Annotated in this window: 112 protein-coding genes and 1 tRNA gene (2 of these 113 running past the window's edge); 60 read left to right on the top strand and 53 right to left on the bottom strand. The window is 66.4% G+C overall.

The window, feature by feature from the left end:
* A protein-coding gene (locus SBP01_RS16620) for an oxygenase MpaB family protein (RefSeq protein ID WP_320536558.1) crosses the window boundary here: on the top strand, positions 1-92 show its 3' portion. 682 nt of this gene lie to the left of the window's left edge; only the last 92 of its 774 coding nucleotides appear in the window; its start codon lies off the left edge, out of view; the stop codon is at positions 90-92.
* An 88-nt stretch (positions 93-180) separates the two neighbouring features.
* On the opposite strand, the gene SBP01_RS16615 is transcribed toward SBP01_RS16620, so the two are convergent.
* Genes SBP01_RS16615 through SBP01_RS16585 form a run of 7 tightly spaced genes read right to left on the bottom strand, consistent with a single transcriptional unit; the run spans position 181 to position 9785 of the window.
* Positions 181-993, bottom strand: a complete 813-nt coding sequence (locus tag SBP01_RS16615; protein WP_320536557.1) for a bifunctional allantoicase/(S)-ureidoglycine aminohydrolase — start codon at positions 991-993, stop codon at positions 181-183.
* Between the two features lie 14 nt (positions 994-1007).
* Positions 1008-2339: a DUF6986 family protein gene (locus SBP01_RS16610; RefSeq protein WP_320536556.1), complete on the bottom strand. Its 1332-nt coding sequence runs from the start codon at positions 2337-2339 to the stop codon at positions 1008-1010.
* 3 nt (positions 2340-2342) lie between these two features.
* On the bottom strand, positions 2343-3956 hold the full coding sequence (gene aceB / locus SBP01_RS16605; protein WP_320536555.1) for a malate synthase A: 1614 nt from the start codon (positions 3954-3956) through the stop codon (positions 2343-2345).
* A gap of 50 nt (positions 3957-4006) precedes the next feature.
* The gene (gene pucL / locus SBP01_RS16600; RefSeq protein ID WP_275215547.1) at positions 4007-4915 is read right to left on the bottom strand and encodes a factor-independent urate hydroxylase; all 909 of its coding nucleotides are present in this window, start codon (positions 4913-4915) and stop codon (positions 4007-4009) included.
* 16 nt (positions 4916-4931) lie between these two features.
* On the bottom strand, positions 4932-5804 hold the full coding sequence (gene xdhC, locus SBP01_RS16595) for a xanthine dehydrogenase accessory protein XdhC (RefSeq protein ID WP_320536554.1): 873 nt from the start codon (positions 5802-5804) through the stop codon (positions 4932-4934).
* Between the two features lies 1 nt (position 5805).
* Positions 5806-8274 carry a xanthine dehydrogenase molybdopterin binding subunit gene (xdhB, locus tag SBP01_RS16590; protein WP_320536553.1) on the bottom strand — a complete coding sequence of 823 codons (2469 nt, stop codon included), beginning with the start codon at positions 8272-8274 and terminating at the stop codon, positions 5806-5808.
* Positions 8274-9785 carry a xanthine dehydrogenase small subunit gene (locus SBP01_RS16585; RefSeq protein ID WP_320536552.1) on the bottom strand — a complete coding sequence of 504 codons (1512 nt, stop codon included), beginning with the start codon at positions 9783-9785 and terminating at the stop codon, positions 8274-8276. The genes xdhB and SBP01_RS16585 overlap by 1 nt, the downstream gene beginning before the upstream one ends.
* 76 nt (positions 9786-9861) lie before the next feature.
* Here SBP01_RS16585 and SBP01_RS16580 point away from each other — a divergent pair, with 76 nt between their 5' ends.
* A complete protein-coding gene (locus SBP01_RS16580) occupies positions 9862-10842 on the top strand; it encodes an aldo/keto reductase (protein WP_320536551.1) in 981 nt (326 codons plus the stop codon).
* 15 nt (positions 10843-10857) lie between these two features.
* Here SBP01_RS16580 and uraH read toward each other — a convergent pair whose 3' ends face one another.
* Complete coding sequence (gene uraH / locus SBP01_RS16575; protein WP_275215542.1) at positions 10858-11196, bottom strand: hydroxyisourate hydrolase; 339 nt, start codon at positions 11194-11196, stop codon at positions 10858-10860.
* Positions 11193-11690 (bottom strand): 2-oxo-4-hydroxy-4-carboxy-5-ureidoimidazoline decarboxylase, encoded by a 498-nt coding sequence (gene uraD, locus SBP01_RS16570; protein WP_320536550.1) that lies wholly within the window; start codon positions 11688-11690, stop codon positions 11193-11195. The genes uraH and uraD overlap by 4 nt, the downstream gene beginning before the upstream one ends.
* 331 nt (positions 11691-12021) lie before the next feature.
* On the opposite strand from uraD, the gene SBP01_RS16565 reads away from it, so the two are divergent.
* Positions 12022-13347, top strand: a complete 1326-nt coding sequence (locus SBP01_RS16565; RefSeq protein WP_320536549.1) for an MFS transporter — start codon at positions 12022-12024, stop codon at positions 13345-13347.
* A gap of 86 nt (positions 13348-13433) precedes the next feature.
* On the opposite strand, the gene SBP01_RS16560 is transcribed toward SBP01_RS16565, so the two are convergent.
* Both SBP01_RS16560 and SBP01_RS16555 read right to left on the bottom strand, forming a co-directional pair.
* Complete coding sequence (locus SBP01_RS16560) at positions 13434-14282, bottom strand: zinc-binding dehydrogenase (RefSeq protein WP_320536548.1); 849 nt, start codon at positions 14280-14282, stop codon at positions 13434-13436.
* 307 nt (positions 14283-14589) lie between these two features.
* Entirely contained in the window at positions 14590-14787 is a 198-nt protein-coding gene (locus tag SBP01_RS16555) for a hypothetical protein (RefSeq protein WP_275215537.1), read from the bottom strand.
* A 383-nt stretch (positions 14788-15170) separates the two neighbouring features.
* Here SBP01_RS16555 and SBP01_RS16550 point away from each other — a divergent pair, with 383 nt between their 5' ends.
* The 4 genes from SBP01_RS16550 (at position 15171) to SBP01_RS16535 (ending at position 18344) form a co-directional block, all read left to right on the top strand.
* On the top strand, positions 15171-15503 hold the full coding sequence (locus SBP01_RS16550; RefSeq protein ID WP_275215536.1) for an ArsR/SmtB family transcription factor: 333 nt from the start codon (positions 15171-15173) through the stop codon (positions 15501-15503).
* A gap of 12 nt (positions 15504-15515) precedes the next feature.
* The gene (locus SBP01_RS16545) at positions 15516-16016 is read left to right on the top strand and encodes an SRPBCC domain-containing protein (protein ID WP_320536547.1); all 501 of its coding nucleotides are present in this window, start codon (positions 15516-15518) and stop codon (positions 16014-16016) included.
* A 107-nt stretch (positions 16017-16123) separates the two neighbouring features.
* Positions 16124-16651 (top strand): hypothetical protein, encoded by a 528-nt coding sequence (locus SBP01_RS16540; RefSeq protein WP_320536546.1) that lies wholly within the window; start codon positions 16124-16126, stop codon positions 16649-16651.
* 4 nt (positions 16652-16655) lie between these two features.
* Positions 16656-18344, top strand: coding sequence for a long-chain-fatty-acid--CoA ligase (locus SBP01_RS16535; protein ID WP_320536545.1), 1689 nt, complete (start codon positions 16656-16658; stop codon positions 18342-18344).
* 140 nt (positions 18345-18484) lie between these two features.
* Here SBP01_RS16535 and SBP01_RS16530 read toward each other — a convergent pair whose 3' ends face one another.
* The 3 genes from SBP01_RS16530 to SBP01_RS16520 all read right to left on the bottom strand — a co-directional run bounded on the left by SBP01_RS16530 (position 18485) and on the right by SBP01_RS16520 (position 19956).
* The gene (locus SBP01_RS16530; RefSeq protein WP_320536544.1) at positions 18485-19126 is read right to left on the bottom strand and encodes an NADPH-dependent F420 reductase; all 642 of its coding nucleotides are present in this window, start codon (positions 19124-19126) and stop codon (positions 18485-18487) included.
* Positions 19127-19237: 111 nt separating this feature from the next.
* Positions 19238-19720, bottom strand: coding sequence for a substrate-binding domain-containing protein (locus SBP01_RS16525; RefSeq protein WP_320536543.1), 483 nt, complete (start codon positions 19718-19720; stop codon positions 19238-19240).
* Entirely contained in the window at positions 19717-19956 is a 240-nt protein-coding gene (locus SBP01_RS16520) for a hypothetical protein (RefSeq protein ID WP_320536542.1), read from the bottom strand. Before SBP01_RS16520 ends, SBP01_RS16525 begins: the two co-directional genes overlap by 4 nt.
* A gap of 232 nt (positions 19957-20188) precedes the next feature.
* On the opposite strand from SBP01_RS16520, the gene SBP01_RS16515 reads away from it, so the two are divergent.
* Positions 20189-20782, top strand: coding sequence for a DUF1992 domain-containing protein (locus SBP01_RS16515; RefSeq protein ID WP_320536541.1), 594 nt, complete (start codon positions 20189-20191; stop codon positions 20780-20782).
* A gap of 67 nt (positions 20783-20849) precedes the next feature.
* Here SBP01_RS16515 and SBP01_RS16510 read toward each other — a convergent pair whose 3' ends face one another.
* Positions 20850-23003, bottom strand: coding sequence for a transglycosylase domain-containing protein (locus SBP01_RS16510; RefSeq protein WP_320536540.1), 2154 nt, complete (start codon positions 23001-23003; stop codon positions 20850-20852).
* Positions 23004-23226: 223 nt separating this feature from the next.
* On the opposite strand from SBP01_RS16510, the gene SBP01_RS16505 reads away from it, so the two are divergent.
* A complete protein-coding gene (locus SBP01_RS16505; RefSeq protein WP_320536539.1) occupies positions 23227-23853 on the top strand; it encodes a PadR family transcriptional regulator in 627 nt (208 codons plus the stop codon).
* 24 nt (positions 23854-23877) lie between these two features.
* Here SBP01_RS16505 and SBP01_RS16500 read toward each other — a convergent pair whose 3' ends face one another.
* From SBP01_RS16500 to SBP01_RS16475, 6 genes are all read right to left on the bottom strand, one after another.
* Positions 23878-25602, bottom strand: coding sequence for a CocE/NonD family hydrolase (locus tag SBP01_RS16500; protein WP_320536538.1), 1725 nt, complete (start codon positions 25600-25602; stop codon positions 23878-23880).
* Positions 25595-26563 (bottom strand): MBL fold metallo-hydrolase, encoded by a 969-nt coding sequence (locus SBP01_RS16495; RefSeq protein ID WP_320536537.1) that lies wholly within the window; start codon positions 26561-26563, stop codon positions 25595-25597. Before SBP01_RS16495 ends, SBP01_RS16500 begins: the two co-directional genes overlap by 8 nt.
* On the bottom strand, positions 26560-27489 hold the full coding sequence (locus tag SBP01_RS16490; protein WP_320536536.1) for an alpha/beta hydrolase: 930 nt from the start codon (positions 27487-27489) through the stop codon (positions 26560-26562). The genes SBP01_RS16495 and SBP01_RS16490 overlap by 4 nt, the downstream gene beginning before the upstream one ends.
* A 5-nt stretch (positions 27490-27494) precedes the next feature.
* Complete coding sequence (locus SBP01_RS16485) at positions 27495-28637, bottom strand: FAD-dependent monooxygenase (protein WP_320536535.1); 1143 nt, start codon at positions 28635-28637, stop codon at positions 27495-27497.
* Positions 28638-28698: 61 nt separating this feature from the next.
* Positions 28699-29652 (bottom strand): phosphotriesterase, encoded by a 954-nt coding sequence (locus tag SBP01_RS16480; RefSeq protein WP_275215523.1) that lies wholly within the window; start codon positions 29650-29652, stop codon positions 28699-28701.
* A gap of 52 nt (positions 29653-29704) precedes the next feature.
* Positions 29705-30715, bottom strand: coding sequence for a phosphotriesterase (locus SBP01_RS16475; RefSeq protein ID WP_320536534.1), 1011 nt, complete (start codon positions 30713-30715; stop codon positions 29705-29707).
* A gap of 246 nt (positions 30716-30961) precedes the next feature.
* Here SBP01_RS16475 and SBP01_RS16470 point away from each other — a divergent pair, with 246 nt between their 5' ends.
* The 5 genes from SBP01_RS16470 to SBP01_RS16450 are packed head-to-tail and all read left to right on the top strand — an operon-like array spanning position 30962 to position 35961.
* Positions 30962-32689, top strand: a complete 1728-nt coding sequence (locus SBP01_RS16470; RefSeq protein WP_320536533.1) for an MFS transporter — start codon at positions 30962-30964, stop codon at positions 32687-32689.
* Between the two features lie 56 nt (positions 32690-32745).
* A complete protein-coding gene (locus tag SBP01_RS16465) occupies positions 32746-33918 on the top strand; it encodes a cytochrome P450 (protein WP_275215520.1) in 1173 nt (390 codons plus the stop codon).
* A complete protein-coding gene (locus SBP01_RS16460; protein ID WP_275215519.1) occupies positions 33915-34109 on the top strand; it encodes a ferredoxin in 195 nt (64 codons plus the stop codon). Before SBP01_RS16465 ends, SBP01_RS16460 begins: the two co-directional genes overlap by 4 nt.
* Entirely contained in the window at positions 34106-35308 is a 1203-nt protein-coding gene (locus tag SBP01_RS16455; RefSeq protein WP_320536528.1) for an NAD(P)/FAD-dependent oxidoreductase, read from the top strand. The genes SBP01_RS16460 and SBP01_RS16455 overlap by 4 nt, the downstream gene beginning before the upstream one ends.
* Before the next feature lie 38 nt (positions 35309-35346).
* Positions 35347-35961: a TetR/AcrR family transcriptional regulator gene (locus tag SBP01_RS16450; protein WP_275215517.1), complete on the top strand. Its 615-nt coding sequence runs from the start codon at positions 35347-35349 to the stop codon at positions 35959-35961.
* A 3-nt stretch (positions 35962-35964) separates the two neighbouring features.
* Here SBP01_RS16450 and SBP01_RS16445 read toward each other — a convergent pair whose 3' ends face one another.
* Positions 35965-37308, bottom strand: coding sequence for an ammonium transporter (locus SBP01_RS16445; protein ID WP_320536526.1), 1344 nt, complete (start codon positions 37306-37308; stop codon positions 35965-35967).
* A gap of 287 nt (positions 37309-37595) precedes the next feature.
* Positions 37596-37832, bottom strand: coding sequence for a DUF2630 family protein (locus SBP01_RS16440; RefSeq protein WP_320536525.1), 237 nt, complete (start codon positions 37830-37832; stop codon positions 37596-37598).
* Between the two features lie 101 nt (positions 37833-37933).
* Between SBP01_RS16440 and SBP01_RS16435 the strand changes: the two genes are divergently transcribed.
* The 6 genes from SBP01_RS16435 to SBP01_RS16410 all read left to right on the top strand — a co-directional run bounded on the left by SBP01_RS16435 (position 37934) and on the right by SBP01_RS16410 (position 46558).
* Positions 37934-38332 carry a DUF3592 domain-containing protein gene (locus tag SBP01_RS16435; protein WP_275215514.1) on the top strand — a complete coding sequence of 133 codons (399 nt, stop codon included), beginning with the start codon at positions 37934-37936 and terminating at the stop codon, positions 38330-38332.
* A 63-nt stretch (positions 38333-38395) separates the two neighbouring features.
* On the top strand, positions 38396-42106 hold the full coding sequence (locus tag SBP01_RS16430) for a nitrate reductase subunit alpha (RefSeq protein WP_320536524.1): 3711 nt from the start codon (positions 38396-38398) through the stop codon (positions 42104-42106).
* Positions 42106-43812, top strand: a complete 1707-nt coding sequence (narH, locus tag SBP01_RS16425; RefSeq protein ID WP_320536522.1) for a nitrate reductase subunit beta — start codon at positions 42106-42108, stop codon at positions 43810-43812. Before SBP01_RS16430 ends, narH begins: the two co-directional genes overlap by 1 nt.
* Entirely contained in the window at positions 43809-44429 is a 621-nt protein-coding gene (narJ, locus tag SBP01_RS16420) for a nitrate reductase molybdenum cofactor assembly chaperone (protein WP_275215511.1), read from the top strand. The genes narH and narJ overlap by 4 nt, the downstream gene beginning before the upstream one ends.
* Before the next feature lie 2 nt (positions 44430-44431).
* A complete protein-coding gene (gene narI, locus SBP01_RS16415; RefSeq protein WP_320536520.1) occupies positions 44432-45277 on the top strand; it encodes a respiratory nitrate reductase subunit gamma in 846 nt (281 codons plus the stop codon).
* 39 nt (positions 45278-45316) lie between these two features.
* Positions 45317-46558 carry an MFS transporter gene (locus SBP01_RS16410; protein WP_414004238.1) on the top strand — a complete coding sequence of 414 codons (1242 nt, stop codon included), beginning with the start codon at positions 45317-45319 and terminating at the stop codon, positions 46556-46558.
* Between the two features lie 14 nt (positions 46559-46572).
* On the opposite strand, the gene SBP01_RS16405 is transcribed toward SBP01_RS16410, so the two are convergent.
* The 3 genes from SBP01_RS16405 to SBP01_RS16395 form a co-directional block, all read right to left on the bottom strand.
* Entirely contained in the window at positions 46573-46827 is a 255-nt protein-coding gene (locus SBP01_RS16405) for a hypothetical protein (protein WP_320538373.1), read from the bottom strand.
* Positions 46828-46914: 87 nt separating this feature from the next.
* Positions 46915-47337 (bottom strand): YidH family protein, encoded by a 423-nt coding sequence (locus SBP01_RS16400; RefSeq protein WP_320536517.1) that lies wholly within the window; start codon positions 47335-47337, stop codon positions 46915-46917.
* Between the two features lie 61 nt (positions 47338-47398).
* Positions 47399-47782, bottom strand: a complete 384-nt coding sequence (locus SBP01_RS16395) for a YnfA family protein (RefSeq protein WP_414004237.1) — start codon at positions 47780-47782, stop codon at positions 47399-47401.
* Positions 47783-48015: 233 nt separating this feature from the next.
* Between SBP01_RS16395 and SBP01_RS16390 the strand changes: the two genes are divergently transcribed.
* The 3 genes from SBP01_RS16390 to SBP01_RS16380 all read left to right on the top strand — a co-directional run bounded on the left by SBP01_RS16390 (position 48016) and on the right by SBP01_RS16380 (position 50652).
* Positions 48016-48219, top strand: a complete 204-nt coding sequence (locus SBP01_RS16390; protein WP_275215506.1) for a hypothetical protein — start codon at positions 48016-48018, stop codon at positions 48217-48219.
* Between the two features lie 134 nt (positions 48220-48353).
* Entirely contained in the window at positions 48354-49451 is a 1098-nt protein-coding gene (locus SBP01_RS16385; protein ID WP_275215505.1) for a ferredoxin reductase, read from the top strand.
* Between the two features lie 13 nt (positions 49452-49464).
* On the top strand, positions 49465-50652 hold the full coding sequence (locus SBP01_RS16380) for an acyl-CoA desaturase (RefSeq protein WP_320536515.1): 1188 nt from the start codon (positions 49465-49467) through the stop codon (positions 50650-50652).
* Positions 50653-50754: 102 nt separating this feature from the next.
* Here the strand turns inward: SBP01_RS16380 and SBP01_RS16375 are convergent, their stop codons facing one another.
* Positions 50755-51012, bottom strand: a complete 258-nt coding sequence (locus SBP01_RS16375) for a metal-sensitive transcriptional regulator (protein ID WP_275215503.1) — start codon at positions 51010-51012, stop codon at positions 50755-50757.
* 155 nt (positions 51013-51167) lie between these two features.
* Between SBP01_RS16375 and SBP01_RS16370 the strand changes: the two genes are divergently transcribed.
* Entirely contained in the window at positions 51168-52568 is a 1401-nt protein-coding gene (locus SBP01_RS16370; protein WP_320536513.1) for an MBL fold metallo-hydrolase, read from the top strand.
* A 115-nt stretch (positions 52569-52683) separates the two neighbouring features.
* Positions 52684-53964 carry an MFS transporter gene (locus SBP01_RS16365; RefSeq protein WP_414004236.1) on the top strand — a complete coding sequence of 427 codons (1281 nt, stop codon included), beginning with the start codon at positions 52684-52686 and terminating at the stop codon, positions 53962-53964.
* A gap of 20 nt (positions 53965-53984) precedes the next feature.
* On the opposite strand, the gene SBP01_RS16360 is transcribed toward SBP01_RS16365, so the two are convergent.
* Both SBP01_RS16360 and SBP01_RS16355 read right to left on the bottom strand, forming a co-directional pair.
* Positions 53985-54821, bottom strand: a complete 837-nt coding sequence (locus tag SBP01_RS16360) for an alpha/beta hydrolase (RefSeq protein WP_320536511.1) — start codon at positions 54819-54821, stop codon at positions 53985-53987.
* Positions 54822-54949: 128 nt separating this feature from the next.
* Positions 54950-55147, bottom strand: a complete 198-nt coding sequence (locus tag SBP01_RS16355) for a hypothetical protein (protein WP_275215500.1) — start codon at positions 55145-55147, stop codon at positions 54950-54952.
* Between the two features lie 311 nt (positions 55148-55458).
* Here SBP01_RS16355 and SBP01_RS16350 point away from each other — a divergent pair, with 311 nt between their 5' ends.
* Entirely contained in the window at positions 55459-56229 is a 771-nt protein-coding gene (locus SBP01_RS16350) for a lytic transglycosylase domain-containing protein (RefSeq protein WP_320536508.1), read from the top strand.
* A gap of 51 nt (positions 56230-56280) precedes the next feature.
* Here the strand turns inward: SBP01_RS16350 and SBP01_RS16345 are convergent, their stop codons facing one another.
* Positions 56281-56700 carry a response regulator transcription factor gene (locus SBP01_RS16345; protein WP_275213147.1) on the bottom strand — a complete coding sequence of 140 codons (420 nt, stop codon included), beginning with the start codon at positions 56698-56700 and terminating at the stop codon, positions 56281-56283.
* Between the two features lie 59 nt (positions 56701-56759).
* Between SBP01_RS16345 and SBP01_RS16340 the strand changes: the two genes are divergently transcribed.
* Positions 56760-57302, top strand: a complete 543-nt coding sequence (locus SBP01_RS16340; RefSeq protein WP_320536506.1) for a DUF488 domain-containing protein — start codon at positions 56760-56762, stop codon at positions 57300-57302.
* 9 nt (positions 57303-57311) lie between these two features.
* Here the strand turns inward: SBP01_RS16340 and SBP01_RS16335 are convergent, their stop codons facing one another.
* A complete protein-coding gene (locus tag SBP01_RS16335; RefSeq protein WP_320538371.1) occupies positions 57312-58055 on the bottom strand; it encodes a GAF and ANTAR domain-containing protein in 744 nt (247 codons plus the stop codon).
* 298 nt (positions 58056-58353) lie between these two features.
* On the opposite strand from SBP01_RS16335, the gene SBP01_RS16330 reads away from it, so the two are divergent.
* Both SBP01_RS16330 and SBP01_RS16325 read left to right on the top strand, forming a co-directional pair.
* Complete coding sequence (locus tag SBP01_RS16330) at positions 58354-58944, top strand: adenylate kinase (RefSeq protein WP_275213149.1); 591 nt, start codon at positions 58354-58356, stop codon at positions 58942-58944.
* Positions 58941-59813, top strand: coding sequence for an NAD(P)-dependent oxidoreductase (locus SBP01_RS16325; RefSeq protein WP_320536503.1), 873 nt, complete (start codon positions 58941-58943; stop codon positions 59811-59813). The genes SBP01_RS16330 and SBP01_RS16325 overlap by 4 nt, the downstream gene beginning before the upstream one ends.
* Before the next feature lie 29 nt (positions 59814-59842).
* On the opposite strand, the gene SBP01_RS16320 is transcribed toward SBP01_RS16325, so the two are convergent.
* A complete protein-coding gene (locus tag SBP01_RS16320) occupies positions 59843-60658 on the bottom strand; it encodes a FadR/GntR family transcriptional regulator (RefSeq protein WP_320536502.1) in 816 nt (271 codons plus the stop codon).
* A gap of 137 nt (positions 60659-60795) precedes the next feature.
* On the opposite strand from SBP01_RS16320, the gene SBP01_RS16315 reads away from it, so the two are divergent.
* The 6 genes from SBP01_RS16315 (at position 60796) to SBP01_RS16290 (ending at position 66862) form a co-directional block, all read left to right on the top strand.
* Positions 60796-62088 (top strand): sugar ABC transporter substrate-binding protein, encoded by a 1293-nt coding sequence (locus SBP01_RS16315; RefSeq protein ID WP_320536500.1) that lies wholly within the window; start codon positions 60796-60798, stop codon positions 62086-62088.
* Positions 62089-62218: 130 nt separating this feature from the next.
* On the top strand, positions 62219-63160 hold the full coding sequence (locus SBP01_RS16310; RefSeq protein ID WP_320536499.1) for a sugar ABC transporter permease: 942 nt from the start codon (positions 62219-62221) through the stop codon (positions 63158-63160).
* The gene (locus SBP01_RS16305) at positions 63157-64032 is read left to right on the top strand and encodes a carbohydrate ABC transporter permease (RefSeq protein ID WP_275213156.1); all 876 of its coding nucleotides are present in this window, start codon (positions 63157-63159) and stop codon (positions 64030-64032) included. Before SBP01_RS16310 ends, SBP01_RS16305 begins: the two co-directional genes overlap by 4 nt.
* 6 nt (positions 64033-64038) lie before the next feature.
* Positions 64039-65187 carry a galactonate dehydratase gene (gene dgoD / locus SBP01_RS16300; protein ID WP_320536497.1) on the top strand — a complete coding sequence of 383 codons (1149 nt, stop codon included), beginning with the start codon at positions 64039-64041 and terminating at the stop codon, positions 65185-65187.
* Positions 65188-65192: 5 nt separating this feature from the next.
* On the top strand, positions 65193-65876 hold the full coding sequence (locus SBP01_RS16295; RefSeq protein ID WP_275213159.1) for a bifunctional 4-hydroxy-2-oxoglutarate aldolase/2-dehydro-3-deoxy-phosphogluconate aldolase: 684 nt from the start codon (positions 65193-65195) through the stop codon (positions 65874-65876).
* Entirely contained in the window at positions 65873-66862 is a 990-nt protein-coding gene (locus SBP01_RS16290) for a sugar kinase (protein ID WP_320536495.1), read from the top strand. Before SBP01_RS16295 ends, SBP01_RS16290 begins: the two co-directional genes overlap by 4 nt.
* Before the next feature lie 15 nt (positions 66863-66877).
* On the opposite strand, the gene SBP01_RS16285 is transcribed toward SBP01_RS16290, so the two are convergent.
* A complete protein-coding gene (locus SBP01_RS16285) occupies positions 66878-67741 on the bottom strand; it encodes an oxidoreductase (RefSeq protein ID WP_320536494.1) in 864 nt (287 codons plus the stop codon).
* Positions 67742-67938: 197 nt separating this feature from the next.
* A complete protein-coding gene (locus SBP01_RS16280) occupies positions 67939-69048 on the bottom strand; it encodes a DNA alkylation repair protein (RefSeq protein ID WP_320536492.1) in 1110 nt (369 codons plus the stop codon).
* Positions 69049-69114: 66 nt separating this feature from the next.
* Between SBP01_RS16280 and SBP01_RS16275 the strand changes: the two genes are divergently transcribed.
* Positions 69115-69912: a phosphatase PAP2 family protein gene (locus SBP01_RS16275; protein ID WP_275213166.1), complete on the top strand. Its 798-nt coding sequence runs from the start codon at positions 69115-69117 to the stop codon at positions 69910-69912.
* 7 nt (positions 69913-69919) lie between these two features.
* On the opposite strand, the gene SBP01_RS16270 is transcribed toward SBP01_RS16275, so the two are convergent.
* Positions 69920-70240 (bottom strand): MerR family transcriptional regulator, encoded by a 321-nt coding sequence (locus SBP01_RS16270; protein ID WP_320536490.1) that lies wholly within the window; start codon positions 70238-70240, stop codon positions 69920-69922.
* 144 nt (positions 70241-70384) lie between these two features.
* Between SBP01_RS16270 and SBP01_RS16265 the strand changes: the two genes are divergently transcribed.
* From SBP01_RS16265 to SBP01_RS16255, 3 genes are all read left to right on the top strand, one after another.
* Positions 70385-70807: an Hsp20/alpha crystallin family protein gene (locus tag SBP01_RS16265; RefSeq protein ID WP_275213470.1), complete on the top strand. Its 423-nt coding sequence runs from the start codon at positions 70385-70387 to the stop codon at positions 70805-70807.
* A gap of 74 nt (positions 70808-70881) precedes the next feature.
* Positions 70882-71250, top strand: a complete 369-nt coding sequence (locus tag SBP01_RS16260) for a J domain-containing protein (protein WP_320536489.1) — start codon at positions 70882-70884, stop codon at positions 71248-71250.
* 26 nt (positions 71251-71276) lie between these two features.
* Positions 71277-71654: a hypothetical protein gene (locus SBP01_RS16255; RefSeq protein ID WP_320536488.1), complete on the top strand. Its 378-nt coding sequence runs from the start codon at positions 71277-71279 to the stop codon at positions 71652-71654.
* On the opposite strand, the gene SBP01_RS16250 is transcribed toward SBP01_RS16255, so the two are convergent.
* Positions 71646-73124 (bottom strand): AAA family ATPase, encoded by a 1479-nt coding sequence (locus SBP01_RS16250; RefSeq protein WP_275213171.1) that lies wholly within the window; start codon positions 73122-73124, stop codon positions 71646-71648. The genes SBP01_RS16255 and SBP01_RS16250 overlap by 9 nt on opposite strands.
* Before the next feature lie 97 nt (positions 73125-73221).
* Here SBP01_RS16250 and SBP01_RS16245 point away from each other — a divergent pair, with 97 nt between their 5' ends.
* Positions 73222-74790: a glycoside hydrolase family 1 protein gene (locus SBP01_RS16245; protein WP_320536487.1), complete on the top strand. Its 1569-nt coding sequence runs from the start codon at positions 73222-73224 to the stop codon at positions 74788-74790.
* A 6-nt stretch (positions 74791-74796) separates the two neighbouring features.
* On the opposite strand, the gene SBP01_RS16240 is transcribed toward SBP01_RS16245, so the two are convergent.
* The gene (locus tag SBP01_RS16240) at positions 74797-75882 is read right to left on the bottom strand and encodes an App1 family protein (protein ID WP_275213174.1); all 1086 of its coding nucleotides are present in this window, start codon (positions 75880-75882) and stop codon (positions 74797-74799) included.
* Positions 75883-75949: 67 nt separating this feature from the next.
* Positions 75950-76681: a DUF72 domain-containing protein gene (locus SBP01_RS16235; protein ID WP_275213175.1), complete on the bottom strand. Its 732-nt coding sequence runs from the start codon at positions 76679-76681 to the stop codon at positions 75950-75952.
* A gap of 160 nt (positions 76682-76841) precedes the next feature.
* Between SBP01_RS16235 and SBP01_RS16230 the strand changes: the two genes are divergently transcribed.
* The 3 genes from SBP01_RS16230 to SBP01_RS16220 all read left to right on the top strand — a co-directional run bounded on the left by SBP01_RS16230 (position 76842) and on the right by SBP01_RS16220 (position 79782).
* Positions 76842-78644, top strand: a complete 1803-nt coding sequence (locus SBP01_RS16230; RefSeq protein WP_275213176.1) for a glycoside hydrolase family 15 protein — start codon at positions 76842-76844, stop codon at positions 78642-78644.
* 122 nt (positions 78645-78766) lie between these two features.
* Positions 78767-79060 carry a YegP family protein gene (locus SBP01_RS16225; RefSeq protein WP_275213177.1) on the top strand — a complete coding sequence of 98 codons (294 nt, stop codon included), beginning with the start codon at positions 78767-78769 and terminating at the stop codon, positions 79058-79060.
* Positions 79060-79782, top strand: a complete 723-nt coding sequence (locus SBP01_RS16220) for an HAD family hydrolase (protein ID WP_320536485.1) — start codon at positions 79060-79062, stop codon at positions 79780-79782. The genes SBP01_RS16225 and SBP01_RS16220 overlap by 1 nt, the downstream gene beginning before the upstream one ends.
* On the opposite strand, the gene SBP01_RS16215 is transcribed toward SBP01_RS16220, so the two are convergent.
* From SBP01_RS16215 to SBP01_RS16200, 4 genes are all read right to left on the bottom strand, one after another.
* Positions 79779-80066, bottom strand: a complete 288-nt coding sequence (locus SBP01_RS16215) for a hypothetical protein (protein WP_320536484.1) — start codon at positions 80064-80066, stop codon at positions 79779-79781. The two genes, SBP01_RS16220 and SBP01_RS16215, sit on opposite strands and share 4 nt — an antisense overlap.
* 134 nt (positions 80067-80200) lie before the next feature.
* Positions 80201-80578, bottom strand: a complete 378-nt coding sequence (locus tag SBP01_RS16210) for a sterol carrier family protein (RefSeq protein WP_275213181.1) — start codon at positions 80576-80578, stop codon at positions 80201-80203.
* 2 nt (positions 80579-80580) lie between these two features.
* Positions 80581-81597, bottom strand: coding sequence for an asparaginase (locus tag SBP01_RS16205; protein ID WP_320536483.1), 1017 nt, complete (start codon positions 81595-81597; stop codon positions 80581-80583).
* A 36-nt stretch (positions 81598-81633) separates the two neighbouring features.
* Positions 81634-83211 (bottom strand): molybdopterin-dependent oxidoreductase, encoded by a 1578-nt coding sequence (locus tag SBP01_RS16200; RefSeq protein WP_320536482.1) that lies wholly within the window; start codon positions 83209-83211, stop codon positions 81634-81636.
* 113 nt (positions 83212-83324) lie between these two features.
* On the opposite strand from SBP01_RS16200, the gene purD reads away from it, so the two are divergent.
* Positions 83325-84641: a phosphoribosylamine--glycine ligase gene (purD, locus tag SBP01_RS16195; RefSeq protein ID WP_275213471.1), complete on the top strand. Its 1317-nt coding sequence runs from the start codon at positions 83325-83327 to the stop codon at positions 84639-84641.
* 2 nt (positions 84642-84643) lie between these two features.
* The gene (locus SBP01_RS16190) at positions 84644-85591 is read left to right on the top strand and encodes a phosphoribosylaminoimidazolesuccinocarboxamide synthase (RefSeq protein WP_320536481.1); all 948 of its coding nucleotides are present in this window, start codon (positions 84644-84646) and stop codon (positions 85589-85591) included.
* A gap of 19 nt (positions 85592-85610) precedes the next feature.
* On the opposite strand, the gene SBP01_RS16185 is transcribed toward SBP01_RS16190, so the two are convergent.
* On the bottom strand, positions 85611-86885 hold the full coding sequence (locus SBP01_RS16185; protein WP_320536480.1) for a helix-turn-helix transcriptional regulator: 1275 nt from the start codon (positions 86883-86885) through the stop codon (positions 85611-85613).
* Positions 86886-87015: 130 nt separating this feature from the next.
* Between SBP01_RS16185 and SBP01_RS16180 the strand changes: the two genes are divergently transcribed.
* A complete protein-coding gene (locus SBP01_RS16180) occupies positions 87016-87243 on the top strand; it encodes a hypothetical protein (protein WP_320536479.1) in 228 nt (75 codons plus the stop codon).
* 110 nt (positions 87244-87353) lie between these two features.
* Here the strand turns inward: SBP01_RS16180 and SBP01_RS16175 are convergent.
* The 5 genes from SBP01_RS16175 to SBP01_RS16155 all read right to left on the bottom strand — a co-directional run bounded on the left by SBP01_RS16175 (position 87354) and on the right by SBP01_RS16155 (position 94575).
* Positions 87354-87430 (bottom strand) — tRNA-Pro (locus SBP01_RS16175).
* 92 nt (positions 87431-87522) lie between these two features.
* Positions 87523-89436: an ABC transporter ATP-binding protein gene (locus tag SBP01_RS16170; RefSeq protein WP_320536478.1), complete on the bottom strand. Its 1914-nt coding sequence runs from the start codon at positions 89434-89436 to the stop codon at positions 87523-87525.
* Complete coding sequence (locus SBP01_RS16165) at positions 89433-91247, bottom strand: ABC transporter ATP-binding protein (protein ID WP_320536477.1); 1815 nt, start codon at positions 91245-91247, stop codon at positions 89433-89435. Before SBP01_RS16165 ends, SBP01_RS16170 begins: the two co-directional genes overlap by 4 nt.
* Before the next feature lie 79 nt (positions 91248-91326).
* Entirely contained in the window at positions 91327-92274 is a 948-nt protein-coding gene (locus SBP01_RS16160; protein ID WP_320536476.1) for a metallophosphoesterase, read from the bottom strand.
* 6 nt (positions 92275-92280) lie between these two features.
* Entirely contained in the window at positions 92281-94575 is a 2295-nt protein-coding gene (locus SBP01_RS16155) for a transglycosylase domain-containing protein (protein WP_320536475.1), read from the bottom strand.
* A 37-nt stretch (positions 94576-94612) separates the two neighbouring features.
* Between SBP01_RS16155 and SBP01_RS16150 the strand changes: the two genes are divergently transcribed.
* The 3 genes from SBP01_RS16150 to SBP01_RS16140 are packed head-to-tail and all read left to right on the top strand — an operon-like array spanning position 94613 to position 96233.
* On the top strand, positions 94613-94768 hold the full coding sequence (locus SBP01_RS16150; protein WP_011693223.1) for a DUF4177 domain-containing protein: 156 nt from the start codon (positions 94613-94615) through the stop codon (positions 94766-94768).
* A 2-nt stretch (positions 94769-94770) separates the two neighbouring features.
* Positions 94771-95304 carry a RidA family protein gene (locus tag SBP01_RS16145; protein WP_320536474.1) on the top strand — a complete coding sequence of 178 codons (534 nt, stop codon included), beginning with the start codon at positions 94771-94773 and terminating at the stop codon, positions 95302-95304.
* A gap of 17 nt (positions 95305-95321) precedes the next feature.
* Positions 95322-96233 carry an NUDIX hydrolase gene (locus SBP01_RS16140; protein ID WP_275213193.1) on the top strand — a complete coding sequence of 304 codons (912 nt, stop codon included), beginning with the start codon at positions 95322-95324 and terminating at the stop codon, positions 96231-96233.
* Between the two features lie 194 nt (positions 96234-96427).
* Here SBP01_RS16140 and SBP01_RS16135 read toward each other — a convergent pair whose 3' ends face one another.
* Positions 96428-97105 carry a Crp/Fnr family transcriptional regulator gene (locus tag SBP01_RS16135; protein WP_123254700.1) on the bottom strand — a complete coding sequence of 226 codons (678 nt, stop codon included), beginning with the start codon at positions 97103-97105 and terminating at the stop codon, positions 96428-96430.
* A gap of 253 nt (positions 97106-97358) precedes the next feature.
* On the opposite strand from SBP01_RS16135, the gene SBP01_RS16130 reads away from it, so the two are divergent.
* On the top strand, positions 97359-98543 hold the full coding sequence (locus SBP01_RS16130; RefSeq protein ID WP_320536473.1) for a MarP family serine protease: 1185 nt from the start codon (positions 97359-97361) through the stop codon (positions 98541-98543).
* A 27-nt stretch (positions 98544-98570) separates the two neighbouring features.
* Here the strand turns inward: SBP01_RS16130 and aroQ are convergent, their stop codons facing one another.
* Positions 98571-99056: a type II 3-dehydroquinate dehydratase gene (gene aroQ / locus SBP01_RS16125; protein WP_320536472.1), complete on the bottom strand. Its 486-nt coding sequence runs from the start codon at positions 99054-99056 to the stop codon at positions 98571-98573.
* A 174-nt stretch (positions 99057-99230) separates the two neighbouring features.
* Complete coding sequence (acs, locus tag SBP01_RS16120) at positions 99231-101243, bottom strand: acetate--CoA ligase (RefSeq protein ID WP_275213472.1); 2013 nt, start codon at positions 101241-101243, stop codon at positions 99231-99233.
* 407 nt (positions 101244-101650) lie between these two features.
* Here acs and SBP01_RS16115 point away from each other — a divergent pair, with 407 nt between their 5' ends.
* From SBP01_RS16115 to SBP01_RS16105, 3 genes are read left to right on the top strand one after another with little or no spacing between them, the layout of a single operon-like run.
* A complete protein-coding gene (locus SBP01_RS16115; RefSeq protein WP_275213196.1) occupies positions 101651-102967 on the top strand; it encodes a hypothetical protein in 1317 nt (438 codons plus the stop codon).
* A gap of 9 nt (positions 102968-102976) precedes the next feature.
* Positions 102977-103813 (top strand): endonuclease III, encoded by an 837-nt coding sequence (gene nth / locus SBP01_RS16110; RefSeq protein WP_414004235.1) that lies wholly within the window; start codon positions 102977-102979, stop codon positions 103811-103813.
* Positions 103810-104487, top strand: a complete 678-nt coding sequence (locus tag SBP01_RS16105) for a CoA pyrophosphatase (RefSeq protein WP_320536471.1) — start codon at positions 103810-103812, stop codon at positions 104485-104487. Before nth ends, SBP01_RS16105 begins: the two co-directional genes overlap by 4 nt.
* Before the next feature lie 109 nt (positions 104488-104596).
* On the opposite strand, the gene SBP01_RS16100 is transcribed toward SBP01_RS16105, so the two are convergent.
* Entirely contained in the window at positions 104597-104794 is a 198-nt protein-coding gene (locus tag SBP01_RS16100) for a YegP family protein (protein WP_275213198.1), read from the bottom strand.
* Between the two features lie 124 nt (positions 104795-104918).
* Positions 104919-106631, bottom strand: a complete 1713-nt coding sequence (locus SBP01_RS16095) for a bifunctional 3'-5' exonuclease/DNA polymerase (RefSeq protein WP_320536470.1) — start codon at positions 106629-106631, stop codon at positions 104919-104921.
* Between the two features lie 90 nt (positions 106632-106721).
* On the opposite strand from SBP01_RS16095, the gene SBP01_RS16090 reads away from it, so the two are divergent.
* The 7 genes from SBP01_RS16090 to SBP01_RS16060 all read left to right on the top strand — a co-directional run.
* Complete coding sequence (locus SBP01_RS16090; protein ID WP_190990663.1) at positions 106722-106937, top strand: AsnC family protein; 216 nt, start codon at positions 106722-106724, stop codon at positions 106935-106937.
* An 82-nt stretch (positions 106938-107019) separates the two neighbouring features.
* Positions 107020-108231 (top strand): septum site-determining protein Ssd, encoded by a 1212-nt coding sequence (gene ssd / locus SBP01_RS16085; RefSeq protein WP_320536469.1) that lies wholly within the window; start codon positions 107020-107022, stop codon positions 108229-108231.
* Complete coding sequence (locus SBP01_RS16080; protein WP_320536468.1) at positions 108228-109517, top strand: TadA family conjugal transfer-associated ATPase; 1290 nt, start codon at positions 108228-108230, stop codon at positions 109515-109517. Before ssd ends, SBP01_RS16080 begins: the two co-directional genes overlap by 4 nt.
* The gene (locus SBP01_RS16075; RefSeq protein ID WP_320536467.1) at positions 109514-110443 is read left to right on the top strand and encodes a hypothetical protein; all 930 of its coding nucleotides are present in this window, start codon (positions 109514-109516) and stop codon (positions 110441-110443) included. Before SBP01_RS16080 ends, SBP01_RS16075 begins: the two co-directional genes overlap by 4 nt.
* A complete protein-coding gene (locus SBP01_RS16070) occupies positions 110440-111063 on the top strand; it encodes a type II secretion system F family protein (protein WP_275213204.1) in 624 nt (207 codons plus the stop codon). The genes SBP01_RS16075 and SBP01_RS16070 overlap by 4 nt, the downstream gene beginning before the upstream one ends.
* A 202-nt stretch (positions 111064-111265) precedes the next feature.
* Positions 111266-111628 carry a DUF4244 domain-containing protein gene (locus SBP01_RS16065; RefSeq protein ID WP_320536466.1) on the top strand — a complete coding sequence of 121 codons (363 nt, stop codon included), beginning with the start codon at positions 111266-111268 and terminating at the stop codon, positions 111626-111628.
* Between the two features lie 110 nt (positions 111629-111738).
* A protein-coding gene (locus SBP01_RS16060) for a TadE family type IV pilus minor pilin (RefSeq protein WP_320536465.1) crosses the window boundary here: on the top strand, positions 111739-112020 show its 5' portion. It continues 168 nt past the right edge of the window; the window shows 282 of its 450 coding nt (coding positions 1-282); it begins with the start codon at positions 111739-111741; the stop codon falls past the right edge of the window.

Below are 112020 nucleotides of genomic sequence, written 5' to 3'. Positions count from 1 at the left end.
CCCGCTGGTCCGCGCTGGTGTATCCGCGGCTGCCCCGGCACGTCCGGCACTTCGCCAAGGACTACTGCCTGGGCCGCCTCCGGACTTCCTAGGAACGCTCCGGCTTCCCATGAACGCGCCGGCCTTCCCAGGGACAGTGCGAAAATTTCAGCGGCTCCACGCAACCGTCGCGGGACGCTGCTAGGTGAGGCGGACCTGCCGGTTGACGTCCTTGTACAGCAGGTAGCGGAACTGGCCCGGGCCGCCGGCGTAGCAGGCCTGGGGGCAGAAGGCGCGCAGCCACATGAAGTCGCCGGCCTCGACTTCAACCCAGTCGGTGTTGAGCAGGTACATGGCCTTGCCCTCCAGGACGTACAGGCCGTGCTCCATCACATGCGTCTCCGGGAACGGGATCACCCCGCCCGGCTGGAACGTCACGATATTCACATGCATGTCATGGGCCAAGTCATCGGGCTCCACAAAGCGGGTGGTCTTCCAGGCACCGTTGGTGTCCGGCATCGAGGTGGGTTCCACGTGCAGATCGCTCGTGACGAACGACTTGGCCTCGTAGCCTTCCAGCCGTTCGTAGGCCTTGCGGACCCAATGGAACGAGACAATGTCAGCCGAGACGTTCTCCACTCCCCACGCGGATCCTGCGGCCAGGTAGGCATAGCCGCCCTCTGCAAGCTGGTGGAGTTCGCCGTTGAGGGTCAGGTTGACCGTGCCCTTGGTGACGAAGACGACGCCTTCCACGCCGGCTTCAAACTCGGCCCTGGGAGCCCCGCCGCCGGGGCCGATCTCCACGATCAGCTGCGAGAACGTCGTGGCGAAGCCGGAGATGGGCCGGGCGATGATCCAGGAGCGCGTCTTGGAAAATCCGGGCAGGTTGGACGTGACAATGTCCGTCATGACGCCCTTGGGAATGACGGTGTAGGCCTCGGTGACGATGGCCCGTTCTGTGGTGAGGTGGGTCTGCGGCGGCAGGCCGCCCGGCGGGTGGTAGTACTTGCCCATGGATGGAGCCTTCCTTACTTCGGGGCGGACTGGGACTGGAAATCGGGATTCGGCTTCGAGGTGGACGGTGCCAGCCTCGGGTGCGCCAGTGCGGTGAGTTGGGGCATTCCGACGCCGGCCAGCGCCTGGAGCTCATCGGCACCGACGGCGCCGCACTGGACACCGCGCAGCACGAAGGCCGCCAGGGCGTGGGCGGTGGCGGGTTCGTCCATGACGCCGCCCTCGGTCTGCTCCACATATTCGGTTCGCTCCACGTAGTTGCGCAGCCGTGCCGCGGCGGCCGGAAGCCCCTCGCGGTAGAAGGCGTAGGTGGCGGCGAAGCGGCTGGGCAGCTGGGCCGGGTGCAGGTCCCAGCCCTGGTAGAAGCCGCGTTCCAGGGACCGGCGGACCAGCCGGCCGTGCAGCTTCCACGCGGTTTCCATGTTCTCGCCGACGGGGATGATGTTGGTGGACCCGTCCGAGAGGCGGATGCCGGTGCCGGCGACGGCCAGCTGCATGATCTCCTTGGCGAAGTCCGCCACAGGGTGTTCCATGGACTGGTATTCGGCCGAGATCTGCAGCGACGCCGAGTAGTCGTACGTCCCGTAATGCAGCCCGGAGATCCGGCCGGGAACAGCGTGCGGCAGCTGCGCCACAGGGGAGGTGCCCTCCGGGCCGAGGATGAGCTGCGGTGTTTCCACCTGCACCTCGAAGCGCAGCCGGCCCGCGGGAAGCGAATGGACTTCCTCCAGCCGGGACACCGCGTAGGCCATGGCCTGGACCTGGGCCACGGTGCTGACCTTGGGAAGGGTCAGAATCAGGCCATCCGGCAGTTCTCCGGCGGTCGCCAAGCCGGACACAAACAGGTCCAGAGTCCGCAGACCCCGGGCGCGGGATGGGGCCTCGAAGCACTTGAAGCGGATACCGATGAACGGGGGAGCCGTGCCGGCGGCCACCGCCGCAGCCACCGCGTTGGCGGCAGCAACGGCGTCGGCATCTTCGGCCCCGTCCCCGCGGTGGCCGTAGCCGTCCTCGAAGTCCAGGCGCAGATCCTCGATCGGTTCGCGTTCCAGCTTCGTTTCCACCCGCGCGGCCACTGCCGCAGCCAGGCCGGTGTCCTGGCCCAGCAACTGCCCCAACCGGGTCAGGCCCCCGTGTGCTGCCGCGGTCGCAAGCGCCTGCGCACCCCAGTCGGCCGCGAGCGACGGCGTGAACCGGTCCGCGGGCACGTACACCGTGTGCACGGGCTGGCGGGAGCCGTCGTCGCCAGGGTAGTTCCGCTCCAGCAGTTCGTCCGTGGCCGCCAGCCGGGAATCGATGTGCGCGATGTCCGCCGCGGACAGTGCAGGTGTGGGGGACACCGCCATACCCTAATCCACCAGCTCGTAGGCGGGCTCGGTAAGGAAATCGGTGTACTCCTCGGACAGGCAAATGCTTCTGATCAGGTGGCTGGCGGGCTCGTAGTAACCCGTGAACGCTTCCTCGCCGACCTCCCCCCGCAGCCGTTCCGTTTCCTCACCCAGAATCTGCTCCACCAGTTCGCGCGTGACGGTGTTTCCGGTGTCTGCCAGGACGGACTTGTTCCGGATCTGCTGCCAGACCTGTGAGCGGGAAATCTCCGCGGTGGCGGCGTCTTCCATCAGGTTGTGGATGGCCACGGCGCCGTTGCCGGACAGCCATACCGCGGTGTAGGCGACGGCGACATACAGGTTCAGGCGGAGGCCCGCCTCGGTGACCTGGCCGCCTGCTGAAGCAATGTCCAGCAGCTCATCGGCCGTCACGGAAACGTCTGGCCGCTGCCTGTCCAGCTGGTTGGGGCGGCCGCCCTTTTCCGGGTCGCCCAGCACGGAGTCGAACACCTCCTGGCAGGTGGACACGAGGTCCGGGTGGGCCACCCAGGAACCGTCGAAACCGTCGTTGGCCTCCCGGGTCTTGTCCGCGCGGACCTTCTCGAACGCGGCGGCCGTGACCTCGGGCTCCTTGCGGTTGGGGATAAAGGCCGCCATGCCGCCCATCGCGAAGGCGCCGCGCTTGTGGCAGGTCTTGACCAGCAGTTCGGTGTAGGCGCGCATGAACGGGGCGGTCATGGCCACGGAGGCGCGGTCCGGGAGGACGAACTGTTCGCCGGCGTCGCGGAAGTACTTGATGATGCTGAACAGGTAGTCCCAGCGGCCGGCGTTCAGGCCTGAGGCGTGGTCGCGGAGTTCGTAGAGGATCTCGTCCATTTCGAAGGCGGCCGGGATGGTTTCGATCAGGACGGTGGCGCGGATGGTGCCCTGCGGGATGCCAAGGTGGTCCTGGGCGAAGACGAAGACCTCGTTCCAGAGCCGGGCTTCAAGGTGGCTCTCCATTTTGGGCAGGTAATAGTATGGTCCCTGCCCGTTTTCGATCAGCTGTTTGGCCACGTGGAAGAAGTGCAGGCCGAAGTCCACCAGCGCACCCACGGCGGGTTCGCCGTCGAGCAGGACGTGTTTCTCCGGCAGGTGCCAGCCGCGCGGGCGCATGACCACCACGGCGAGCGGGGCGTCGGTGCGGAGGGTGTATTCCTTGCCTTCGGGTGCGGTGTAGCTGAGGGTGCCGCGGGCGGCGTCGCGGAGGTTCAGGACGGCGTCAATGACGTTGCCCCAGGTGGGTGTGCTGGCGTCCTCCATGTCGGCCAGCCACACCTTGGCGCCGGAGTTCAGGGCGTTGATGGCCATCTTGGCAGGTGACGCGGGGCCGGTCATTTCCACCCGGCGGTCCTGCAACGCTGCGGGTGCCTGCGCTACTTTCCAGTCGCCGTCGCGCACGTCCCGGGTTTCCGGCAGGAAATCCAGCTTCCCGGTCTCGGCCACCCGCTGCCGCTTGGTCCGGCGGGCGGCAAGCAGCTCATTCCGGGTGCCGGCGAAGCGCTGGTGGAGTTCGTCGATGAACGCCAGCGCCTCCGAGGTAAGGATTTCCTCTGAACGGTCGATCGGCTGCGGGTCTGTGAGGGTGATGGCCATTGCTGGTCCTTTCGTGGCTGGTCAGGCTGTGAAGTCAGGTTGGCTGGAATCTAGCAGAAACCGGTGATGCCGGCCCACGCAAGGTCGGCAGGCACGGTATCGTCGCGCTGGACGGTGGCCTCGATCAGGCCGTAGGGCCGGTCCGCCGCGAAGAAGACCTCATTGGGGTTATCGAGGCCGAACGGCGAAAGGTCCACCAGGAAATGGTGCTTGTTGGGCATCGAGAAACGGATCTCGTCGATCTCCGGGTGGGCTTCGAGGACCTTGGCGCCCATGTCGAACAGGGTCTGCTGCAGGGCGTGCGAGTACTTCTCCGTGAAGGCCTCGAGCAGGAGGGCTTTGATGTCCGCGTAGCTCTTGTTGAAGTCCACGGCGGTGAAGTCGGTGCCGGTCTTGAAGCGCCAGCGTGCGGAAACGTCGGTGGCCAGGATACGGTCCGTGGTTTCCGGGAGCGTGGTGTATTTGTCCCGGTCGAAGCCCACAAACCCGGACTGGGTGGATTTCAGGACGGTGAGGTCCGTGAGCCCGGAGATCAGGTGGGCGGCAGCGCCGTCGCGGACCAGGACAGCCGTGCGGACCTCCTGGCCGGTGCGCACAAAGGAGTGGTGGTGCCCGGAGCCGTGGGCCTGGATGCGGTCCCAGCCGTAGGATTCCGCTTCCCAGCGGCCGCCCGTCACCCAGTCGAAGCTGGACGTGAAATGCTCGCCCAGGCGGAGCAGGAAGGCCTCCGGGGAGCCGATGCCGTCACGGGCGAAGGCATAAATGGTGTTCTTTTGGGTGTCCGTGGCCACCACGTGGGTGTTATCGCCTTCAAGGTGCGCGGCTTCGAAGTCACCGCGGAGCTGCGAGGTGACGTTCAGGTCCTCGATCTCGTGGCGGCGGGTGTCGCGGGTGATCTTAACAACCCGGACTTCGGCTTTCCCATACTGGTTCTGGCCGAGGACGATATTGCTGCTCATATTCAGATTCCCCACTTCATGAGTTGGTTCCCGGCGTTGACTGGCTGGCTGATGGGCTGACCTGCGGAACGGCGGACGGCAGGGCGCGCGGAACGGCGGACGGCAGGGCGCGGAGCAGGTCCGCTGCGGCGCTCACGGCGATGACCGCCGGCGCTTTCCCGCTGACCTCCGGAAGCCCGATCGGGCACCGGATCCGGTCCATCTCCGCGTCAGTGAATCCTTCCGCGGCCAGCTTTTGCCGGAACCGGATCCACTTGGCCCGCGAGCCGATCAGCCCCACCCTTCCCAGGTCCGGCCGTCGCAGGGCCGCATGGCAGAGCAGGAAGTCCTCGGCATGGTCATGGCTCATGATGAACACGTGCGCGCCCGCCGGAAGGTCGCCAATGAAGGAGTCGGGAACCGGGGTGTGAACGGCACGGACGTCGGCCACACCCGAGGTCACATCAGCAAGCCGGGCCGCAGCAAGCTGTTCCCCGCGGCTATCCACCAGGTACAGGGTCATGGGGATCCGGGAGAGGATGCGGCCCAGTTCGTAGCCAACGTGCCCGACGCCGAAGATCGCCACCGTGGGCAGCGACAGGAAGGGTTCGAGCAGCACCCGCACCTTTCCCCCGCAGCACTGCCTGCCGTGCTCTGTGGCTGCGTGCTCGTTGAGCGCGAATTCGGTGGTCTCCGGCGACGTGAGGCCCCGGGCCATCATGTCCCTGGCCCGGTCCACCACGGTGGCCTCGAGGTTGCCGCCGCCGATGCTGCCCCAGATGGACTCTGCCCCCACCACCATCTTGGCGCCGGCCTCCCGCGGCGCATGGCCGCGCACCTCGGACACGGTGGCCAGGACCCCGGGCAAACCCGCGGACCTCAAGTGCTGCAGGGCGTCCAGCCAGTCCATGTCAGGTCGCCGCCGTCGGGATTGGAGACGGGGTGGCTGGAGACGGGGTGGCGGGAGACGGGGCAACCGGTGTGGATGCTGCATCCGGCGTTGACCCGGCATCTGATCCGGACGCGGCATCTGATCCGGACGCGGACGTTCGGGAGCCGGTGACCCGTTCGATCGCCCAGAACACCGCCTCCGGAGTTGCCGGACTCGCCAGTTCCACCGAAATACCGCCCGGACCGAAGGCCGCCACCGCCGCCCGCAATGCCTCCCGGACGCTGATGGCCAGCATCAGCGGGGGTTCGCCCACAGCCTTGGAGCCGTAGACCACGCCGCTCTCGGTGGCCCGTTCGAAGAGGTGCACGTTGAACTGTTCCGGCATTTCGGAGAAGCTCGGCAGCTTGTACGTACTGGCCGACTGGGTGGTCAGCCGTCCCCGCCCGTCGCCGTCGGACACGTCCCACCGCAGGTCCTCAAGGGTCAGCCACCCCGCTCCCTGTACGAAACCGCCTTCAATCTGCCCAACGTCGATCAACGGCGAAAGGCTGTCGCCGACGTCGTGCACAATGTCTGTGCGCAGCTGCCGGTAGGCGCCCGTGAAACGGTCCACCTCCACCTCGGTGACCGCCGCGCCGTAGCTGAAGTATTTGAACGGCTCGCCCTGCATCCGGGTGCTGTCCCAATGCAGCCCCTCGGTCCGGTAGAAACCGGCCGCCCAGAGAGGAACGCGCTGGAAGTAGGCGTCCTGGACCACCTCGGCGAAACTGAGATCACGGTCGTGGAACCCGATCCCCGTCACCTTGCCGGCTTCGAACCGCACGTCGTCCGGGTGGATGTTCAGCCGCCGGGCGGCCACCTCCGCCAGCCGCGAACTGATCTGCTCGCAGGCGTTCTTGACGGCGCCGCCGTTAAGGTCGGCGCCGGAGCTTGCCGCAGTGGCCGACGTGTTGGGCACCTTGTCGGTGCGGGTGGGAGCCAGCCGGATGAACGCGAGCGGCACGCCCAGCGCGGTGGCCGCCACCTGGCGCATCTTGGTGTGCAGGCCCTGTCCCATCTCGGTGCCGCCGTGGTTGATCAGGACGGACCCGTCCTTGTAGACGTGGACCAGCGCCCCGGCCTGGTTGAACGCGGTGAGGTTGAACGAGATGCCAAACTTCACCGGGGTGATGGCCAGGGCCCGCTTGGTGTTCGGGTGCGCTGTGTTGAACGCCGCGATGTCCTCACGCCGCCGCGCCACTTCGGCGCGGTCCAGCAGCAACGCCCAGATCGCGGTGAGCCGTTCAGCGTGCCGGACGGGCTGGCCGTACGGTGTGCTTTGTCCCGGTTCGTAGAAGTTTCGACGCCGGAGCTCGCCCGGGTCGAGGCCCAATTCCGGCGCGCAGCGGCCCAGGATGTCCTCGATCACCAGCATTCCTTGCGGGCCGCCGAAGCCCCGGAACGCCGTTTGCGAGGTTTTGTTGGTCTTCGCGACCCGGCCGTGGACCTCAATGTTGGGAATGTAGTAGGCATTGTCGATGTGGCACATGGCCCTCGCCAGGACCGGCTCGGAAAGGTCCAGGCTCCAGCCGCCGTCGCTGGTGATGGTGGCCCTGAGCGCCTGGAGGCGCCCGTCGCCGTCGAATCCGGCTTCCCAGCGGGCGTGGAACGGGTGGCGCTTGCCGGTCATGGTGATGTCCTGGGTGCGGTTGAGGCGGACCCTCACAGGCCGGCCGGTGAGGCTGGCGCCCAGGGCTGCCACCGCCGCGAAGCCGTGCGGCTGCATCTCCTTGCCGCCGAAGCCGCCGCCCATCCGCAGGCACTGCACCGTCACCTGGTGGCTGGAAAGCCCCAGCACGTGGGCAACGATCTCCTGCGTCTCGGACGGATGCTGGGTGCTCGAATGGACAAAGACCTGTCCGCCCTCATCGATGTAGGCGAGGCACGCCTGGGTCTCCAGGTAGAAGTGCTCCTGGCCGCCGAACTCGAACTCGCCGCTGAACCGGTGAGCCGCGTCCGCCAGGGCCTGGTCCGGCTCACCCCGGGCAACGGTTGGCTGGTTGCCCTGGAAGCTTTCCGCGGCAATGGCTTCGGTGAGTGTCAGCAGCGACGGCAACGGCTGGTACTCAACGGTCACAGCAGCAGCGCCCAGCCGCGCCGCTTCCAAGGACTCGGCGAGGACCCAGCACACCGCCTGGCCGTGGAACAGGACCTCGCCGGGGAAGAGCGGTTCGTCGTGTTTGGTGCCGGAGTCGTTGATGCCCGGAACGTCCGACGCCGTCAGCACCTTAACCACGCCGGGAACCTTGAGCGCGGGCTGGGTCTGCAGCGCTACGACCCGCGCATGGGCGTGCGGTGCCTGGACCGGCCAGGCATGCAGGACATTCCGGGATCGGACCACCAGATCGTCAGTGTAGAGGGCGGTGCCCGTCACGTGGGCCGCTGCACTCTCGTGGGACACCGGGACCCCTACGACGGGGTTGACGGGGCGCTCGGCAAGGGATTTCATCACGCCACCTCCACAGGAGCATGTTCGGCATGGAACTTCAGCAGCGCCTGCCGCAGCATCGCCGAACGGTAGAGCGCACTGGCCCGCATATCGTCGATCGGTGTGCCCTCGCCCGCCATCACGGCAGCTGCCGCGGCCGCCGTGTCCGCGGTCCACGGCCGGCCCATCAAGGCCTCTTCGGTTGCGGTGGCACGAATGGGTGTGGCGGCAACTCCGCCCAGGCCGATCCGGGCCGAAGCCACTGTGCCGTCCGTGACCTGCAGCGCGATCGCCGCAGACACGCTGGAGATGTCATCGAAGCGCCGCTTGGCGATCTTATAGAACGCCGCGTTTTCGGCCAGCGGCAGCGGAATCCGCACTGCGCTGAGCAGTTCGCCGGGCTTCCTGACACTCTGCCGGTACCCGGTGTAGTACTCCGAGAGCGGAACCTCGCGTTCGCCGTCGGTAGAGGCCAGGACCACCCGCGCGGCCAGGGCGAGGAGCACCGGAGCGGAGTCGCCGATGGGCGACCCCGTGGAGAGGTTCCCGCCGAAGGTGGCCGCGTTGCGGATCAGGCGCGAAGCGAACTGGGGAAACAGCTGGCCAAGAAGCGGCACCCTGCCGCGAAGGCCGCGTTCGGCCTCCGACAAGGTCAGGGCCGCACCGATCTCGACGTGTCCGGCGTCGAACTTTAACGTCCGTAACTCCTCGAGGCGGTCGATGGCGAGGACCAGCGGCGGCCGGGAATGCCGGAGGTTCACCTCGACACCAAGGTCCGTGGCGCCTGCGACCAGCCTGGCCTCCGGGTTCTCTTGAAGGAGCCGGAGGGCTTCGGCCAGCGTTCCCGGACGAAGGAACCCTGCGCCGTCGTCCGTTCGGGTGTGTTTGGCCGCCGGGGCCGGTCGGTTCTGCCTTTCGAGCAGTGGATCTGTGCCCGGCGGGGTTCCGAGTGCATAGGCGGCGTCCCGAATGGGCCGGTAGCCGGTGCACCGGCAGAGATTCCCGCTCAGGGCGTGCAGGTCAAAGCCGTTGGGCCCGCATTCATGGACGGTGGCATGCTCTTCGCCTACGGCTTCGGTTCCTGTTTCCTGCTGCGAATGCGCCTGCGCACCCTCCCGTGCCGGGTTCCGGTCCGGCCGGTAGTACTCGGCCGCCATCGAGCAGATGAAGCCCGGAGTGCAGTATCCGCATTGCGACCCGCCCCGGTCCGCCATTTCCTGCTGCACAGGATGAAGGTCTTCCCGGGCAGCGCCCGGGACGGACACGGTGCCCAGGCCTTCCGCGGTGATGATTTCCTGGCCGTCGAAAGCGAGGGCGGCCGGCAGGCACGAATTCAGCGAAGTCCACCGGCTGTGATCGGGGCCGTCCGGCCGCGCCACCAGGACTGCACAGGCCCCGCATTCACCCTCGGCACAGCCTTCCTTGGCACCGGTCAGGCCTTCTGCACGCAGCCAGTCAAGAAGCGAGGTGTGCGGGCTGGCGCTGCTGCAGTCGCGGGGCTGCCCGTTGACGACTACCCTAATTCCGTCCATGCTCCATCCTTGCCGCGTGCACAACGGAAAGCCAGAGCTTCGCCGTCCCGCGTGTCCCCGGCCCTATAGTCGAGGGATGGAACAGCGGATTTTAGGCAAGACCGGACGTAACGTCTCCGTCGTGGGACTCGGCACCTGGCAGCTCGGCGCCGATTGGGGCAACGTTGACCAGGCGGAGGCCCAGGCCATTCTGGCAGCGTCCGTGGAATCCGGGGTCACCTTCTTTGACACGGCTGATGTCTATGGGGACGGCAGGAGCGAGCAGGCCATCGGGAAGTTCCTCGCGGACAATCCGGGCCTGGAGATCACCGTGGCCACCAAGATGGGCCGCCGCGTGGACCAGCAGCCGGAGAATTACACCCTGGCCAACTTCCGGCAGTGGGTGGACCGGTCGCGCCGGAACCTGGGCACCGACACCCTGGACCTGGTCCAGCTGCACTGCCCGCCCACGCCGGTTTATAGCAGCGCCGAAGTTTATGACGCGTTGGACACCTTGGTGTCCGAGGGTGCCATCCGCAACTACGGCGTCAGCGTGGAGCGCACGGATGAGGCGCTGGAAGCAATCCGCCACGGGGGGACCGCCTCCGTCCAGATCATCCTGAACGCGTTCCGGCTCAAGCCCCTGGATGAGGTTCTCCCCGCCGCGAAGGCCGCAAACGTTGGCGTCATCGCACGGGTGCCGCTCGCATCCGGGTTGCTCTCGGGCAAGTACACGAAGGAAACTACCTTCGCGGAGAACGACCACCGGAACTACAACCGCAACGGTGCTGCCTTCGACGTCGGGGAGACGTTCGCGGGGGTCGACTTCGAATTGGGCCTCAAAGCCGTGGCCGAGTTTGAACAGCTGATCCCTGCCGGCGCCACCTCCGCCCAGGCGGCCATCGCCTGGATAACTGCGCAGGACGGCGTCACAACGGTGATTCCCGGCGCCCGGAACGCAGACCAGGCGAGGGCGAACGCGGCAGCGGCTGCCGTGGATATTACGGAAGAGTTCGACGCCGGCGTCCTCTGGATCTATGACCACTACTTCCGCGAAGCCATCCACCCGCGCTGGTAGCGGGCAATAGGCAGCTCAGCTGCCGCGGTAGGTGGAATACGCGAACGGGCTGAGCAGAAGCGGCACGTGGTAGTGCTCCTCGGAGCCCACGCTGAAGGTGAGCGTCACCTCGGGGTAGAACGCTTCGGTGCCGCTGGCGGCGAAGTACGTTCCGGTGTCGAAGGTCAGACGGTAGGTCCCCGACGGCAGGCGCGCCGGCCCCAGTTCTTTGACGCGTCCGTCCGAATCCGTCATGCCCTCGGCAATCCTGGTCCAGCCTGCGTCCTCAAGCCTGTGCAGGGATGCCGGGACGTCCTTTGCCGGCCGGCCGGAACCGGTGTCAAGGACGTGCGTGGTGACGTGGGAAGTGCTCATATGCTGATCAGTCCTTCGAGCCGGAGCACTGCGATTTCCCGCAGCTGCTGCCCAATGATGGATTGTTCCTGTTCTGCCGTGTGGGTGAGCCTGATGTTGAGGGCGGCGAGGATCTCCGCGCGGCTGCGGCCGGCGGCGCGGATCAGGAAGACCTGCCCGAATTTCTTCTCGTAGAGCCGGTTGCCCTCGGCCAACTCCTCGGCGACGGCTTCATCGGCCGCCCCCAGCGCCGCCTGCTCCGCCCTGGCCAGCCGCGCTCCCGCGCTGTCGCCCTGCGCCCGCTCACCGATCCGCGGGTGATGGGCGAGAGCCCCGTCGATTTCCGCGCGCGTGAACGGATTCGCGGCGGACCCGGCCGTTGCCAGAAGCTCGTCGGGACTGGAATACGGCCGTCCTGCGACCAGCTCGTCGATCCAGCGCGGGATGTCCAGGCAAGGGCGGAGGAAATCGGCAGCCTCCGCGCGGCCACCCGAATTGAACTGTTCAAGCTGCATGGCTTCAGCATATGTAACCGGCCGGCCACCGCGTCTGTTGCTGCCACGCCAGGCCGCCAAACGGAGCATTCCCGCAAGTCCACAGAATTCATAGGTAAAAGCTCTCAATAGAACATGAATCAGTATTTTTGATTGCTCAATTTTTACCCTAAGGTTGCCGATGTCGCGGACGTGATGCCAGGCACAACCGACGCCTGTTGCAGTTGTCCGCCAACCTCAACTCCTCGGCTACCCAAGCCCGGATGGGCTCCCATGCCCAGAAACATGTGAAAGAGAGTCAACGTTGACTAAAGCTGCCTATAATGTCCAGGACGTTATCGACAACACGCCCATGGGGGTGAAGCGCTGGTCCGTCGTGGCGCTGTGCTTCGTGATCGCCTTGCTGGACGGGTTCGATACCCAATCCATCGCCTTCATTGGCCCGGCCATAGCCGACGACTTCGGCCTGCAGGCCACCGACATGACTTGGGTCATCACGGCCAGCACCATCGGCATGTGCGCCGGGGCCATGACGTTGGGAACCTTCGGCGACAGGATCGGCCGCAAGAAGACCATTCTGCTGGCCCTGGTCCTGTTCGGCGTTTTCTCCCTGGCCGGCGGCTTCGCACAGACGCTGGAGCAGATCATCGTCCTGCGCTTCCTGATCGGCCTGGGAATGGGCGGCGCAACACCGGCACTCCTTGCCCTGACGGCCGAATTCAGCCCGAAGGCCCGCCGCGGCACGTTCATGACCCTGGTGCTGCTTGGCCTTCCGGGCGGTGCACTGCTTGGCGGCCTGGTGGCTGCGGCCTGGCTTCCGGTCATGGGCTGGCGCGGCATCTTCCTGGTGGGCGGCGTGCTTCCGCTGGCGCTGCTCCTGGTGTGCCTCAAGCTGCTCCCCGAATCCCCGGTGTTCCTCGCCACCAAGCGCACGCCTGCTGCGCTGGCTGAGGCACGCAAGATCATGGCAGCCGTCTCCGGAAAGCCGGTGGACCCGGACGTTGAGCTGGTCACCGAGGACAGGAAGGAAGAGAAGAGCTCCGTCTCCGCACTGTTCTCCGCGAAGTACCGGATGGTCACCATCGCCGTGTTTGCCACTTACCTGTTGAACTGGATTGCCTGGTACCTGCTGCTCCTCTGGATGCCCACGGCCCTGAAAACGCTGGGTCTGGCAGCTTCGCAGGCCGCCATGGGTACCGTGACCGTCAACGGCGCGTTCATCCTCTTTGCAATCCCGCTGTCCATCATCCTGCCCAAGGTCAACGCGCGGAAGCTGCTGCTGGTCATGTTCGGTGCCGGCATCCTTGTGGCGCTGGGCCTGGGGCTGGCCGGTTCCAACTTCGCCCTGGTGTTCATCCTGATCGGCTTGGCCGGCTTCGGCATCGGCGGCCAGCAGCTGGCCCTGAACTACCTGATCGCGAACGCTTACCCCACGCAGCTGCGCGCCACGGCCACCGGCTGGGGCATTGGGATCGGCCGGCTCGGCTCGATTGTGGGCTCGGCCCTCGGCGGGCTCATCCTCGCCGGGTTCGGCGCCTCCGGGTACTTCATGACACTGGCTGTGCCGCTGGTCCTCGCCGCCCTGGCCACTTTGCTGGTGCGCAACTCGGTTGCCGCGGCAGCGGGAGAGGCTGAGGGAGACCAGGCTTCAGCGCTGCGCCGCGAACCTGCCCTGTAGGCGGACAAAAGAACCCCCAACAAAAAGAAGCGGACGACGCCGTACCGGCGTCGTCCGCTTCAGTTTTGCCTGAGGTGCTGGGGAACTTAGTCCTCGTATTTTGCGATGAAGCGGCCCACAACGCTGCCCTTGCGCAGCTTGTCGATTGCCTCCGGAATGTCCGCCTGGGTGATGAGGTTCATCGGCGGGTTCAGCTGGCCCGACTTCATCAGGGCGTAGAGGTTCTCGAGGTCCTCCTTGGTGCCCGACTTGGAACCCTTGATGGAGAGCTGGTTGACGATCAGCGGGTAGGTGTTGATGGTGGCTTCGAGGCGGCCCATGCCCACCTGCACCAGCGTGCCGAACTCGGCGAGCGTCTCAAGCGCGGCGGCCGTGGTGGTGCCGAAGCCTGCGTAGTCAACGATCAGGTCCAGCTTCTTGTCCTTGAAAGCCTCGATGGAGTCCGCGACGCCGGCCAGGCCGATCTCGTCAGCGAGCTTCTGGGTCTCCGGATTAACTTCAGCGCCGTAGACCTCCGCACCGGCGATGACGGCAACGCGGGCGCCGATGTGCCCGAGGCCGCCGAGGCCGATCACACCCACCTTCATGCCTGCCTTGGCTCCGCCCACGGCCATGACGGCGTGGTACGCGGTAAGGCCGGCGTCCGTCGCCATCGCGCCGAGTTCAAAAGTGACCTCGTCCGGCAGCTTGACCAGGTTGTCGTCCGTGGCGAGCAGCTTGGGGCCGAAGCCGCCGTCCCATTTGCCGTAGCCGAGGGCGTCGCCGTCGCTCATCACGGGGGAGAGGCCCACGCGGTCGCCGACCTTCCAGTGGTCCATGCCTTCGCCGACTTCGGTGATGACGCCGGCATTTTCGTGGCCCATGGTGCGGGGGAGTTCGGGGAACAGCGGCATCCAGCCGGCATCATCAAGGGCGGTGACGTCGGAGTGGCACACCCCGGCGGCCTTGACGCTGACGACGACCTGGCCGGGACCGGCCGTCGGCTCTGCTACCTCGTTGAGTTCCAGTGGTTTGTTGGTGCCGTTGAACTGTCATGCCTCCATGGGGCATTCTCCTTCGTCGATCCGTCATATTCATGCATTTGCATGCACTAAGCTTCACCATACTCCTCTCTCCGGGAGTCGGCATGCCAGTGTGATCCAACTATCCCCCCGACGCCCCGCGGGCCTCAAACAGAAGCGGGCGATCGCCGGAACCAAAGGAGGTTCCTGCGATCGCCCGCTTCTGTTTTGGTGCTGAGCCTTAGGCTGTGACGAGCTGGTGGTCGTCGCTGCGGACGCTCAGCGTGAAGGTGTTGGGGCCGCTGGCGTGGACGGCAATGCGGCATTTGGTGGTGTTCGCCTTGGCGGAGAGGTCCTGCGCTGCTGCGTCAAGAGTGTGCTCAATCGCGGACCGGTCCCAGATTTTGAGGGACACAGAGTGGTGGGATTCAAACGTCATTGTCATTACTTTCGCTCATGCAGTTGACGGCCAGGTCATCCTTGAAGCGGCCGCATCCTCGTCGGTGAGGATTGCTGATTCAGGTGTGCGGGGAGCATAGCCCCCTATTCATGGTTCATGGTGAGCCGCGAATTTGACAACCGAAAAGGCGAAAGTGTGATCGATTGCACGTTCGTTATGAGGTGCTCAGTAGAGGAAAATGTCGATCCACTCACGGTCGTGGGACAGGACCGCCTGCAAAAGATTGGCCTGCCGGGCTTCGCCGAGAGTGCACTTCGCGGCAGTGTTCCGCCCCGGGACCAGCGCCAAGTGCACTCTCGTGGAGACGGTCCGGGGAGGAACCCGTTGACACTCCCGGAGCGCCCGGCGTATCGTACAACCAAATGGTTGTAGATCAGCTCAGTGATGCGGACGTTGACCGCCTGTTCCAGGCCCTCGCGGACGGAACCCGCCGTGACATCGTCCGGCGGGTGACCGTCGCGGAGTACTCCGTCTCCGGCCTTGCTGCGCTCTATGCCATGAGTTTCGCCGCCGTCCAGAAGCACGTGGCGGTGTTGGAGCGCGCATCCCTTGTCGCCAAGGAAAAGCGCGGAAGGGAGCAGATCGTGCGGGGCAATCACGAAGGGTTGCAGAAGGCCCGCCGGCTGCTTGATGAGTACGAGGCGATCTGGCGGCAGCGCGCCGGGCGGATCGCGGACATTCTGGCTGAAGGATAGGAAGGTACGGCAATGCCTGTTATCGGTACCACCAAGAATCTCGAGGCACTCAGTCTCACGCTCGTCGCGGAGTTCGACGCCGCCGTCGACCGCGTCTGGCAGGTCTGGGAAGACCCCCGGCAGCTTGAGCGCTGGTGGGGGCCGCCCAACTATCCGGCCACGTTTGACCGGTTCGACTTTCAGCCCGGAGGGAAGGCCGACTATTACATGACCACCCCTGAAGGCGAGAAGCCCCGCGGGTGGTGGCGGTTCACCGCCATCGAGGCGCCGCGGAAGCTCGAGTTCGATGACGGCTTCGCTGACGAGTCCGGCGCGCCCGTGGACGCCATGGGAACCGCCCATGCAGCCGTGGACCTCGAAGACATCGGCGGCCGCACCCGGATGACCATCCTGTCCACCTTCGAATCCGAAGAACAGATGGAGGAAATGGTCAAGATGGGCATGGAGGAAGGCCTCAAGGAGGCCGCAGGCCAGATCGACGCCATCCTCGCGGCATCTGCCCGCGCGGTTTAGCCGCCGGCAGGGCCCGGCGCAGGGGCGGCCAAAGCGCTTTTTAGCGGCGGCGGGCCGGTGGTGCAAGAATCAACGTGAACCGCCGCCGTCGAGCCGAGGAGCGCCACATGTCTGAATTGCCGGATCATCTCAACGAATGGGCCGTGCTGTGGAGCCGTGTCCGCGGCGCCGGGCCCGCCGCCAACGGTTCCGCTGTTTTTGTCCCCGCGGAAGCCGATGATTCCGAGGCGCGGACCCAAGCCCAGGAGGGGGGACTCCCGCTCCTGGGCGATTACCTCTTCCTGACGGCCGCCACGGCCGAGATCGCCGCGGCCCACTCCCTTCCGGAAAATGCCCAGGTGGCTTCGGCTCCCATGGAGGACTACGACGTCGCCGAGATCTCCGTGTTCGACCATCCCGTGGGCGGCGGCCGCATCAGTGTCGGGGAGCAGGCCGCGGTCATCGGCAACCTCAGGTTCGAGACCGCGCAGGACAGGGACGCGTACGAGCCGGCTCTGCTGGCAACCCTCGCCGAGGAAGCCTTCCTTCACGGTGCCCGCACACTGATCCTCATTGTGGACCCGGACGAGGCCGACCGCTTCCTGGCCTCTGGCTGGACCGCGGCGGGGCGAGTGCTCAGTTTCGGGCAGGCCTGAAGCCGTGGAAGACGTGGATGTGCAGCCGTGGGTGAAGAACTACCAGCCCGGCGTGCCGGCAGAGATTCAGCTGCCGACAGAGTCCCTGACGGCCATGCTGGAACGCTCCGTGGCCGAAGCCGGCACTCGCCCGGCGCTGGAGTTCTTCGGCCGGCGCACCAGCTATGCGGAACTCGGGGAGCAGGTGGACCGTGCCGCCGAAGGCCTCCGGCTGCTGGGCGTCCGGGCCGGGGACCGTGTGGCCCTGATCCTGCCGAACTGTCCCCAGCATGTGGTTGCCTTCTATGCCGTACTCCGACTGGGCGCGGTGGTGGTGGAGCACAACCCGCTGTACACCTCGCGGGAGCTCCGCCACCAGTTTGAGGACCACCAGGCGAGGGTGGTCATTACATGGGACAAGGCGGCCGCTGCCATCCGGGAGTTTCCGGCCGACATCGAGATTGACCATGTTGTCTCGGTCAACCTCCTGGCGGCGTTCCCCGCCATCAAACGCCTGGCGCTGGGCCTGCCCGTGGGGAAGCTGCGTGACACCAGGGCGTCCCTGACGGCCCCGGCTCCCGGTACCATGCCGTGGAAGCACCTCCTGGACCACGGCCGGATTGACCCCGCCCACCCGGGGCCCGCGGTGGAGGATCTGGCGGTCATCCAGTACACCTCCGGGACGACGGGCAGGCCCAAGGGCGCCATGCTCACCCACTTCAACCTCTACGCCAACGCCCTCCAGGGGGAGGCCTGGATGCAGGGCGCCGAGTACGGCAAGGAGATCCTTTACGCCATCCTGCCGATGTTCCACGCCTTCGGCATGACCCTGTACCTGACGTTCGGCATCCGCAAGCAGGGGCTGCTGGTGCTCTTCCCCAAGTTCGACACTGACCTGGTGCTCGCAGCCATGAAGAAGTCGCCGGCCACCGTCTACTGCGCGGTGCCGCCGATCTACGAACGGACCGCGATGGCGGCGAGGGAAAAGGGGGTTTCGCTGCGCAGCTGCAAGTACTGCATCTCCGGGGCCATGAACCTGCCGGACCACGTGGTGGAACTTTGGGAGTCCGTGTCCGGGGGCCTGCTGGTGGAGGGCTACGGGATGACCGAATCCTCACCGGTAGCGCTGGGCAACCCTTTCCACCCGAGCCGGCGGCCGGGGACCATCGGCGTCCCGTTCCCGTCCACCCTGATGAAGGTGGTGGAGCTCGATGACCCCGGCACTGAGGTGGCGCCCGGCCAGCAGGGTGAGCTGCTGATCAGGGGCCCGCAGGTCTTCAAAGGCTATTGGAACAACCCGGAGGAAACGGCCAAAACGCTGACTGCCGATGGCTGGCTGCGGACCGGAGACATTGTCACGGTCGATGCGGACGGTTTTGCCACCGTGGTGGACCGTGCGAAGGAGCTGATCATCACGGGCGGGTTCAACGTCTCGCCCAGTGAGGTGGAATCCGTCCTGCGGCTCCATCCGGACGTGAAGGACGCGGCCGTGATCGGCAAACCGCTGGAACGCGGCGGCGAACTGGTCGCGGCGGCCGTTGAACTCGAACCGGGCACAGCACTGGATGAGGAAGCCCTGCGCGCCCACTGCCGGGAGCACTTGGCCGGGTACAAGGTGCCCCGCCGCATTGTGGAAATCCAGGACATGCCACGTTCCATGCTGGGCAAGATCCTCCGAAGGCAGGTCCGGGACCAGGTGCTTCCGCAGCTTTAGCAGCCCCTAACCAGGTTGCCGGGCGCCCGGAGGGCAAGCCCCGGGCCCGTCTCGTGTTCCGGCGCCTCAGCTTCCGGAACAAAAAGGAAGGGCACGACGGCGGGAGGTCCCGCGCGTCGTGCCCTTGCTTTTGGGTTTGGCTACTTGGTGATGGCGAGCCCGGTGTCCCAGTTGAAGTCCGCGAACGCCGGGTTGGCCTGCACGGTCATGACGACGAACTGGAAGCCCTCGAGTTCACGGGAGCGCTTGAGCGGGCCCACTACCAGGGGGCGCATGCCCGCGGCGCTGACGAAGCTGCTGACGGCCTGGGTGGCCTCGGCGTTGTCACCGGCGATGAAGACGTCCAGCGGCTTACCGCCGGACTCGCCCGCCACCAGGGTGCTGGCGAAGGTGGTGTTGAACGCCTTGACGACGTTGACCCCGGCCGGGGCCAGTGCCGCGATCTCCTCGGCAGCCGAGGAACCCGGCTCCACCACGAGGGAATCAAAGGTTTCGAAGTTCACGGGGTTGGTAATGTCCACCACCGTCTTGCCGGCGAGCTGGTCGCCGTAGGCGCTGACAACAGCCTTGGCCGCATCGAACGGGACGGCGAGGACCACGATGCTGCCCTGCGGGGCGCCGGCCGTGGTGCCGAAGCTGACGTCTGCGCCGAGTTCGTTGGCGAGAGCCTGCGCCTTGGCGGCGTCCTGGCCGAGGATTTCGACCTTCTTTCCTGCTGCGATGGCGCGGCTGGCGATGCCGCGGGCCATGTTGCCGTTGCCAATGATGGTGATGTCAGTCATGGTGTTCTTCTTTCCGAAAAGGCGGGCGAGGAAGTTTTGCATCAGATTCTGTTCTGCTTGAGGATTACTACTTGAAGCTACAACTAAATATAGATCTATAAAGTTGAACCGTCAAGCTTTTTCGGAAAATACTTCCAGTCCGTTTGCCGCGCAGGCTGAGCGCGCCTCGGGGCCGTGCAGGAACGCACGCAACTCCTGGCCTCCCGCCGCCAGGGATACGCCCCCCAGCGCTGTGGAGAAGTCGGTGTACTCCTGGATGTCCTCCGGAAGCGGGCCGACAACAGTGGCCTCGGGAACCAGGATCAGCTCGCTGAGTTGATGGATGGCAAGGTCCGCGCGGCCGTCCAGGAGCGCCGCTGCGGTGGGCCCGGAGTCAACCACGGTGGCCCTGGCCTTCACCTCTCCGGCAATCCCCAGCCCTTCCAGCAGTCCGGCGAAGTAGATGCCGCTCGGGCCGCTGCGGGAATAGGCCACCGAGCGGGCGCTGGTCACGGCGCTGACAAAGGCATCCACGGTGCTGATGTCCGGAACCGGCGCGTCCGGCGGAACGGCCACGCCCACCCCTGTCCGGGCGAGGGGGCGGAGCCCGGTCACGATGTGCGCTGCAGCCAGGTCCGCGAGGGTGCCGGTGATTTTGCCATCACATCCGGGCGGGCGCCGGCCTCGATCCTGGTCAGCAGCCTGAACGTGGGTTCATAGACTGCCTCCACCGGGTGGCCGCCCGCTGCGATGTATGCGGGAAGGATGGTTTGCTCCACTGCCTGTTTCAGCGCAAAGGCGCAGAACAGTGTGAGGGCGGGGGTGTCGGGGCCGGCAGCCGGGGTGTTCATCGGGGTCCTCATCTCGTCAGTGGTCTTCGAAGCATCGCACGCTCACACCCGGAGTTGCCCTTCGGCACCGCGTCCGGCCACTCATAAATGCAATGGCGCATCTTCACCGCCTCCGGCTGGAAAAGTATGCTGGCTTTGTGATCCTGATGGGCAGGCGGGCGGGGTGGATGCCGGGCCCCCGTTCGGCGGTGAGTGGCGCCGTGGGGGTCGGCGCGGAGGGAGCGGCAGTCTTATGAGCGGCGGGACGGGATCCTTCCGGCGCCGGCTGGAGCGGGCCGCCGAGCTGCGGTCCTACCGCGGCGCCGGCATCAGCGCCGAAGAGGAGGCCGCACTTGAAGCGGCCGAGGCGCGGGAACGGGAAAAGCGCAAGAAGGTGGACGATGCCCGCCGGGTGGAATACCTGATCCGGGATGCCATGGCGCAGGGCAAGTTCGACAACCTCAAGTATGCGGGGAAACCCATTCCGGGGCTGGGGGAGGCTTACGATCCTGACTGGTGGGTTAAGGGGCTGATCCAGCGGGAGAATCTCAGCGGACTCGGGCCCAAAGCCATCCTTCTGCGCACTGAGGACGCCGGGCTGGACGGCCGGCTCGATGCCCTGTTCACCGAAAAGCAGGTCCGCGACATGGTGGCTGACTTCAACGCCCGGGTGATCGACGCCCGCCGCCAACTCCAGGGCGGGCCTCCGGTCATCACGAAAACCCGGGACGTGGACGCCGAGGTGGCCCGCTGGCACGAGCGCCGGGCATCCCGTGCCGCGGCGGCTGTGCCCGAACCGGAGCCTAAGCCGTCCTGGTGGCGGCGCCTCTGGCGCGGTACCACCTAGCGCAGTTCTACCTAGCGCAGTCCTACCTAGCGCAGTCCTACCTGGCGCAGCACTACCTGAGTGGGCGCTACGGTTTGGTCATGGATGCCGGCGGCGGCGGGAACGGGTTTGCCGGATACAGCGGCGTTACCTGCACCATGTAATTGGCCCATTGCGGCCCGGCGATCATCCAGCCGTCCAGCCGGGGGTAGAAGGTTCCGTTGATGGTCACGTTCTGGCCCGAACGCTTCTGGCCCTCCAGCGCATCCCCGAAGAACGACGCGGTGGCCAGGCCCGAGGTGTAGCCCACCACCCACGTGGAGCCATTGTTGTTGGAGGTGCCGGTCTTGGCCGCCGTGGGCCGCTTGTCATGGACCTTCGGGTTGATCCAGACGCCGGAGCCCTTGGTCAGCACATCCTGCAGTACCGCGTTGACCCCGCGTGCCACGTCGGGTTTGACGGCATCGCGGCATTCGCTGGGTTGCGCCGGGAGCTTGCCGCCGGCCGCGTCTGTGACATCGACCAGCGCCACGGGGGCGCAGTATTTGCCGTCATTGGCGAAGGTGGCAAAGGCGTTGGCCAGATGGAGCGGCGCCACGCCGGTGGCACCGAGCAGGTTGCCCAACTGGTGCATGTTGATCTGGGCACCGTCCAGCCCGCTATGAAGGCCCACGGCGTCCACCATCTTCTGGATACCGCAGAAGTCCAGCTGGGCGGCCGCGGCGAACGTTGCAGTGTTAATGGAGTTGTACAGCCCATAGTTGACCGGCATGGGGCGGTAGAAGCCGTCCTCCGCGTTCTGCAGGTCGTCCGCGGCGCCCAGCTGCGGGTTGTTCTGCGCCGTGCTGTAGGCCCCCAGAACTTTTCCGCAGCTGGACCGCCACGGGAAACCCAGCGGATACACCCGCCGGGACGCGTCCACCACGGCAGTCATGGACTTGCCTTCGTTGAGCCATTCAGCAAAGGTAAACGGCTTCATTGTTGACCCTGGCTGGAAGCCGCCGGCGCCGTTAAGGTCATTGCCTTGAGGGTCCTTGGCGTCAACGTTGAAATTCAGCTGGGTGTCGAACTTTCCGTCCGCGGGCAGGAATACCGTGTTCTGTGCCATGGCCAGGATCTTCCCGGTGCCAGGTTGAACCGTCACCAGGGCTGCCCCCCAATGGTCCGGGTTGGGCCCCGCAGTGCCATCCACCTGTGCCTGTGCGGCGGCCTGCAGCCTGCTGTCCAGGGTGGTGGTGATGGTGAGCCCCCCGCGGTAGAGCCTCCGCTGCCGCTCGAGCAGGCTCGACCCGTAGGCGGGGTTATTGAGGATCAGGTGCGAGATGTAATCGCAGAAATAGGGTGCCATGGCCGCATTGGCGCACCCCTGCCGCTCCGGCGTGATCTTCAGCTCTATGGGGGCGGCCGCAGCTTCATCGTGCTGGGCCTGGGTGATTTTGCGGTGTTTGAGCATCTCGTCGAGCACCTGGTTGCGGCGGCCCTTCGAGTTCTCCGGGTTAACTGCGGGGTTGTAGAACGTGGGGCTATTGACCAGCCCGGCGAGCAAGGCCGCCTGCGGAAGCGTCAGATCCTTGGCGGTGGTGCTGAAGAAATAGCGGGAAGCTGCTTCCACACCGAAGGCGTCGCTGTTGAAGAAGACGATGTTCAGGTAGCCCTCCAGGATCTGGTCCTTGGTGAACTTCTTCTCCAGCGCGACGGCCAGCTTCATCTCCCGCAGTTTGTCGCCCATGTCCTTCTGGCCGCTGAGGATGACCTCGTTGCCCTTGTCCTGGGACAGCCGCGCTTCGTTGATGACATTGGTGACGTACTGCTGGGTGATGGTGGACGCCCCTTGCTTGCCCCCGGACGTCACATTGGACAGGAACGCCCGGAGGATGCCCTGGGGGTCAATGCCGGCGTGCTCGTAAAAGCGGCTGTCCTCGATGGCCACGATGCCGTCCCTGATGAACGGAGACATGTTGGCCAGCGGGACCCGGACCCGGTTTTCGGCGTAGAACGTGGCGATCGTCTGACCATCGGACGTGAGCACCCTGGTGGTTTGCGACGGCGGCTGGACCGTGAGTTCCTCGGGGAGGCTGTCAAAGAATCCGATGGAGGTGCTGACCCCCAGGCCTGCGGCGGCGACGGCCGGGGCCACCAGGCTGGCGGCAAGGACGCCGCACAATGCGCTCGCAGTAAAGAAACCGAGGATCCTTCCCAGGGTCCCCGCCAGGCGGTGCCCGTGCTTCCTTTTCTTCGCCATTCTTCAGCCCTCAAGCTTGCGACGTGTGATCAGGATACGCCGCTGAACCTGCCGCATCCAGATGCCTGCTGAACTGTTGGCTTCGCGGAAAATTCTTGGCCCGGGGACCCCTGCCGACCCTTGCCGTCCCCCGATTTACCGATATATCTTTAACTGTCGGTGATAGGTTCACCGGTGCGAAAACTGATCACGAAAATCACATGAGCGAAGGGACGATGCCACCATGAAAGGCATTCACGATGACAAGTGTTTGGAACCCCCCTTCGGGCGGGGAAAGTTCGGGCGCGGAAGAGGCCGGCGCGGGCCGCACGGGCACCGCGGCGCAGGCTTTGGCCCGGGATTTGGGCCGCGCGGCGGATTCGGGCCGGGGTTCGGGCCCGGCGGAGGCTTTGGCCCCGGGTTCGGACCAGGTTTCCGGCGGGCCGCCAGGGGCGACGTCCGTTGGGCGATCCTGTCACTTCTGGCTGAAGCCCCCTCCAATGGCTACGGCCTGATCAAGACCATCGCCGAGAAAACCTCGGGTGCGTGGCGGCCCAGCCCGGGATCCGTCTATCCCACGCTCCAGCAGCTGGTGGATGAGGAACTGATCACGCCGCTCAGCGAGGGCCGGCGGACCGACTTTACGCTCACGGATACCGGGAAGGCCTATGTGGCCGAGCACGCCGAGGAGCTGGAGAACGCCTGGAACACCGAGGCTGAAGGATCCGGGCCGGCGTTCCACCAGAGTGTGGGGAAGCTGATGGGCGTCATCCATCAGTTCCGGAGCGCCGCCACCGAAGAGCAGCGCACCGCCGCAATCGAGAAGCTCGACGAAACCCGCCGCGCTCTCTACCGGATCCTGGCCGATTAGCCAGGATCCGGCGTCGGGCGCTGTTTACAGGCCCTTGCGCGCGGTGTACGGCAGGACCAGCCGGGAGGGGTGGGCGGCGTCGCGGTAGATCTTGTGGGTGACGGGCCGCCCCACCGGAAGGTGGAAAGCGTCCGGCGGCAGCAGGGCGTTGTGCTCATCGGCAAGCGGTTCGTCGTTGGACAGCTCCACCACCAGGCGGTGGCCCGGCCTGAAGGTGTTCGCGAACGGGTAGAGCCGCAGTACGTATTCCTCGATCTTCCCCGGCTCCACCGGCACTGAGCGTGTGTGCGGGTGGTACGGGTTGCCCTCGGTGGTGCGCTCGTCGAGCTCGCGGTGTGAAGCCTTCAGGTAGCCGCTGGTGATCAGTTGCCGCTTGCCGTTGGGGGCGTAGTCCCACAGGCGCATGATGAAGTTCGTGTCCGGCTGGTCGATTTCCGCGAAGATGTGCGCGGCACCCGTGCCGATCAGCTCCGTGTCCGTCTCAAAGGCATCGGTGCTCCAAGACAGCATCTCCACCTTGTCCGTGACTGTCAGCGGCGCCTGGTAGAAGCCGTCCGGTGCAGCATATTCCTCGCCCATCGGCTCCGGGTCGGCAGACAGCTTGCTGCGTGGGCGCAGGTACAGGGACGTGTATTCCACGTCCTTCGGCGGCCACTGGTCAGCGGTGACCACCTCACGGGAGCCCTCCACAAAGACACTCACGGCCGGTTCGTCCATCACCCCGTTCTCGATGCCCTTGATCCAGTAGTCGTACCAGCGGAACATCTTGTCGTGCTCCTCGATGAAGGGCCGCGACTGCATGGGCGGGTAGGGGCCGATGTCGAGTTTCTTGGGCCCCTTGAGCGCGTTGTACAGCTCGATGGTGCCGTCCAGGGTCCAGCCGCGGCCCTGGTCGAGCTGCAGGTAGACGGGGATGTCGATGTTCGGGGCCAGGGTGATGGGGTTGCGCTCCTCGTACCAGTCGCCGTCGAGTTCGTTCATCACGATGTCGAACCAGGCCTCGTGGTTCTTCGGGTAGTGCAGGACGTGGACCAGGTTGGGCCATGCTGCGACGTCCGGATCCTGCAGGCGCTCGGCCACGAGCTTCTTCAGTTCATCCGGGGAGTACTTTTCGATCATGCGGGACTTGACGTTGTCCGTGAACGCCCAGCCTGAGTCGCCGCCGCGGCCTTCGCGCGCGGCCCGGGGCATGAACCACATGACGCCGCCGTGGTACGTGGTTTCGTAGAAGTCGTAGTGGCCGCCGGAGACGAAGATCGCCTTCAGGTGCGGCGAGCGTTCGGCCGCCGCGAGGACCTGCATGGAGCCGAAGTAGGAGATGCCCACCATGCCGACGTTGCCGTCGCACCAGGGCTGCGCGGCGACCCACTCGATGAAGTCATACGCGTCCTGGCCAAGGGAAACCCCGCCGGCGTTGTAGTTGCCGATGTGCTCGCCTTCGGACGCGCCGGAGCCGCGCAGATCGCCGATGACGTGGACGTAGTCCTCCTTGACGATCCGGGCGATGTCGCCGGCCTCGATGCAGCCGTCCCACATGGGGCTGGGCCGGCGCTGCGGCGGGGTGGTCAGCGCGAGGGCCTGGAGTTCCTTGCCGTAGGGGCTCAGCGCCACCAGCGCGGGACGCGGCTTGTCATCGGTGCCCTGGTAGGCGTCGGCGGCGAGTTCGATGCCGTCGCGCATGGGGACCCGGAGGTCCTTGCGGACGGCGATCTGATTGCCGCCGGCATTCACGAGCTGGAAGTCATCCACGAGTGCTTATCTCCTCATCATCGGTCAATCGGTCGAACGTGCTGCGGTAGCCGTGCAGCGTGGTGAAGAACGGGGACGGCTCCAAAGTGGGGTCTCCCTGGTAGCCGAGGTCTTCGGCCACGCGGGCGAACGGTGAATACGGCGAGTCCGAATCCTGCAGTCCTTCCTCCAGGCAGGTGCAGGCCGCTTCCTTGACGCGGGCCTCAATCTCCAGGCTGCCTTGGAGCGCTTCCCGGGCCTGATCGGCGTCGAGCTCCACACCGTAGGGTGTGCCGTCCGCGGTCCGGTACGGATGCCCCAGGTAGAGGTGCCGTGGACGGATTTCCCCGGCAAGGTACTGAAGGCTCGAACGGTATCCGGCCGGGTCCACAAACCCGGGGAAACCGTTGGCCGCGCCGTGGACCTGGACGGCGTCACCGACGAACACGTCGTTCTGGCCCTCAATCACATAGGCCACCGAGCCCGGGGTGTGGCCCGGAATCGAATGAACCGAGACGGAGACGTCCCCGCCGAGGGAGATGGTTTCGCCCCCGCGCACCAGCAGGGTGGGCTCCATCTCTCCGGAAATGACCGCGTTGGTGGCCGCCGTCAGCTTTGCCTCGCCGTCCGGGTCATTCAGGTACTGCGCCCGCCCGGACAGATATTCGTCCACATGGGCCCGGCGCGAACGGAGCATCGGCGCGTCGGCCTCGTGGATGACCACCTGCGCCCGGCGACCGGTGAGCTCCCACAGCGCGTAAGCGCCGCCGATGTGGTCGATATGGCCGTGGGTCAGGAAGATCCAGCGGACGTCCTCGATCCGGCGGCCGATCGCCTCCAGCGCCGGCACCATGCCTTCGGACGGCGACGACGCAATTCCCGTGTCCACGATGGCAGGCTCCGGCGCGTCGATGTAGAAGCTGTAGAGTCCGAACCGGCCCCAGGGGGAGACCAGGGGATGGACGGCCACTGATTCCGTCACTGCCCGGCCCTGGTGTTGAGAAAGCCCGCTGCCTCATGGAACGGACGGTAGAACTCCGGGATCCAGGAGAAATTCTGGACGAAGCCGTGGTTTGCCCCGGCGTACCGGCTGACGGTGGCGTCCACGCCGGCCTCCCGCAGGCGCCGGGCGTAGAGCTCGCCTTCGTCCCGCAGCGGATCGTGCTCGGCCGTAATGATGAGGGCCGGCGGCAGTCCGCCGAGATCCCCGCGTTTGATCGGGGAGACCAGGGGATCGGCAGGATCCGCGCCGCTGTTGAGGTAGAAGGCGTTGAACGGCTTCAGACCCGCAGTTTCGAGGCCATACCCGACGGCGTTCTCCCGCAGCGAGGGGTACCGGTCTTCGGCGAAGTCCAGGTCCACGGACGGGTAGAACAGGATCTGGTGCGTGACGCCGTCGAACCCGTCATCGTGGGCCTTGGCGGCGACGGCGGCCACAAAGTTCCCGCCCGAGCTGTCACCCGCGATGGCCAGGTTCCTGCCGTCCCAGCCCAGGGCCTGGCCGTGCTCGGCGGCCCACCGGACCACCGCATAGCAGTCCTCGAGCCCCGCCGGGAAAGCGGCCTCGGGCGCCAGCCGGTAGCCCACCGAGATGACTTTGTAGCCGGTTTCCTTCGCCAGGGCGCGGGCGACGTGGTCGTGGGTGTCCAGGCTGCCCAGGAAGAACGCGCCGCCGTGGAAGTACACCAGGACCCCATACGCGCCCTCGGCGGGCGTGTAAATGCGGACCGGCACCTCGCCGGCCTTGGTGACTGCCGTGACGTCTTCGACGGCGTGAAGCGGCAGCCGGTCCGCCGGCGCGGCTACGTGTGCGGCCTCGGCCGCCCGCATGGCCGCGGGATCAAGCGGCGATCCGTCGGGAGCCGGGATGGCGGCAAGGACTTTGGCGATTTCGGGATGGATGGTCATAACGTTCAGGCCTTCGCCTCTACTGGTTCGTTTGCGGCCGCGGGCTGCTGGGACGTGGGCTTCTGGCCCGGGAAGACGTCGTTGACTTCCTCCTCGCTCCAGCCCTGGCGGGAAATGCGCTGCAGTTCGTCCGTGACGGGTTTGCGGGTCGCCTGGAACAGGGCCAGGGCCTCCTTGACCGAGCCGGCCTGGGCCAGGGCGTCGGCCAGGGCTCCGGCGTCCTCAATGGCGGAGTTGGCACCCTGGCCCTGGTGGTGCAGCATGGAATGCGCCGCGTCACCCATGAGGACCACGGAGTCGGTGTGCCAGGTGTCCACCGGGTCGATGTCGTAGACCGCGCGGATGTTGACGGTGTCCATGTCCAGCCCGCGCGTGATGGCCACGATCCGCTCGTCGAAGCCTTCCACCGTCTTGAGGAGGTCTTCCTTGGTGATGGCGGGCGCCCAGGTGCCGTCCGGGTTCAGGGCGGTGATGTCGAAGGACATCTGGTTGCGGTGGCGCAGCGGCAGGAGGTAGACCTTCGTGCCCTTGCCGATGTACATGCGCAGGTTGTCATCCGTCACCATGCCGTGGGCGTCGTCGGCGGAAGTCACCACCCGGTAGGCGTGCTCGCCGGAGAACACCGGGCCCTTGTCGCTGAAGAGCTGCTCGCGCACCGAGGACTTGATGCCGTCGGCCCCGACCACCAGGTCCGCCTCGGCCGTCTCGCCGTTGGCAAAGGTCAGGACGGAGCGGCCGCCCTTGTCTTCGATGGTCTCCAACCTGTGGCCGAGCTTGACCATGCCCTCGGGGAGGACGCTGAGGAGCGCTTCGATGAAGTCGCGGCGGTGGATGAGGTACGTGTTTTTCTCCTCGCCGAACTCCGGCCAGGTGTCCTTCATGATCGGCTCGCCGGTGGCGGTGAGGATCTCGAAGTAGTCGCTGGCCGAACTCACGTTGGCGATCGCGTCGAAGATGCCCCACTGGCGGAACCGGGCCATGGTGGCGGGGCGCAGGCCGATGCCGGCGCCCACCTCACCCATTTGGGGAGCCTGCTCATAGACCGTGACGTCTGCACCGAGCAGGCTCAGGGCCTTGGCCGCTGCGGCGCCGCCGTAGCCGGCGCCGACGATGGCGATCTTGAGGTTCTTGATGTCTTCAGCCTTCATGGGGGAGTCTCTTTCTTGAGCCAGGCTGCGCCTGGGGAGGTTTTGGTGGTTTTGTCCGGGGTCAGGCGTGGAGTGACAGGAAATCGGCCGGGTTGTCCTCGAGCAGGAGTTTGAGCGTGGCGTCGTCGATGCCGGCCGCGCGCATGTCCGGGATCATGTCCTCGAAGATGTAATTGATGGTGTGTCCCTTGACGCCCGGCCAGCCCAGCGGGCTGCAGTTGGCGTCGGCTGAGACCAGGAGCTTGTCCGCGTACCCCTTGTTGACGAGGTTGACGAAGTGCTCCATGCGTTCGGCGCGTTTACGGCCCCAAAACGGGGGATCCGGAAGTTCGAGGTCGTAGCCGAAGGTGTCGAACCCGATCCGGCCGCCCTGCTCGTAGATCCAGTCGTGCGGGGTGATGGGAGCGTTCAGGCCGTCGTCGGCGTGGCCGAAGAGGACACGGTCGAGGGGTAGCCCCTCCTCGTTGAAGATGGTCACCGCCGGTTCGGGGTCGATGGCCAGGTGAGTGAGGATCGGGGCTCCGGTGACGACGGCGGCGCGGGCCGCGGCGCGGTAGATGCGCTTGTCGAGGTCGGTCATCCGTCCGCCCCGGCTGACGCCCACCTTGATGACGCCGGCCTTGGCGCCGGTGTCGCCGATGCCCACGGTGATCTCGTGAATGAAGACCTTCGTGAGGTAGTCCACGGTGGCGCGGGAGAAATGCGGGAGGGCGGTGTCGCCGCCGACGAAGCCGGTGCTGGCCACGATGTGCACGCCCGTTTTCCGGGACAGGGACCTGTAGTAGTCCACGTCGCGGCCGTTGCAGATCCCGGTGGCATCCACGAAGGTGCCGCCGCCGTATTCGCGGAACTTCCGCAGCTTCGGCACGGTTTCCTCGTAGGCCTGTTCCGGTGTCTTCCACCACTTGGTGTCCAGCTCGGACCCGGGCATGCCGTAGCCGATGTGTTCGTGGACCGCCACGATTTCCAGTTCTTCGGCCGGGATGGTTCCCAGCACGGTGTTGACCTTGGTCATTCGTTCACCTCAGGGGTTTGAAAGCTTGTTGGGGGCTTGGGCGGGCCGGTGCTTAGCGCACGGTCAGCAGGTTGCGGGGGTTGTCCTCGAGGATGCGCCGGGCATCGTCTTCACTCAGGCCGCGGGACTTGAGGAACGGTACAAACGTCGTCAGCACGTGGCTGTAGGGCAGGTTGTAGTCCGGCAGGCCCTTGGCCACGCCGATCGAGTTGCCGGACAGGATGATCCTGTCCGCATGCCCGGCCTTGACCAGCTCGAGCACCAGGTCGGCGCGCTCCTGGTCCGTGACGTAGTCCGCATGGTCGTTGAGTCCCACATGGTCGATGCCCACGAACGCTCCGCGGGCCGCCACCTCGCCGGCGGAGCCCTTGGCGTCCCGGCGGTCGAGATCCCCCACGAGTATCCGGTCGGCCGCAATCTGTTCGTCCAGGACGATGTCCAGGTCGTGCAGGACGTCCGCGCCGAAACGGATGGAGACCGGCACACCGGTGTCCTTAGCGGCGCGGGCCGAGCCGCGGAACAGGCTTTCCTCGGTCGGGGTCATGCCGGCGCGGTCGGCGATGGTGGCCACGATGCCGGCAGCGGCCCGGCGCTCCACCCGGGGAACCACCATTCCCTCGGTGACCTCCTTGCCAAAGAGATCTGCGAACTTCTCCGCCGGCCACGGGGTGGGCGGGTTGGTCTGCGGGGTCAGGAAGTAGCCGCCGAGTTCCTCCTCCGGGCCGAGGCCCGTCGAGGCGACGATGTGGACACCGGTGGAGCGGGACAGTGCCTCGTAGAGCTTGAGGTCCCGGCCGTGGAACATGCCGGTGCTGTCCACGATCGTCCTGCCGCCGTGGGCGCGGAACTCCTTCAGCTTGGCGGCGAGGGTCTCAAAGATCTCCGCCCGGTCCATGGAGATATCCGGGGCGTACTGGGCGCCCGGGAGAACTGACAACAGGGCCTCATGGACCGCGACGACGCCCAGCTCAGAAGCAGGGACGGGACCCAGAACCGTATTGACAGTGGGCCCGGCTGGCCGGTTGGATGCCTCGCCGTTAGCGGCGGGTGCGGTGTGACTCACTTGGCTTCTCCCTTGAAGATGTGGGGCTGAATGCAGGGGCGCCGCGGAGTTCGGTCCGAGCCGCGACTCCGTTGCAATGTAGCCAGCATCACACAATTCTTTACAGAGTGTCAAGGAATTAAACATGACGTCTTAATCGAAGAGGTCATGACTTAATCATGAAGTAGACACTCTTGACATTGTGTAAAGATTGCGATCAGACTGTGGGGAGCGCCACACCTATCCGGAAACAAGGGAGTTTCGTTGATGAACCAGAGCATTCCAGGGACGAGCCGCGGCTCGGTCCGGGCCACCTTCATAGCGGCCTACAGTGCCGTTACCCTCGCGCAGATCACCAACGCCCTGCCGGGCGCCCTGAGCGGCACCTTCGCAGTGGAATTTCACACCTCAGGGGCGGGCCTGACCTGGATTGCGGGCATGTTCCTGATGGGCATTGTGGTGTTTGAGCTCAGCTGGGGACTCCTGGGCGACATGTTCGGACGCAAGAAGCTGCTCTACGTCGGCGCTGTGGTCAGCGTTATCGGCTCTGTGCTGGCCGCACTGGCGCCGACCACCGAAATGATGATCGTTGCCCAAGCTGTCGGCGGCATCGGGGCGGGCATCCTCTTCCCCATCTCGCTGTCCATGATCGCGGCGATCACCCCGGACCACCGGGCCAGGGCAAAGGTCATCGCCACCTGGGCGGGGTTTCTGTCCCTCGGCGCGGTGATTTCACCAGTGCTCGCCGGCTTCACGGCGCAGGTCTTCACCGTGCCGGGCGCTGCTCCGGGTGCGCCCAATGAGTTCAGCGGCTGGCGGGCGGCCTACCTGGTTGCCGCCGGCATTGCCGTGCTGGTGCTCCTCGTCGCCCTCCGGGCGAAGGACTCTGCAGCCGCAGAAGGGCGCAAGCTGGACCTGCCCGGCCAGTTCACGCTCGCACTTGGCCTCATCGCCGTTCTTTACGCCACGGTGACAGCGGTGGATGCCGGCTTCGGCAGCGCCCCGGTGATCGCAAGCTACCTCGCCGGTGTGGTCCTCCTGGCCGCCTTCGTCGTCATCGAATCTCGCACGGCGGAGCCGCTCATCCACCTGTCCCTGTTCAAGAACAGCGCCTACTCGATCACCGGCATTGTGGCGGTCACGGGCATGTTCGCGTTCCTCGCCATTTGCTTCAGCACCAGCGTCGCCGTCAGCGGACTCGCCCTGGCCGAAACCTGGAAGATCGGCGTGCTCTTCGTCTTCATCCAGGGTCCCGCCTTCGCCTTTATCCCGGTGGTGGGATGGCTCATCCACCATGTGGCCCCGCGCTGGGTCCTCACCGCTGGATTCGCCCTCATGGCCGTCGCCGGTTTCTGGCTCTCGACGTTCGCCCTCGGCACCCCCGAGGCCTTCGGCGGCACCCCGTGGACCGCGTTCATTCCGCCGCTTCTGGTGCTTGGCATCGGGTTCGCCCTGACGGTCGGGTCCGTCACTGCCGTAGCCATCAACACGGTCCCGCCCCGGCAAATCGGCATGGCCTCGGCAACAACCAACCTGCTGCGCGACCTCGGCTTCGCCCTCGGCCCCGTCGTCGGCTCAGCGATCGCCTTCGGCATTGGAGCCACCGCCTTTGCCGGACCCCTTGCCGGGATCCTCAGCGGTGCAGGCTTGCCGGCGGAAGCCGTCAGCGGGCTGTCAAACGTGCCGCCCCTGGGTTTCCTCTCCGGCTGGGACGGCGTCATCGCGCAGTTCGCCGGCCAGGCAACGGCTGGCGGCGCGCCGGCCCAGGCGGTCGACGGCATGGTCCAGGCACTCGCCTCGGCCCAGCCCCGGATCCAGGGCGTGGCGGGGACCTCCCTCGGCGAAGGCTTCCAGGCTGTGTACTTCGCAGCCGGTATCGCTGCCGCACTCTCTGCCGTCCTTACCCTCTTCATTTCCGCACGGTCCTCGGCGCCGTCAGCCGATGACATCGCCGTAACCACCGCAGCACACGCCGAGGCCGCCGTCGTCGACTGACGGAAGCCGGCATCGACCACCACCCACCTGCCACCATGATCCGCAAGGAGAACACCATGACTGCACCGATCGAATCAGACATCGACATTTGGGCTGACGATATCCTCGTCGATCCCTACCCCACCTACGCCGAGCTCCGCGAGCAGGCTGCGGTGGTCCACCTGCCCAAGAATGACCTCTACGTCCTGACCCGCTATGACGTCATCCGCGACGCCCTCGCCGATCCGGAAGCCTTCTCGTCCACCAGCATCGGCTTCAACCCCATGGTGAACGAGGCGCTGCAGGGCACCTCGCTGGCCTCCGATCCGCCCGTGCACACACAGCTCCGTGCCACGCTCTCGCAGAACCTCACCCCGCGGGCACTCCGCGGCCTGAAGGTGGTCATCGACGACAAGGCGGACAGGCTCGTCGCGGGGCTCGCCGGCAGCGGGAGCTTCGAGGCCATCGACGCCCTGGCCCGGGCGTTCCCGATCGAAATCGTTGCCGACCTCATCGGTTTCCAGGGACATGTCAAGGACAACATGCTTCGTTGGGGCCAGGCCGCCATGCAGGTCATCGGCCCGCTGAACCAGCGCACCCAGGAGAGCTTCCCCATCGCCGGCGAGCTCTATGGCTGGTGCTCGTCGGTTACTGCCGAAGACCTCGCCCCCGGCTCCATCGGCCGCGGGATCTTCGACGCCGAGGGCAGGGGTGAGATTCCCGCCGGCACCGCAGGCCACATCATCCATCAGTACCTCGGCGCCGGCGTGGACACCACCATCGCCGCCATCGGCAACATCATTGCGCTGTTTGGCCGCCACCCGGAGCAGTTTGAGCTGGTCCGGGGGAACCCGGAGCTCGTCCCCGCGGCCTTCGCCGAGGTGCTCCGTTACTGGGCACCGGTCCATATCTGGGGCCGCAAGGCAACCCGCGACGTCGAGATTGACGGCGTGACCATCCCCGCTGGCGCGCAGGTGGGCATCCTCTTCGGCGCCGGGAACCGGGACCCGCGGCACTACGAAAATCCGGACACCTTCGACATCGCGCGCAACCCGGTGGACCACCTGAGTTTCGGCTACGGGCCGCACGGCTGCGCCGGCCAGGGCCTGGCCAGGCTTGAAGCGCACGCCATCATTGAAGCCCTGGCACGACGGGTTCAGTCATTGACCATCGGGGAAGCGGTTCGGGAGCCGAGCAACATCACCCGGAGCATCGAGAAGCTCGAGGTAGTAAAGGTAGTGGCAGCATGAGGATCGAACTGGACCGGCCGCGCTGCGAGGGCCACGGCCTCTGCGAGGAAGCCGCGCCCAAGCTCATGCACCTGGATGACGACGGCGAACTGGTCATCGATGTGCCGGAGGTTGACGGAGTGGAGCTGGAGGCCGCGAAGGCCGCCGTCAGGATCTGCCCGGTGGCCGCACTGCGTTTGGCCGCGGCATGAGCATGCGCCGGATCGTGGTGGTGGGCAACGGGATCGCCGGACTCACGGCGTGCGACGCGCTGCGCACCGCCGGCTTCGACGGTGAGCTGACCGTTGTGGGCGCGGAGCGGCACCAGCCCTACAGCCGGCCTGCCCTGTCGAAAGCCCTGCTTCACGGGGACGAGGACCTGCAGGCCCACGAACTGCCCCAGCCCACCCACGAAGCCACCGAGATGCTCGGCGTCAGCGCCATCGGCCTGGACGCCGACGCCCGCCTGGTGCGCCTGGAAGGGGGCGGTGAGCTGCCGTATGACGGCCTGGTCATCGCCTCCGGATCCCGGGCGAAGCGCCTGGGCTTCGCCCGCGCCGGCTCCGCCCGCGCCGGGTCCGGGCCGCACGCCCGGGAGCTCACGCTGCGCACCATCGAAGATGCGGTCCTGCTGAAGGAACGCGTCGCCTCGCAGCCGTCCGTCATCATCATCGGCGGCGGCCCGCTGGGCATGGAGGTCGCCTCCGGGTGCCTCCACGCGGGCTGCGAGGTCACCCTCGTCTCGAACGCGATGCCGCTGTCACCTCAGCTGGGCGGGCACCTCGCCGGGATCTTCACCTCCGCCGCCATCCAACGGGGACTGCGGGTGGTGGAAGGAGGCACGGCCCGCATCGCGGATTCCGCCGGCAGCCCGCGGGTTGTCCTTGCCGACGGCACCACGCTGACGGCTGACCTCGTGGTCACCGCCATCGGCGACGAGCCGAATACCGGGTGGCTTGCCGGCTCCGGTCTCCTGGCCGGGAGCTCAGTGCGGGTGGATTCACGCGGGCGGCTTCGGCCGGATATTGTGGCCGCCGGGGACGTGGCGTTCTTTCCCACCACCCGGGGTGTTCAGCGCATCCCGCTGTGGACCAGCGCCATCGACCAGGCCAAGGCCGCCGCCGTCGGCCTGCTCCAAGGCGACGCCGCACCCGAATTCAGCTTCCAGCCGTACTTCTGGACGGAGGGCTTCGGCCTGTCGCTGAAGGCGGTGGGCTTCACCCCGGTGGCCGGGAGTCCCGATTTCTGTGAACCCGGCGACGGTGCGGACTCCATGCTGCTGCGCTGGGACAACGGGGACGGCTCCGGCACAGCCGCGGCGATCAACTATCGGATCCCCATCCCGAAGCTGCGCCGGCTGGCCAACACGGGCCCGGAAACGCTGCGGCGGACCGTGCCGGCGGGGGTCTGATGTGTCCGGCTGCCGCACCCCACCGATAGGATGGACGCATGTCGTCGCTGCGAGAAGCCCAGAAACAGCTGACCCGGGACGTCATCGTCGAACGGGCGCTAGAGCTGTTCACCGAGAAGGGCTACGCCGCCACCACCATCGATGAGGTTGCCGCGGCCGCCGGAACCACGCGCGCCACCTTCTACGCTTACTACCCCTCCCGCAGTGATCTGATGCGTGACTTCATGGCGCGTGTCAACGCTTTCCTGGACCGATCGGATGCCCCTGAACAGGGCACCACCGCCCCGGAGCTGGTGGACGTGGTGCGGGAAGGCGAACTGTCCGGGGTACTGGCGTGGCTGGAGTCACGCGCGGCTCTGTGGCCGGTTTTCCGTCCGTACCTTGACGTGCTGGACGAAGCGGCGGCTGTGGACCGTGAAGTCCGCACCATGCTCGAGGAATGGCACGAAGAGGTCATCTCGGACCTCGTCCGGGGCATGCAGCTGGCCGGCCGCTTCCCGGAAGAAACCCGCCACATCCGGGGAACCCTCGCCTTCACCGCCCTTGATTACGTGGCGACCCTCTGGACGCGGCGCAAGTTCGAACCCAACCGGGAACATGCGCTCGAGATCCTGGCGGAGAACTGGTACCACCTGCTGTGCGATGAAGGCTGACGCCTAGGCGAAGGTATCTTCCCGGGCCTGAACGGGCCGTGCGGAAGGTTCGACGCCGGCACGCACCGCTGCGACGGACGCCGCGGGCACCCGGTGGCCCAGCGGGTTGAAGTGGCCCGCGAGGATCTCACCCAGCGAGTAGGCAGTCTCGGCGTGCTGGGACAGGTCCACGCCCACCGTCTCGGCCTCGTGGCTGACACGGAAGCCGACGAACCGGTTGATGCCCCGGCCAATGATCAGGGTGACAACGCCGGACAGCAGCACGGTGACCACCACGGCCGCGGCCTGCGCCACCAGCTGCTGGAAGCCGCCGCCGTAGAAGAGGCCGCCGCCCTCACCGTCCACCGGGAGGGCGATGAAGCCCAGCGCCAGGGTTCCGATCAGCCCTGCGCCCAGGTGGACACCCACCACGTCCAGGGAATCGTCCAGGCCGAAACGGTACTTGAGGTCCACGAACACGCAGCAGGCCGCCCCGGCTACCAGGCCCAGGCCGATTGCGGCCACCGGGCTGATGTTGGCACAGGAGGGCGTGATGGCCACCAGCCCGGCGACCACACCGGAGGCTGCGCCCAGTGAGGTGGGGTGGCCATGGCGGACCTTTTCCACCACCAGCCAGCTGAGCATGGCCGCGGCCGGGGCAGCCAGGGTGTTCACCCAGATCAGGCCGGCCTGCTCCGCCGTGGTGGCGGCGCCGCCGTTGAAGCCGAACCAGCCGAACCAGAGGATGGCTGCGCCGAGCATGATGAAGGGGACGTTGTGCGGGCGGTGGCTGGGGTCCTTCGCAAAACCGTGGCGCTGCCCCACCACCAGGGCCAGGACGAGGGCGGCCGTGCCCGAGCTGATTTCCACGACGGCTCCGCCGGCGAAGTCGATCACCTGGCCGAAGACCGCGGTCATGGCACCGCCGGCGCTCATGAGCCCGCCGCCCCAGATCATGTAGGCGAGCGGGCAGTAAACCAGGGTGACCCAGACCGGCACGAACAGCGCCCAGGCGCTGAACTTGGCCCGGTCCGCGATGGCTCCGCTGATCAGGGCCACGGTGATGATCGCGAACGTGGCACTGAAACCGGCCTTGATCAGATCGGGGGAGCCCATGAGGTTCTGCAGGCCGAAGTTGGCGAACGGGTTTCCGAAGATGCCCAGGAGGCCTTCGCCCGTGGTCATGGAATAGCCCCACAGGACCCACACCACACCCACGATGCCCGCGGAGATGAAGCTCATCATGATCATGTTGAGCGCCGCCTTGGCCCGGGTCATGCCGCCATAGAAGAGGCCCAGCCCCGGGGTCATGAACAGCACCATGGCCGCCGCGATCATCAGCCAGACGTGTTGCGCAGTGATTGCCACGGCGTCCCTTCCCATCGATCCACATCACCGGGCCTTCTGCCCGGGCAATGCCCCTGATCAATGGTGGGGGTGCCGTGTTTCGTTCTGTGCCGCTGCACGTTGCGTGCTTGTTACGTAACGGGCCGTTGCGTGAAGACCGCGTGACCGGCATGTTTCGGGCACGTTACATGGCTGCCCGCCGGAGCGGAAAAGCCCTGTGACGGCCCCGGGGCGGGAGTCCATATTTCCTCAACGTCACCGGCAGCTCACATCCGGCGGCTCACAACCGGCAGTTCGCAACCGTCCGGCTACTGCTTGTAGCCCTCCACCTCGCGGACTGAGCGGGTGGACGCCTCGTTCGGATTCTCGCCGGACTCCAGCTTGGCCCGGCGCTGCCGCAGCAGGTCCCAGCACTGGTCCAGGCTCTCCTCCAGATGTTTCAGCCTCGACGCATCCGGTGCCTTGCCGGCTCCGGAGGCTTCGCGGAGCTCATGCTCCTCGGTCACCAGCGCCTGAATGCGGCCCAAGATGTCCTGATCACTCATGGCTTCTCCTTTGTTCCATGGCAGGTTCCCTCAGGCTAACCAGTGCTGCCCGAACTCACCAGCGATCCGTTCCGGAGCCAACCACCGGTACCATCATTTCCATGCCCACCGCGCTTGAAATGGCAGGTCCCATCCTGGAGATCCTGACCTGGCTGTGCCTGCCTGCCGGGCTTGCCCTGCTCTTCTACTCCGGCATCCTGCGCCGTTTTGTGCACCCGTGGTCGGTGGCCGAAGCCGTGGTCTACGCCGACGAGAGCGGAACGGGGTTCCGCTGGTTCGACCGCAAATTCCAGGTGCACCACGCGCCGATGTCGCCGTACGACATCAGGGATCTGGCCGTCGGTGACACTCTGCCGATCTACTACCACCCCAAGCGCCCCACCCAGTGGCAGACCGCCACGCCCGAGGACGTGGGGAGGACCGCCGTCGTGCTTGGCCGGGTCCTGACCGGAATCGGCGCCGCGGCGTTCATCGTTGGCTTCTTCCTGCCGATGTTCTGACCCCGTCAGGGAAGAGGGGCCAGGCTATGGCCATATGCGGAGCCATGGCCTAGCGTGTTGCCTATGGCTGCTGGACCCAACGCGGGGTTAGACGGACCCGCCTCTGATGCAATGCTGAAGCTGGGCCGTTTCTTCACGAAGTGGGACCAGACCGAGGACGGCCGGGCGGTGTTCCGGGAGGGCGGCCGCCAGGGTGACATCTTCTACCGCGACCGGTGGAGCCACGACAAGGTGGTCCGCTCCACGCACGGGGTGAACTGCACCGGCTCCTGCTCCTGGAAGGTGTACGTCAAGGACGGCATCATCACGTGGGAATCCCAGCAGACCGATTACCCCTCGGTGGGCCCCGATAGTCCTGAATACGAACCTAGAGGCTGCCCCCGTGGGGCAGCCTTTTCGTGGTACACCTACTCACCCACCCGGGTCCGGTTTCCGTACGCCCGCGGAGTGCTGGTGGAAATGTACCGGGAGGCCAAGGCCCGGCTCGGTGACCCGGTGCTCGCCTTCGCGGAGATCGCGGCGGACCCGGAAAAGCGCCGCCGCTACCAGCAGGCCCGCGGCAAGGGCGGCCTGGTCCGGGTCTCGTGGCAGGAGGCGATCGAGATCGCCGCCGCCGCCCATGTGAACACGATCAAGACTTACGGCCCGGACCGCTGCGCCGGTTTTTCGCCGATCCCGGCCATGTCCATGGTTTCGCACGCGGTGGGAACGCGCTTCATCCAGCTGATCGGCGGGGTGATGACATCCTTCTACGACTGGTACGCCGACCTGCCCGTAGCCAGCCCGCAGGTCTTCGGCGACCAGACCGACGTCCCGGAGTCCGGGGACTGGTGGGACGCCCGCTACCTGATGATGTGGGGCTCCAACGTTCCCGTGACCCGGACACCTGACGCGCACTGGATGGCGGAGGTCCGGTACCGCGGCACCAAGGTGGTCACGGTCAGCCCGGACTACGCGGACAACACCAAGTTCGCCGACGAATGGCTCCCCGCCCAGGCCGGCACCGACGCCGCGCTCGCCATGGCCATGGGCCACGTCATGCTCAAGGAATTCTTTGTGGACCGCGAGGTCCCGTTCTTCACGGACTATGTAAAGCAGTACACGGACCTGCCGTTCCTGGTCCGGCTGGTCAGGAACGACGACGGCGCGCTGACGGCGTCGAAATTCCTCACCGCCGCAGACCTCCCGGCGGAGTCCGGGGCTGAGGATGCGGCGTTCCGCACCGTGCTGTTCGACAAAAAAACGGGGCGCCCCGCTGTTCCGAACGGCTCCATGGGGTTCCGGTATTCCGGCACCGGCGAGGGCAAATGGAACCTAGACCTCGAGGGGATCGAGCCGGCCCTGTCCCTGCGTGAAGTGTCCGGGGAAAGCGCCGAGATCCTGCTGCCCTGCTTCGAGCAGGCGGACGGCACGGGCAGCGTGCTCCGCCGCGGGGTCCCGGTCACCGAGGTGGAAGGCCAGCTGGTGACCACCGTGTTCGACCTGATGCTGGCCCAGTACGGGGTGGGCCGGGAAGGGCTGCCGGGGGAGTGGGCCGCCGGCTACGACGATTCCTCGACGCCCTACACCCCGGCGTGGCAGGAGGAGATTACCTCCGTTCCGGCGCAGGCCTGCATCCGGGTGGCGCGTGAATTCGCCCGGAACGCCGAGGAATCCAAGGGCCGCTCCATGATCATCATGGGCGCCGGGATCTGCCAGTGGTTCCACGGCGACACGACCTACCGGGCCGTGCTGGCGCTGGTCATGCTGACGGGCTGCATGGGCCGCAACGGCGGGGGCTGGGCGCACTACGTGGGGCAGGAGAAGACCCGGCCGGTCACCGGCTGGCTGTCGCTGGCCAACGCCCTGGACTGGGCCCGGCCGCCGCGCACCATGATCGGCACCGGGTACTGGTACATGCACACGGACCAGTGGCGCCAGGACGGCTACTCCGCGGACGCCCTGAAATCCCCGCTGTCCACCGGCGCCTTGGACGGCCTGCACACGGCGGACGCGATGGCGCAGTCCGCGAGGCTGGGCTGGATGCCGTTTTATCCCCAGTTCGACCGCAACCCGCTGGACCTCGTGGACGAGGCGGAGGCCGCCGTCGCCGCCGGCGCCGCGGCGGACACCCCCAGTTATATTGGGGATGCCCTCAAGAACCGCACCCTGAACCCTGCCATCGAGGACGTGGACGCGCCGGAGAACTGGCCCCGGACCCTGGTGCTGTGGCGCTCCAACCTGTTCGGCTCATCGGCCAAAGGTAACGAGTACTTCCTGCGGAACCTGCTGGGCACCCACAACAACGTCCTGGGCAAGGACCACGCCGAGGGCCTCAAGCCCAAGGACGTGAAATGGCATGAGCAGGCGCCGGAGGGCAAGCTGGACCTGCTGGTCTCCGCCGATTTCCGGATGACCTCCACCACGCTGCTGTCCGACGTCGTGTTCCCCGCGGCCACCTGGTACGAGAAACACGATCTCTCCTCCACGGACATGCACCCGTTTGTGCACGCGTTCAGCCCGGCCATCGATCCGCCGTGGGAAACCAAGACGGACTTCGACACCTTCCACCTGCTGGCGCGCGAGTTCTCCCGGCAGGCGAAGACCCACCTGGGCGTCCGCCGGGACCTGGTCAGTGTGCCGCTGCAGCACGACACCCCGGGCCAGCTAGCCCAGCCCGGCGGGATCGTGCGGGACTGGCGGCAGACGGACATCCCGGCCGTGCCGGGGCAGAACATGCCCGTCTTCTCGGTGGTGGAACGGGACTACACGGCCATCGCGGACAAACTCGCCGCCGTCGGACCGCTGGCGGACAAACTCGGCTTCACGGTCAAGAACGTCACGTACAAACTCGCCGGACCCCTGGACCGGCTCAGCCGCTCCAACGGCGTGATGCTCGGCGGCGCCGCGGACGGCCGGCCGGCCATCGACACGGACGCGAAAATGGCCGAAGCCATCCTGGCCTTCTCCGGCACCACCAACGGTGCGCTGTCCGTGCAGGGCTTCAAGGACCTGGAAGTCCGCACGGGCCGCAAACTCGTGGACCTGTCCGAAGGCTCCGAGGAAAAGTTCATCACCTTCGCCCAGACCCAGGCCGGCCCGGTCCCGGTGATCACCTCGCCGGAATGGTCCGGTTCGGAGACCGGCGGCCGCCGGTATGCCCCGTTCACCATCAACATCGAACGGCTCAAGCCGTTCCATACCCTGACCGGACGGATGCACTTCTTCCTGGACCACGACTGGATGACGGACATTGGCGAGGGGCTGCCGATCTATAGGCCGCCGCTGGACATGCACCGGCTCTTCGGTGAGCCCAAGCTCGGCGGCAACGGGGAGCTGGAGGTGGTGGTCCGGTACCTGACGCCGCACTCCAAATGGTCCATCCACTCCGAATACCAGGACAACCTGCTGATGCTCTCGCTGTCCCGCGGCGGGCCGACGGTGTGGATGAGCCCCGCCGACGCCGAGTCCATCAAGGTCCGGGACAACGACTGGGTGGAGTGCCTGAACATCAACGGCGTCCTCGTGGCCAGGGCGATCGTCAGCCACCGGATGCCGGCCGGGGTGGTGTACGTCCACCACGCGCAGGAGCGCACCATCGATGTCCCCAAGTCCGAGGCCACCGGCCGCCGCGGCGGCATCCACAACTCCGTCACCAGGCTCCTGGTCAAACCCTCGCACCTGATCGGCGGCTACGCCCAGCTGGCCTACGCGTTCAACTACCTTGGCCCCACCGGGAACCAGCGCGACATGGTTGCCACCGTCCGTCGTCGTTCCCAGGAGGTGCAGTACTGATGCGTGTTATGGCTCAAATGGGCATGGTCATGAACCTGGACAAATGTATCGGCTGCCACACGTGTTCGGTGACCTGCAAACAGGCCTGGACCAACCGTGCCGGCACCGAATATGTCTGGTTCAACAACGTGGAGACCCGGCCCGGACAGGGGTATCCCCGCCGGTATGAGGACCAGGAGAAGTGGCAGGGCGGCTGGGAGCTGAACAAGCGCGGCAAGCTGGTCCTCAAGGCCGGCGGCCGCGTGAAGAAGCTGTTCGGGATCTTCGCCAGCCCGGTCCAGCCTGAGCTCAAGGATTACTACGAGCCGTGGACGTACGACTACAAGACGCTGATCGATTCACCCCTGGGCGATGACTTTCCGGTGGCCCGGCCCAAGTCGCTGATCACGGGGGAGGACACCAAGATCACCTGGTCCGCGAACTGGGACGATGACCTGGGCGGTTCCACCGAGCACGGCCATTTGGACCCGATCGTGGAAAAAGTCCGCCGTGAGTCCGAGGACAAGATCAAGTTCGCGTACGAGCAGACGTTTATGTTCTACCTGCCGCGGATCTGCGAGCACTGCCTGAACCCGTCCTGCATGGCTTCATGCCCTTCCGGCGCCATCTACAAGCGGGTGGAGGACGGCATAGTCCTGGTGGACCAGGACAAGTGCCGCGGCTGGCGGCAGTGCGTCACTGGCTGCCCCTACAAGAAGATCTACTTCAACCACAAGACCGGCAAGGCGGAGAAGTGCACCTTCTGCTACCCGCGCGTGGAGGTGGGACTGCCCACGGTCTGCTCCGAGACGTGCGTGGGCCGGCTGCGGTACCTGGGGCTGTTCTTGTACGACGCCGACGCCGTCACCGCCGCCGCGTCCGTCACGGACCCGCAGGAACTCTACGACGCCCAGATGGACGTGCTGCTGGACCCGAACGACCCCGAAGTCCAGGCCGAAGCCCGCGCCCAGAACATCCCCGAGGACTGGATCGACGCCGCCCGGCGCTCGCCGGTGTACGCCCTGGCCAAGGTCTACAAGGTGGCCCTGCCGCTGCACCCCGAGTACCGGACCATGCCGATGGTCTGGTACGTCCCGCCGCTCTCCCCGGTGGTGGACCTGCTGCGGGACCAGGGGCACGACGGCGAGGACCACGGCAACCTGTTCGGCGCCATCGACGCCCTCCGGATCCCGGTGGAATACCTCGCGGAGCTCTTCACCGCGGGGGACACAGGCCGGGTCACGGACGTGTTGCGGAAGCTGGCCGCCATGCGCTCCTTCATGCGCGGCATCAGCCTGGGCAACGACCCTGACGATTCCATTCCGGAGTCGGTGGGGATGGACAGCCAGACCATGTACGAGATGTACCGGCTGATGGCCATCGCCAAATACGACGAACGCTATGTGATTCCCAAGGCCCATGTGGAGCAGGCGCACGACCTGGAGGAGATGGGCTGCTCCCTGGATTTCGACGGCGGCCCCGGCATGCAGGACTCCTCCCCGTTCGGCGAAGCCAGCGGAAGGCCCGTCCCGGTGGCGGTGGAAACCTTCAACGCCCTCCGGGACCGGCAGACCACGGACGAGATGGGATCCGGCTCCGGTCTCAGCGGCCGGGTCAACCTGTTGAACTGGGACGGACGCGGGGCGCCGCCCGGGCTGTTCCCGGGACGGTCGCGCCCCGAGCCAAGTTCTTCTGCAGACAGCGTGCCGGCGGAGGAGCTGCCGTGAGCCGGCGCGTTCAGGTGGTGTATCTGGCCGCTGCCTGGTGCCTGTCCTACCCGGACGAGGACCTGCTGGCAAAAGTTCCGCTGATCCGCGCCGCACTGGCCGAATTTCCCGGCGCCGGCCAGGACTTCGACGGCGTCCTGAACCTGCTCGAAGCCTCGGAGCCGATGGACATCCAGGCCCATTACGTCCGTGAGTTCGATCTGGGCCGGCGGCACGCGCTGCATCTGAGCTATTGGACGGACGGGGACACCAGGCGCCGGGGCGAAGTCCTGGGCAACTTCAAAAAGGCCTACCGGCAAAGCGACATTCTGGTGGACACCCAGGGTGAACTGCCGGACTTCCTGCCCATGGTTCTCGAATATGCCGCCCGGGTTGACCTGGCAGCGGGCCGCGACCTGCTGATCCGTTACCGGGCCAGCCTCGAGATGCTCCGCTTCGGCCTGCTGCGCGACGAGTTGCCGCACGCGCGCATCCTGCAGGCCATCTGCGCCACGCTGCCCGGCAAGTCGCCGGCCGACGAGCAGGCCGTGATGCGGATGGCCGGCTACGGGCCACCCACCGAGGCCGTAGGGCTGGACCCGTATGATCCCCGCCTGCTGCCAGTGAAGGGGGCCTGACGATGCTGAATCTCGAAACGGCGCCGGGAGCCGCCGTCGAAATCACCGCATGGGACATTGTCCTCTGGGGTGTCCTGCCCTACGTCATGGTGGTGGTCCTGGTGGGCGGCAGCATCTGGCGGTACAAATACGACCAGTTCGGCTGGACCACCCGGTCCTCCCAGCTGTACGAGTCCCGGCTGCTGCGGATCGCCTCCCCGCTGTTCCACTTCGGCCTGCTCGCCGTGATCGCCGGCCACTTTTTTGGCCTGGTCATCCCGATGGCGTGGACCCAGGCCGTGGGTATGAGCCAGGAGTTCTACCACTTCAACGCGCTGCTGGTGGGAGGCATCGCCGGGGTGGGAACTCTGGGCGGAATCCTGCTGCTGATTTACCGCCGCCGCACCACCGGGCCGGTTTTTATGGCCACCACCAAAAACGACAAGAGCATGTATGTGGTGCTGACCGCGGCCATCCTCTTCGGCCTGTGGACTACGCTGGCCAGCGTCTTTGAGGGCGAACACGGGCACAACTACCGCGAAACCGTGGCGCCGTGGTTCCGCTCCCTGTTCATCTTCCAGCCGGACATCGCGGCCATGGCGTCAGCGCCGTTCTCCTTCCACCTGCACACGCTGGTGGGCATGGCGCTGTTTGTGATCTGGCCTTTCACCCGGCTGGTCCATGCCTTTACGGCGCCGCTGCATTACCTGTTCCGGCCCTACATCGTCTACCGCTCACGCGACCGCGGACCCGGGCAGCCCAAGCGCAAGGAAACCGCCGGAGCTTCCGCCGCCCGCACCACCGGTACGCCGGCCCGCCGCGGCTGGTCCGCCGTCGGAACCCGCGACCGGGACACCCGGAACCGCTAAACGAAACCCAGTACCCAAAGTAGAGGAAAGAGGAATGCCGTGGCCGGATCCGCCACCCCAGCGCCAGCCGATTCAGCCCGGCCGGCACCAGCCGGCCGGACGCTCAATCTTGTGCTCGCAACCTCCGCCTCGGTGGTGGGTTTCTGGGCGTGGAACTCGGTGGCAACCCTGGGTTCGTTCTACACCCAGAACCTCCACCTCAACCCGGCGGCCACCGGGGTGCTGGTGGCGATGCCGGTCTTCGTCGGCTCGCTCGGCAGGATCGTTGTCGGCACCCTGACGGACAAATACGGCGGCCGGGCGATGTTCACCTTTGTGCTGCTCGCCTCCATCCTGCCGATCCTCCTGGTCTCAGTCGGCGGGCTTCTCAGCTCATTTGCGCTGGTGCTCGGGGCCGGCCTGGTGCTCGGGGTTGCCGGCACGGTGTTCGCCGTGGGTATCCCCTTCGTCAGCGCCTGGTACGAACCGTCCCGGCGGGGCTTTGCCACCGGCGTCTTTGGTGCCGGCATGGGCGGCACGGCACTGGCGGCGTTCCTGAACCCGCGGCTGGTAGCCGGCATCGGGTATTTCCCCACGCATCTGCTGATCGCCGGGATCCTGGCGGCAATGGCAGCCCTGGTGTGGTTCCTGATGAAGGAATCGCCGGGCTGGACCCGCAACAACGCCCCCGTGCTGCCCAAGCTCCTGGACGCCGCCAAAACACCGGTCACATGGAAGATGTGCTTCCTCTACGCGGTAGTCTTCGGCGGCTTCGTTTCCTTCGCCACCTACCTGCCCACCTACCTGCGGGACGTCTACAGTTTCGATCCCAGCGGCGCCGGCGCCCGAACCGCCGGATTCGCGCTCGCTGCCGTGCTGGCAAGGCCGATCGGCGGCGTCCTCGCCGACAAATTCGGCTCCAAGCCGGTGGTGCTCGCGTCCCTGGCAGGGGTGGCGGTGCTCGGCTGGGTGGTGAACCTCCAGCCCGACGGCGAAGTCCCCGCCGGCCTGACCTTTGTGGCCATGGCGGCCGCGCTCGGGTTGGGGACCGGAGGCGTCTTCGCGTGGGTGGGCGTACTCGCCCCGCCCGGCAAGGTGGGCAGCATCAGCGGAGTGGTCAGCGCCGCAGGCGGCCTGGGCGGCTACTTCCCGCCGCTGGTGATGGGCGCAACGTACGACGCCGCCACCCGCAGCTACTCCATCGGGCTGCTCCTGCTGGTTGCCACCGCCCTGGTGGCCCTTGCTTTCACCGTCCTGGCGGTGCGCGGTCCCTCGAAAACCGTCCAGGCGGTCAAGGCCTGACAAGCGCCCGCCGTTTAGCCGGCCAGCACCACGGCGATCCCGAGGGCGCCCAGCGCAACCCCCGCAAAGGCGGTCCAGAGCACCGCGGGGGCATCGGCGTCGGCCCTTTCGTGCACAATGCCATGGGAGCTCGCCAGGTACCGCCGCCGCTGGGTCAGATATATAGCCAGGGCCGCGCCCGAGGAGACGGCGAAGAGCAGCAGGATGGGAAAACCGTGGTGGGGGAGCCACCGCAGGAAGATGGCGCTCACGGTTGCCAGCGCCATCATGGTGCGGCCCCAGGCCAGGGTGGTTCGTTCGGGTTGGAGCCCCGGGTCTCCGTGCGGGCTGACCGGCTGCGGTGAGGTGGACACTGTTCAGCGCACCAGAACGGAGACCACAACCACCGCGGCGGCGAGTGCGCCGGCAGCCGCCATGAGCGGCACCACCAGCGGCAGCGGAAGCGGGGTCTTGTTGCGCATGCTCCGTTCCACCCGGACCCAGCGCACCGCCGCGCCCGCGCTCAACAGCATGCCCAACAGAAGGAGCAGCACCGCCAGCATCTTCCGGACGGGTTCGCTGAAAAGGCCGGAGGTGAATGCTTCAATCGCGATTCCGCCCGCCAGCAGCGCAAGGGAGGTGCGGATCCAGGCGAGGAAGGTCCGTTCGTTGGCCAGCGTGAACCGGGGATCGGGTTCGGTGCCGCCGGGCAGGAGCCGTTCAGCTAATCTTCCCCGCGGAGGCAGGGGCGGGGTCGACGGCGGTACGGGGCCGCTGGGCGGTGGCTGGTTGCTGGACACGGGGACAGTTTAGCCGCCGGGAACCGTTTAGCCGCCGGGAACCGGGGCGCCAGGGGGCGGCTCAGCCGGCGTTCCGGGGCGCAAACATGATGACGGCGACGCCCACAAGGCAGATTACGGAACCGGCCACGTCCCACCGGTCAGGCCGGAAGCCGTCAAAAATCACGCCCCAGGCCAGCGAGCCGGCAACGAAGACGCCGCCGTAGGCCGCCAGGATTCTGCCAAAATGGGCATCCGGCTGCAGGGTGGCCACAAAGCCGTAGACGCCCAGGGCAATAACGCCGAGCCCGGCCCACCACCAGTCCTTGCCTTCACGGACGGCCTGCCAGACCAGCCAGGCGCCACCGATTTCGGCCACGGCGGCCAGCACAAACAGCACACCCGTTTTGGCTACCGACACCGTTTCAGCAGGAATGTTCACAGATTCATCATGCCAGCAGGTCATGCAGCCCCTGGCGGGGACGTGAAGCCACAGGCGGCGCATCGGATGCCCTCCTCCGGCCACTGGGGCCCAGGATGCCGGGATCGGAGCACGGCCGATTGCTGGGTCCCTCGGGCGGCGGGCAGAACGTCGAAAACGGCCGGACCCGGCTGGGTGATCTGCCGCGGACGTAATACCCTAAGAGCAACCGGGGCATCGCTTATTCCGGTCCTGCCGCGCTGCACGAAAGGTTCGCTATGTCCGAGAAGCTTCATCTGACGCCGGAAGACGATTTCCCTGAGGATCTTTCCGCCCTTCCCAACCAGGATCTCCAGGTTCTGGACAGCCAGGTGCAGCGCCAGCTCGACTACGAATACGTGGCCGAGGGCGAACCCAATCCGGAGACCGAGTTCAGGCGCGATGACCTTAACGAGGAATTCGAGGAGCGGGACCACCGCTGATCCGGGAACCATCCACAGGCTGCAGCCGTTAGGCTTATAGCGGGCTTGGGGGAACTAACTGCCCTCTATTACAGCATGGCTGCGCAACGGTCAGGAGAGAGAAACATGGCTCGCGCCGCTCAAGGTACAACTGCATGATCCGGCTACGTCAGCTGGCCCAGGCGGCATCCGTCCTGACCACGCCTTTGTCGCCGGAAGATGTCCTGTCACTGTTTAACCCGGTCTTCTCCGCGCGCCAGCTGCGCGGCGTGGTGACCCGGGTGGTCCAGGAAACCGCGCAGTCAGCCACCATCTTCTTCCGCCCCGGCCGCGGCTGGCATTCGCACCTCGCCGGCCAATGGGCCCGGATCGGGGTTGAACTCGACGGCGTTCGCCACTGGCGTTCCTATTCGCTCAGTGCCCCCGCGGGCAAAGATCCCGCCATTACCGTCACTGATGTCGGCGCCGTTTCCGGCACCCTGGTCCGCACCACCAAACCCGGCGATGTCCTGTTCCTCGCCCCGCCGCAGGGCGATTTCATCCTCCCGGAGCATCCCCGCCCGCTGCTGATGGTCACCGCGGGAAGCGGCATCACTCCGGTGATGTCCATGATCCGCACGCTGGTCCCGCGCCGCCCGGATGCCGACGTCGTGCTTGTCCATTCGGCCCGCACCCCCGGCGACAGCCTCTTCCACGAGGAGCTTGCCGAACTCGCCGATCAGTTCCCCAACTTCCGCCTGGCCCACTGGTACACGGGTGAGCAGGGCCGAATGGACCTGACCACCACGGCGGAACTGGACCGGATCTGCCCGGACTGGAAGGAACGTGCCGCCTACGCGTGCGGCCCGGACAGCTTCCTGGATGACGCCGAGGCCCTGTGGAAACAGGCCGCGCTCACCACTGCCGCCCCGGGTTCGGACGTCGCAGTAGCCGGTGACCCCGGCAACCTGATGATCGAACGCTTCAACACCACCTTCGCCGGGGGTGTGGGGCACGACGGCGGCCTCGTCACGTTTGAGGCCTCTGACCGGGAAGTTGATGCCGACGGCGACACCCCGCTGCTCGATGTCGGCGAGGATGCCGGGGTGCTGATGCCCAGCGGATGCCGGATGGGAATCTGCCACAGCTGCCTTACTCCGCTTCTGGCCGGGCAGGTCCGTGACCTCCGCACCAACGAGATCCACGGCGAGCCCGGCCAACTGATCCAAACGTGTGTCTCGGCAGCCGCCGGACCCGTCAACCTCGAACTCTGAGGAGCCTCACCGCATGTCAGTAGTTTCAGAAAGCAAGACAGTTTCCGAAGGCAAGACCGCCCCGGCCGGAGCGTCAAGGACGCGCCCCGGGGCGTTGGCCGAGTCCGGCAGCCCTTCCGTCCGCCCGCCCACCGCCGCGCACCTGTCTGACGAACAGGTCGCCGAGCTGGGCCGGGAACTCGACGCCATCCGCGACAACATCCTGGCCAAACGTGGCGCTGCGGATGCCGCCTACATCCGGCGCATCATCAAGGTCCAGCGCGGCCTGGAGATCTCCGGCCGCGCCGCCCTGCTGGTCAGCAAGAACAAGGCAGCCTGGGTCACCGGCACCACGCTGCTGAGCCTGGCCAAGATCCTCGAGAACATGGAGATCGGGCACAACGTGCTGCACGGCCAGTGGGACTGGATGCGGGACCCGGATATCCACTCCACCACGTGGGAGTGGGACTTCGTCACGCCCTCGCGCTCATGGCAGCACACCCATAACGACCTCCACCACCGCTGGACCAACGTGGTGGGCAAGGATAACGACGTCGGATACAACCTCCTGCGTATGGACGAGAGCCAGCCGTGGGTGCCCGCGAACCTGGGCAACCCGCTGTACAACGCCATCCTGGCACCTCTTTTCGAGTGGGGCATCGCCATCTACGACCTTGAGTTGAACGATTTCAAGGAGGGCAGGAAGTCCAAGGAAGCCCTGCTCAAGGACCTCAAGGCGCTGGGCAAGAAAGTGGTCACCCAGTTCACCAAGGACTACGCCGCCACGCCCGCCGTCGCCATGCTCACCGGTTCCGGCAAGCAGGCGCTCTACGGCACCCTGACGGCCAACGCCGTCCGCAACGTCTGGGCGCACGCGGTGATCTTCTGCGGTCACTTCCCCGAAGGCACGGACACCTTCAGTGAGGAAATGGTTGAAGGCGAAACGCGCGGAGACTGGTACGTCCGCCAGATGATCGGCTCCGCCAACATCTCCGGGTCCAAGTTCATGCACCTGATGACCGGCAACCTGTCGCACCAGATCGAACACCACCTCTTCCCGGACCTGCCCTCCAACCGGTACGCCGAGGTTGCGCCCCTGGTCCAGGAAATCTGCCAGCGGTACGGCCTGAAGTACACCACGGGTCCGCTGCTCAAGCAGGTGGGGTCAACCTGGGGCAAGATCTTCCGGCTGGCACTGCCGGGGAAGGCCGCCAAGGCCTAAGGCAGGGCAGCACAACAGCAGACAGTGGAGGGGCCAGGCGAACGCCTGGCCCCTCCACTGTCTGCTTTTAACCCGCTGTATCCTGGCGCTCACCAAGGGGTGTTAGGCCAGGGAGAGGAAGAGCTTCTCCAGTTCTTTCCGGTCCATCGTGGTGTCCTCACGAACGATGCACTGCTCCAGGCCGCTGGCGATGATGGCGAAGCCGGCACGGTCCAGGGCCTTGGACACGGCGGCGAGCTGCGTGACGATGTCCTTGCAGTCCCGGCCTTCCTCCAGCATGCGGGTGACAGCTGCGAGTTGGCCCTGGGCCCGCTTGAGGCGGTTGATCACCGGTGTCAGTTCAGTCGAATCGAGTTGCATGCGGTCTCCAATGGTCGTGTTCCTTCGGTTAATCATATACCCCTCCGGGTGTTTGACTACCCCCGGGGGTATCTGTGATACTCGGAATGTGTCCGGTGGTTCGTTGCCGGCTTCCCGAACTTTCCCCATCCCCTGAGTCTGAAGGAGAGCACCAGATGCTTATCGAGCGTATTTACGATGAAGACCTTGCCCAGGCCAGTTACCTGATCGGCTGCCAGGCCAAGGGTGAAGCGATCGTGGTGGACGGCCGCCGCGACATTGCCGTGTACCAGGATCTGGCTGCGAAGAACGGCATGAAGATCGTGGCGGTCACCGAGACCCACATCCACGCCGATTACCTGTCCGGCACCCGGGAACTGGCCGCGGCCACGGGCGCGACGATCTATGTTTCCGGCGAGGGCGGGCCGGACTGGCAGTACGGGTTCGAGGGCGAGCGGCTGCACGACGGGGACACCATCACCCTGGGCAATATCACCATCCAGGCCGTGCATACCCCCGGGCACACGCCGGAGCACCTGTCCTTCCTGGTCACCGACGGCGCGTTCAGCGACCAGCCCGGCTACCTGCTCTCCGGGGACTTTGTCTTCTCCGGGGACCTGGGCCGCCCGGACCTGCTGGATGAGGCCGCCGGCGGGATCGACACCCGTTTCGTGGGCGCCAGGCAGCTCTTCGCGAGCCTGCGGGAGAAGTTCCTGACTCTCCCGGACCATGTCCAGGTCCACCCCGCGCACGGTGCGGGCAGCGCCTGCGGCAAGGCCCTGGGCGCGATCCCGTCCTCCACCGTGGGCTACGAACGCCTCTACGCCTGGTGGGGCCCGTACCTGGCCGCCAACGACGAGCAGGGCTTCATCGATGAACTCCTCGACGGCCAGCCCGACGCGCACGCCTACTTCGGCCGGATGAAGCGCGAAAACCGGGAAGGCCCGGCCATCCTGGGCGACCGTGCCCCGCTGCCCGAGCTGTCCACGGAGATCGTTACCGCGGGCCTGGCCGAGGACACCCTGACCTTCATTGACACCCGCTCCAACACCGAGGTCCACCAGGGCACCGTGGCCCGGTCCCTGAACGTCCCGGCCGGCAAGTCCGTGGCCAGTTACGGCGCCTGGGTGGTCAACCCCGAAACGGACACGAATCCGCTGGTGCTCCTGGCCCCCGGCCAGGCCGCCGCGCAGGAGATGTGGGACCACCTGATCCGGGTGGGCATCGATAACGTCGCCGGGTACGTCACCGGCATCGAGGGGCTGCCCGGTTTCACCCCCACGCTGATCCAGCCCGAGGAACTCGAGACGTTCGACGCCGCCATGGTCCTGGACGTCCGGAACAAAACCGAGCACCAGGCCGGGCACATCCCCGGCTCGTACCAGCTCAGCGGCGGCCGGGTCATGTGGCACCTGGATGAGCTGCCCGCGGGCGGCACCATCGTCTCCTACTGCCAGTCCGGTGTGCGGAACTCCGTCGCCGCCAGCGCCCTGCGCCGCGCCGGGTACAACGTCGTCGAACTCGACGGCAGCTACGCCGCCTGGAACGCCCGGCAGAACAGCGTCCCCGCCGCCTAACCCGGCCCACACCACCCCAAGACCGCCCGGGCAGGACCCCCCTCCTGCCCGGGCACCCGGCCCGGGCGTGCCCCCACACGCCCGGGCCACCCCGTGCCTACAGAAAGAAGCAGGAATGCGGCCCCACACCTCCGCCTCCGGAACTGCCGGTTCAACCGCGGCCGTCCTGGGCCTGCGGCAGAACCTCGCCCAGTTCATGCTGTTGGTTGCCGTGAACGCCCTGGTGGGCGGGACCCTGGGCCAGGAACGCACCATCCTGCCGTTGCTGGCCGGACAGGTTTTTCAGCTGGACCTCTACACCAGCGCCCTGACTTACATCCTGGCGTTCGGCGTCGCGAAGGCGGCCACCAACTACTTTGCCGGCACCTTCTCGGACCGCTATGGCCGCAAACCTGTGCTGGTCACGGGCTGGCTGGTGGCCCTTCCGGTCCCGTTCATGCTGATCTTCGGGCCTTCGTGGGGCTGGATTGTTGCTGCCAACGTGGTCCTGGGCATCAGCCAGGGCCTGACGTGGTCCACCACGGTCATGATGAAGATGGACCTCGTCGGGCCCGACCGCCGGGGCCTGGCCATGGGGCTGAACGAGGCCGCAGGCTACCTCGGCGTGGCCGGCACCGCACTGGCCACCGGCTACATCGCATCCACCTACGGGCTGCGCCCCGGCCCGTTCCTGCTGGGAGCGGCGTTCATCGCGGTGGGACTTGGCCTGTCCGTGCTGACGGTCCGCGAAACACGCCACCATGCCCGGACGGAGGCGGCCGCCCACGTCCCGGTGCACAGCGGTACCCATGCCGGACTGAGCAGCCGTGAGGTCTTTACCCTGACCAGCTTCCGGGACCGCTCACTCTCCTCCGTCTCCCAGGCCGGCATGGTGAGCAACCTCAATGACGGGCTGGCCTGGGGTCTGTTTCCCGTACTCTTCGCCGCCGCGGGACTCAGTATTGAACGTATCGGCATCCTCGCCGCGGTCTATCCGGCCGTCTGGGGTGCCGGACAGTTGATCACGGGTGCGCTGTCGGACCGGATCGGCCGCAAGCCGTTGATCGTCGCGGGCATGATCGTCCAGGCCGCAGCGCTGGCGATGGTGGCCCTCGGCGCAGACTTCGGGATCTGGCTGGCTGCCGTCATCCTGCTCGGCGCCGGCACGGCGATGGTTTACCCCACCCTGCTGGCGGCCATCGGCGACGTCGCCCACCCGCACTGGCGGGCACGCTCAGTAGGCATCTACCGGTTGTGGCGCGACGGCGGGTTTGCCGTCGGCGCCCTCCTCTCCGGGGTCATCGCCGATGCCTATGGCATTCCGGCCGCCGTGGGCGTCGTCGCTGCCCTGACGGCAGCATCCGGCACCCTCGTGGCCGTTCGAATGCGCAGGGCGGACCATATTTCCGCGGGATAAGCACCCGTCAGGCGAAGCCGCTACTTCTTCAGGAAGGCGAGCAGGGCCTCATTGACCTCCGCAGAGTGCGTCCACAGCATGCCGTGCGGGGCGCCGTCGATCTCCAGGTACTCGGCGTCGGGCAGTGCCTTGGTGAACCGGCGCCCGGTCACGTCGATGGGCAGGATCCTGTCGGCGGTGCCGTGGACGATCAGGACCGGGACGTCGATCTTGGGGATGTCTGCACGGAAGTCCGTCAGCCACGTGGGCTGGGCTGCGACCAAGGCAGTGGCACCCGCCGCGGCCGCAACGTTCCAACTGGCATCCACGGCCTCCTGGCTGAGCCGCGGGGTGCCCAGGAACGTGTCCGTGTTGTAGAAGTTCTTGAAGAATTCCCTCAGGAACGCGTACGGATCGGCGGTGACGGCTTCGGTGAGCCCATCAAAAACGTCCTGCGGAACGCCGTCGGGGTTATCTCCGGTCTTCAGCACAAAGGGTTCCAGGGATCCCAGGAACACGGCCTTGGCCACCCGGGACGATCCGTAGGTGCTGATGTACCGGGCCACTTCGCCGGTGCCCATGGAGAAGCCGGCGAGCACCACCTCGTTCAGGTCCAGGGTGGTCAGGAGGGCATCGAGGTCCGCCGCGAAGGTGTCATAGTCGAAGCCTTCGGCGGGCTTGCTGGATTTGCCGAAACCGCGGCGGTCGTAGGTGATGACCCGGAAGCCGGCCGCCAGGAGTGCGGCGGTCTGCTTCTCCCAGGAGGCGCCGTCCAGGGGATAGCCGTGGATCAGGACCACCGGCTGTCCGGTCCCGTGGTCCTCGTAGTAAAGCTCAATGTCCGTGCTGTTCTCGGTTCCAACGGTGACGTAGGCCATCAGGTCCGTCCTTTCGAGGGTTCGGAAATCAGGTTCGGGCGGCGCGCAAGGCACCGGGTAGTCCCTACTCTAGGGAACGCCCGCGCGGGCTCCAAGGAGCAGGTCTCAAGGAGGGGCGTGAGGGAGGGCTACTTGGACGGTTGGGGCAATTCGCACTCAACCTTGGGGTTGACGCCCATGTAGTTCAGGGGACCCGCGACGATGGTCACTGCCACCGTGCCGGCCTGGGCGCAGTTCCCGGGGGCGCTGCCGAAGTAGCCGCGCTGCCAGGCGGCGATTCCTCCGATGATCAGCCAGATGACAATCAGTGCTCCGAGAAACTTCATGGTGTCCTCCCATGGCCGTGGCCGCCTGTGCGTTCAAGTATGCGCCGTTAACCGAAATCGATACAGCACCGACCCGCCCCGCCCCGCCCCCCCGGGACGCTCTCTCACTTAATGTGGCTTAATTCCCGATGCTCTCTCACTCTCTTGAGGAAAGTGAGAGAGCATCGCCCGAAAACCCGCATTAAGTGCGAGAGCGTCCTGAGGGGAGGGGCGGGACGGGGGGACGTGGGCCGGGGGAGGGCGGCGGCCTGCACCCCGGTTCCGGCGGTTGCCGTTCTCCCGTCGGACTTCAACTCGATAGGATCAACAGCGTGCTCCGACTCAAACGCCTTGCCGTTTTCTGCGTATTCGCGATTTGCGTGATCACCGCAGGGGCGTTCTGGGTGCTCCGGGAGTCGGGCGCGGACGCCGGCACGGCCCTTCCACCTCCGCCGCCGCGTGCGGCCGTTAAACTCGAAACGCTCTCCACCGGCCTTGCCACTGCCGTCAATGTCACGCGCAACGCGGACGCTGAGTGGCTCGTCCAGGCTTCCGCACAAACCGGCATACCCGCCCGCGCGCTTCGGGCTTACGTCAGTGCGGCTGGTGCTGCCAATCATGCCGCTCCGGGGTGTGGGATCGGCTGGAATACGGTGGCGGCGATTGGCTTCGTCGAGTCCGCCCACGGAGCTTACGGCGGCGGAAGCCTGTCTGCCGCCGGGCAGGCGACCGGGCCGATCGTCGGGCCGAGCCTGGACGGCGACGGATTTGCCGCCATCGCTGATACCGATGCCGGCGTGCTGGACGGGGACCCCCTCTGGGACCGAGCCGTGGGACCCATGCAGTTCATTCCCTCCACCTGGAAGCTTGCGGGACAAGACGGGAACGGTGACGGAAAAGCGGACCCCTTCAATGTCGACGATGCCGCCCTCAGCGCGGCCGGCTATTTGTGTGCTCACGGCCGCAATCTCTCCGCCGCAAACGGGTGGACTGCGGCCGTCTACTCCTATAACCAGTCCGGTGCCTATGTGGATCAGGTGCGCCGCCAGGCCACGTCCTACGCTGAAGAGACCGCCGCGAGGACCAGCACGGGGCTGAACTAGCGGGGTCCGGCGCGGGGCTGAACTAACAGGGCCCGGTGAGGGCGGGACCGCCTAGTGAGGCTGGCAGGAGGCGGGGTTCTGGCCCGTGCCGTCCTGGCTGACAACGGTCACCGGACACAGCTGCAGTGCCACCTCACGCAGTTCCTTGGGGCGAAACGGCTTGGTCAGGTAAGCGGCGGCCCCGGAGGCCATGCCGGCCAAAATGTCATCCTCTTCGGACCTGGCCGACAGGAACAGCAGGGGAGCGGCATTCAGGGCGCGGATGGCGCGGGCCACCACGTGGCCGTCCATGTCCGGTAAGCCAAGATCCAAGGTGATGAGCGAAATGCCGGGATCCGCGGCGGCCGCAATGCCCTCCGCGCCGGTGGCCACCGTGCGCACGTCAAAGCCCGCACGGATCAGTACCACGGTGATCAGCCCGCGGATGTCGGCGTCGTCCTCGATGACGAGGCAGACTTGTTGAGTTTCCATAAAGCCCCCAGAGCCAGCTTCCCACCAGTCTACGGCTGCGTGGGTGGAGAATCGCTACTATGACGCCTTCCGTGCCACACCTGCCGCTGCTGACCGTTGGCCACGGCACCACCGCCCAGGAGGACTTCAAGGCCCTGCTGGCTTCGGCGGGAGTCCAATCCCTGGTGGACGTCCGCATTGCTCCCGGAAGCCGGAAGTTTCCGCACTTCGGCAAGGACCTGCTGACGCAATGGCTGCCAGAGGCGGGCGTGTCCTACCGTTGGGAGCAGCGGCTCGGCGGATTCCGCAAGCTGCCACCGGATTCCCCGGACGTGGCACTGCGCAACGAATCGTTCCGGGCCTACGCCGCGTACATGCGGTCGCCGGAATTTTCCCTGGCCCTTGACGAGCTCCTGGCACAGGCAGCACAGGAGCCCGTGGCCATCATGTGCAGCGAGACCGTGTGGTGGCGGTGTCACCGCCGGCTCATCTCTGACCACGTGCTGCTCCTCCGCCACGTGGACGTGCGGCACGTGATGCCCGGCGGAAGACTGGCGCCCCACCAGCCCACCTCCGGCGTGCGGGTCAACGGGAGCGAACTGGTTTACGACGCCGGGACCTAGTGCCGCCGGTTACTCGTCATAGTGGGTTTCCGCAGGGCCGTGTCCCAGGGCGTTGACCACGGCGGCGGCGACGGTGTGCAGCTTGGAGTTGCGGGTGCTGGAGGCGGCCTTGAGAAGACTGAAAGCCGCCTGCTGGCTGCACCGGTTTTGGGCCATGATGATGCCCACAGCCACGTCGATCACGGTGCGGCTCTCAAGGGTGGCACGCAGGTGGGCCGCGGTGTCACTGTAATGCGCGAAACGGACCGCCAGGCGCAGGGCCAGGGACGTCTGGCGGACAAAGTCCTCGGCGGTTTCGAGGATGCGGCCCTCAAAGCGGCCGGCACGGTGGGAGTACAGGAGCAGGGTGGCTTTGGTTTCGCCCTCCAGCTCGAAGGGAATCGCCAGCACGGACCGGACGCCATGGGCCAGCACCGCTGCGGAGTACCCGGGCCAGCGGTCCTCGTCTCCCAGGTCGGGGACATGGACGGTGCGGTGGCCCTCGGCCGCAGTGATGCCGGGGCTGTCGCTGGACTGGTACTCCAGCTGGCTGATCACTTGGGCGGGATCAGCGCTGCTTGCCACCGTGGCGGCCTTGCGCTGGCGCAGGAGAGTAATGCCGCACAGCACTTCGTCACCGGGCACGCAAAGGGTGCGCGCTGATACGCGCGCCAGTTCGGCCAGGAACTCCTCAACATCGGTGCTGTTGAGGAGTTCTTCATGCAGGTGATCAGTAATTGATGGAGCTGTATTTGCTGTCGACTCGCCGGCCACGGTTCTTGGTGCCATTCACTCAGGTCAAGACGACCCGGCAATCCCGGCGCACATCCTGCCGTGACGGCTTGAGCGTGGCAGGAATCGCTGGATCGACGAACTGTCCAACGGCCTGCTGCTAAACCGATAACCAGAAGTATATACAGCCCTGGCCAGAGCAAATGTCACATTCAGGGGCCCTGCCGGACGGCGCGGACTCTGGCGTTGTGCGGCCACTTGCGGGCAGAATGTAGCTCACGTTGGCGCTGCCGGCGGTTCACCCGAAGCCAACCGGCCATAACGCCGCGGAGGGACAGCTATGACCAGACTGCTCATCATCGGGCCGCCCGGCTCCGGCAAGGGAACTCAGGCGGTCCACATCGCCAGGCATTTCAAGGTCCCTGCCGTATCCACGGGCGAAATCTTCAGGACCAATGTCAGCGCGGAGACGCCGCTGGGCCAGGAGGCAGCGCAGTATCTCGACGACGGCGCTTTTGTCCCCGATCATCTCACCAACGCGCTGGTCCGGGAGCGTCTGCGTGACAGCGACGTCCGGCCCGGGTTCCTGCTGGATGGGTATCCCCGCACGGCACCTCAGGTCATGGAACTGGACAACATGCTCGCCTCGCTCGGCCACCGGCTTGACGCGGTTGTTGAACTCCGCGCCCCGGATTCCGAACTCGAGCAGCGGATGATCCAGCGCGCCAAGGAACAGGGGCGCAAGGATGACACCGTGGACGTGTTCCGGCGCCGGCTGGAACTGTACCACCGCGAAACCCACGAAGTGGTGTCGGTTTATGCCGGTCGGGGCATGGTGGTATCGGTGGACGGCAGCGGGGAGCCCGGTGCCATTACCGAACGGGCAATTGCCGCCGTCGAAAAGTTCCTTGCAGCAGGAGTAGCACCATGAGAATTGCAGTAACCGGTGGAAGCGGAAAGCTCGGGCGGCATGTGGTCCGCAGGCTCAATGATGACGGACACCAGGTCCTCAACCTGGACCGGACAGGTGAAAGGAACCCGGGACTCGCCATCGTGGACCTGCGAGACTACGGCCAGGTATTGGATGTGCTGCTGGGCCTGGACGACAGGCACAACGGGTTCGACGCCGTCGTCCATCTGGGGGCGATCCCGGCGCCGGGCATCATTCCGGACGCCGCCACGTTCGAGAACAACATGCTCTCCACCTATAACGTCTTCCAGGCGGCACGGCGGGCTGGCATCAAGAAGGTGGTTTACGCCTCGAGCGAGACCGTGCTGGGGCTGCCTTTCGACGTTGACCCGCCCTACATCCCGGTGGATGAGGAGTACCCTGCCCGGCCCGAAAGCACCTACTCCCTGGTCAAGCACCTTGAGGAGCAGATGGCCATCCAGCTGACCCGGTGGGATCCCGATCTGAGCATCACCGGCCTGCGGTTTTCCAACGTGATGGACCCGGAGGACTACGAACGGTTCCCGGAGTTCGACGCGGACGCCGCCTCCCGGAAGTGGAATCTCTGGGGGTACATTGACGGACGCGACGGGGCCCAGGCGGTAGCAAGGGCGCTGGAACACGGCAAGCCGGGTTTTGAAGCGTTCATCGTAGCCAACGCAGACACTGTGATGTCCCGGTCCAGCGCCAGCCTCGTGGCGGAGGTGTTCCCCAACGTGCAGGTGACCAGGGAACTGGGCGAGCACGAGACCTTGCTCTCCATCGACAAGGCCAAACGGCTGCTCGGATTCAAACCCGAACATTCATGGCGTTCGTACCACCCGAGCCGCCGCACGCCGACCGAGGACTGAGCGACCAGGCAGTTCGCCATGGGACCGCCTTAAGCGGGCGGTTGGGAACGGGAGTCCGACGGCGGCCGCTGGGGGGCGTCGTCGGGCTCTCCCGCCTGCCGGGACGGGTCCTGGTCTGCGCCCGCGTGGTGCTCGGACCAGATGTGCCCCACCTCTTCGGCGAACTGTTCCACGATCCTGCTCATGGCTGCATGGGCGGCGCCGGCCTCGCCCCGCTGGATGGAACTGGCCACATCAACGTGCAGCTGCAACGCTTCGTGGTGCGGCAAATGCGGCATGAGGCCGTGCTCGGCCCTGCCGGTCAGAACTTCGGCCACCAGGTTCTGGAGCTGGGAAAACATGGCGTTGCCGGAAGCCCCAAGCACCGCGGCATGGAATTCAACATCAAGCCGGAGGAATTCCTCCTGGTCTCCGCGCTGGCCGGCGGACCATAGGCGCGCTGCCAGCGAAACCAGCTCGCTGCCGGCGTCCCAGGAGGCACGCTCAGCGGCGAGCCGGGCGGCCTGCGGCTCGATGGCGCCGCGCAGTTCATTCAGCGCCTGGAGTTGCTCCAGGCGCCGGGATGAGGCCAGCCGCCAACGGATCACCTGGGGGTCGTAGAGGTTCCATTCCTCTTCCGGCTGCACCACGGTGCCAAACCGGCGCCGCGACGCCAGCATGCCCTTGGACGACAGGACCCTCGCCGCTTCCCGGACCACGGAACGGGACACGCCGTGCTGCGCCTCCAGCTCATCCAGCCGGACGATCGAATGCGGCGCCAGCGACCCCTCGGCAATGGCGAGTCCCAGGCTCTGAACCAACGCTGCATGCCGGTCGATGGGAGACTCCGCCTTTGGGGTTTTCATGGCTAAATCATACTCGTTACCCAATAAGGGTTGTTTAAGTCTGCCTTATTTACCTATGCTCTTCTCCAGAGCAGATGTAAAGAGGCATTTGTATGTGGCTGGACAGTGACGTCAGCCCGGAAAAGCAAGGAGTCGTTATGAAGCGACGTTCAGTAGTGAAGTATGCGGCAGTGGCCGCCGCGCTCTCGCTGGGGCTGACAGCCTGCGGCGGCAGCGGCAGCAGCGACGCAAAGGGATCGGGAACAGTCCGCGTGACGCTGGCCAACCACGTCTGGACCGAAGGCATCAAGGCAGCCATCCCCGAATTTGAGAAGTCCAGCGGCCTCAAGGTCGAGCTGACCCAGCTCGGTGAAGACCAGCTCTCGGACCAGTACAACGTCAAGCTCAACGCCGGCAGCGACGAGATCGACGTGATGATGTATCGTCCGCTCCAGGAAGGCAAGGCGTTCGCTAAGAACGGCTACCTCGCGGACCTGACCAGCAAGGTGTCCTCGGATTCCAACTGGGACTGGAAGGACTACCAGGAGGGCCCGGTCAAGGCCACCACTGCTGACGGCAAGGTGGTGGGTGTCCCCATCATCACCGAGCGTGAGGTCCTTTACTACCGCAAGGACCTGCTGAAGGCCGCCGGCCTTGAAGTTCCCAAGACGATGGAAGAGCTCGAAGCGGCCGCCAAGGCCATCAAGGCAGCAAACCCGGACACCGCCGGATTCGTGGCCCGCACCGGCAAGTCCGCGGCCGTCACCCAGTTCTCCAGCTTCCTCTACAGCTTCGGTGGCGATTTCACCGATTCCAGCGGCAAATCCACCGTCAATTCGGATGCTGCCAAGAAGGCCTACGCCTTCTACGGCGGACTGATCAAGAACTACGGCCCGGCCAATGTCAGCACCGACATGAGCTGGCCCGAGGCCATGGCCATCTTCACCCAGGGCAAGGCGGCCTTCTACACCGAGGCTGATTCGCTCTACAAGAACGCCACCGACCCGGCCAAGTCCAAGGTTGCTGATTCGGTTGGGTTCGCTGCCCTGCCCGCCGGCCCCGCCGGTTCCAAGCCGTACAACATCCCGTCATGGGGCCTCGCAGTCAACCAGGCTTCGGCCAACCAGGACAACGCCTGGAAGTTCATCGAATGGGCCACCAGCAAGGAACGCACCCTCGCGGCGCAGAAGGCCGGCGTCCCCGGACCCCGCGCCTCTGTTTGGGCCAACTCTGAAGGCACGTCCACGTACCCGAAGGACCTTGCCGAGGCCATCGCAGTCAGCGCCAAGAACGGCGTCGGCCACGACCGTCCCCAGGTAGTCACGGTGGGCAAGGCACGTGAAATCGTTGGCGAGCCGATCGTTGCCAGCATCACCGGCGCGGACGCTTCCGCTGCCGCTGACTCGGCCCACGAGGCCTTCCAGAAGTTCCTGGACAGCGAAAAGAAGTAACGCACCCGGTGCACCAACGCGGGCACCCCACCCCGGTGCACCACCCAGCCGGGGCGGGACGGCAGCGACGCTGCCCTCCCGCCCCGGCCGCACTTCACCACCCCAACTCTTGAGGCGAACCATGTCTGTAATGACTTCTCCCCGCAGCGCAGCCCGGAATTCAGGCCGTGCCCCCAACGGCCGCGAAAAATTCTCCGACTGGGCCAACGCACACCGGAAATGGCTATTCGCCGCCCCGGCCATGGCCTTCGTGGGCGTCCTGATCGTGTTCCCGCTGGCCTGGACCCTGTACCTGAGCCTCACCGACTCGCAGGGATCCGTCCGGGCGGCCACCGAGTTCATCGGCCTGGAAAACTACCTGACCGTCCTGTCCGACGTCGAACGCTTCTGGCCCGCGGTGGGCCGCACCCTGACCTTCACCGGCATTGCCCTGGTCTGCGAAGTGGTTCTGGGCATGGGCATCGCGCTGCTGCTCTGGCGGCCGTTCCGCGGCGAGAAGTGGGTGCGCGTGGCCATCCTGCTGCCGCTCGTGGCAACGCCGGTGGCCGTGGGCATGATGTGGCGGCTGATCTTCGATCCCAACATCGGCTTCGCGAACCAGCTGCTCGCCGCCGTGGGAATTCCGGCGCAGCCCTGGCTCTCAGGCCAGGACACCGCGCTGGGCACCACCATCTTCATGGACGTGTGGCAATGGACCCCCATGGTGGTCCTCATCCTGCTGGCCGGCCTGACGTCGCTCTCCGAGGAGCCCGATGAGGCGGCCCGGATGGACGGCGCCAACGCGTTCCAGCGCTTCTTCTTCATCACCCTTCCCCTCATGATGCCCACGGTGATCGTGGCCATCCTGCTCCGGGGCATCGACGCCCTGAAGACCTTTGACATCCTGTACGCCACCAAGGGCAAGGGCGGCGGCTCCTTCCACGAGGTGGAGACCCTGAACGTCTACGCCTATGGCCTGAGCTTCGACTACAACCAGTACGGGCTGTCCTCCGCGGTGCTGATCCTGTTCTTCATGATCATCATCGGCTCCATGTGGCTGCTGACCATGCGCAAGAAAGCGGTAAGCAAATGAGCGTCCTGACCCAAAACCAGACGTCCGCGGGGCAGCCGCTCCGCCGCCCCAGGAAACCCCTCGGGACCCGTGCCTACAAGGTGTTCCGCGTGGTGGCGCTGATCGCTGTGGTCCTGTTCCTGATCGCACCCCTGATCTGGATGCTGCTCGCCTCGCTGAAGACCAATGTGGACATTTACGACACCGCCAAATCGTTCATCTTCAGCCCCACGTTCGAGAATTACGCGAACGTCCTCCAGCGCAACAACTACTTCGTCTTCATCTTCAACAGTTTCTGGGTGGCGTTCGTTTCCACGGCCCTCTCGCTGGTGCTGGGCGTCCCGGCCGCGTACGCCATGAGCCGGTTCACCATGCACCGTTCCGCCCTGGTGGTCCTGATGGCCCGCGTCATTCCCGGCGTTTCGCTGTTGGTGCCCTGGTACTACGTGTTCTCCAACCTGAAAATGGTGGGCGGCTTCGAGGTGCTGATCCTCAGCCACATGTTCGTGGCGCTGCCTCTGATCGTGTACATCATGATGAGCTACTTCGATTCCCTCCCGCTGGAACTGGAGGAATCGGCCCAGGTGGACGGTCTCACCCCCATCGGCGCGTTCCAGCGCATCACGCTGCCGCTCTCGGTCGCGGGTATGGCCACCGCGGGCATCCTGAGCTTCATATTCTCGTGGAACAACTTCATGTTCGCCCTGGTGTTGTCCGGGTCCAAGACCAAGACGCTGCCCGTGGCCATCTTCGACTTCGTCTCCTACGCCAGCATCGACTGGGGTGGACTCATGGCGGCGGCCACCGTGGTGACCATCCCCATCATGATCATTGCGCTCTTCACGCAGAAATACATCGTGTCCGGCATGACCGCCGGCGCCACCAAGGGCTAGGCCAAGATGACCATCATCAGCAGAATCGAAACCTTCCTGGTCGCACCCCGGTGGCTGTTTGTGCGGATCGAGACGGACAGCGGAATCGTCGGCTGGGGCGAGGCAACCTGCGAGGGGCGCAGCGAAACGGTGCGCACCGCCGTCGAACAGCTCTCGGAGCTGCTGATCGGCAACGATGCCCTCCGGATCGAGGACCACTGGCAGGTCATGACCAAGGGCTCCTTCTACCGGGGCGGGCCCATCCTGGCCAGCGCGGTTTCCGGGCTGGACCAGGCACTATGGGACATCGCCGGCAAGCACTTCAACACCCCGGTGCATCAGCTCCTGGGCGGCCATGTCCGCGACCGGATCCGGATGTACGGCTGGGTGGGCGGGGATGAGCCCAACGAGGTGGCGGACCAGATCAGCGCCCAGCTGGAAGTGGGCCTCACCGCCGTCAAGATGAACGCCAGCGGCCGGATGAGTCCGGTCGCCTCGGTGGCAGAGATCGACGGCGTCATCCGCCGTGTTGCCGCGGCCCGCGAAGTGCTGGGGGAGCACCGCGACGTGGCAGTGGATTTCCACGGCCGCTTCAGCCTGGCCAACGCCCGGCGGGTGGCGCCGCTGCTGGAGCCGTACCGGCCGTTCTTCCTTGAGGAGCCGGTGGTGCCGGAGAACACGCACCTGCTGCGCGAATTCACCTCCTCCACCACCACACCGGTTTCCACCGGTGAGCGGCTATACAACCGGCAGGAATTCCTGCCGGCGCTGCAGGCCGGCATCGCCGTGGCACAGCCGGATCTCTCCCACGCCGGCGGCATCACGGAGGTGCGCAAGATCGCCTCGCTCGCGGAAATCTACGACGTCCAGCTCGCCCCGCACTGCCCGCTCGGCCCCCTGGCCCTGGCGGCCTGCCTGCAGGTTGGCTTCGCCACGCCCAACTTTCTGATCCAGGAACAAAGCATCGGCATCCACTACAACAAGGGCGCCGAAGTGCTGGACTACGTGGTGGACAAGACCCCGCTGAAGTTCGTGGATGGCCACATTGAACGGCTGACCGGACCGGGCCTCGGCATCGAAATCGACGAAGCGGTGGTCCGCGCCGCGGACAAGCGCGGCCACGCCTGGCGCGGGCCGGTCTGGCGCCACGCGGACGGAGCCTTTGCAGAATGGTGAACCACATGAATGCTGTCAGCCCCGAAACCCTGCTCGCCGGAATCAAGGAGGCCAGGCTCGTGGCCATCGTCCGGGGCACGGCCGGTGCGGCCGCCGCGAAGGCGGCCCTCGCCGCGATGGAGGAAGGCTTCCGGTTCGTCGAAATCGCCCTGACCACGCCCGGTGCCCTTGACGCGATCCGTGAGGTACGGGCCGCGGCGCCCGCCGGCTGCTACGTCGGCGGGGGAACGGTGCTGACGGCGCGGGACGTGGACAACGTGGCAGAGGCGGGCGGCCAGTTCATGGTGACGCCGGCGCTGGCCGCATCTATCGCCGAGTCCGCCCGGCAGGGGATTCCCGTCCTGGCCGGCGCCCTCACCCCGAGTGAGGCGTACGAGGCGATGAACCGCGGCGCCACGGCGGTCAAAATGTTTCCCGCGTCCATCGGCGGCCCCGGTTACCTGAAGGCCCTGCGCGACCCGTTCCCCGGAATCCCCTTTATCCCGGTGGGCGGGGTGGGCCTCGATGAAGCTGCAGGATATTGGGAAACGGGAGCGGTCGCCGTCGGGCTCGGCGGGCCGCTGTTTGGTACCGCCGGCTCCGGCGGCGACCTCGCGCCCATGCGGGAGCGTGCCCGGGCGTTTGTGGATCTCGCAGCCGCTTTCAACCGCCGGGCCGCCGCAGGCGCGGCGGGAGCAGGCACACGGTGAGTTCCGGCGTCGACCTTCTGACCTTCGGCGAGTCCATGGTCTCGCTGCGCTCCGCCGGGCCGCTGTCCGCCGGCGGGAGCCTGGCCATGCACGTGGCCGGTGCGGAATCGAATGTGGCCGTTGGGGTTGCCCGCCTGGGCCACAGCGTCAGCTGGGCCGGGGTCATCGGGGCGGACCCGCATGGCGAGTACATCCTCCGGCAGTTGCGCTCGGAGGGGATCCACGTCCGGCACCGGGTGGACGCGGTCCGAAGCACCGGGGTGATGTTCCTGGAGCAGCGGACGGCCGACCTCACCCGGGCGTTCTACTACCGCACCGGTTCCGCCGGTTCCACGCTCAGCCGGGACGACGTCGATCTCGCTTTGAACGCCGGCCCGCGTATCCTGCACCTGACCGGCATCACCGCCGCCCTCAGCGCCGCGGCGCGGGCAGCGTTCGGGTATGCGGCCGAGCGCGCCGCGGCGGAGGGCGTGCTGGTTTCCCTCGACGTGAACTACCGCAGCAGGCTCTGGACCCGGGACGAGGCGCGTGCCGTCCTGGCCCCGCTCGCCCGGCATGCGGACATCCTGGTCGCGTCCGACGACGAACTGGACCTCGTGGCAGCCGCTGGCCGGGGTGCCCATCCCTTTGGTGGCGCCACGTCCGACGACGCCGAGGCAACCGTTGCCCTCGAGCTCCTGGACCGCGGGGTCAGCGAAGTGGTAGTCAAGCGGGGTGCCCACGGAGCGGGCGTCCACACGGCCACCGGGCGGTTCGAGACGGCCGCCGTGGCCGTAACCAGCATCGACACTGTTGGCGCCGGGGATGCATTCACCGCCGGCTACCTCTCCGCCGTGCTTGACGGCGGCGACGTGCCGGCGAGGCTCGAACGCGGCGCGGTGATGGGGGCTTTCGCCGTCAGCACCGCCGGGGACTGGGAAGGGCTGCCCGGCCGGGATGAGCTGGACTTGCTTGCCGCCACCCAGAGCGGCGCCACCGTCCGCTGAGAGCAGAGGGATCCGCTAACGCTGCCCTGGTGTGAGGCCGCGACCCGGATTGGCCTGGATGTCCGTGCTGAGGCTGAGCTCGCGCCACCGGTCCAGGTCGGCGCGTTCTGCCTCTGCCACGGCGGCAAAGGCGCCGACGGCGTCCGTGCCCAGCACCAGCAAAGCCGGCGGCTCGGCGCTTTCGACAATGGCAATGATGGCTTCGGCGGCCCTGGCCGGGTCTCCCGGCTGGGTACCGTCAACGGTGTCGTTCTCCTTGCGGCGTTTACCCGCCGTCTCGGCGTAATCGTCGATTGGCTTCGCCGACTGGGTGAGTGACCGGCCGGCGAAGTCCGTTCGGAAGGCGCCGGGCTCCACGGCCGTGACGCTGATCCCGAGCGGCTGAAGCTCCTTGTGCAGGGAACCGGACAGGCCCTCCACAGCCGCCTTGGTGGCGGAGTAGTAGCCGGAACCTGCGGGCTTGATTCGGGCTCCGATGGACGAAATGTTGATGATGGCGCCGGACCTCCTGGCCCGCATGTCCGGAAGGACGGCCTTGATCATGTCCACGGTGCCAAAAACGTTTGTATCGAACAGTTGCCGGATGTCGGCGTCGTCCGCTTCTTCAACCGCGGCGCGGTAGCCGTATCCGGCGTTGTTAACCAGCACGTCGATCCCTCCGAAGCGGGCTTTGGCCTGCTCCACGGCCGATGTGATCCGGGCCCGATCGGTGACGTCGAGGGGCAGGGCCAACGCCCTGTCCGGATGGGCCGCCGCGATGTCCTCCACGGTGGTGACGTTGCGGGCCGTGACGACGGCGTTGTGCCCGTGCGCGAGGACGGCCTGGGCGAGGGCGCGGCCGAGGCCGGTTGAGCAGCCTGTGATGAGCCAGGTAGCCATGGGTTGGTTTCCTTTCGGGAGTGACAGGACGGACGGACTGCGTTCGTTCCACTAGCCAACCGCACATTCGCCGGCTGCGGGAGTGTCTGGTGAGACAGGTACCGGCGTTGCCTGTCAGGGGAGGGACGTTACGGAGCCGTTGCGGCGCGCGGTGTGTCGCGGCGCAAGACGGGCAGCGCGCGCCTGGTGGCCGCGCGTCAGGTCCGGACGTCGAACTCCGTGTGGCCGTGCCGGATGCCGTTGATCTGCAGTTCGAGGGCGTGCAGTCCGGCGTGGTGCACCCGCGTGGTCATGGGTCTGAAAGCGTGGCGCTTGGCCAGCGTTCGTGTTTCGCCCGCAGCAAGGGTCAGCGCCGCCAATTTGAAGATTTTCGCGGATTGGCTGCCGTTGGCTTTGCGGTAATGCACCGCATAGTCCACCGAAAGCCGGGCCTCCGCGGCGCCAGTGTTGGAGATGTCGAATTCGAACCGGAGGTCCGCCGGCATGGCCACCACCTGCCGGTCCAGCCGCAGGGCCGTCACAGCCACGGATGCCGGGGCAAACCCTTGAAGTGCCAGCGCACCCGGATGGCCCTTTTTGATCAGCGTCCGCAGGCCGTGCCGCACCACCCAGGCCGTGTTGGCATCCGGGGCCGCCAGCCAGTGGGCCGCGGTGGACACTGCGGCTTCCGGCGCATGGCGGGCCAGGTCGTTGAGGTGGTTGGCGACTGAGCGCCGGACGTAGTCCGAAGGGTCGCGGTAGAGGGCATTGAGTATGGGGAGTGTTGCCTCAGGCTGCTGGATCAGGGCGGGGATCCGCACCGCCCACGGAAGGTAGGCGCGGGTCCCCTCCGAAGCCAGGCGGCGGACGTGTTCATCGGGGTGCCCCGTCCACCCGAGGACTGCCCGCAGGGAAGCGTCCACGTCCCTGGCAATCAGCCGACGGATGGCAAACTCGGCGGTGAGCCGTGGCGTCAGTTCGGTGAGGAGCGCCAGGCAGTCAGCGAAGTCCGTGCCACTGTCCGATTCGAGGGCCAGCGTCACAGCCGCCTCGGAGACTGGCCACAGGACCCAGCCCGTAAATCCCGGGTCAGCCAGCGCGGCGCGAAAGGTAACAGCCGCCGTCGAAAAATCCTTCCCGGGGATCTGGCGGAAATCGGCCACGAGCGCAGCAGAGACCTTGTCCGTCCTGCCGCGGAGGCTGAGCTCGCTGAGCCCGGATGCCACCGCCATCACACTGGACCACCGGGTGCCTGGGGCCCGGTTCGCCAGGATGCCGGCAAGCGCTTGAACATTTCCGCGGTTGATCAGCTCGTTCATGGCACCCATCCGGTCAGGCTACAGGGATAGTCTTCATCTCAAGGAAATTTAACAGCGCAGGGACGGAAGTCGAACGTGGCAGAGCAGGCAGGATCGGGAAAAGCGGGGAATGGCGCGAGTTGGTGGCGCACTTTCCGTGAGAAGTTCGTGGTGGAAGAACGCTACATAGAGCCGGCGGCACGCAGGGGGCTGTACCGGGCAGCGGTGATCCTGATGGCGGTCGGCACCCTGGCGTTCGTCGTTGCGCTGGTGGGGGTGGTGCAAAGCGGGACAGCACCGTGGGGCCCGGACGAACCGATCCGGGACTGGCTGCTTGGCACCCGTTCCGAGACGCTCACCGCCGTGATGATCTTCCTCGCTGTGCTCTTCGGCCCGATCGCCTTGCCCATCATCGTGCTGGTGGTCACGGTGGCGTGGGGCTTCGCGGCAAAGCACGCCTGGCGGCCCATTGTCCTGGCCGCCGCGATGCTTACCGGGGTGATCATCTCCCAGATCATCCTGCAAATTGTCCGGCGGTCCCGTCCGCCGGTGGACCTGATGCTCTTTGGTGCCGACCATACATTCTCGTTTCCTTCAGGCCACGTCCTGGGGGCGTGCGACTTCCTGCTGGTGGGCACGTTTCTGATCTTCTCGCGGCGGGAAAACCCGCGGGCTGCCGTGCTGGGATTTGTAGGGGCGGGAATCGGCATTGTGCTGGCCATTGCCAGCAGGCTCTACCTTGGCTACCACTGGTTCAGCGACGCCTTCGCTTCGCTGTCCCTCTCGCTCATCATCCTGGGCGCCTACATTGCCTTGGATACCTGGCGCACCGCCCGGATCCCCGGCGAACGCATCACGGGCGAACTTTCCAAGGCCGACGCACCGGGCGACTAGTGCTGAGCTAGCGCTCGCGGAGTGAGCGTTCGCGTTTGAGGGCACGGCGCAACTTGGCGTTGGCGGCCTCAAGTTCGAGGACCTTGGCCACGCCGGCCAGGTTCAGTCCCTGCTCCAGCAGCTCTCCGATGTGAAGGAGAATGGCGATATCGGCGTCACTGTACTGGCGCGTCCCGCCGGAGGTCCGGGCGGGCCGCAGCAGGCCGCGCGTCTCGTAGAGGCGGATGTTCTGCTGCCCGGTGCCGGCCAGTTGGGCGGCCACCGAGATGGCATAAAGTGCCCGCCCGGACGGGGCTTGCGGTGCGCGTACTGAGGGTGGCTCGCTCATGCCGGCTCCCAAAATTTCTCTCGAAAATGTCTTGCCCCAGTTTCGCACGGGTGCTATAAAAAATCTATACCCACTGCCATAGATAGTTGGGTGGCGGGTATGGTACGGAATCATGCAACTGCATTGCTGAAGGAGTGGGAAATGATGTTGATGCGTACGGACCCGTTCCGTGAGCTGGACCGGCTCACCCAGCAGGTCTTCGGTACCGCGGCCCGTCCGGCTGCCATGCCCATGGACGCCTGGCAGGAAGACGGTGAGTTTGTTGTGGCGTTCGACCTGCCCGGTGTCAAAGTCGACAGCGTGGACTTGAACGTTGAGCGCAACGTCCTGACGGTGCGGGCGGAACGCCTGGACCCCACCCAGCCCAACGTTGAGCTGGTGGCCTCGGAACGTCCACGCGGTGTGTTCAGCCGCCAACTGATCCTCGGCGACACCCTGGACACGGAACACATCAAGGCCAGCTACGACCAGGGCGTCCTGACCCTGCGAATCCCCGTGACGGAGCAGGCCAAGCCGCGCAAGATCGAGATTGAAACAAAGGGCCAGATGCACGAGATCGGAGGTTAGCCCTTCCCCCGGGGGGCGCCGGCAGCCGTTGCCGGCGCCTCCTGCGCCCCACTGATAATTGCCGGAATGCCGTCATGACCAGTCAGCCGGATTTCTACGAGGTCCTGCGGGTGAAGCCAACTGCAAGCCAGCAGGAGATCTCCCGCGCCTACCGGGCCTTGATGCGCACCCATCATCCGGACCTCGGCGCGGACGGCGGCGCAACGGACGGCGGCGAGCTCTCGCGGGCCGAGTTGCTGCAGATCATGCAGGCCTTTTCGGTGCTGCGTGACCCCGCCCGGCGTGCGGCCTACGACCGAAGCCGCACCGGAACAAGCACACCAGGCGGGCAGGGTTCCGGTCCGGTCGTCATCCCGGTCCGGAGGGTGAACCGGCGCCATGTGCCCGCAGGCAACACCATCCGGATCACCCCGGTCCGCTGGGAAAGCGGGCCCTGGACCTAGCCCCATGCACACCAGAGGAGCCACCCATGAGCGATTGGCGTCGCTACGATTCCCATCTGATCCCCGCCTTCCAGGAACGCTTCGAAGCGCGCTGGGGTAAAGGCACCGCCCCGTTCCTGGACCCCGAAGCCCACGAAGAGCCGCTGCCGCGGGCGCAGTGGATCAACCCCGCAACCGGTGCGGCTCTGGCTGTGGTGCCGGTGTGGACGGCGGAGGAGCGTCAGCAGCGCTCATTCGGAGTGTTCTACCTACCGCCCGCCGGCGACATCTGGGTGCTGCGGCCGGGCTACACGGGCTACCTCGAACCGGCGGACGGCGATACCGAACACCTCGTCAGCCTCCGGAACGATGCCTACCGCAAGGCCGTGGCCCACGCCAAAGATTTCCTCTTCGGATCACAGTGAGGCCGGGCCCGAGAATTCTGGACCCGGGAAGCCGGGGACAGGCGGGCCTTGGAAACCCGGACCGGGAAAGCGGGATCCCGCTCCGGCCGTCGCATCCGGACCGCTGCCCAGCAGGCTGCGGGTGAGTGTTTCGGCGTCGGCCATCAGGTCCTCAACCGCGGCGCTGAGGTGGGCATCGGACACCGGACCGCCTTCCAGCGCAGCGGCCACCACCGCGCGGCGGACCAGTTCACGGGCAAAGGACGCGGTGGTCCCCTCGGTCTGTTCCGCGGCCGCGTCGAGGGCCGCAGGGCTGAAAGCCACCAGCCTGCCGTACAGCTCCAGCAACCGGACCCGCTCGGCGTGGGCCGGCAGGGGAATCTCGACGGCCAGGTCCACCCTGCCGGGCCGTTGCGCCAGTGCCCGCTCTAGCATGTCGGGCCGGTTGGTGGTGAGGACAAAGGCCACATCGGCGTCCGGGTCCAGGCCGTCCATCGCATCCAGCACTTCGAACAAAAGCGGCTGCGGCCCGTGCCCGAAGCTCCGGTCCTCGGCGATGAGGTCGCAGTCCTCCAGCACCACAATGGACGGCTGGAGCGCCCGTGCCATGCGGGCGGCGTCGGAGATCCGGGCCAGTGAACCGCCGGAGAGGAGGATCGCCGTAGAGCCTTCACTCAGGCTGAGCAGATGGCGCACGGTGTGCGTCTTTCCGGTTCCCGGCCTGCCGTAGAGCAGGATGCCGCGTTTGAGGTGCTGGCCGTGGTCCCGGAGCGACTCGCGGTGGGTGGCAATTCCAACCGTGTGGTCCACCACCTTCTGGAGCAGCCCCGCGGGCAGGATAACGTCCGACGCCGGGAGGCTGGGGCGGTGATGGAACGTCACCCCCGCCGTGCTGGGGCCGTACTCGGACATCACCAGGGAAATGACCTGGCCCTTGAGGACGCTGTTGTTTTCCATCCGGAGGCGGAACTCCGCCAGGAAGTGCGTGGCCGCTTCCGGGTTGGCGGCCATCACCTCCAGCGAGGCGGCCTGGCGGCCGGAACGCGGTTCCGCGTTGCGCTGCAGCACCGCCAGCGGGCTTCCCGCGAAGGCGAAAAGCCAGAGGCCGAACGCCACGGCCTGCCGCTGTTTGTCCGGCCCCACCGCCAGGTTGGCGTAGTCAGGCTGGGCAAGGGGAAACTGGGGAAAGAGCTGGGACTGCTGGACCATATCGCTGAAGGACTGGTGGTGGCGCTGGCCGCCGCCGCCAATCCCCGTCAACCTGCCGGCGGGGTCCTGCGCGGCGAGTTCTGCCATCACGATGTCCGCGTCCACAAACCTGTGTGCCGGGATCATCTCCTCGATCACGGAGACGCCCTCGGCAGTTACGCCCAGATGCTCCGTCAAAGCCTCAAGGAGTTGTTGGCCTTCCTGTTGCCGGTGCCTTCCGGCCTGCGCCAGTTGTACCAGCGCACCAAAGTTGTCGATGAACTTCCCCAGTTTTTCATCCATGCCCAGACCCTAGCAGTCCGCTCCGACAGAGACCCCGCGGTATAGCATTCTCAGTGGTACCCGTTCGCACGTCTTCACATCACTAAGGGCTGACACCATGCATATTTCCGCCAAAGACCTGGCAGCCCTCATCCCCGCGGACTTCACGTTGGGCGTGGCCACGGCAGCCTTCCAGATTGAGGGTGCGCTCACCGAGGACGGCCGGGGCCCGGCCGGCTGGGATGTGTTTGCGGCCAAACCAGGGTCCATCGTCGAGGACCAGAGCCCCGCCGTTGCCTGCGATCACTACCACCGCATGCCGCAGGATGTGGCACTGATGAAACAACTCGGCGTCGACTCCTACCGGTTTTCCCTGTCCTGGTCCCGCATCCAATCCACCGGGAGCGGCCCGGTGAACCCCGCAGGCCTGGCTTTTTACGACCGGCTCCTTGATGAGCTGCTCGCCAACGGCATTTCCCCGATGCTGACGCTTTATCACTGGGACACGCCGCTGGCCCTGGACGACGCCGGCGGCTGGATGAACCGGGACACCGCCTACCGGCTCGGGGAGTTTGCCGCGATCGCCGCGGAGGCCTACGGGGACAGGGTGGCGCGCTGGTGCACCATCAACGAGCCCGCCACCGTCACCACCAACGGCTACACCCTGGGACTGCACTCGCCCGGCGAGGCCCTGATGCTCAACGCATTTCCCACCGTTCACCACCAGCTGCTCGGTCACGGGCTGGCCCTGCAGGCCCTGCGTGCGGCAGGAGTCCCCGGGGAAATTGGCATGACCAACGTCTACTCGCCCATGGTTCCCAAAACGATCAACCCCCTGGACAAAATCAGCGCCAGCCTGATGGACCTCGCACAGAACCGGGTCTACGCGGATCCGGTCCTCACCGGTAAATACCCGGACCTGGTCCGGGCCGCGAAATTCTTCAGCTCCTTTGAGCACCCGGACGAAGACATGGCGATCATTTCCCAGCCGCTGGATTTCTATGGCCTGAACTACTACATGCCCACCAAGGTGGCGGTGGGCCCGGGTGAGGGCGCCGTGCCCGCGAGCATGGCCGAGGCCATGGGAAGCGACCTGAGTGCGGCCGGCAGTGGCGGCACGCCGTTCCATGTGGAGACGTGGCCCGAAGCCGACATCACGTCCTACGGCTGGCCCGTGAAACCGGAGTACATGAAGGTGGCGCTCAAGGAAATGGCCGAGCGGTACCCGAACCTGCCTCCCGTGATCATCACCGAAGGCGGTGCCAGCTTCGAGGACATCATTGTGCGGGACAAGTCCACCAACACCGCGTTCATCCCGGACGAGCGGCGCCTTAAGTACCTCTCGGACCACATCCAGGCGGCGCTGGAGGCCACGGGCCCGGGCGGCGAGGCTGAGTCCATCGACCTGCGCGGCTACTACGTGTGGTCACTGCTGGACAATTTCGAATGGTCCGCGGGCTACAAACAGCCCTTCGGCCTGCTCCACGTCAATTTCGAGACACTCGAGCGGACGCCCAAAGCCTCGTATTTCTGGTTCCAGGAGCTGATTGAGGAACGAAACCTGGTTACAGTGGCGGAAACCGCCGTCGCACAGGCCATGGAACCCGACACGCTGGCGGAACCGGACGCGCTGGTGGAGCCGGATGCGCTGGAGGGCAGCGGTGTTGAACACGAGGCCGGTGTTTAGCCGGACCTAGAGCAGGTCCAGGCTCTTGAGCTGCTTGGCCATTCCGGCGCCGTCCGGCGAATAGATCCACGGCACCACCGAGGTGGTGTGGTCCCCGTCCTCTGAGTGGCCGCCAGCAAACACGGACTCGCTGACGGACAGCTGCCGAATGGCGATGGCGGCCACGAGGTCGCCGTGGTCCTGGGCAAAACCGGAGTAGATCTGCTCATCGTGCTGGCCGTTGTCGCCGATGAGCAGCCAGCGCATATCCGGGAACTCCTTGGCCAGGCGTTCCAGGTTGCGGTGCTTGTGCTCCTGCCCGCTGCGGAACCAGCGGTCCTGGGTGAGGCCCCAGTCCGTGAGCAGGAGGGCGCCCGAGGGGTACATGTTCCGGCTCAGGAACCGCTTCAGGGTGGGGGCCGCGTTCCATGGGCCGGTGGACAGGTAAATCACCGGGGCGTCGGGGTGTTCAATGGTGAGCCGATCCAGCAGGACGGCCATCCCGGGCGTGGCCATCCGGGCCCGTTCGCTGAGCACAAACGTGTTCCACAGCGCCAGGAAGGGCCTGGGGAGGGCGGTCACCATGACGGTGTCATCGATGTCGGAGACGATGCCGAACTTTGCCTTGGCGTCGATCACCTGGATCAGGGTTTCCACCGGTTCGGTCCCGTCAGCCCGCAGGACAGCGGTGTGCCAGCCCGGCGAAAGCCTGACGTCCACCACCGTGTCGATCAGCCCGCCCCGGTCCGCCTTGACGTGGGTGGTGACATCACCGATGGTAATTTCCACATCGGTGTACTGCATGGGCACGCTGGTGAAGGCGCGCCAGCCGCGGATGTTCTGGGTGCCGTTGAGGGCAGCATGCTCGGCCACGCTGCCGGGAGCGGGCCTTCTGGTCAGCAGGACACGGCCAAGAACACGCACCCACCCTGTGGATGACCCGTAGCCCTGGTAGGCGATGGTCTGCGGTGCGAAATTCCACCGTCCCGCGAGCCGGATCCGCGTTCCGTTGACGGCGTCCGAGATCCGGTGGGCCAGACGGAACAGTTTCGTCCCCGAAAGCTGTGCCGGGTGCGGGGTGTTCTGGGGTGCGTGCTGAGGAGCCCTGTCCATCCCTCCACTCTGCCACAGCGCAACGCTGCGCAGGGCACCTGCGTCACTACCGCCATCGGGCGTGACATCAGCCGGCGCCAACGAACCAGCGCAGTGTCTCGGCGTTCCGCACCGCGTTCCCGCCCCCGTCGTTGTTGAAATAGGCGTAGACGTCCAGGCCGCTCCCGGCCCACTCGCGGATGCGGTCGGCCCACCACTGCAGGTCAGCGTCAGAGTAGGAACCGCCGTAGAGATGCTCGTGGTCGGGGCCGTGGAGCCGGACATACACGAAGGGTGCCGTGGCACGCAGGATGCAGGGGAGCCGGGCGCCGCTCATGATGCAGTAGGCAGCGCCGTGCCGTTCCAGCAGGGCGTAAACGTCCTCGTGGTCCCAGCTGGGGTGCCGGAATTCAACGCTCACCCGGATCCACCACGGGACCGCGCCGAGGAAATAATCCAGGCGCGCATCATCGCGTTCCATCTGCGGCGGGAGCTGGACCAGCAGGACGGCCCGTTTGTCCCCCAGCTCATGCCAGCATCGGGCAATCCGCTCCAGCCAGACCTCAGGCTGATACAGCTTCTTGCCGTGGGTCAGGCCGCGGGGTGCCTTGACGGACATGGCGAACCCGTCCGGGAGCCGGCGGCGCCAGCTGGCGAACGAGGTATCGCGCGGCCAGCGGTAGAAGCTGGCGTTCAATTCCACCGTGCTGAAACGGGCAACATAGTGCTGAAGCCTGTCCCGGGGCGGCAGGCCCGGCGGGTACAGGACACCCTCCCAATGGTCGTAACTCCAACCGGACGTGCCGATGTACACGGCCACGCTACGCCGGTCCCGGGAGTGAGGGGTGCATGATTGAGCCTCCGTGTTCGGGGACGGACCTTGCACTCAGGCTACCGGGCTGTACTGGACCGGCGGGCGGGTGTGTTGCCGTCCGGGTCCCCTCCTCACGCCCGGCCCATCCGTATGGCAGGGTAAGGACATGGCGCGCATCGAGGATTATGCAGTTGTTGGCGACCTTCACACCGCCGCCCTGATCAGCACGGCAGGCTCCATCGACTGGCTCTGCCTGCCCCGGTTCGATTCCCCGGCCTGTTTCAGTGCCCTGGTTGATACCCCCGACGCCGGACGCTGGCTGTTGGCGCCGGCAGGCGGCGGCGCCTGCACCCGGCGAAGCTACGTGGAAGACAGCCTGGTTCTTGAAACGGAGTGGGAAACCCCGGACGGCACCGTCAAGGTCATCGACTTCATGCCGCCGCGGGACGAAGTGGCGGACATCGTCCGGATTGTGGAGGGGGTATCGGGAAGCGTCAGGATGCACGGCGAACTTTCGATGCGGTTCGACTACGGGCACATCATCCCGTGGGTGCGGAAGGACAAACGTGGCCTGCACGCCATCGCCGGTCCGGACGCCGCCTACTTCGTCACCACGGCACCCGTTCACGGCGAGAACATGCATTCCGTCAGCGACTTCACGGTGCAGGCGGGGGAGCGCGTGCCCTTCGTCCTCACCTGGGCGCCCAGCCATGTTCCCCGGCCGCACACCGTTGACGCCGAGCACGTGCTGGGAACCACGCTGGCGTACTGGCGGGGCTGGGCTTCGCAGTGCAGCTACAAGGGCAAGTACGAGGAAGCGGTAACCCGTTCGCTGGTGATCCTGAAGGCCTTGACCTATGCGCCAACCGGGGGCATCGTGGCCGCCGTAACCACCTCCCTGCCCGAACAGATCGGCGGGCCCCGCAACTGGGATTACCGCTACTGCTGGCTCCGTGACGCCACCCTGACGCTGCAGGCGCTACTGGCCGCGGGGTATACGGCGGAGGCTGCCGCCTGGCGGAACTGGCTGCTCCGCGCCGTTGCCGGCGACCCGGCAGACCTGCAGATCATGTACGGCATCCACGGAGAGCGAAGGCTGCCGGAGATGGAACTGCCCTGGCTGGCCGGCTACGAGAACTCAAAGCCGGTCCGCACGGGTAACGGCGCTGCCTCGCAACTTCAGCTCGACGTCTGGGGCGAAGTGCTTGACTGTTTGTCGCTGACCCGGAATTCCCTGCTGAAACACACTGATGAGTCCTGGGATTTGCAGGTTGCCCTCATGCAGCATCTGGAAACCATCTGGGACCAGCCGGACAACGGGCTGTGGGAGATGCGCGGGCCACGCCGGCACTTCACGCATTCAAAGGTGATGGCCTGGGTGGCGGCGGACCGCATGGTCCAAGGCGTGCGCGATTTCGGCCTCCCCGGACCGGTGGAGCGCTGGGAGGCCCTTCGCGACACGATCCACCGGGAAGTGATGACCAACGGATTCGACGCCGCGCGCAACACCTTTGTGCAGTCCTATGGCCGGCCGGAACTCGATGCCAGCCTGTTATTGATTCCGCGGGTCGGTTTCCTGCCGCCCGATGATCCCCGGGTGGTGGGGACCATTGACGCGATCCAGCGCGAGCTCACCGATGACGGCTTCGTGCTGCGCTACCGTCCGGCAGACAGCGACGACGGGCTGCCGGGGGACGAAGGCGTGTTCCTCGCGTGCTCCTTCTGGATGGTGGAGGCGCTCCTTGGTGCCGGCCGGGCCGACGAAGCCACGGAGCTCTTCGAGCGGCTGCTGGAACTGCGCAATGACGTGGGCCTGCTCAGTGAGGAATGGGCTGTGACGGCCAAGCGGCAACTGGGCAACACCCCGCAGGCCTTCAGCCACTTCGCGCTGGTGACAAGCGCCCTGGAACTGCACCAGGACACCGTGCGTCGGAGTGATACCCCCATTGCGCCGCGAAAGGCAGGGTAGGGCCGTAACTCCCGGGCGCCCGCCCTTGTGCTTCAACTCCGCCCGATAAGTAAGTACACTTACTAATACTCGCGGCGAGTTCCCTAAGCACAGGACCGCGACTGAATGAGGAGTGGTAAGAAATGGCCGGACATTTTGAACTGGTGGATGCCCCCGACGGCGGCTACAGGGTAAGGATGCTCGACGGCTCGGGTGACCTGATGGCGATCTCGGTGACCTTTCCCACGAAACGCGCCGCGGTGGCGGGCATTGCCATGGCCCGCGAAATTGCGGGGACGGGCCTGATCAGGGACTGCAGCAGCAAGGGCGCCGGGGCAGTGATCCGGGAGCTTGTCCGGCCAGCGTCCACGCCAAAGGACACCTCCTCTTCCAGGGGCAGGAAGGTTTCAAAGGCCCCGCGGACTGCGGTCGGGTGATGGGCCCGCAAAGTCACGGCACCGCCGCTTGGCGGCGGGGCGCTGTCCTGTTCGACATTGACGGAACGCTGGTGGACTCTGCGTACCTGCACACTGTGGCGTGGTGGCAGGCGTTCCGCGAGCACCACCATGAGGTGCCCATGGCGGCCATCCACTGGTGCGTGGGAATGGGCGGCGACCGGCTGGTGGACGCCCTCCTTCCGGCGGACCGGGACAAAGAGGCGGATGCGGAAATCATGGCCAGTCATGCGGCGGTCTTTGCCCTGAACTGGCCCTCACTGGCCGCGTTTGACGGCGCGAAGGACCTGCTGGCGCAGTGCCACGCCGGGGGACTCGCCGTCGCCCTGGCGTCCTCCGCGCGGCGGCAGGACTTGGAAGCAAGCCGCAGGACGCTCGCCGCGGACGCCTTTATCCATGCGGCCACCAGCTCCAACGATGCCAAGGAAAGCAAGCCAGCGCCGGACATCCTGGAAGCTGCCCTGGAGGCCGTCCAGGTCCCGGCCGCGGAGGCCGTGTATGTGGGGGACGCGGTATGGGACATGAAAGCAGCCGCGGCTCTTGGTATTCCCTCCATCGGCGTCACATGCGGCGGCCGGAGTGCCGCTGAGTTGCTGGACGCTGGCGCCGCGGAGGTCTATTCGGGCCCTCGGGATCTGCTCGACAACCTGCAGGCGAGCGCCATCGGAAGGCTGCTCGCACTGAATCCGGGGGCTGGCACCTAGGCCCGCCGGCCGTCGGCGCTGTCCGCGTCCTGCCGGGTAAAGCCAGCGTCCTCCCGGGTGAAGCCGGCGTCCTCGGCGAGGTCGGCCTTGACCCAGGAGACGTTCACGGCGACGGACCCGTCGTCGTACTTTTCGACTTCCTCCACCACTTCCGAAGCGGTAGCGCCCATGGCCAGGATTCGCTCCCGGTAGCCCGCCACCAGTTCGGCCAGGCTGGCATGGGTCCATTCCCCCGGACGCATCCGGGTGGAAATCTCAACGGGCTCCGGCTGGTACAGCGCCATGGCGGCGCCTCCTCCCTGTGGGTCGGTTCACTCTGTCCCTTCCTACGCTAGGTTCCGGGACTGTCCCTGCACAAGGAAATTAGTCAGCGTACTTACTTCTTCGGTTCGGACCCGTTAGTCACCTCCACCGGCCCTTACAGCGGCAGGAGGGCTGAGAGGTCTGCCCGCAGTCCGGAGGCCGCCACCCGGTGCGCCGCCACTGCGTCCGCCCACGTCAACCGGCCGGTTACCAGCGACAGCCAGGTGGCGGCGTCGCACTCGATCACGTTCGGCGGGGTGCCGCGTGTGTGCCGGGGACCCTCCACACACTGGGTGACGCCGAAGGGCGGTACCCGCACTTCCACCGAATTGCCCGGCGCGCGGGCGGTCAGCTCCTCCAGCGAGTAGCGCACCGCAGTTGCGGTGACAGTGCGGGGGAGCGGAGCGTCCGACGGCGATGCGGCGGCTTCCCGCCACGCGGCCAGTGCCGCTGTTCCTTCTTCAGTGCCGATCCGGCGGCGCGCGGTGGCCATGCTCAGTCCAGGAGGGCGGACACGGCCGGGCCCAGGCGGATTTTGCCCACCGGGTGACCGCCGCCCATCACGGGGTCCACTACTTTTTCCAGGACGCTGGAGACGCCGGGGATGTCCACGGCGCCGGCGGCGGCGAGCAAGGTCAGCCCCACCAGGGAGGTGGCCCGGAGGCTGCCGTCCAAAATTTTGATGGCCACGGAGACGCCCTGGGGTGTGGCCATGGCCAGGACTCCCTCGGCGCCGATCTTGGCGATGATGCCCAGTTCGTCCATCACCACAGTGTTCGCTTCGCCCCGGCCCTGGACGGCCCAAGGGTAGTCCAGCATGGACGTGGCGATGGTGGCGGCGCGGGCGTTGGAGTGCTTGTCGCCCGGGGCCTTGGCCAGCATCGAAAAGGCGCGGGCCAGCCCGGTCAGCGAAATGGCGGCCACGGGAGCCCCGCACCCGTCGATGCCCAGGTGGGCGATCCGCTCACCGCTGTATTCCTCAATCACACTGCGGACGCGCTGCTGGAGGGGATGGTTCGGCTCGAGATAGCTGTGGGTATCCCAGCCGTTTTCGGTGCACGCCCACAGGAACGCGGCGTGTTTGCCGGAGCAGTTGAAGGCCAGCTTGGACCGGCCCTTGTCCGAGCGCAGCAGCCAGTTGCGGGCCGTCTCATCCTGCGGCCACGCTGCGGGGCACTGCAGTTGTTCCTCTTTCACGCCGGCGGCCTTCAGCATCCCTTCCACCACATCCATGTGGTCCAGGGAACCGACGTGGCTGCCGCAGGCCACGGCCACCTGCGCGCCGCGCAGCGGAACACCGGACTGCATGGACGCCAGCGCCTGGAGCGGTTTGAGCGAGCTCCGGGCATAAAGCGGGGTCCTGATGTCGCCAAGTTCGGTGACAACGGAGCCGTCCGCGGACAAGACAACGGCGGAGCCGATGTGCCGGGACTCCACAAAGCCACTGCGTTCAACGACGGCAAGTTCGACGGCGGAGTCCACGGTGAAAGTGGCGTGCGGGTTGTGCGGCATGTTGCCAGTCTAGGGGCGCTCGGGTCGATTTCCCGGCTACTCCACGGTGACCATCACCGACTGCCAGCCTGAGGCGCCGTCGGGGACAGGATCAGCCCGCCGGTCCGTCTGCACCTCACCCGCGCCGTCGGTGGCCCTGACCTTGATGTAGTGCGGCCCGGGCGTGGCATCCCAGTCGAAGGACCACTGGCGCCACGTGATCAAGGAGGCCTCGCCGGACAGCACGGCTTCGGCCCAGGGGTTGTTGTCGATCTGGACTTCCACCTTGGTGATGCCGCGAGTCTGGGCCCACGCGGTGCCACCGATGGCCACCCGGCCCGCCGGCACCTTGGCGAAGGACCTCGGGACTTCCACCCGGGCCATCGTCTTGATGGGCCCGCGCTCCGACCAGCCGCGCTGCGTCCAGTACGCCTTGTTGTCGGCGAAGCGGGTCACCTCCAGGTCCACCACCCATTTGGTGGCGGAGACGAACCCGTAGAGGCCGGGCACCACCATGCGCACCGGATAGCCGTGTTCCAGCGGCAGCGGCTCGCCGTTCATGCCGATCGCCAGCATGGCGTCGCGGTCATCCTGCAGAACCTCGAGCGGGGTGGAGGCGCTGAAGCCGTCCACCGACGTCGAGAGCACCATGTCTGCACCTGCCCGGGGCCGGGCCCGCTTGAGGACCTCGCGGATGGGCAGCCCGAGCCAGCGCGCGTTGCCCGCGAGGTTGCCGCCCACCGGGTTGGACACGCAGGTGAGGGTTACGTGGGATTCGATGAGGTCGGCGTCGAGCAGGTCCTGGAAACTTAGCCGGACCTCCTGCTCCACCAGGCCGTGGACGCGAAGCTCCCACTCGTCGGCATTGATTTCGGGGACGCTCAGGGCGGTGTCGATGCGATAGAAGTCGCCATTGGGGGTCAGCCACGGCGTCACGCCGGCCACCGGGGACTGCACGCCGGCGGGGATGGCCGCTGCAGGCTTGACAGGCACGGGCAGCTGCAGGGCCTCGCGGGCTTGGATGATGTTGCTGCGGGCTGCGCTCAGCAGGCGCCCGCCTGTGGCCGCGATTCCGGCCCCCACCACGGTGATCCCGGCGGCGGCGAAGAAACGGCGGCGGCTGGCGGCGGGCCGGATGGGTTCCTCGGCGCCCGTGTCCGCAGGTGCCTCCGGCCAGGCCTTTAGTCGCCAGAGCGGGGCAACAAGCAGCCGCAGCACCACGAGCCCGGCCACCGTGCCCAGCACCGTGGGGATCGCATCCAGCGGCTGGACGCCGGCCCGGGTCACCACGCTGGCCACAATAACCACGCCCATCAGCAGCACGCCGGCTACGCCCAACGCCCACCTGCGGTAAGCCACCACACCCAGGGCGCAGGCCAGCAGGAAAATGGTCAGGCCCATCCCTACGAAGAGAGCCGCCTTGTCATTGGTGCCAAAGGTCTCCACCGCGAAGTTCTTCATCCACAGCGGTGTGAAGTCGATGAAGGTGGACCCGAGGGCAAGGATGGGGGTGGCCCGCGCCGTAAAGAACGCGCCGATCAGCTCCGCAACAGAAAGGACGACGGCGGCAGCCGCCACACCCGCCAACGCGGCCAGGGCGGCGGGCTGCTTGAGCCAGTTCAGGAGCTTGTTCATGGTGTGGGTTCGGCGCGGCCGGCCTTTCGGATGGTTAGGGATGGGTGGGCGGGCGCGAAGGTGAGGAACCGCCCTTAGGAAACGGCGGGGTGCACAAAGTACCCTTGGAGACTGTGAAGGTACTCGTCATTGGCCCTGGAGGCCGCGAACACGCCATTGTCCGCTCCCTGCTCGCCGATCCCAACGTCTCCGAGGTCCACGCAGCGCCCGGCAACGCCGGCATCAGCAAACTGGTACCCACCCACAAGATTGACGGGAACGATCCAGATGCCGTGGCGGCCCTGGCTACGAAGCTGGGCGTGGACCTGGTGGTGGTGGGCCCGGAGGCTCCGCTGGCAGCCGGCGTGTCCGACGCCGTGCGCGCCGCAGGAATTCCCGTTTTCGGTCCGAGCAAGGCCGCGGCCCAGCTGGAAGCCTCCAAGGCCTTCGCCAAGGAAGTCATGGCAGCGGCGGACGTCCCCACGGCCATGGCCCTGGTGGCCACCAACGCTGAGGAAGCGGCGTCGGCGCTGGACACCTTCGGCGCCCCCTACGTGGTGAAGGACGATGGCCTGGCGGCCGGCAAGGGTGTGGTGGTCACCAACAACCGCGAAGAAGCCCTGGCCCACGCGCAGACCTGCTTCGACGCCGGCGGCACCGTGGTGATCGAAGAGTTCCTGGACGGGCCGGAAGTGTCCGTCTTTGTCCTGTGCGACGGCCACAACACCGTTGCCCTGTCCCCGGCACAGGACTTCAAACGGATCTTCGACAACGATGAAGGCCCCAACACCGGCGGCATGGGAGCGTACACCCCGCTTGAATGGGCACCCCCGGGGCTGGTGGACGAAGTCATTGACCGCGTGGCCCAGCCCACCGTGAACGAAATGGCCCACCGTGGCACCCCTTTCGTGGGCGTGCTGTTTGTTGGCCTCGCCCTGACATCCCGCGGCACCCGAGTCATCGAATTCAATGTCCGCTTCGGCGACCCGGAAACCCAAGCGGTACTGGCACGCCTCAAAACGCCGCTCGGCGCGCTGCTGCTGGCAGCCGCCAAGGGTGAACTGGACAAGGCAGATGAGCTGCGCTGGTCCAAGGAGACCGCAGTGGCCGTCGTCGTTGCCTCCCAGAACTACCCGGACACCCCCCGCACCGGGGATCGCATCCGCGGGCTCAAGAAAGTGGATCAGCTCGAAGGGGTGCATGTGATCCATGCGGGCACCGCGTTCGACGACGAGGGCAAAGTGGTTTCCGCCGGCGGCCGGGTGCTCGCCGTGGTGGCCCTCGGCAGCGACCTGGTGGAGGCCCGTGAGCGGGCGTACGACGGCGTTGAACTGGTTCAGCTCGAAGGCTCCCAGTTCCGGACGGATATTGGACGCAAGGCCGCCCGCGGCGAGATTAAGGTTGCGTCCCGCGCAACGGCATCGCTGCCTGTCACGAAGGCGAAGGCATAAACATGACTGAAACTCCCGCACCGGAACCGCAGCGCGGCCTCAGCACGGCCACCCTTGACCTGCCCGGCTGGAAGCACATCTACTCCGGGAAGGTCCGCGACCTGTACGAGCCGGTGGACGAATCCATCCGCGAACGTCTTGGCCAGGACTGTGTCCTGGTGGTGGCCAGCGACCGCATCAGCGCTTATGACCATGTCCTGACCAGTGAAATCCCGGACAAGGGGCGCATCCTCACCCAGCTGAGCCTGTGGTGGTTTGGGCAGTTGGACGTTGAACACCACGTGCTGGCCTCCACCGTGGAGGAGGGAGTTCCCGCGGCCGTGGAAGGCCGGGCCATGATCTGCAAGAACCTGGAAATGTTTCCGGTGGAGTGCATTGCCCGGGGCTACCTCACCGGCACCGGCCTGCTGGAATACAAGTCGCACGGCACGGTTTGCGCCATTCCACTGCCCGAGGGCCTGGTGGACGGTTCGCGGCTGGAACACCCCATCTTCACCCCCTCCGCCAAGGCCGAGGTGGGCCACCACGACGAAAACATCACCTACGACGCCGTGGTGGGCATTGTGGGCGACGACATCGCGGCACGGCTGAGCGACCTGACCCTGAAGATTTACTCCACCGCTGAAAAGATTGCCCGCGAACGGGGCATCATCCTGGCGGACACCAAGGTGGAGTTTGGCTACGACCCGGTCTCCGGCGGCATTGTCCTTGGCGATGAGGTCCTCACGCCGGATTCGTCCCGCTTCTGGGATGCCGCCACCTACCAGCCCGGCCAGGCGCAGCCGTCCTACGACAAACAGTATGTCCGCGACTGGCTGACCTCGGCCGAGTCAGGGTGGGACAAGAGCTCGGACACGCCGCCGCCGGCGCTGCCCGAGGACGTCATTGCGCGCACTCGCAGCCGTTATGTCGAGGCCTACGAGAAACTGACCGGCCGCACGTTCGCCTAGGCGGTTCGCGTATCCAGCGCTAGCTGGCCTTGTTGTTTTTCGCCGTGGCAGCGGCGCGCTCTTGGGACAGCCGGATTTCGAGGATCGCGTCCAGGGACTGCTGGACCAGATCCTGGGCGCCGGCGGAGCTGAACGCCTTTTGTGCTTCCTGCAAGTACACAAGGGCCTCGTCGGCTTCGCCTGCCGCTTTGAGTGATTTGCCCAACAGCAGGGAAACCTCGCCGGCCGTGTGCTTGGCGAGGGCCTCGCGCTGGGCATGGATGTCCCGCAGTTTGTTAATGGCGGCAACGATGTCGCCGGTCAGATAGAGCCACCGTGCCCGGATGAAGGCGACTTCGAGTTCATCACTTTTCATCTCGTAGACGATCGAAAAGGCAAGCTCTGCCCGCTCAATCGAGGCCAGAGTCTCCGGCTCCACGATGCCGGCCTGCAGCCGTACGGCTGCCGACGCTTTATTGAACCGGGCCCACATTTCGATGTCATTGGCGGGGGACAGCAACTTCGCCGCCCGTTCGTGTTCCTTAACGCCTTCTGCATAGTCATGCCGCATGAAGGCCACATTGCCCACGACCCAGGCCACCTCGCCGGCAAGCTGCGCATTGGTAGTTTCATCAACCTGTTTGACGAGCAACTGGCAATACGTCCAGGCCTCGTTTAGGCGACCGCTTTCCGCCAAGGCGCCGATGAGGACACGCAACGCGCCGGTAATGATTGTGGAACTTGGAGGCAGTTGTTCGGAAAGCTTCATGGCTTCCAAAGCTTCGTCTACTGCAGCCGACAACTGGCCCTGTCGCTGCAATACAGCTGCAAGCATCTGCCGCGCGCGAACCCCGAGGCCCACTGACTCGCGGGCCATTGGGTGCTCGATAAGGCGCTCCGTGATCCGCTGGCACTCCACAAGATCACCGTGCCGCACCAGGCACTCAGCCTGCATGTAGGTCATATTCCACCAGGCACTGGTGTTTTTCCCCTCGAGGGCAATCTTTGCAGCTGTGGCCGCGTGGCTGGCGGCGAGCTCGTAGTCGCGGAGGTCCCAGGCCTGGCGAGCGTAAAGGCCGGCCAGGACATATTCCGCGTCACTGACTGTGATGGGCTGGCTCCAGGCCTCCAGGGCCTTGGGCGCCAGTTCCAAACGACGGGCGAGTTCGTCGATTACCTCAGCGGTGGGCTCGCGGCGGCCAGTCTCAAGGAGTGAAATGTAGCTGGGGGAATAGAGGTTCTTGCCGAGTTCCGCTTGCGTTAGCCCGCGCTCAAGTCGCTCGGCTCGAAGCTTTTCCCCGAATCCGTTACCCACGGGATTCCTCCTTATTGCAGACTGTCTTTGTACGCAAAGCTTGACAGGCCCTGTGGGATCCATTTTACAATAAGTGTCAACAAGGACGTGCTGACTTTGTAACGAATCCGACTCGCATTGAGGAACTCATATGTTCAAGAAGATAGCGGCAGCCGCCGTCCTGGCCGGCGCCCTGGCATTCTCCGCAGCCGCCCCAGCAGTCCTGTCCGCCGGTTCCATTTCAGATAACGCTGGTGCAGCTGTTGCCAGTGGTAACTGGCCGAACCCAATGTCCGAAAAGGTGAAGGTCGAAAAGGGCAAGAAGACCACCGACACCACGTACACCACGCTCAGCGGTAACTGGCCCAACCCGATGTAAGAAGTCCTCGCAGGAGGCGAAGAGCCCCGAAGCATCATGCTTCGGGGCTTTTTCTGTGCCACCGCAGGGCATAAAAAAGAGGGCCTCCCTGGGGGAGACCCTCTTTCATATGGTCGGGATGACAGGATTTGAACCTGCGACCTCGTCGTCCCGAACGACGCGCGCTACCAAGCTGCGCCACATCCCGATCCGCTGCAAAAGCAACTTTACAAGAATAACGGATGCCTGCCCGGATGCGAAATCGGCTGCCTTCGGAGTCCGTTGCCGCTACACCCGCGCCTACACAAGGGAGTCCTTCCAGGCGCCATGGAGGTCGGCGAATCGGCCACCGCCGCCGATCAAATCCGCCGGCGTGCCGTCCTCCACGATGCGGCCGTCATGGACCACCAGGACCCGGTCGGCGGTCTCCACCGTGGAGAGCCGGTGCGCGATGATCAGCGCCGTCCGGCCGGTACCTGCCGCGGCGCCGCCCCTGTCGCGGCCGCCCCGGGCGCCTCCGGGCGCATCGCCGGCGCCCTGGGCACCCGCCTCAGGGCCGCCGTCGGACGTTCCGCGCAGCAGCCTCGCCAGGCCGTGCTGCACCAAACGCTCGGACGGGATATCCAGCGAGGAGGTGGCCTCGTCAAGGATCAGCACCGCCGGCCGGGCGAGGAATGCCCGGGCGAAGCTGATCAGTTGCCGCTGGCCGGAGGAGACGCGGCCGCCACGCTTGTTGACGTCAGTGTCGTAGCCCTCGGGGAGCTGGGTGATGAACCCGTGCGCGCCCACGGCGCGGGCGGCGTCCTCAATCTCTTCACGGGAGGCGTCCGGCCGGCCCAGGGCGATGTTGTCCGCCACGGAACCGCTGAAAAGGAACGCCTCCTGCGTGACCATGACGATGTTCCGCCGCAGGTCGGTGGTGCTGAGGCTGCGGAGGTCTACGCCGTCCAGGGTCAGGGAACCGGCGGAGACGTCGTAGAAGCGGGCGATCAGCTTGGCCAAGGTCGATTTACCGGCGCCGGTCTGGCCCACCAGGGCCACGGTCTGGCCGGCGGGAATGTGCAGGTCCATCGTGGGAATGACCACCGGACCGTCGCCGTAGCGGAACTCCACGCCCGTGAAATCCACCGTGCCGCGGGCATGGGGGAGTTCCACCGCGTTTTTGGGCGGCCGGACCGTGGGAACCTCCTCCAGCAGCCCGGACACCTTTTCCAGGGCAGCCTGGGCGCTTTGGAACGAGTTGTAGAACATGGCCATCTGGTCCACGGGCTGGAAGAAGCGTTTGGTGGACAGCATCAGCGCGAGCAGGACGCCCACCGCCAAGTCCCCGCTCAACACCCGGAACCCGCCGAACAGCAGGACCACGGCCACGCAGACGTTGCCGATCAGCACCAGGCCGGGCTGGAAAATGCCGTTGAGGTTGATGGAGCGGACTGTGACCCGCCGGTAATCCTCGGACAGTTTCCCGTACTGCTCAGCGTTCTCCCGCTCTTTGCGGAACGCCTTCACGGCACGGATCCCGGTCATGGTTTCCACAAAGTGCACAATCAGCCGGGCGGACACCACACGTGATTCACGGAACGCGATCTGCGAATGCTTCTGGTACCAGCGCGCCAGGAAGAACATGGGGACGCCCGCAGCCAGCACAATCAGCCCGCTGCGCCAGTCCAGGACAAACACCGTGATGGCGGTGAACACCATAAACAGCAGGCCCGAAGCGAGCGAGCTGACGCCGGAATCCAACAGCTCGCGCAGGGCCTCCAAGTCTGAGGTCTGCCGGGCGATGATGCGGCCGGACGTGTACTTTTCGTGGAACTCCAGGCTCAGCCGCTGGGTGTGCCGGAAAACCCGGACCCGGAGGTCCAGCAGCATGGCCTGGCTGAGCCGCGCGGTGGAGGTGACGTACAGGGAGGTGAGTCCCGCCGTCGCGATCGCTGCGAGCAGGTACGCGACGCCGGTGAGCACCAGCGGGAGATTGTCACCCGCGCGGAGGGCCGGCAGCGCATGGTCGATGCCGAAGGCAATCAGCGCAGGGCCGGCCACCCGCGTGGCCTGGGAAAGGACCACCATGGCGATGGTCAGCCAGAACCTGAGCCGCACCGGACGGATCAGCTTGGCAAGCAAGGCGAGCGACCGGCGTCGTACGGTTTTGCTTTCCGCCTTGCTGAGGTAGGCGTTGTCCTCGTTGGCGGTGCCGAAGGTTGCATTGCTCATCGGGTCATTTCCTCAGCACCTGCCGCGTCCTCAAGCTCCGACAGCTCCGTATCCAGGTCCCGGGGCTCCTGGTCGAGGCTGGCGATGACATAGCGGTAATGGGGGTTGTGCGCCAGCAGGTCGGTGTGGGTTCCGACGGCGGCGATCCGGCCTTCCTCGAGCAGCGCCACCCGGTCGGCCATCGCCACGGTGGACGGACGGTGCGCCACAATCAGGGTGGTGGTGTCCTTCAGGACCGCGCGGAGCCGGGTCTCCACCAACTCCTCGGTATGCACGTCCAGGGCGGAGAGAGGGTCATCCAGCACCAGTATCCGGGGCCGCGCCGCGATGGCCCGGGCCAGGGCGATCCGTTGCCGCTGGCCGCCGGACAGGCTCAGGCCCTCCTCGCCGATGAGGGTGTCCACGCCGTCCGGCAGCGAGTACGCGAAGTGCGCCTGCGCCACGTCCAACGCCTCCTCCAAGGCTTCCTCTGACCGGTCCGTTGCCCCCAGGAGCACGTTGTCCCGGACCGAGCTGGAGAACAGTGTGGTGTCCTCAAACGCGACGGCCACGACGCGCCGGAGGTCCTCGACGTCGAACTCGCGCAGGTCCACGCCGTCGATGGTGATGGACCCGGCTGTCACGTCGTACAGGCGCGGCACCAACTGGATCAAGGCGCTCTTGCCGCTGCCGGTAATGCCTACCAGTGCCATGGTTTCGCCCGGCCGTACGGCCAGGTTGATGTCCTGCAGGATGGGCTTGTCCGGCGCGTCCTCAAAAGCGAACGTGGCGTTGTTGAAGCTGAGGGCCCCTTTGAGATGCGCGGGGTGGCGCGGGGACGGGGGACTGGTGATGGTGTTGACCGAATCCATCACTTCGAAATGCCGGTCAATGGCTGTCTTGGCGGTCAGTGCCATGGCCAGCAGCATGCCCGAGAACTCAACCGGGGTGGCCACCACCGCGGCAGTGGCGAAGAAGGCCACCAGGGCGCCGATACTCAGCTGCCCGCCGGCGCACAGCATCACGCCGACCACCAGGCCGGCACCCAGTGCGAGTTCCGGCAGCAGTGTGACCACCATGGTGAAGGCGGCCTGGTGTTTGGCCTTGGCGATTTCAATCTGACGGAGTTCCTCGGCCTGCTCGTTGAAGTTCTCCAGGGCCTCGCGGCTGCGGCCAAACGCCTTCAGAACGCGGATGCCGTGGACGGACTCCTCCACGGTGGTGGCGAGGTCGCCGGCCTGGTCCTGGCTGCGGCGCGCCACTTTGCTGAAGCGGGTCCGGAACCGGAAGCTGTAGGCCATGATGGGCACCGCGGCGGCCATGAAAATCAGCGCCAGCTGCCAGCTCATGGAGAACATCACCACAATGCCGATCACCACGGTGAGGGTGGTGACCACCAGCATGATGGCACCAAAGGCCATCCACCGGCGCAGGAAATTCAGGTCCGTCATGGCGCGGGAGAGCAGCTGGCCCGAGCCCCACCGGTCGTGAAAGGAGACCGTGAGCTCCTGCAGGTGCCCGTAAAGCGAGACCCGCATCCGGGTTTCCACGGTGGTGGCCGGGTTGATCACGAACTGCCGCCGAAGCGCCACCAGGACGGCTTCGGCGATGCCGAGCAGCAGGATGACGACGGCGGCAGTCCACACCGCGCTCCGGGCACCGCCGGGCTTCAGCGACTCGTTGATCAGGACGCGCAGTACCTGGGGGATGGTGAGCGCCACGAGGCTTGCCAGCAGGGCGCTGAGGAGTCCCAGCACCAGCCGGGGGAGGATCGGCCTAACGTGGGGATAGAGACGGCTGACGGATCTGAAAAATGAGGTTTGCTTGGCCATGCCCGCTTCTCAAGCTGTACAACGAATATAGTTTCCCTTAGCAACTACCCTACGTTAATGCGTGAGCTGATTCACACGTCTATTGAGGCGACGTCAGCGTCAGCAGCACGGCCTCCGGCTTGCACGCGATGCGGACGGGAGCGAAACGGGAGGTGCCGATGCCGCCCGAGACGTTGACCGGCGTCGTCCGTCCGTTGCTTTCCCAGTCATTGAGGCCCTTGGCGCGCCACGTGGGGATGTCGCAGTTGGCGACGAGGGCGCCGTAGCCGGGGATGCAGAGCTGGCCGCCGTGGGTGTGGCCTGCGAGCAGCAGGTCAGCACCGGCGTCGGTGAAATGGTCCAGCACCCGCTGGTACGGGGCATGGATGACTGCCACCCGGACGTGCGGGTCCTGGTCCTGGTTGCGGGTCCCGCGCGGCCAGCCGGCGTAGCGTTCCCGCTTGAGGTGCGGATCATCGACACCGGAGAAATCGAACCGGATCCCCTTCAGGACCAAGGACTGGTGCCGGTTGGTGAGATCCACCCAGCCGCTCATGCCAAATCCGGAGCGCAGCCGTGGCCAGTCCAGTTCCACCGGCTTGGGCCGGGCCTTCGACGGGCCCAGCAGGTAGGACGCAGGGTTCTTCGGGGTGGGAGCGTAGTAATCGTTGGACCCGGGCACGAACACGCCGGGGAACTCCATCAGCGGGCGCAGGGCCTTGAGGAGCGGGTCCACGGCCTTGACGTGGCTCAGGTTGTCGCCCGTGTTGACCACCAGGTCCGGCTGCAGGGCCGCCAGCGATTCAAGCCACCGGGCCTTGGTGTCCTGACCGGGGACGAAGTGGATATCGCTCAGGTGCAGGACCCGGAACGGCGCACGGCCCGCGGGCAGGATGGGCAGCGTTTCCTCGCGTAGGACAAACTGGTTCTTTTCCCATAGTCCGTAGCCGAAGGCGGCCACGCCCGCTGCAGTGCCTGCAGCCGCGGTAACGGCGAAGCCGCGCCCGATGTTTCGGACGCGGCTGGCCAAGTTGGAAGTCACGGCCATTACTGGCTAGCCGTCCTTCTTATTGCCGTTGCCCGGAGTGTCGGCCGCCGGCGTGGACGGTGCCGGCGCCGGGGCGGGCGCGGTGGCGGGCGACGTCGGCACGGTGGGGGCGGCGGGCGTCCTGGACTGCGTACCGTTCACCATCTCGGGCGGCGGTGCCGGGAACGGATTGGTTCCGTAGGCCGGCGCCATCTGTGCCATGTACTTGGAGAACATGGGGCCGGCGATCATGTAACCGTCAAGGGATTCGTAGAACTTTCCGTTGAAGGTCAGGTTCCGGCCGGGGCGGTTCTGGGCACCCAGGGCATCGCCGAACCAGGCTGCGGTGGCAAGGCCGGTGGTGTGGCCCACCACCCAGGTGGATTCGTTGAGGTTTGAGGTACCGGTCTTCGCCGCAACCGGGAAGTTGGTCCTGGTGGAGAGCCGCGGCTGGATCAGCGAGCCGGATCCGACGTTCAGGACTTCCTGGAGAGCGTAGTTCACGCCCCGCGCAACCTCGGGTTTGAGGGCATCCCGGCAGCTGGGGCTCTGGGCGGGCAGCTGCTTGCCGGACTGGTCCGTGACGGAGGTGATGGCGATGGCTTCGCAGTACTTGCCGTCGTTCGCGAAGGTGGCGAATGCGCTGGCCATGGTCAGCGGGGACGTCTGGGTGGAACCAAGGAGGTTCGCCAGGGTGGACATGTCAATCTTGGGGTTGGGCTCGCCATCCTTGGACGGCAGGCCGCTGTGGAGCCCCACGGCGTCCACCACCTTCTGGATGCCGCAGAAGTCCAGCTGCGCGGCGGAGGCAAATGTGGCCGTGTTGATGGAGTTGTACAGACCGAAGAGGACGGGCATGGACCGGTAGAACTGCGGTTCGGCGTTCTGCAGGTCGTCGGCGGCGCCAAGCGACTTCTGGGCGGTGTTGTACGCGCCGGTCACCACGCCGCAGGAGTTCTTCCACGGGTAGCCGAGCTGATAACGGCGCTGGGAGGCGTTGACCACGGTGTTCATGGACTTGCCCTCGTTGAGCCATTCCGCGAAGGTGAACGGTTTCATGGTGGAGCCGGGCTGGGCGCCGCCCAGGCCGTTGAGGTCGTTGCCGTTCTTGTCCAGCTGGTCAACGCTGAAGTTCACCTGCGAGTCGAAGCCGCCCTCGGCAGGCAGGAACGACGTGTTCTGCGCCATGGCCACGATCTTGCCGGAGTTGGGCTGAAGCGACACCAGCGCTGCTCCCCACTTGTCCGGGTTCGCTCCGGCAGACGCGTTCACCTGCTCCTGGGCTGATGCCTGGGCCGCGGGATCAAGCGTGGTGGTGATGGTCAGGCCGCCGCCATAGATGAGCCGCTGGCGTTCCTTGACCTCGGCGCCGTAGGCCGGGTTGTTCTCCAGCAGGTGGAGCACGTAATCGCAAAAGTAGGGGGCGGCGGACGCGTAGGCGCAGCCCTGGCGGGCGGGAGTCACCTTGGTCTCCACCGGCGTTGCCACCGCGGCGTCGTGCTCGGCCTGGGTGATCTTGTTCTGGTTCAGCATCAGGCCCAGGACGAGGTCGCGGCGTGCCTTCGAGTTCTCCGGATTGGTGATGGGGTCGAAGGCTGACGGGCTGTTCACCAGGCCTGCCAGGAGTGCGGCCTGGGGGAGGGTGAGGTCCTTGGCCGTGGTGCTGAAGAAGAACTTGGACGCGGCCTCGATGCCGTACGCATCACGGTTGAAGAAGACGATGTTCAGGTAGCCCTCAAGGATCTGGTCCTTGGAGAACTCCTTTTCCAGGGCGATGGACAGCTTCATCTCCCGAAGCTTGTCCCCGACGCCCTTGTTGACGCCGTTGAGCTTGATGGCCTCTTCATTTCCCTCGGCAGCGAGGTTGGCGTTGAGGACGTTGTTGACGTACTGCTGGGTGATGGTGGAGGCACCCTGCTTGTTGCCCCGGGCAGTGGCCACGAGGGCACGCATGATGCCGGTGGTGTCCACGCCGCCGTGCTCGTAGAAACGGCTGTCCTCCACCGCGATGACGGCTTTGGTCATGAACGGCGAGATCTGGTCCAGGCCGACCTTGGTGCGGTTCTCCGAATACACGCTGGCGATCTGGCTGCCGTCCGCGGCGAGGATCCTGGTGGTCTGGTTGGGCGGGTCCACCTTCAGCTCCGCCGGGAGGGTGTCGAAGAAATCGATCGAACCACTCGCTGCACTGCCGGAAACAGCTGCAGCCGGAACCAGCAGGCCCGCCACCAGGACACCACAAATAGCGCTCACGCCAAGGAAGCCAAAAATCTTTCCGAGGGTAGTGGCCGTGTCGAAAATGGGGTTCTTACGAGTCACCATGTTTTCCACTTTACCGGCAACGACTAGTCTTTCTCTCATGACCAAATGGGAGTACGCGACGATTCCGCTCATTATTCACGCCACCAAGCAGATCCTGGACCAGTGGGGAGAGGACGGCTGGGAACTCGTCCAGGTAGTTACCGGACCGGACGGCAATGGCCTGGTTGCGTACCTTAAAAGGGAGAAGCAGTAGCAATGAGCACTTCCGCAGAGACCACGTCCGGCGCGGCAGAAGCGCCCATTTCCGCCGTCGAGCAGCGTCTTGCCGAGCTTGGCCTGAGCCTTCCGGAGGTGGCCGCACCCGTGGCCGCCTACGTTCCGGCGGTCATCACCGGCAGCCACGTTTACACCTCCGGTCAGCTGCCGTTTATTAACGGCAAACTCGAAGCAACCGGCAAGGTTTCCACCGGCACGGAGGGCACTTCTGACGAGCCCACCGTGTCCCCGGAAGCCGCCAAGGCCTATGCCGCCGTCTGCGCCGTCAACGCCCTGGCCGCCGTGAAGAGCGTCATAGGTGATCTTGACCGCATCACGCGCATCGTCAAGGTGGTGGGCTTCGTTTCCTCGGACCCGTCCTTCACCGGCCAGCCGGGCGTCATCAACGGCGCCTCTGAGCTGCTGGGCCAGGTGTTTGGTGAGGCCGGGCAGCACGCCCGTTCCGCCGTCGGCGTTTCAGTTCTCCCGCTCGACTCTCCGGTGGAAGTCGAACTGATCGCTGAATTCAGCTAAGGAACCGGTTCACTCAATTGCCTCAACTTGCCAGACGCTTGTTCGCCCTCCCTCCGGAACTGGAAGGGGCGGCCCGAAGCTGGTTCGAACACGGTGAGCGGACTCCGCGTGCCGCCCGCCTGGCATCCTCCGTGGTGCTTCTGCGCGATTCGCCCACCGGCCTGGAGACGTGGCTGGGATACCGGCCAGGCTCCTCGCCGCTGGGCGTTCTCGCCTTCCCCGGCGGTTCTTTGGAGGCGTCGGACGACGACGCCGTCGGCTGGCTGGGCCCGTCACCGCAGCATTGGGCTGAGCAGATGGGAACGGCCGACGTCGGGCTGGCGCGCCGCCATGTGGTGGGCGCCATCCGCGAGCTCTTTGAGGAAACCGGCGTGCTCCTGGCCGGACCGGACATGTCCAACACGGTCGAAGGCACATCGAGCCACGAATGGATGAAGATCCGGGTGGCCGTCGCCGATCAGGAGAAGACTTTCACCGAGCTGCTCGCCAAGCGGGGACTCTCGGTACGGACGGACCTGCTGAAGCCGCTGGTCAACTGGCGGAGCCCGGACTTCGCCCACCGCCGCTTCGACACCCGGTACTTCGCGGCTACGGTGCCGGTGAATCAGCAGCCGAGCCTGCTGGAGGGCAAGGGCATCTGGGGGCGCTGGGTGTGCGCCACCAAGGCCATCGCCGAACGCGACACCACCGCCCTGGGGGACGAGGTGGGCCAGGAGAACACCGTAGGCCTCACCCTTAGCCAGCTCCTGGTGCCCGGCTCGGAGATCATGCTCGAAAAGATGGCCGCCGCGAACGGCTGCATCGCCTACCTCAGCTACAAACGCAAGCCGCACGTTTATCAGCCGAAGCTCGTTGAAGAGGACGGCAAACTGATGCTCGAGGTTGAAGCGGCCAAGACAGTAGCCGGGGTCCCGCAGCGCGAACGCTGACCCACCCCCGCTGGGTTGAGTCCGCCGGCCAGCGGCCCTTCGCCGCCCCCCACCCCACCCCGGACGCTCTCTCACTTAATGTGGGTTTCCCCCCGACGCTCTCTCACTTTCTTGAAGAAAGTGAGAGAGCGTCGGTCGTTTTCGCGCATTAAGTGAGAGAGCGTTGCCGGACCTTGGGCCGGACGCAACTGGGACTAGCGGGAACGCTGGCGGAGGCGCTGCATGTCCAGGATGACTACGGCGCGGGCCTCGAGGCGGAGCCAGCCGCGCTGGACGAACTCGGCCAGGGCCTTGTTGACCGTCTCGCGGGAGGCGCCGACCAGCTGGGCCAGTTCTTCCTGTGTGAGCTCGTGGGCCACCAGGACGCCGTCGGTCGCCGGGCGGCCGAAGCGGTCCGCCAGGTCCAGGAGGGCCTTGGCCACACGGCCCGGGACATCGGAGAAGACCAGATCGGACAAGGAATCGTTGGTGCGGCGCAGGCGGCGCGCCAGAGCCTGCAGCAGCTGCGCGGACACCTCGGGGCGGGTCCGCAGCAGGCCGTTGAGGCTTTCGTTCTTCAGGCCGGCCAGCCGGGTCTCGGACACCGCGGTGGCCGTGGCGGTCCGGGGGCTGGGATCGAAGAGCGCCATTTCGCCGAACAGTTCGCCCGGGCCCAGGATGGCGAGCAGGGATTCGCGCCCATCGGGGGACGTGCGGCCCAGCTTCACCTTGCCGGAGACGATGAAGTAGAGCTGATCACCCTGGTCGCCTTCGCGGAAGACCGAGGCGCCGCGGGAAAGGTCCACCTCGGTCAGCTCATCGGTCAGCAGCCGGAATGCTTCGTCGTCAAGCGTGGCAAATAGTGGTGCTCGGCGCAGTACCTCGATGTCCATGAAATCTCCCAAATAAAAAGTGTCGGCTGTGGCGCTTGTGCCATTGTTTCAGAATTTTCGGCGTTCTGTGACGTACTTGGCAGCGGAAACGCCGTTCGGAGGGTTCGTGCAGGCCCGGCCGCACCAATGCCGGCGGCTGCGGGCAGCATTCTGCGTCCTGCCGCGGCGGGAAGGGCCGGCCGCGGGCACTCCCACAGAAGAGCGTCAGCGTACGGCACTAGAATTGGGTCTCAACCGTATTAGAGGAGCGTCAGTGTTTGGCTTGACCGTTCTGGACCTGGCGCTGATCCTGGCCCTGCTGTCTTACCTGATCTATGGCCTGCGTAATGGCTTCCTGGTCACGCTCGGGGGAATTGCGGGCTTCGCCGCGGGCGCCGTGGCTGCCTTTTTTGCCGTACCGCTGGTCAGCGAGATCGTGAAAGACTCCGGCTGGAGGCTGACCGCGATTGTGGCTGCTGCCGTGGTCCTGATGGCCATGGGGCATGGCGTGGGGACCATGGCCGGGCGGAAAATCCGCGGTGCCGTGCGGGTTCAACCGCTACGGGCGGCGGACCGGCTTATTGGCGGCATCGTCAATGTGGTGGTGTCAGCGCTGGTGATGTCCATGCTGGCCTTCAGCGTCAGCTCCCTGGGCGTTCCCTTTGTGTCCCAGCAGCTGGCGGAGTCCAAGGTGATCCGCTACATCGACGGCCTGACGCCGGTCCCGGTGAAGGCGACCCTCGCGCAGTTGCGTTCAACGGTGATCGGCAACGGCATCCCCACGCTGATCGAAGGCCTGGGGCAGGGGCCAAAAGTGTCCGTGCCTAACGCCAGCACTAATACACCGGCCCTGAACCGGGCCGCCGACTCGGTCCTGAAAATCGCCGGAACGGCTTACCAGTGCGGCCAGAACCAGACCGGCACCGGCTTTGTGGTTTCCCCGGGACGGGTTGTGACCAACGCCCATGTGGTGGCGGGCGTGTCGCAGCCGGTGGTGGAGATCCCCGACGGCGGAGCGATGCCGGGACGTGTGGTCTACTTCGACACCCGGCATGACCTCGCCGTCCTGGCCGTTGACGGCCTGCCGTCCGAGCCGCTGGCCCTGGCCTCGGACCTTCCCAACGGCAGCCAGGCGGCCTTCGCCGGCTATCCTCACGGCGGCCCCTTCAAGTCCAACCCCGCCACCGTCCAGGACATCGCCTCGGTCCTGGTACCTGACATTTACGGCCAGAACCCGGCCCCTGAGGACATCTACCGGCTGGCCGGGGACGTCCAGCCGGGAAACTCCGGCGGCCCGCTGCTGACCACTGAGGGCCAGGTGGCCGGCGTCATCTTCGCCAAGGCAACCTCTGACGCAGAACTGGGCTTTGCGATCACCATGGAGGACCTCTACCCGGTGGCGTCCCAGGCTGCCGGGTTCAGCGCCCCCGTGTCATCGGGGCAGTGCATCCAGAAGTAGCGCCCCCGGACCGGAGGCGGGCCTGAATCAGAGGACGTCGGCCAGGTAGTCGATGGCGAGCTTGTAGCCGAACACGCCGGCTCCCACGATCACGGCTGCGCACACCGGGGACAGGAACGAGTGGTGACGGAACTCCTCCCGCTGGTGCACGTTGGTGATGTGCACTTCGACGGCGGGCAGCTGCACCGCTGCCAGGGCGTCGCGCAGCGCAACGGACGTGTGCGTGTACGCGCCCGCGTTCAGGACAATCCCGACGGCGTTGGTGCGGGCCGCGTGGATAGCGTCGAGCAGGACCCCCTCGTGGTTGGACTGGACGCATTCGACGTTGAACCCGTGCGCTTTCGCGGCGTCGGCGGCGAGCCGTTCGACGTCGGCGAGCGTGGAGGTGCCGTACTTTTCCGGCTCGCGGGTTCCGAGCAGATTGAGGTTGGGGCCGTTGATCACCAGAATGGTGCCCCGGCCGGCCGTGGTGCCGGTACCGGTCCGGACGTTTTCGGTGGCGTGTTCAGTCATGGGTCCAATTTACCGGTCGGATCCTGCACCATCATTCGGCCCGCCGGGCCCGTGCCGCCTTGCTTTCCGGCGTCCGGCGGCAGCGGCACGTGAATGATGGTGCAGAATCCTACGGGCACGGGCACGGGCACGGGCACGGGCATGGACCTTGCCCGCTACCCTCAAACCCTGGACCTACTTGCGCAGCGACGCCGCGATCTGTTGCATCACGGTGTTGTCGGCCAGGGTGGTGGCGTCGCCCGGGTCCCGTCCTTCGGCGACGTCCTTGAGGAGGCGGCGCATGATCTTCCCGGAGCGGGTCTTGGGCAGTTCCGGGACCACGAGGATGGTCTTCGGTTTGGCGATGGGACCGATTTCTTTGCCGACGTGGTTCCGGAGTTCCTGGACGATGGCGTCGCCGGAGTCCACGGCGTCGCCGCGGAGGATGACGAACGCGACGACGGCCTGGCCGGTAGTCTCGTCCGCGGCGCCCACGACGGCGGCTTCGGCCACGGCCGGGTGGGAAACCAGGGCGGATTCGATCTCGGTGGTGGAGAGGCGGTGCCCGGAGACGTTCATGACGTCATCCACGCGCCCCAGGAGCCAGATGTCACCGTCCTCGTCTTTCTTGGCGCCGTCGCCGGCGAAGTACATGTCCTCGAACCGGGACCAGTAGGTGTCCTTGAACCGTTCCGGGTCGCCCCAGATGCCGCGGAGCATCGCGGGCCAGGGTTCGCGGATCACCAGGAAGCCGCCGTGGCCGTTGGGCACGGACTCGCCCATCTCGTCCACCACGTCCACGGCGATGCCGGGCAGCGGGGTCTGTGCGGAGCCGGGCTTGGTGGCGGTCACGCCCGGCAGCGGTGCGATCATCTGCGCGCCGGTTTCGGTCTGCCACCAGGTGTCCACGATGGGGGTCTTGTTGGCGCCGATAACGTCCCGGTACCACATCCAGGCTTCGGGGTTGATGGATTCGCCCACCGAGCCCAGGACCCGCAGGGAGGAAAGATCGTACTTGTCCGGGATCTCCCGGCCCCACTTCATGAACGTCCGGATGGCGGTGGGGGCGGTGTAGAGGATGGAGACCTTGTACTTTTCGATGATCTCCCACCAGCGGCCCTGGTGCGGGGAGTCCGGGGTGCCCTCGTACATGACCTGGGTGGCGCCGTTGATGAGCGGGGCGTAGGCGACGTAGGAGTGGCCGGTGACCCAGCCGACGTCGGCCGTGCACCAGTACACGTCCGTCTCGGGGTGCAGGTCGAAGACTGCCTTATGGGTGTAGGCGCCCTGGGTGAGGTAGCCGCCGGTGGTGTGCAGGATGCCCTTGGGCTTGCCCGTGGTGCCGGAGGTGTAGAGGATGAACAGCGGGTGCTCTGAGTCGTGCCCGACGGCGGTGTGCTGGGCGGATGCCTGCCCGACGGTGTCATCCCACCAGTGGTCCCGGCCTTCGTGCCAGTCCACGTTCTGGCCGTTGCGCTTGACCACCACGACGTTCTGGACGGTGTGCTCGCCCTCGTGCGCGAGGGCCTCGTCCACGGCGGTCTTCAGCGCGCTGGGCTTGCCGCGCCGGTAGGTGCCGTCGGCGGTGACCACGAGCTTGGCTTCGGCGTCGTCGATGCGGGAGCGGAGGGCTTCGGCGGAGAAGCCGCCGAACACCACGGAGTGCACGGCCCCGATGCGGGCGCAGGCCAGCAGCGTGATCACGGCTTCGGGAATCATGGGCAGGTAGACGGCCACGCGGTCGCCCTTTTCCACACCGAGGGACTCAAACGCGTTGGCGGCTTGCTTCACCTCATCGGTGAGCTGGGCGTAGGTGTAGGTGCGGGTGTCGCCGGGCTCGCCCTCGAAATAGATGGCCACCCGGTCGCCCAGGCCGTTCTCGACGTGCCGGTCCAGGGCGTTGTAGGCCGCGTTGACCTCACCGCCCACGAACCACTTCGCGAACGGCGGATTCGACCAATCCAAGGTCTCGGTGAAGTCCTTGGACCAGGTCAGCAGCTCCCGGGCCTGCCGTGCCCAGAACGCGGGACGGTCGGCGTCGGCCTCCGCATAATCTGCTGCGGTGACAACGGCGTCGGCAACAAATTCGGGGCTGGGGGCAAAGGTGCGGTTCTCGTGCAGCAGGTTTGAAATTGCGTCGCCCTGCTGGTCGCTCTGTGCGGTGGCCGCAGTGGCGGTGGCGGTGGAGCCGGGAGTGTCCTGGGACATGGTGAACCTCATCATTCATCGGTCTTTTCTGCGGCATGCCGTCACCCGGCCATACTCCGCCGCAGTGCGCATTACGGGGCACGGCAGGTCACGAATGTTCCGCAAACAGCTGTTCCGGAACCAAGCCTAATGCCCAGCCCGTTCCGATGTGTCACCTGTCACAGTGCAGCCCGCGAACGGCATTTATTTAGCGGTGAATGGTTACGGAAGCGCGCCCGGCGCCCTTCCACGGGGGCGGATCAGCTAGTGATCGGCCATGCGGATGACTAGGCTGAGATTGGATTGTGACTTTCTACGGAGCTGCCGGATCCGGTGCAACATTGCCCGGGACCGCTGGCTGCCGCCGTTCCGGACGGCACAGTTTTTGGGACGGAACCGTCCCGTGCCGCCACGCTTAGGAGAACAGAATGAACCAGCAAATCGTCGGCCAGAAACCGGGCCGTGCAACGGAGGCAGGGCCTGGCGCAACCGAAAGGGACGGCGCCGCCAGCGGTTCACAGCGGCCTGCTTCCGCCAAACCCGGCACCACCAACCAGGCTGTGCTGGGTCCCTTCACCATCCGGGACCTCGCGGTTTTCGCGGCCACCCTGGTCCTGCTGATCGCCTCGCTGCTTCCGATCTTCTTTGGCCGGTTCAATCTCTGGAACGCCGGCAGCCTGTTCTTCCTCGGCCTCGGCATTGTGCTGCCACTGATCGTCACCGCACTTTTTGCCGCCCGCCGGCTTGCCCCCGCAACGAAGGTCCGCATCGGATCGCTCTCCGTTGACCAGTTCGCCTCCGTGGTGGCGTCCTTCGCACTGGCATTCTTCTTTGTTTCCGCTGCCGCTGCCTACGTCCCGAGCCTTCTCGTGGGCCTGGTGGGTTCCGTGATCCTCTTCGGAGCGACTGTGCTGGGCCGCTTCATCCCGTTCTTCGCCGGGGACTTCCTGGGACGTGAGGAAACCACTGCCCACCTGGTGGCCCGCGAGTCAGCGGTCCCGCTCCCCAAGCCGCATACCCCGAAGGAGCCCAAGCCCGCTGCCGCATCCGGGGCCGGGTCCAAACGGGGTTTCGGGCTCCCTGCCGGCCTGTGGCCGTCCAAACATTCCGGCCCGTCCGCACAGGCCGCTTCAGCCCCGGATGCCTCGGCGCCTGCGGCCGGTACTGCTGACGGCACCGCCACCCCGGGGGCCACGGCAGTGTCCTCGGCCCCGGAAGTCCGGGAGTGGACCCCGGCCGGTGACCCGACTCCGGCAACGCAAGCCGCCGACGTCGTTCCTTCAGCCCCGCAGCCAAACGCCCGCGCCGCGTCCGCCGCGGAGGAAACCAGGATGGGTGACGTCCCGGCCGCCGCGACGGCTGATCAGGCCGCTCCCACCGGGGCGCCCGCGGCCGCGCCCGAACCAGTGCACGACGGCGCCGCGCAGGCCCCTGCCCGGCAGTCTGCAGCGGAACCTGCCGCCACGGCCGTGCATCAGCAGGTGCGCAGCGCAGAGCCGATCGGGGCGACCGTGGACCCTGCCAGCCGGCCGGAAGAATCGGATGCGCCGGTCCACGAGGCTTTCTGGTTTGCCGTGGCGCAACACCGCACCGCCGTCGATCCCCGGACGGGTGCCCCTGCATTCGTGATCGAACCCGGCGGCTGGGTGCTCGCCCTGGAGGACCGTGGCCACGAATTCCTGGTCCAGCACACCGACGGTCGTCTGGGCGTCCTGCGCGACCTCAGCAACATCGAGCGCGGCTAGCCAGGTCACGTGGCCATCTCCCGTTCAGCCGGCGCCGCACCGGCCAGAGTTGCCGCACCCCGCCCGGCAGAGTCATTGCTGGCATTAAAGCGCCGGGCGCGGCGGATCAATAAAGCCCTGGCGGAGAAATACCCCTACGCCCACGCCGAGCTCGATTTCCGGAACCCCTTTGAACTGGTGGTGGCCACGGTCCTGTCCGCGCAGACCACCGATGTGCTGGTCAACCAGGTCACCAAAATCCTGTTTGCGCGGTACCCGGATGCGCGGGCCATGTCCGAAGCCGAGCCCGCCGAGCTGGAAGCGATCCTGCAGCCCACCGGGTTCTTCCGGGCCAAAACGAAGAACGTGCTCGCGCTCAGCCATCGCCTGGTTGATGAGTACAACGGCGAGGTGCCCGGCCGGCTGGAGGACCTGGTGACCCTTCCCGGGGTTGGCCGGAAGACAGCGAATGTGGTGCTCGGTAACGCGTTCGGCATCCCCGGCATCACCGTTGACACGCACTTCGGCCGGCTGGCGCGGCGGTTCGGGTGGACCGAATCCGAAGATCCCGTACAGGTCGAGCACGACGTCGCCGAACTGTTCGAACCGAAGGACTGGACCATGCTCTCGCACCGGGTGGTGTTCCACGGGCGGCGGGTGTGCCACTCACGCAAGCCGGCATGCGGGGCGTGCCCGGTGGCCAACTGGTGCCCCAGCTACGGGCTGGGTGAAACCGATCCCGGGAAGGCGGCCAAGCTGCTGAAATACGAACTTGCGCCCGGCAATGAAGCCCTGCTGGCACAGTTGCTGGCCGAAACCCATCGGGCTGCGGAAATCCGTATGGAATCCCAGAGGCGGCTCCCGTGAGCGCCCGCCAGGACCTGATCGACCTGGTGCAGCGATCGGACAACGGTAACGTTACCGCCCCGAATACTGCGTGGGCCGCGCTGACCGTGGACGAAGCGATTGCCCGGAAGGCGGCCGTTCTGATGCTGTTCGGCGTGCTGGACGATGTCCCGGCGTCCTCGAGCAAACCGCTGGCCGCCGCCGACCTGGACGTGCTCCTGCTTGAACGGGCACACACCCTGGGCTCGCACCCGGGCCAGGTCGCCTTCCCCGGCGGCGGCATCGACGACGGCGAAACCCCGGTGGCCGCGGCCCTTCGGGAGGCGGAAGAGGAAACGGGGCTTGACTCGTCCGGCGTCGAAGTCCTCGGGACGCTGCAGGAACTCGGACTGGCCCGCAGCAACTTCCTGGTGACGCCCGTGCTCGGATGGTGGGCTTCGCCGTCGCCCGTGGGCGTTGTGGACTACGGCGAATCAGCACAGGTTTTCCGGGTCCCCGTCCGTGACCTTCTGGACCCGGACAACCGGGTTACGGCAACAGTCAGCCGTGGCAGCAAAACCTTCAGCAGCCCGGCCTTCGCCGTCTGCGGTGTGCTGGTATGGGGCTTCACCGGGATCATCCTCGACGGCCTCTTCGAACAGCTGGGCTGGGCGGTTCCATGGGACCGAAGCCGCGTACACGAGGTGGCGTTCTGAGCCTGCCGGCTTAGATCGGAGCCTGCCGGCTTAGATCGGAGCCTGCCGGCTTAAACGGCGAAGGCCCGGCCTGATGGCCGGGCCTCCGCCGGGTGCCGGGTTCGGCCCCCTAGCTGGGATGTGGTTTGTGGCGCAGATCCACCACCACGCCAGTGGCGGCGTTTTCCCGTAGGGCATTGATGCCGTCCTTCAGCGCACCGAGGTGCTTGAAGTCCGGCGATACGGCCACGATTTTGCCGTTCTTATCTGTCAGTTTGAAGCGGTATGCTTCGTCGCCAACGCGGTGTATTTCAAATTTTCCGGGCATGCTCCGGACCTCCCGTATGCGTCATTGCACGTTGAGCCCCCACCCTCTGCATAAGCGGGGCTCCCCTGACTGTAACCATGGCCGTTGCGCGGAAGCCAGCTACTGCCGGGTAGGTTACTTTGGGCTACTTGGCGTTGTCGTACGAGTCCACCACGGCCACGCTGACCGGGAATTCCACCGGGATTGGTCCGAACAGCAGCTCCTTGGCGGCGGCCGCGGCATCCTCGATCGCGCGGATGCAGGCGGCAACACCCGCCTCCGGCGCATGTACCATCACCTCGTCATGCAGGAAGAAGACGAGTTCCGCCTGAACGGAACCGTCGGCACGCAACGCCCGCAGCCGCCGTCGTAATTCCGCCAGCCAGCAGGCCGCCCAATCAGCGGCCGAGCCCTGCACCACGAAGTTCCGCGTGAACCGGCCGCGGGAGCGGGCGATCGATTCCGCGCGGCGCTGCTCCTCCGCGGTGGCGGACTGCTGGCTCCGGAACCAGGCTTGCGACGGCGGCGGGCTGCTGCGGCCCAGCCGTGTGGTCACGGTGCCGCCGGCTTCACCCTCGCGGGCAGCCTGCTCCACGAAGCCGACGGCGTGCGGGTAGGTCCGCGCAAGTTGGGGCATGAGCCGTCCGGATTCTCCGGTCGTGGCACCGTAGATAGCCCCCAGGAGGGCTGTCTTGGCCTTGGCGCGATCGCCACCGAAGCCCTGGGCGGCGATGCCCGCATACAGATCCTTGTCGCGCGCGGCCGCAGCCATCTTCGAGTCCTGCGCGAGGGCCACCAGGACCCGGGGTTCCAGCTGCGATGCGTCGGCGACGATGAGTTTATGGCCGGGCCCGGCATGGACGGCGCCGCGGATTTGGCCTGGAATCTGCAGGGCACCGCCGCCACGGGAAGCCCACCGCCCCGAGACCACGCCACCCACCACATACTCGGGCCGGAAACGGCCGTCACTCACCCACGCGTCCAGCCACGCCCAGCCGTTGGCGCTGTGCAGGCGGGACAGCTTCTTATAGGCCAGGAGCGGCTCGATGGCTGGATGGCTGGACTCCATCAGTTCCCACTGCCGCGTGCTCTTGACCTCGATGCCGTTGCGGTGCAGGGCACGCATCAGGTCCTGCGGGGAATCCGGGTTCAGCGCGGGGGAATTGAGGAGGTTCCGCAGTTCATTATTCAGGGCTTCAAGTTTCGCCGGCCGGTGGCCCGGCTGGGGCCGCGGCCCCAGATAGTCGGCCAGGATCTGCTCATGCAGGTCCTCGCGCCACGGAACGCCTGCATGCTGCATCTCCGCGGCGATCATGGCACCGGCGGATTCGGCGGCGAGCAGCAACTGCAGCCGTTTCCGCTTGTTCTCCAGCGGATCTGCGTCGGCCAGGGCGGCCTGCTGCGCGGCATACTCCGCACGCAGTTCCGACAGGGTATGGCGGGGGGAGCGGTGCCGGACGTCCTCAAACAAGGCACCCTGATCGGCCGGCGGAGGCGGCGGCTGAAGGGCGCGCGGCGGTTCCTGGGGATCATCCAGCGGGGCTTTCTCCGCCTGCTGCGCGTATTCGGTGTGGGCGGTGAACTCCGAATACGCCAGGATAGTGCCGCAGAGGCTCAGGTCGTAGCATCGTTCCACTTCCACGCCGGCCGCGAGCAGCGCCGGATACCAGTCCTGGGTGCGGTGCCAGATCCAGCGGGGTGCCGCCTCCCGTGGCCGGGTTTCAAGGTGGCGTACGAAGCCGGGCAGCTCGCTTGCGCTGATCAGCCGCGGTTCGGGGCGGTCCGGGTGCGGATCGCCCGCCTGGGTGACCTGCTGGAGGGCGGCGCCATGGGAGTGGGCAGCGAGCAGCAGATACATGGGGTCAATTCTGCCTTGTCCAGGGGGTTGGCGTTGCAACGGCCGTCAACATGTGTTGACGTTCCGCGGGTTGTCAACTAATGTTGACGCATGGAGGTGGATCGGATGAAAACGCTGGTGGCATCGATGGACGGGAAAGGCCCCGCTGAAGCGCTCTACGCCGTCGCGGAACTGCAGAAGGAGGTAGGCCGCACGGAAGCCTCCCTGGTCCGCAAAGCACGGCAGGCCGGGCTCTCGTGGGAGGCAATCGCCCTCTGCCTGGGAGTCAGCAAGCAGGCCGTGCACCGGAAGTACGGAAAGCAGTAGCCGGCCGTTTCCCGCTCGGGAGTTGTCCACATAGCGCGGCCCGGCACTGTCTCCGTGACGGGCGGCAATGGAGAGTTGCTCCATGAGCAGGCACCAGCTATCGCCGTCCCCTTCCGAGCAGCCAGAGACGCGCGTGTCCCGGGCCAGGCCGTCGCCTCCGCGCGGAACCCGGCCCGGCCCGGTTGGCGCGGGTGCGCCGGGTGCCGGCGCGGCAGGGAACGCGTGGCTGCCTGATTCCGCAGCCGCCGAGGTGCTGTTGGTGACCGGCTACGACGTCCTGCAGGGTGAGGTTGAACAGATTGTGGCCGCGGCCGGGAGCCAGCTGCGGGTGGTGCCTGACGTCACAGCTGCGGCCCTGTACTGGGATTCCGCCGCCGCCGTGCTCGTGGGAAGCGATGTCCGGGAGTTGCCGCCGCGGCGCCGGGCACCTGCCGTGCTCGTCGGTCTGAACGGTGAGGGGGACAGTCTTTGGCATCTCGCCGCGGCCCTCGGGGCCGAACGGGTGGCAGTGCTTCCTGACGCCGGTGCGTGGCTGGCCGAGTACCTGAGCCGATCGCGCTCGCCGGAGACCGGCGGCCTGGTTCTGGGAATTACCGGGGGCTGCGGCGGGGCCGGTGCCACCACCTCCGCCATTTGGATCGCCCAGGCGGCAGCCGGCCTGGGAGTGCGTGTATTGCTCGTTGACGGGGACCCCTGGGGCGGCGGTTTGGAACTGGCGCTGGCGGCCGAGGAGACGCCCGGCCTGCGCTGGCCGGACCTTGCAGGCGCCAGCGGCAGCATCGACCCGGAACAGTTGGCTGATTCCCTTCCGGTCGTCGGAGGATTTTCCTTCCTGTCGTGGCCCGGCAGCAGGGACAGGACAGCGCCGGTGGACGCCGCCACCGCGGGCGGGGTCCTGGATGCAGCCCGGCGCGGTTATGAACTCGTGGTGGTGGACATTGGCCGCGGTGCCGAGCCGGTACAACTCTTCGCCTGGGACTGCGACCGGCTCCTCGTAGTGGTGCCGGCGCAGCTCAGGGCCGCGGTGGCCACCGCCAGGCTCCTTCATGAGCTTCCGCCGGTTGAGGCGGCCCTGCTGGTCCGGGGCAGGGCCGGAGCCGCTCTGGACGGCGGCCTGATTGCCGACGCCGTGGGGTTGCCGGTCCAAGGCCGGGTTCCCGAACTGCGCGGCGTCACCGCCGCCGGCGAGAACGGGCGGCTGCTTGAGTTTGGCAACCGACGGAGCGTCAGGCACTTCGCCGCATCGGTTCTTGATCTGGTCGCCGGCGAAATTCCGGTCGGAGACTTGCCATGACTGCAGGACCGTTCGGCGGGAGGCAACCTGTAACGCCGGCACCCGCTCCGCAGTTCGCTTCGCCGCTGCCGGACAAGCTGAACGGAACCCGCCGCCGCCAGGCGCGGGTGCTGGACCGGCGGGGGCTTGATTCAGCCCTGCTGGAGACGGTCCGCGAGTCAGTCATGGCAGACTCCGGCCCGGTCACGGCCTCCCGTGTCGCGGCGGCAGTACAGGCCACCGGTAGGCTGCTGGGAACCGCCGGCTCGCTGGCAGCCGTTGAAAGGATCAGCGCGGAACTGAACGGCCTCGGCCCCCTCCAGGAGCTGACCCGGGACGTTCGGGTCACCGACATTTTTGTGAACGCGCCGGACTCGGTCTGGATTGACCGCGGGAGCGGCATTGAACCCGCAGGGGTCTCGTTTGACGGTGAGGCCCAGGTGCGGGCCCTGGCCTCCCGTCTCGTGGCAGCCGGCGGCAGGCGGCTGGACGACGGCTCGCCCTGCGTTGATGTCCGGTTGGACGGCGGCTACCGCATCCATGCGATCCTGCCGCCCATTTCGACAGCAGGCACGCTGCTGAGCATCAGGATCCGGCGGGAACAGGTCTTCACCATGGATGAACTCCGCGCCGGTGGCATGTTCTGCGGCGTGGTGCAGGAGGTACTGGAACGCATTGTTGAGCATCGGCTGAGTTTCCTCATCAGCGGAGCCACAGGCTCAGGGAAGACCACCATGCTCTCCACCCTGCTCGGGCTGTGCTCACCCGCGGAACGGCTGGTGCTGATCGAGGACGCCTCTGAACTGAACCCCGTTCATCCGCACATTGTTTCGCTTGAGTCCCGGCACGGAAACCTGGAAGGCGGCGGCGAGGTGGATCTGGGCGAGCTCGTCCGGCAGGCACTTCGGATGCGCCCGGACCGGCTGGTGGTGGGGGAGTGCCGGGGTGCTGAGGTCCGGGAACTCCTGACGGCAATGAACACCGGCCACACCGGTGGAGGAGGCACCATCCACGCCAACACCGCCACGGCGGTCCCCGCACGATTGACGGCGCTCGGTGCGCTCGCAGGCCTGGGCCCGGACGCCGTCCGGCTGCAGGCGGCCAGTGCTCTCGATGTTGTCATCCATGTTGCGCGGGCCCGCCACGGCCGGCGGGTAGCCTGCGTGGGCGTAGTGCAGGACGGTCCGGCCGGACTCGTTGTGGTGCCGGCTCTGGAGAACAGAGACGGCGAGACCTGTACCGGTCCCGGCTGGGAAATGCTAAGAGGGCGGCTGGGCCTGTCTCCGGACCTGGGTGCTGCGGCGTGACACTGCTGCTGGCCGGCACTTTGATGCTGGCGGTCATCCTGTTGCTGAGGCCTCCGGGCGGCGTTGCGGACCGCTTTCGTCGTGCCGCCGGACCGGCCGCCCAACGTTGGGGCGGGGTCGGTAGGGGTACCGCCGGGCATGCCGGCTCGCGCCGTTCCGGGATTGGAACCGGCTTATGGATCCTGTGGGGCAAGGCACACCGTGCGGACAAGGACCGCGAGCAGCTGTCCCTGACACTGGTGGTGCAGCAATTGGCTGCGTTGCTCAAGGGCGGACGCACGCCCTCAAGGCTTTGGGACGAATTATGGCTGGTCCACCAGGGCCACCCCGGCACGGGTCCACGCCGGTCTGAAGGCGCTGGCGAACAACCGGAACCGGCACAGAGACCACAGATACAGGGGACCGGGCAGGTCTTAGCGCCCGCGCAGAAGCCAGGGGGCGCCCGGAAAAGGCCGGGCCTGAGCGCAGGCTCCCTGACCGTACTCGGCACTGTGCGGGCAGCAGCCTTCCGCGGCCTGCCGGTATCGCAAGCCATCAGGCGCTCCGCTCCGGCGGCATTTCCGCGTGCAGCGGGCAGGGAGCCACGGATCTGGCTGGAACTGGCTGCGTGCTTCGATATAGCCGAAGCCAGCGGCTGTCCGCTGGCTGAGGTCCTGGCCCGGTTTGCGGCCCAACTGGAAGTGGAGGATGACGCCGACGCTGCCAGAGAAACAGCACTGGCCGGACCCAAGGCCACCGTGAGTCTCCTGACCTGGCTTCCCGTGATGGGACTGGGGCTTGGCATGGCGCTGGGGGTGGATCCGCTGGCCATGTTGTTCGGTACGCCGCTGGGAATGGCCGCGCTCGCCGCAGGAGTTGCCTTGACCATAGCGGGAAGAATCTGGTCCGCCCGGCTGGTGCATGCTGCGGCAGGGGCCGCGCCATGACCTCCCCTCTGATGACCGTCGCGGCGCTCGTCATCGTGCTTATCCTCGCCTCCTATCTGGCCTTCTCCCAGCCCGGCCGGGTACGGCAGCGGCTGCTGAGGTTGAGCAACGGGCCTGCCGGGCAAGGGAGAAGCCCGGGTGCCGGCAGCGCTCGCTCCCGGGCCAGCGGCGAGGACTCCGTTGACGGGCTTCGCGACACTGCCATGATGCTCGAGCTGGTAGCCGCCATGTTGGACGCCGGGTCAGGGATTGGCCGCTCACTGGAGCTCGTGGCGGCCTCCGCGTCCAAGGATTACAGCAAGGCACTGCGCCCCGTGGTGTCGGCCCTCGCTATCGGTGCCGACTGGGAGACCGCATGGCGCAGCTCCGAAGTCCGGCTGCCTGAGGTCCTGGAGCTGCGTGACGCACTCGGATTCGCTGCGCTGACCGGCGCTCCGTCATCGGCCATTCTCTACGCCCAAGCTGCCCGGTTACGGCGGGAAAGGTTCCGTGCTGCCGAGAAACGAGCCGCCTCCCTGGGCGTAAAGCTGGTCATTCCGTTGGGCCTGTGCTCACTGCCTGCCTTCATCTGCCTGGGCGTGGTCCCGGTTCTCCTGGCCCTGGTGCCCTCCGGATCCTGAGGCGTTGACCGCCGGCCCGCTGGCCCGCTCTCAGGGCAGCGGACTGCGGTGTGCACCCGCAGACGCCCTCTCCATTCCTCCACAGGCGCGGAAATGGCCACCTTTTCCACTTGGCAGGGGTTCGCCCTTACCGCCGCTTTGGAACACCGGAAGAGTCGAAGTAGCCGGCAACTCGGCCGGAGCACAGAAGGGAAACACCACCATGACCATCACCCAATACAGCATTGCCCCCGCCCCGGCACCTCAGCCCGGGAAGGGAGTTGTCGGCACAACAGGCTGGGACTCCGCAGGGCCGGCCGGCCCCGAATGGGATGCGTGCACCTGTCAGCGGCAGGAGGCGACGCAGCCCACCGGCAACGTTGTGCAGCTCTACCCGGTTATCCGCGGGGCGACGGAGCGGCGGCAACGGCTCACGGCATCGGAAGCGGGTATGGCGACAGCTGAGTATGCCATTGCCACCCTGGCCGCCGTGGGCTTTGCCGGAATTTTGGTCTTCATTCTCCGCAGTGATGAAGTACGAGGATTCCTGCTCAACCTCATCCGCACAGCACTAGCCTTGCCATGAGTGGCGCGCCGGCAGCGTTGCACCCGGGCACACGGGGAGTCCGGAACAGGAAGGCCGCAGCAGGCATTTCCCGTGGTGACAGGCGGGAACCGGGAAAAGTCCAGAGCACCATGGCCGGGGCCGTGACGGCGGAGTTCGCTGTTGCGCTGCCGGCTGTCTTGCTGCTGCTCGCCCTGTTGCTGTCCGGGGCAGCTGCCGGCGTAACCCAGCTCAGGCTCGAGGAGGCTGCGCTTGCCGGCGGCCGGGCCCTTGCCCGTGGCGAGGACCCGTCCGCCGCTGCGGGAATCGTCAGGGCATTGGCGGGAACGTCGGCCACTGTCTCCGTTGTCGCCGACGGTGAGTGGCTGCACGTAACGGTGGCTGACCGGGCGGGCGGGCCCCTGGCGTCCACA

It is taken from the genome of Pseudarthrobacter sp. IC2-21 (assembly GCF_034048115.1).
Lineage (GTDB): Bacteria > Actinomycetota > Actinomycetes > Actinomycetales > Micrococcaceae > Arthrobacter > Arthrobacter naphthalenicus.
Note: the sequence above shows the minus strand (reverse complement) of the source record. Positions and strands in the feature narration are given on the sequence as shown.

Bases quoted from the DNA above. Each gene is read 5' to 3' on its own strand.
- SBP01_RS16210 (WP_275213181.1), bottom strand. From the start codon at position 80,578: ATGGCCACCGCGCGCCGCCGGATCGGCACTGAAGAAGGAACAGCGGCA.
- SBP01_RS16545 (WP_320536547.1), top strand. From the start codon at position 15,516: ATGCCTGTTATCGGTACCACCAAGAATCTCGAGGCACTCAGTCTCACG.
- SBP01_RS16385 (WP_275215505.1), top strand. From the start codon at position 48,354: ATGATCCGGCTACGTCAGCTGGCCCAGGCGGCATCCGTCCTGACCACG.
- SBP01_RS16470 (WP_320536533.1), top strand. From the start codon at position 30,962: ATGAACCAGAGCATTCCAGGGACGAGCCGCGGCTCGGTCCGGGCCACC.
- SBP01_RS16315 (WP_320536500.1), top strand. From the start codon at position 60,796: ATGAAGCGACGTTCAGTAGTGAAGTATGCGGCAGTGGCCGCCGCGCTC.
- SBP01_RS16405 (WP_320538373.1), bottom strand. From the start codon at position 46,827: ATGATGGCGCTGGCAACCGTGAGCGCCATCTTCCTGCGGTGGCTCCCC.
- SBP01_RS16365 (WP_414004236.1), top strand. From the start codon at position 52,684: ATGCGGCCCCACACCTCCGCCTCCGGAACTGCCGGTTCAACCGCGGCC.
- SBP01_RS16080 (WP_320536468.1), top strand. From the start codon at position 108,228: ATGACTGCAGGACCGTTCGGCGGGAGGCAACCTGTAACGCCGGCACCC.
- SBP01_RS16100 (WP_275213198.1), bottom strand. From the start codon at position 104,794: ATGCCCGGAAAATTTGAAATACACCGCGTTGGCGACGAAGCATACCGC.
- SBP01_RS16165 (WP_320536477.1), bottom strand. From the start codon at position 91,247: ATGGCCAAGCAAACCTCATTTTTCAGATCCGTCAGCCGTCTCTATCCC.
- SBP01_RS16155 (WP_320536475.1), bottom strand. From the start codon at position 94,575: ATGGTGACTCGTAAGAACCCCATTTTCGACACGGCCACTACCCTCGGA.
- SBP01_RS16200 (WP_320536482.1), bottom strand. From the start codon at position 83,211: ATGAACAAGCTCCTGAACTGGCTCAAGCAGCCCGCCGCCCTGGCCGCG.
- xdhC (WP_320536554.1), bottom strand. From the start codon at position 5,804: ATGGACTGGCTGGACGCCCTGCAGCACTTGAGGTCCGCGGGTTTGCCC.
- SBP01_RS16320 (WP_320536502.1), bottom strand. From the start codon at position 60,658: ATGAAAACCCCAAAGGCGGAGTCTCCCATCGACCGGCATGCAGCGTTG.
- SBP01_RS16270 (WP_320536490.1), bottom strand. From the start codon at position 70,240: ATGAGCGAGCCACCCTCAGTACGCGCACCGCAAGCCCCGTCCGGGCGG.
- SBP01_RS16520 (WP_320536542.1), bottom strand. From the start codon at position 19,956: ATGAACACCCCGGCTGCCGGCCCCGACACCCCCGCCCTCACACTGTTC.
- SBP01_RS16205 (WP_320536483.1), bottom strand. From the start codon at position 81,597: ATGCCGCACAACCCGCACGCCACTTTCACCGTGGACTCCGCCGTCGAA.
- uraD (WP_320536550.1), bottom strand. From the start codon at position 11,690: ATGCAGCTTGAACAGTTCAATTCGGGTGGCCGCGCGGAGGCTGCCGAT.
- SBP01_RS16090 (WP_190990663.1), top strand. From the start codon at position 106,722: ATGGAGGTGGATCGGATGAAAACGCTGGTGGCATCGATGGACGGGAAA.
- SBP01_RS16265 (WP_275213470.1), top strand. From the start codon at position 70,385: ATGTTGATGCGTACGGACCCGTTCCGTGAGCTGGACCGGCTCACCCAG.
- SBP01_RS16375 (WP_275215503.1), bottom strand. From the start codon at position 51,012: ATGCAACTCGATTCGACTGAACTGACACCGGTGATCAACCGCCTCAAG.
- SBP01_RS16285 (WP_320536494.1), bottom strand. From the start codon at position 67,741: ATGGCTACCTGGCTCATCACAGGCTGCTCAACCGGCCTCGGCCGCGCC.
- SBP01_RS16515 (WP_320536541.1), top strand. From the start codon at position 20,189: ATGAGCGGCGGGACGGGATCCTTCCGGCGCCGGCTGGAGCGGGCCGCC.
- SBP01_RS16465 (WP_275215520.1), top strand. From the start codon at position 32,746: ATGACTGCACCGATCGAATCAGACATCGACATTTGGGCTGACGATATC.
- SBP01_RS16355 (WP_275215500.1), bottom strand. From the start codon at position 55,147: ATGAAGTTTCTCGGAGCACTGATTGTCATCTGGCTGATCATCGGAGGA.
- SBP01_RS16145 (WP_320536474.1), top strand. From the start codon at position 94,771: ATGAGCACTTCCGCAGAGACCACGTCCGGCGCGGCAGAAGCGCCCATT.
- ssd (WP_320536469.1), top strand. From the start codon at position 107,020: ATGAGCAGGCACCAGCTATCGCCGTCCCCTTCCGAGCAGCCAGAGACG.
- narI (WP_320536520.1), top strand. From the start codon at position 44,432: ATGCTGAATCTCGAAACGGCGCCGGGAGCCGCCGTCGAAATCACCGCA.
- SBP01_RS16150 (WP_011693223.1), top strand. From the start codon at position 94,613: ATGACCAAATGGGAGTACGCGACGATTCCGCTCATTATTCACGCCACC.
- SBP01_RS16310 (WP_320536499.1), top strand. From the start codon at position 62,219: ATGACTTCTCCCCGCAGCGCAGCCCGGAATTCAGGCCGTGCCCCCAAC.
- SBP01_RS16325 (WP_320536503.1), top strand. From the start codon at position 58,941: ATGAGAATTGCAGTAACCGGTGGAAGCGGAAAGCTCGGGCGGCATGTG.
- SBP01_RS16550 (WP_275215536.1), top strand. From the start codon at position 15,171: ATGGTTGTAGATCAGCTCAGTGATGCGGACGTTGACCGCCTGTTCCAG.
- SBP01_RS16480 (WP_275215523.1), bottom strand. From the start codon at position 29,652: ATGACCAAGGTCAACACCGTGCTGGGAACCATCCCGGCCGAAGAACTG.
- SBP01_RS16240 (WP_275213174.1), bottom strand. From the start codon at position 75,882: ATGGACAGGGCTCCTCAGCACGCACCCCAGAACACCCCGCACCCGGCA.
- SBP01_RS16540 (WP_320536546.1), top strand. From the start codon at position 16,124: ATGTCTGAATTGCCGGATCATCTCAACGAATGGGCCGTGCTGTGGAGC.
- SBP01_RS16370 (WP_320536513.1), top strand. From the start codon at position 51,168: ATGCTTATCGAGCGTATTTACGATGAAGACCTTGCCCAGGCCAGTTAC.
- SBP01_RS16170 (WP_320536478.1), bottom strand. From the start codon at position 89,436: ATGAGCAATGCAACCTTCGGCACCGCCAACGAGGACAACGCCTACCTC.
- pucL (WP_275215547.1), bottom strand. From the start codon at position 4,915: ATGAGCAGCAATATCGTCCTCGGCCAGAACCAGTATGGGAAAGCCGAA.
- SBP01_RS16580 (WP_320536551.1), top strand. From the start codon at position 9,862: ATGGAACAGCGGATTTTAGGCAAGACCGGACGTAACGTCTCCGTCGTG.
- SBP01_RS16135 (WP_123254700.1), bottom strand. From the start codon at position 97,105: ATGGACATCGAGGTACTGCGCCGAGCACCACTATTTGCCACGCTTGAC.
- SBP01_RS16260 (WP_320536489.1), top strand. From the start codon at position 70,882: ATGACCAGTCAGCCGGATTTCTACGAGGTCCTGCGGGTGAAGCCAACT.
- SBP01_RS16160 (WP_320536476.1), bottom strand. From the start codon at position 92,274: ATGGCCGTGACTTCCAACTTGGCCAGCCGCGTCCGAAACATCGGGCGC.
- SBP01_RS16190 (WP_320536481.1), top strand. From the start codon at position 84,644: ATGACTGAAACTCCCGCACCGGAACCGCAGCGCGGCCTCAGCACGGCC.
- SBP01_RS16340 (WP_320536506.1), top strand. From the start codon at position 56,760: ATGACGCCTTCCGTGCCACACCTGCCGCTGCTGACCGTTGGCCACGGC.
- SBP01_RS16225 (WP_275213177.1), top strand. From the start codon at position 78,767: ATGGCCGGACATTTTGAACTGGTGGATGCCCCCGACGGCGGCTACAGG.
- SBP01_RS16610 (WP_320536556.1), bottom strand. From the start codon at position 2,339: ATGGCGGTGTCCCCCACACCTGCACTGTCCGCGGCGGACATCGCGCAC.
- SBP01_RS16095 (WP_320536470.1), bottom strand. From the start codon at position 106,631: ATGTATCTGCTGCTCGCTGCCCACTCCCATGGCGCCGCCCTCCAGCAG.
- SBP01_RS16305 (WP_275213156.1), top strand. From the start codon at position 63,157: ATGAGCGTCCTGACCCAAAACCAGACGTCCGCGGGGCAGCCGCTCCGC.
- SBP01_RS16245 (WP_320536487.1), top strand. From the start codon at position 73,222: ATGCATATTTCCGCCAAAGACCTGGCAGCCCTCATCCCCGCGGACTTC.
- SBP01_RS16440 (WP_320536525.1), bottom strand. From the start codon at position 37,832: ATGAGTGATCAGGACATCTTGGGCCGCATTCAGGCGCTGGTGACCGAG.
- acs (WP_275213472.1), bottom strand. From the start codon at position 101,243: ATGTCCCAGGACACTCCCGGCTCCACCGCCACCGCCACTGCGGCCACC.
- SBP01_RS16065 (WP_320536466.1), top strand. From the start codon at position 111,266: ATGACCATCACCCAATACAGCATTGCCCCCGCCCCGGCACCTCAGCCC.
- SBP01_RS16280 (WP_320536492.1), bottom strand. From the start codon at position 69,048: ATGGGTGCCATGAACGAGCTGATCAACCGCGGAAATGTTCAAGCGCTT.
- xdhB (WP_320536553.1), bottom strand. From the start codon at position 8,274: ATGAAATCCCTTGCCGAGCGCCCCGTCAACCCCGTCGTAGGGGTCCCG.
- SBP01_RS16220 (WP_320536485.1), top strand. From the start codon at position 79,060: ATGGGCCCGCAAAGTCACGGCACCGCCGCTTGGCGGCGGGGCGCTGTC.
- SBP01_RS16485 (WP_320536535.1), bottom strand. From the start codon at position 28,637: ATGAAGGCTGAAGACATCAAGAACCTCAAGATCGCCATCGTCGGCGCC.
- SBP01_RS16390 (WP_275215506.1), top strand. From the start codon at position 48,016: ATGTCCGAGAAGCTTCATCTGACGCCGGAAGACGATTTCCCTGAGGAT.
- SBP01_RS16530 (WP_320536544.1), bottom strand. From the start codon at position 19,126: ATGACTGACATCACCATCATTGGCAACGGCAACATGGCCCGCGGCATC.
- SBP01_RS16490 (WP_320536536.1), bottom strand. From the start codon at position 27,489: ATGACCATCCATCCCGAAATCGCCAAAGTCCTTGCCGCCATCCCGGCT.
- SBP01_RS16435 (WP_275215514.1), top strand. From the start codon at position 37,934: ATGCCCACCGCGCTTGAAATGGCAGGTCCCATCCTGGAGATCCTGACC.
- SBP01_RS16555 (WP_275215537.1), bottom strand. From the start codon at position 14,787: ATGACGTTTGAATCCCACCACTCTGTGTCCCTCAAAATCTGGGACCGG.
- SBP01_RS16330 (WP_275213149.1), top strand. From the start codon at position 58,354: ATGACCAGACTGCTCATCATCGGGCCGCCCGGCTCCGGCAAGGGAACT.
- SBP01_RS16360 (WP_320536511.1), bottom strand. From the start codon at position 54,821: ATGGCCTACGTCACCGTTGGAACCGAGAACAGCACGGACATTGAGCTT.
- SBP01_RS16505 (WP_320536539.1), top strand. From the start codon at position 23,227: ATGAAAGGCATTCACGATGACAAGTGTTTGGAACCCCCCTTCGGGCGG.
- SBP01_RS16345 (WP_275213147.1), bottom strand. From the start codon at position 56,700: ATGGAAACTCAACAAGTCTGCCTCGTCATCGAGGACGACGCCGACATC.
- SBP01_RS16615 (WP_320536557.1), bottom strand. From the start codon at position 993: ATGGGCAAGTACTACCACCCGCCGGGCGGCCTGCCGCCGCAGACCCAC.
- SBP01_RS16250 (WP_275213171.1), bottom strand. From the start codon at position 73,124: ATGGATGAAAAACTGGGGAAGTTCATCGACAACTTTGGTGCGCTGGTA.
- SBP01_RS16565 (WP_320536549.1), top strand. From the start codon at position 12,022: ATGGGGGTGAAGCGCTGGTCCGTCGTGGCGCTGTGCTTCGTGATCGCC.
- SBP01_RS16450 (WP_275215517.1), top strand. From the start codon at position 35,347: ATGTCGTCGCTGCGAGAAGCCCAGAAACAGCTGACCCGGGACGTCATC.
- SBP01_RS16585 (WP_320536552.1), bottom strand. From the start codon at position 9,785: ATGGACGGAATTAGGGTAGTCGTCAACGGGCAGCCCCGCGACTGCAGC.
- aceB (WP_320536555.1), bottom strand. From the start codon at position 3,956: ATGGCCATCACCCTCACAGACCCGCAGCCGATCGACCGTTCAGAGGAA.
- SBP01_RS16215 (WP_320536484.1), bottom strand. From the start codon at position 80,066: ATGGCGCTGTACCAGCCGGAGCCCGTTGAGATTTCCACCCGGATGCGT.
- aroQ (WP_320536472.1), bottom strand. From the start codon at position 99,056: ATGACTGAACACGCCACCGAAAACGTCCGGACCGGTACCGGCACCACG.
- SBP01_RS16255 (WP_320536488.1), top strand. From the start codon at position 71,277: ATGAGCGATTGGCGTCGCTACGATTCCCATCTGATCCCCGCCTTCCAG.
- SBP01_RS16295 (WP_275213159.1), top strand. From the start codon at position 65,193: ATGAATGCTGTCAGCCCCGAAACCCTGCTCGCCGGAATCAAGGAGGCC.
- SBP01_RS16455 (WP_320536528.1), top strand. From the start codon at position 34,106: ATGAGCATGCGCCGGATCGTGGTGGTGGGCAACGGGATCGCCGGACTC.
- SBP01_RS16180 (WP_320536479.1), top strand. From the start codon at position 87,016: ATGTTCAAGAAGATAGCGGCAGCCGCCGTCCTGGCCGGCGCCCTGGCA.
- SBP01_RS16430 (WP_320536524.1), top strand. From the start codon at position 38,396: ATGGCTGCTGGACCCAACGCGGGGTTAGACGGACCCGCCTCTGATGCA.
- uraH (WP_275215542.1), bottom strand. From the start codon at position 11,196: ATGAGCACTTCCCACGTCACCACGCACGTCCTTGACACCGGTTCCGGC.
- SBP01_RS16115 (WP_275213196.1), top strand. From the start codon at position 101,651: ATGAACCAGCAAATCGTCGGCCAGAAACCGGGCCGTGCAACGGAGGCA.
- dgoD (WP_320536497.1), top strand. From the start codon at position 64,039: ATGACCATCATCAGCAGAATCGAAACCTTCCTGGTCGCACCCCGGTGG.
- SBP01_RS16380 (WP_320536515.1), top strand. From the start codon at position 49,465: ATGTCAGTAGTTTCAGAAAGCAAGACAGTTTCCGAAGGCAAGACCGCC.
- SBP01_RS16070 (WP_275213204.1), top strand. From the start codon at position 110,440: ATGACCTCCCCTCTGATGACCGTCGCGGCGCTCGTCATCGTGCTTATC.
- SBP01_RS16230 (WP_275213176.1), top strand. From the start codon at position 76,842: ATGGCGCGCATCGAGGATTATGCAGTTGTTGGCGACCTTCACACCGCC.
- narH (WP_320536522.1), top strand. From the start codon at position 42,106: ATGCGTGTTATGGCTCAAATGGGCATGGTCATGAACCTGGACAAATGT.
- SBP01_RS16395 (WP_414004237.1), bottom strand. From the start codon at position 47,782: ATGACCTGCTGGCATGATGAATCTGTGAACATTCCTGCTGAAACGGTG.
- SBP01_RS16460 (WP_275215519.1), top strand. From the start codon at position 33,915: ATGAGGATCGAACTGGACCGGCCGCGCTGCGAGGGCCACGGCCTCTGC.
- SBP01_RS16510 (WP_320536540.1), bottom strand. From the start codon at position 23,003: ATGGCGAAGAAAAGGAAGCACGGGCACCGCCTGGCGGGGACCCTGGGA.